This window comes from Rhodospirillum rubrum ATCC 11170, from assembly GCF_000013085.1.
Taxonomy (GTDB): domain Bacteria; phylum Pseudomonadota; class Alphaproteobacteria; order Rhodospirillales; family Rhodospirillaceae; genus Rhodospirillum; species Rhodospirillum rubrum.
This window is the reverse complement of sequence record NC_007643.1, coordinates 1,145,687-1,256,564: the sequence shown is the minus strand read 5'-3', so window position 1 is coordinate 1,256,564 and position 110,878 is coordinate 1,145,687. Positions and strand designations below refer to the sequence as shown.

Annotated in this window: 111 protein-coding genes, 1 tRNA gene and 1 other RNA gene (2 of these 113 cut by a window edge); 49 read left to right on the top strand and 64 right to left on the bottom strand. The window is 65.0% G+C overall.

What is annotated here, in order from left to right; genetic code table 11:
* The 7 genes from RRU_RS05570 to RRU_RS05540 form a co-directional block, all read right to left on the bottom strand.
* Window positions 1–34: the beginning of an ATP-binding cassette domain-containing protein gene (locus tag RRU_RS05570; protein WP_011388821.1), read on the bottom strand. The gene continues 752 nt to the left of window position 1, outside the view; only the first 34 of its 786 coding nucleotides appear in the window; the start codon lies at window positions 32–34; the stop codon falls past the left edge of the window.
* Window positions 35–188: 154 nt separating this feature from the next.
* The gene (locus RRU_RS05565) at window positions 189–497 is read right to left on the bottom strand and encodes a HigA family addiction module antitoxin (RefSeq protein WP_014626089.1); all 309 of its coding nucleotides are present in this window, start codon (window positions 495–497) and stop codon (window positions 189–191) included.
* A gap of 8 nt (window positions 498–505) precedes the next feature.
* Complete coding sequence (locus RRU_RS05560; protein ID WP_011388819.1) at window positions 506–802, bottom strand: type II toxin-antitoxin system RelE/ParE family toxin; 297 nt, start codon at window positions 800–802, stop codon at window positions 506–508.
* A 174-nt stretch (window positions 803–976) separates the two neighbouring features.
* On the bottom strand, window positions 977–1,321 hold the full coding sequence (locus RRU_RS05555) for a LysR substrate-binding domain-containing protein (protein ID WP_011388818.1): 345 nt from the start codon (window positions 1,319–1,321) through the stop codon (window positions 977–979).
* Window positions 1,322–1,358: 37 nt separating this feature from the next.
* Entirely contained in the window at window positions 1,359–1,724 is a 366-nt protein-coding gene (locus RRU_RS05550; protein ID WP_011388817.1) for a type II toxin-antitoxin system VapC family toxin, read from the bottom strand.
* Window positions 1,718–1,933, bottom strand: coding sequence for a ribbon-helix-helix domain-containing protein (locus RRU_RS05545; RefSeq protein ID WP_011388816.1), 216 nt, complete (start codon window positions 1,931–1,933; stop codon window positions 1,718–1,720). Before RRU_RS05545 ends, RRU_RS05550 begins: the two co-directional genes overlap by 7 nt.
* Before the next feature lie 94 nt (window positions 1,934–2,027).
* On the bottom strand, window positions 2,028–2,963 hold the full coding sequence (locus RRU_RS05540) for a LysR family transcriptional regulator (protein ID WP_011388815.1): 936 nt from the start codon (window positions 2,961–2,963) through the stop codon (window positions 2,028–2,030).
* 105 nt (window positions 2,964–3,068) lie between these two features.
* Here RRU_RS05540 and RRU_RS05535 point away from each other — a divergent pair, with 105 nt between their 5' ends.
* Window positions 3,069–4,052 (top strand): aldo/keto reductase, encoded by a 984-nt coding sequence (locus RRU_RS05535; protein WP_011388814.1) that lies wholly within the window; start codon window positions 3,069–3,071, stop codon window positions 4,050–4,052.
* Between the two features lie 3 nt (window positions 4,053–4,055).
* Here the strand turns inward: RRU_RS05535 and RRU_RS05530 are convergent, their stop codons facing one another.
* The 3 genes from RRU_RS05530 to RRU_RS05520 form a co-directional block, all read right to left on the bottom strand.
* On the bottom strand, window positions 4,056–4,511 hold the full coding sequence (locus RRU_RS05530; protein ID WP_011388813.1) for an acyl-CoA thioesterase: 456 nt from the start codon (window positions 4,509–4,511) through the stop codon (window positions 4,056–4,058).
* Window positions 4,512–4,520: 9 nt separating this feature from the next.
* Window positions 4,521–5,300 (bottom strand): 3-hydroxybutyrate dehydrogenase, encoded by a 780-nt coding sequence (locus tag RRU_RS05525; RefSeq protein ID WP_011388812.1) that lies wholly within the window; start codon window positions 5,298–5,300, stop codon window positions 4,521–4,523.
* Window positions 5,301–5,398: 98 nt separating this feature from the next.
* Window positions 5,399–5,581, bottom strand: coding sequence for a DUF1192 family protein (locus tag RRU_RS05520; protein ID WP_014626086.1), 183 nt, complete (start codon window positions 5,579–5,581; stop codon window positions 5,399–5,401).
* Between the two features lie 148 nt (window positions 5,582–5,729).
* Between RRU_RS05520 and RRU_RS05515 the strand changes: the two genes are divergently transcribed.
* Together RRU_RS05515 and RRU_RS05510 are read left to right on the top strand one after the other, a co-directional pair.
* On the top strand, window positions 5,730–6,734 hold the full coding sequence (locus RRU_RS05515; RefSeq protein ID WP_011388811.1) for an NAD(P)H-quinone oxidoreductase: 1,005 nt from the start codon (window positions 5,730–5,732) through the stop codon (window positions 6,732–6,734).
* 238 nt (window positions 6,735–6,972) lie between these two features.
* Complete coding sequence (locus tag RRU_RS05510; RefSeq protein WP_011388810.1) at window positions 6,973–7,593, top strand: DUF1013 domain-containing protein; 621 nt, start codon at window positions 6,973–6,975, stop codon at window positions 7,591–7,593.
* 86 nt (window positions 7,594–7,679) lie between these two features.
* Here the strand turns inward: RRU_RS05510 and RRU_RS05505 are convergent, their stop codons facing one another.
* Window positions 7,680–8,930 carry a DUF2325 domain-containing protein gene (locus RRU_RS05505; protein ID WP_014626085.1) on the bottom strand — a complete coding sequence of 417 codons (1,251 nt, stop codon included), beginning with the start codon at window positions 8,928–8,930 and terminating at the stop codon, window positions 7,680–7,682.
* A gap of 396 nt (window positions 8,931–9,326) precedes the next feature.
* Between RRU_RS05505 and RRU_RS05500 the strand changes: the two genes are divergently transcribed.
* Window positions 9,327–10,799: a methyl-accepting chemotaxis protein gene (locus tag RRU_RS05500; protein ID WP_237703837.1), complete on the top strand. Its 1,473-nt coding sequence runs from the start codon at window positions 9,327–9,329 to the stop codon at window positions 10,797–10,799.
* A 17-nt stretch (window positions 10,800–10,816) separates the two neighbouring features.
* On the opposite strand, the gene RRU_RS05495 is transcribed toward RRU_RS05500, so the two are convergent.
* The 3 genes from RRU_RS05495 to purE form a co-directional block, all read right to left on the bottom strand.
* Entirely contained in the window at window positions 10,817–11,578 is a 762-nt protein-coding gene (locus RRU_RS05495) for a response regulator (RefSeq protein ID WP_011388807.1), read from the bottom strand.
* 96 nt (window positions 11,579–11,674) lie between these two features.
* The gene (locus tag RRU_RS05490; RefSeq protein ID WP_011388806.1) at window positions 11,675–12,769 is read right to left on the bottom strand and encodes a 5-(carboxyamino)imidazole ribonucleotide synthase; all 1,095 of its coding nucleotides are present in this window, start codon (window positions 12,767–12,769) and stop codon (window positions 11,675–11,677) included.
* A gap of 3 nt (window positions 12,770–12,772) precedes the next feature.
* The gene (purE, locus tag RRU_RS05485) at window positions 12,773–13,276 is read right to left on the bottom strand and encodes a 5-(carboxyamino)imidazole ribonucleotide mutase (protein ID WP_011388805.1); all 504 of its coding nucleotides are present in this window, start codon (window positions 13,274–13,276) and stop codon (window positions 12,773–12,775) included.
* 204 nt (window positions 13,277–13,480) lie between these two features.
* Between purE and RRU_RS05480 the strand changes: the two genes are divergently transcribed.
* Window positions 13,481–14,314, top strand: a complete 834-nt coding sequence (locus tag RRU_RS05480) for a diguanylate cyclase (protein ID WP_011388804.1) — start codon at window positions 13,481–13,483, stop codon at window positions 14,312–14,314.
* Here the strand turns inward: RRU_RS05480 and RRU_RS05475 are convergent.
* Window positions 14,304–14,510, bottom strand: coding sequence for a YdcH family protein (locus RRU_RS05475; RefSeq protein WP_011388803.1), 207 nt, complete (start codon window positions 14,508–14,510; stop codon window positions 14,304–14,306). The genes RRU_RS05480 and RRU_RS05475 overlap by 11 nt on opposite strands.
* Before the next feature lie 184 nt (window positions 14,511–14,694).
* Here RRU_RS05475 and RRU_RS05470 point away from each other — a divergent pair, with 184 nt between their 5' ends.
* The 3 genes from RRU_RS05470 (at window position 14,695) to RRU_RS05460 (ending at window position 18,550) form a co-directional block, all read left to right on the top strand.
* Window positions 14,695–15,795: an ATP-dependent 6-phosphofructokinase gene (locus RRU_RS05470; RefSeq protein WP_011388802.1), complete on the top strand. Its 1,101-nt coding sequence runs from the start codon at window positions 14,695–14,697 to the stop codon at window positions 15,793–15,795.
* A gap of 273 nt (window positions 15,796–16,068) precedes the next feature.
* Window positions 16,069–16,236, top strand: a complete 168-nt coding sequence (locus RRU_RS05465; protein WP_081467689.1) for a YdcH family protein — start codon at window positions 16,069–16,071, stop codon at window positions 16,234–16,236.
* A 409-nt stretch (window positions 16,237–16,645) separates the two neighbouring features.
* Window positions 16,646–18,550, top strand: a complete 1,905-nt coding sequence (locus RRU_RS05460; RefSeq protein WP_011388801.1) for a propionyl-CoA synthetase — start codon at window positions 16,646–16,648, stop codon at window positions 18,548–18,550.
* Between the two features lie 66 nt (window positions 18,551–18,616).
* Here RRU_RS05460 and RRU_RS05455 read toward each other — a convergent pair whose 3' ends face one another.
* Both RRU_RS05455 and def read right to left on the bottom strand, forming a co-directional pair.
* A complete protein-coding gene (locus RRU_RS05455) occupies window positions 18,617–19,291 on the bottom strand; it encodes a COQ9 family protein (protein WP_011388800.1) in 675 nt (224 codons plus the stop codon).
* A 105-nt stretch (window positions 19,292–19,396) separates the two neighbouring features.
* On the bottom strand, window positions 19,397–19,936 hold the full coding sequence (gene def / locus RRU_RS05450; RefSeq protein ID WP_081467713.1) for a peptide deformylase: 540 nt from the start codon (window positions 19,934–19,936) through the stop codon (window positions 19,397–19,399).
* 286 nt (window positions 19,937–20,222) lie between these two features.
* Here def and rpsU point away from each other — a divergent pair, with 286 nt between their 5' ends.
* Complete coding sequence (gene rpsU / locus RRU_RS05445; protein WP_011388798.1) at window positions 20,223–20,465, top strand: 30S ribosomal protein S21; 243 nt, start codon at window positions 20,223–20,225, stop codon at window positions 20,463–20,465.
* Window positions 20,466–20,751: 286 nt separating this feature from the next.
* Here the strand turns inward: rpsU and RRU_RS05440 are convergent, their stop codons facing one another.
* Together RRU_RS05440 and RRU_RS05435 are read right to left on the bottom strand one after the other, a co-directional pair.
* On the bottom strand, window positions 20,752–21,033 hold the full coding sequence (locus RRU_RS05440) for a DUF2312 domain-containing protein (RefSeq protein ID WP_011388797.1): 282 nt from the start codon (window positions 21,031–21,033) through the stop codon (window positions 20,752–20,754).
* 200 nt (window positions 21,034–21,233) lie between these two features.
* The gene (locus RRU_RS05435; RefSeq protein WP_011388796.1) at window positions 21,234–22,154 is read right to left on the bottom strand and encodes a LysR family transcriptional regulator; all 921 of its coding nucleotides are present in this window, start codon (window positions 22,152–22,154) and stop codon (window positions 21,234–21,236) included.
* A gap of 261 nt (window positions 22,155–22,415) precedes the next feature.
* Between RRU_RS05435 and RRU_RS05430 the strand changes: the two genes are divergently transcribed.
* The 6 genes from RRU_RS05430 (at window position 22,416) to RRU_RS05405 (ending at window position 30,498) form a co-directional block, all read left to right on the top strand.
* Entirely contained in the window at window positions 22,416–23,516 is a 1,101-nt protein-coding gene (locus RRU_RS05430) for a Leu/Phe/Val dehydrogenase (RefSeq protein WP_011388795.1), read from the top strand.
* Window positions 23,517–23,722: 206 nt separating this feature from the next.
* Window positions 23,723–24,556, top strand: a complete 834-nt coding sequence (locus tag RRU_RS05425; RefSeq protein WP_014626081.1) for a hypothetical protein — start codon at window positions 23,723–23,725, stop codon at window positions 24,554–24,556.
* 164 nt (window positions 24,557–24,720) lie between these two features.
* Window positions 24,721–25,752, top strand: a complete 1,032-nt coding sequence (locus tag RRU_RS05420; RefSeq protein WP_011388793.1) for a patatin-like phospholipase family protein — start codon at window positions 24,721–24,723, stop codon at window positions 25,750–25,752.
* 45 nt (window positions 25,753–25,797) lie between these two features.
* A complete protein-coding gene (locus RRU_RS05415) occupies window positions 25,798–26,940 on the top strand; it encodes an alpha-D-ribose 1-methylphosphonate 5-triphosphate diphosphatase (protein WP_011388792.1) in 1,143 nt (380 codons plus the stop codon).
* A gap of 20 nt (window positions 26,941–26,960) precedes the next feature.
* Entirely contained in the window at window positions 26,961–27,623 is a 663-nt protein-coding gene (locus tag RRU_RS05410; RefSeq protein ID WP_011388791.1) for a DUF1045 domain-containing protein, read from the top strand.
* A 121-nt stretch (window positions 27,624–27,744) separates the two neighbouring features.
* Window positions 27,745–30,498 carry a bifunctional diguanylate cyclase/phosphodiesterase gene (locus RRU_RS05405; protein ID WP_011388790.1) on the top strand — a complete coding sequence of 918 codons (2,754 nt, stop codon included), beginning with the start codon at window positions 27,745–27,747 and terminating at the stop codon, window positions 30,496–30,498.
* A gap of 99 nt (window positions 30,499–30,597) precedes the next feature.
* On the opposite strand, the gene RRU_RS05400 is transcribed toward RRU_RS05405, so the two are convergent.
* Window positions 30,598–32,859 carry a PAS domain-containing sensor histidine kinase gene (locus RRU_RS05400; protein ID WP_011388789.1) on the bottom strand — a complete coding sequence of 754 codons (2,262 nt, stop codon included), beginning with the start codon at window positions 32,857–32,859 and terminating at the stop codon, window positions 30,598–30,600.
* 278 nt (window positions 32,860–33,137) lie between these two features.
* On the opposite strand from RRU_RS05400, the gene RRU_RS05395 reads away from it, so the two are divergent.
* The 5 genes from RRU_RS05395 (at window position 33,138) to RRU_RS05375 (ending at window position 38,681) form a co-directional block, all read left to right on the top strand.
* The gene (locus RRU_RS05395; protein WP_011388788.1) at window positions 33,138–33,644 is read left to right on the top strand and encodes a ferritin-like domain-containing protein; all 507 of its coding nucleotides are present in this window, start codon (window positions 33,138–33,140) and stop codon (window positions 33,642–33,644) included.
* A gap of 241 nt (window positions 33,645–33,885) precedes the next feature.
* Window positions 33,886–35,277: an ethanolamine ammonia-lyase subunit EutB gene (locus RRU_RS05390; RefSeq protein WP_011388787.1), complete on the top strand. Its 1,392-nt coding sequence runs from the start codon at window positions 33,886–33,888 to the stop codon at window positions 35,275–35,277.
* Between the two features lie 7 nt (window positions 35,278–35,284).
* The gene (gene eutC / locus RRU_RS05385) at window positions 35,285–36,100 is read left to right on the top strand and encodes an ethanolamine ammonia-lyase subunit EutC (RefSeq protein ID WP_011388786.1); all 816 of its coding nucleotides are present in this window, start codon (window positions 35,285–35,287) and stop codon (window positions 36,098–36,100) included.
* 8 nt (window positions 36,101–36,108) lie between these two features.
* Window positions 36,109–37,521, top strand: coding sequence for an ethanolamine permease (eat, locus tag RRU_RS05380; protein ID WP_376783097.1), 1,413 nt, complete (start codon window positions 36,109–36,111; stop codon window positions 37,519–37,521).
* A gap of 131 nt (window positions 37,522–37,652) precedes the next feature.
* On the top strand, window positions 37,653–38,681 hold the full coding sequence (locus RRU_RS05375) for an AraC-like transcriptional regulator QhpR (protein WP_014626079.1): 1,029 nt from the start codon (window positions 37,653–37,655) through the stop codon (window positions 38,679–38,681).
* Here RRU_RS05375 and RRU_RS05370 read toward each other — a convergent pair.
* Both RRU_RS05370 and RRU_RS05365 read right to left on the bottom strand, forming a co-directional pair.
* Window positions 38,678–38,944, bottom strand: coding sequence for a hypothetical protein (locus RRU_RS05370; RefSeq protein ID WP_011388783.1), 267 nt, complete (start codon window positions 38,942–38,944; stop codon window positions 38,678–38,680). The two genes, RRU_RS05375 and RRU_RS05370, sit on opposite strands and share 4 nt — an antisense overlap.
* Before the next feature lie 62 nt (window positions 38,945–39,006).
* On the bottom strand, window positions 39,007–41,340 hold the full coding sequence (locus tag RRU_RS05365) for a heavy metal translocating P-type ATPase (RefSeq protein ID WP_011388782.1): 2,334 nt from the start codon (window positions 41,338–41,340) through the stop codon (window positions 39,007–39,009).
* An 84-nt stretch (window positions 41,341–41,424) separates the two neighbouring features.
* Here RRU_RS05365 and RRU_RS05360 point away from each other — a divergent pair, with 84 nt between their 5' ends.
* On the top strand, window positions 41,425–41,847 hold the full coding sequence (locus tag RRU_RS05360; protein ID WP_011388781.1) for a MerR family transcriptional regulator: 423 nt from the start codon (window positions 41,425–41,427) through the stop codon (window positions 41,845–41,847).
* A gap of 261 nt (window positions 41,848–42,108) precedes the next feature.
* Here RRU_RS05360 and RRU_RS05355 read toward each other — a convergent pair whose 3' ends face one another.
* Together RRU_RS05355 and RRU_RS05350 are read right to left on the bottom strand one after the other, a co-directional pair.
* Entirely contained in the window at window positions 42,109–42,609 is a 501-nt protein-coding gene (locus RRU_RS05355; protein ID WP_237703836.1) for a septal ring lytic transglycosylase RlpA family protein, read from the bottom strand.
* A gap of 295 nt (window positions 42,610–42,904) precedes the next feature.
* Window positions 42,905–43,702: a LexA family transcriptional regulator gene (locus RRU_RS05350; RefSeq protein WP_011388779.1), complete on the bottom strand. Its 798-nt coding sequence runs from the start codon at window positions 43,700–43,702 to the stop codon at window positions 42,905–42,907.
* Between the two features lie 184 nt (window positions 43,703–43,886).
* Between RRU_RS05350 and RRU_RS05345 the strand changes: the two genes are divergently transcribed.
* The gene (locus RRU_RS05345) at window positions 43,887–44,156 is read left to right on the top strand and encodes a helix-turn-helix domain-containing protein (RefSeq protein ID WP_011388778.1); all 270 of its coding nucleotides are present in this window, start codon (window positions 43,887–43,889) and stop codon (window positions 44,154–44,156) included.
* Between the two features lie 198 nt (window positions 44,157–44,354).
* Window positions 44,355–45,080, top strand: a complete 726-nt coding sequence (locus RRU_RS05340; protein ID WP_011388777.1) for a hypothetical protein — start codon at window positions 44,355–44,357, stop codon at window positions 45,078–45,080.
* A 110-nt stretch (window positions 45,081–45,190) separates the two neighbouring features.
* On the opposite strand, the gene rpoH is transcribed toward RRU_RS05340, so the two are convergent.
* Window positions 45,191–46,111 carry an RNA polymerase sigma factor RpoH gene (gene rpoH, locus RRU_RS05335; protein ID WP_011388776.1) on the bottom strand — a complete coding sequence of 307 codons (921 nt, stop codon included), beginning with the start codon at window positions 46,109–46,111 and terminating at the stop codon, window positions 45,191–45,193.
* Between the two features lie 652 nt (window positions 46,112–46,763).
* On the opposite strand from rpoH, the gene RRU_RS05330 reads away from it, so the two are divergent.
* Window positions 46,764–47,171 carry a c-type cytochrome gene (locus tag RRU_RS05330; RefSeq protein WP_011388775.1) on the top strand — a complete coding sequence of 136 codons (408 nt, stop codon included), beginning with the start codon at window positions 46,764–46,766 and terminating at the stop codon, window positions 47,169–47,171.
* A gap of 133 nt (window positions 47,172–47,304) precedes the next feature.
* Here the strand turns inward: RRU_RS05330 and RRU_RS05325 are convergent, their stop codons facing one another.
* On the bottom strand, window positions 47,305–48,579 hold the full coding sequence (locus RRU_RS05325; RefSeq protein ID WP_011388774.1) for an NAD(P)/FAD-dependent oxidoreductase: 1,275 nt from the start codon (window positions 48,577–48,579) through the stop codon (window positions 47,305–47,307).
* 233 nt (window positions 48,580–48,812) lie between these two features.
* Between RRU_RS05325 and RRU_RS05320 the strand changes: the two genes are divergently transcribed.
* From RRU_RS05320 to RRU_RS05305, 4 genes are all read left to right on the top strand, one after another.
* Window positions 48,813–49,922 (top strand): polyamine ABC transporter substrate-binding protein, encoded by a 1,110-nt coding sequence (locus tag RRU_RS05320; RefSeq protein ID WP_011388773.1) that lies wholly within the window; start codon window positions 48,813–48,815, stop codon window positions 49,920–49,922.
* Window positions 49,923–50,020: 98 nt separating this feature from the next.
* A complete protein-coding gene (locus RRU_RS05315) occupies window positions 50,021–51,187 on the top strand; it encodes an ABC transporter ATP-binding protein (protein WP_011388772.1) in 1,167 nt (388 codons plus the stop codon).
* The gene (locus RRU_RS05310) at window positions 51,184–52,176 is read left to right on the top strand and encodes an ABC transporter permease subunit (protein ID WP_011388771.1); all 993 of its coding nucleotides are present in this window, start codon (window positions 51,184–51,186) and stop codon (window positions 52,174–52,176) included. The genes RRU_RS05315 and RRU_RS05310 overlap by 4 nt, the downstream gene beginning before the upstream one ends.
* Window positions 52,176–53,012, top strand: a complete 837-nt coding sequence (locus tag RRU_RS05305) for an ABC transporter permease subunit (RefSeq protein ID WP_011388770.1) — start codon at window positions 52,176–52,178, stop codon at window positions 53,010–53,012. The genes RRU_RS05310 and RRU_RS05305 overlap by 1 nt, the downstream gene beginning before the upstream one ends.
* Window positions 53,013–53,083: 71 nt before the next feature.
* Here RRU_RS05305 and RRU_RS05300 read toward each other — a convergent pair whose 3' ends face one another.
* The 5 genes from RRU_RS05300 to nifH all read right to left on the bottom strand — a co-directional run bounded on the left by RRU_RS05300 (window position 53,084) and on the right by nifH (window position 59,566).
* Window positions 53,084–53,464: a hypothetical protein gene (locus RRU_RS05300; RefSeq protein ID WP_011388769.1), complete on the bottom strand. Its 381-nt coding sequence runs from the start codon at window positions 53,462–53,464 to the stop codon at window positions 53,084–53,086.
* 34 nt (window positions 53,465–53,498) lie between these two features.
* On the bottom strand, window positions 53,499–55,331 hold the full coding sequence (locus RRU_RS05295) for an ABC-F family ATP-binding cassette domain-containing protein (protein ID WP_011388768.1): 1,833 nt from the start codon (window positions 55,329–55,331) through the stop codon (window positions 53,499–53,501).
* 193 nt (window positions 55,332–55,524) lie between these two features.
* Entirely contained in the window at window positions 55,525–57,057 is a 1,533-nt protein-coding gene (gene nifK / locus RRU_RS05290) for a nitrogenase molybdenum-iron protein subunit beta (RefSeq protein WP_011388767.1), read from the bottom strand.
* Window positions 57,058–57,094: 37 nt separating this feature from the next.
* The gene (gene nifD / locus RRU_RS05285; protein WP_011388766.1) at window positions 57,095–58,558 is read right to left on the bottom strand and encodes a nitrogenase molybdenum-iron protein alpha chain; all 1,464 of its coding nucleotides are present in this window, start codon (window positions 58,556–58,558) and stop codon (window positions 57,095–57,097) included.
* 120 nt (window positions 58,559–58,678) lie between these two features.
* The gene (gene nifH / locus RRU_RS05280) at window positions 58,679–59,566 is read right to left on the bottom strand and encodes a nitrogenase iron protein (RefSeq protein WP_011388765.1); all 888 of its coding nucleotides are present in this window, start codon (window positions 59,564–59,566) and stop codon (window positions 58,679–58,681) included.
* 412 nt (window positions 59,567–59,978) lie between these two features.
* Here nifH and RRU_RS05275 point away from each other — a divergent pair, with 412 nt between their 5' ends.
* From RRU_RS05275 to RRU_RS05265, 3 genes are read left to right on the top strand one after another with little or no spacing between them, the layout of a single operon-like run.
* Complete coding sequence (locus tag RRU_RS05275) at window positions 59,979–60,800, top strand: NAD(+)--dinitrogen-reductase ADP-D-ribosyltransferase (RefSeq protein WP_014626076.1); 822 nt, start codon at window positions 59,979–59,981, stop codon at window positions 60,798–60,800.
* A 31-nt stretch (window positions 60,801–60,831) separates the two neighbouring features.
* Window positions 60,832–61,716, top strand: coding sequence for an ADP-ribosyl-[dinitrogen reductase] hydrolase (gene draG / locus RRU_RS05270; protein ID WP_011388763.1), 885 nt, complete (start codon window positions 60,832–60,834; stop codon window positions 61,714–61,716).
* 26 nt (window positions 61,717–61,742) lie between these two features.
* Window positions 61,743–62,174, top strand: a complete 432-nt coding sequence (locus RRU_RS05265) for an ArsC/Spx/MgsR family protein (RefSeq protein ID WP_011388762.1) — start codon at window positions 61,743–61,745, stop codon at window positions 62,172–62,174.
* A 60-nt stretch (window positions 62,175–62,234) separates the two neighbouring features.
* On the opposite strand, the gene RRU_RS05260 is transcribed toward RRU_RS05265, so the two are convergent.
* Together RRU_RS05260 and RRU_RS05255 are read right to left on the bottom strand one after the other, a co-directional pair.
* On the bottom strand, window positions 62,235–63,335 hold the full coding sequence (locus RRU_RS05260) for an acyltransferase family protein (RefSeq protein ID WP_011388761.1): 1,101 nt from the start codon (window positions 63,333–63,335) through the stop codon (window positions 62,235–62,237).
* 222 nt (window positions 63,336–63,557) lie between these two features.
* The gene (locus RRU_RS05255; protein WP_011388760.1) at window positions 63,558–64,592 is read right to left on the bottom strand and encodes a glycosyltransferase family 2 protein; all 1,035 of its coding nucleotides are present in this window, start codon (window positions 64,590–64,592) and stop codon (window positions 63,558–63,560) included.
* Window positions 64,593–64,916: 324 nt separating this feature from the next.
* On the opposite strand from RRU_RS05255, the gene RRU_RS05250 reads away from it, so the two are divergent.
* From RRU_RS05250 to RRU_RS05235, 4 genes are all read left to right on the top strand, one after another.
* Window positions 64,917–65,939, top strand: a complete 1,023-nt coding sequence (locus RRU_RS05250; protein ID WP_011388759.1) for an amino acid ABC transporter substrate-binding protein — start codon at window positions 64,917–64,919, stop codon at window positions 65,937–65,939.
* 99 nt (window positions 65,940–66,038) lie between these two features.
* On the top strand, window positions 66,039–67,235 hold the full coding sequence (locus tag RRU_RS05245; RefSeq protein WP_011388758.1) for an amino acid ABC transporter permease: 1,197 nt from the start codon (window positions 66,039–66,041) through the stop codon (window positions 67,233–67,235).
* A 3-nt stretch (window positions 67,236–67,238) separates the two neighbouring features.
* A complete protein-coding gene (locus tag RRU_RS05240; protein WP_011388757.1) occupies window positions 67,239–68,336 on the top strand; it encodes an amino acid ABC transporter permease in 1,098 nt (365 codons plus the stop codon).
* Window positions 68,337–68,338: 2 nt separating this feature from the next.
* Entirely contained in the window at window positions 68,339–69,142 is an 804-nt protein-coding gene (locus RRU_RS05235) for an amino acid ABC transporter ATP-binding protein (protein WP_011388756.1), read from the top strand.
* A 168-nt stretch (window positions 69,143–69,310) separates the two neighbouring features.
* Here RRU_RS05235 and RRU_RS05230 read toward each other — a convergent pair whose 3' ends face one another.
* From RRU_RS05230 to RRU_RS05185, 10 genes are all read right to left on the bottom strand, one after another.
* Window positions 69,311–69,574, bottom strand: a complete 264-nt coding sequence (locus RRU_RS05230; RefSeq protein ID WP_014626074.1) for a DUF2442 domain-containing protein — start codon at window positions 69,572–69,574, stop codon at window positions 69,311–69,313.
* A gap of 60 nt (window positions 69,575–69,634) precedes the next feature.
* Window positions 69,635–70,492: an SIR2 family NAD-dependent protein deacylase gene (locus RRU_RS05225; RefSeq protein WP_011388754.1), complete on the bottom strand. Its 858-nt coding sequence runs from the start codon at window positions 70,490–70,492 to the stop codon at window positions 69,635–69,637.
* A 3-nt stretch (window positions 70,493–70,495) separates the two neighbouring features.
* Entirely contained in the window at window positions 70,496–70,711 is a 216-nt protein-coding gene (nifT, locus tag RRU_RS05220; RefSeq protein ID WP_011388753.1) for a putative nitrogen fixation protein NifT, read from the bottom strand.
* On the bottom strand, window positions 70,708–71,001 hold the full coding sequence (locus tag RRU_RS05215; RefSeq protein WP_011388752.1) for a nitrogen fixation protein NifZ: 294 nt from the start codon (window positions 70,999–71,001) through the stop codon (window positions 70,708–70,710). Before RRU_RS05215 ends, nifT begins: the two co-directional genes overlap by 4 nt.
* A 5-nt stretch (window positions 71,002–71,006) precedes the next feature.
* Window positions 71,007–71,831, bottom strand: coding sequence for a 4Fe4S-binding leucine-rich repeat protein (locus tag RRU_RS05210; RefSeq protein WP_011388751.1), 825 nt, complete (start codon window positions 71,829–71,831; stop codon window positions 71,007–71,009).
* Window positions 71,832–71,927: 96 nt separating this feature from the next.
* Window positions 71,928–72,113 carry a 4Fe-4S binding protein gene (locus RRU_RS05205; RefSeq protein WP_011388750.1) on the bottom strand — a complete coding sequence of 62 codons (186 nt, stop codon included), beginning with the start codon at window positions 72,111–72,113 and terminating at the stop codon, window positions 71,928–71,930.
* 75 nt (window positions 72,114–72,188) lie between these two features.
* On the bottom strand, window positions 72,189–73,700 hold the full coding sequence (gene nifB, locus RRU_RS05200) for a nitrogenase cofactor biosynthesis protein NifB (protein ID WP_011388749.1): 1,512 nt from the start codon (window positions 73,698–73,700) through the stop codon (window positions 72,189–72,191).
* Between the two features lie 186 nt (window positions 73,701–73,886).
* On the bottom strand, window positions 73,887–75,689 hold the full coding sequence (nifA, locus tag RRU_RS05195; RefSeq protein ID WP_011388748.1) for a nif-specific transcriptional activator NifA: 1,803 nt from the start codon (window positions 75,687–75,689) through the stop codon (window positions 73,887–73,889).
* Between the two features lie 310 nt (window positions 75,690–75,999).
* On the bottom strand, window positions 76,000–76,335 hold the full coding sequence (locus RRU_RS05190; protein ID WP_011388747.1) for a hypothetical protein: 336 nt from the start codon (window positions 76,333–76,335) through the stop codon (window positions 76,000–76,002).
* Between the two features lie 224 nt (window positions 76,336–76,559).
* Window positions 76,560–77,204 (bottom strand): trimeric intracellular cation channel family protein, encoded by a 645-nt coding sequence (locus RRU_RS05185; RefSeq protein WP_014626073.1) that lies wholly within the window; start codon window positions 77,202–77,204, stop codon window positions 76,560–76,562.
* Between the two features lie 351 nt (window positions 77,205–77,555).
* Between RRU_RS05185 and RRU_RS05180 the strand changes: the two genes are divergently transcribed.
* From RRU_RS05180 to RRU_RS05170, 3 genes are all read left to right on the top strand, one after another.
* A complete protein-coding gene (locus RRU_RS05180; protein WP_011388745.1) occupies window positions 77,556–80,036 on the top strand; it encodes a putative bifunctional diguanylate cyclase/phosphodiesterase in 2,481 nt (826 codons plus the stop codon).
* Window positions 80,033–81,082: a BMP family lipoprotein gene (locus RRU_RS05175; RefSeq protein ID WP_011388744.1), complete on the top strand. Its 1,050-nt coding sequence runs from the start codon at window positions 80,033–80,035 to the stop codon at window positions 81,080–81,082. The genes RRU_RS05180 and RRU_RS05175 overlap by 4 nt, the downstream gene beginning before the upstream one ends.
* A 113-nt stretch (window positions 81,083–81,195) precedes the next feature.
* Window positions 81,196–81,414: an outer membrane protein gene (locus RRU_RS05170; protein WP_011388743.1), complete on the top strand. Its 219-nt coding sequence runs from the start codon at window positions 81,196–81,198 to the stop codon at window positions 81,412–81,414.
* A gap of 23 nt (window positions 81,415–81,437) precedes the next feature.
* On the opposite strand, the gene RRU_RS05165 is transcribed toward RRU_RS05170, so the two are convergent.
* The 10 genes from RRU_RS05165 to RRU_RS05120 form a co-directional block, all read right to left on the bottom strand.
* Window positions 81,438–82,052, bottom strand: coding sequence for a glutathione S-transferase family protein (locus RRU_RS05165; RefSeq protein WP_011388742.1), 615 nt, complete (start codon window positions 82,050–82,052; stop codon window positions 81,438–81,440).
* A 29-nt stretch (window positions 82,053–82,081) separates the two neighbouring features.
* Window positions 82,082–82,675 carry an ATP/GTP-binding protein gene (locus tag RRU_RS05160; protein ID WP_011388741.1) on the bottom strand — a complete coding sequence of 198 codons (594 nt, stop codon included), beginning with the start codon at window positions 82,673–82,675 and terminating at the stop codon, window positions 82,082–82,084.
* 46 nt (window positions 82,676–82,721) lie between these two features.
* Complete coding sequence (locus RRU_RS05155; protein WP_011388740.1) at window positions 82,722–84,248, bottom strand: sensor domain-containing diguanylate cyclase; 1,527 nt, start codon at window positions 84,246–84,248, stop codon at window positions 82,722–82,724.
* Between the two features lie 156 nt (window positions 84,249–84,404).
* Entirely contained in the window at window positions 84,405–85,598 is a 1,194-nt protein-coding gene (locus RRU_RS05150; protein ID WP_011388739.1) for a M20 aminoacylase family protein, read from the bottom strand.
* Between the two features lie 14 nt (window positions 85,599–85,612).
* On the bottom strand, window positions 85,613–87,070 hold the full coding sequence (locus RRU_RS05145) for an amidase (RefSeq protein WP_011388738.1): 1,458 nt from the start codon (window positions 87,068–87,070) through the stop codon (window positions 85,613–85,615).
* Window positions 87,071–87,078: 8 nt separating this feature from the next.
* The gene (locus tag RRU_RS05140) at window positions 87,079–88,704 is read right to left on the bottom strand and encodes a dipeptide ABC transporter ATP-binding protein (RefSeq protein ID WP_011388737.1); all 1,626 of its coding nucleotides are present in this window, start codon (window positions 88,702–88,704) and stop codon (window positions 87,079–87,081) included.
* Between the two features lie 3 nt (window positions 88,705–88,707).
* Window positions 88,708–89,652: an ABC transporter permease gene (locus RRU_RS05135; protein ID WP_011388736.1), complete on the bottom strand. Its 945-nt coding sequence runs from the start codon at window positions 89,650–89,652 to the stop codon at window positions 88,708–88,710.
* Between the two features lie 20 nt (window positions 89,653–89,672).
* The gene (locus RRU_RS05130; RefSeq protein ID WP_011388735.1) at window positions 89,673–90,614 is read right to left on the bottom strand and encodes an ABC transporter permease; all 942 of its coding nucleotides are present in this window, start codon (window positions 90,612–90,614) and stop codon (window positions 89,673–89,675) included.
* A gap of 99 nt (window positions 90,615–90,713) precedes the next feature.
* Entirely contained in the window at window positions 90,714–92,306 is a 1,593-nt protein-coding gene (locus tag RRU_RS05125; RefSeq protein WP_011388734.1) for an ABC transporter substrate-binding protein, read from the bottom strand.
* A 96-nt stretch (window positions 92,307–92,402) separates the two neighbouring features.
* Window positions 92,403–92,897, bottom strand: coding sequence for a MarR family winged helix-turn-helix transcriptional regulator (locus RRU_RS05120; protein WP_237703835.1), 495 nt, complete (start codon window positions 92,895–92,897; stop codon window positions 92,403–92,405).
* 373 nt (window positions 92,898–93,270) lie between these two features.
* Here RRU_RS05120 and RRU_RS05115 point away from each other — a divergent pair, with 373 nt between their 5' ends.
* The 4 genes from RRU_RS05115 (at window position 93,271) to RRU_RS05100 (ending at window position 95,731) form a co-directional block, all read left to right on the top strand.
* Window positions 93,271–93,573: a hypothetical protein gene (locus tag RRU_RS05115; RefSeq protein ID WP_011388732.1), complete on the top strand. Its 303-nt coding sequence runs from the start codon at window positions 93,271–93,273 to the stop codon at window positions 93,571–93,573.
* Window positions 93,570–93,899, top strand: a complete 330-nt coding sequence (locus tag RRU_RS05110; protein WP_011388731.1) for a type II toxin-antitoxin system PemK/MazF family toxin — start codon at window positions 93,570–93,572, stop codon at window positions 93,897–93,899. Before RRU_RS05115 ends, RRU_RS05110 begins: the two co-directional genes overlap by 4 nt.
* A gap of 162 nt (window positions 93,900–94,061) precedes the next feature.
* Window positions 94,062–94,805 carry a hypothetical protein gene (locus RRU_RS05105; protein ID WP_148265471.1) on the top strand — a complete coding sequence of 248 codons (744 nt, stop codon included), beginning with the start codon at window positions 94,062–94,064 and terminating at the stop codon, window positions 94,803–94,805.
* 278 nt (window positions 94,806–95,083) lie between these two features.
* Window positions 95,084–95,731 carry a hypothetical protein gene (locus RRU_RS05100; RefSeq protein ID WP_014626070.1) on the top strand — a complete coding sequence of 216 codons (648 nt, stop codon included), beginning with the start codon at window positions 95,084–95,086 and terminating at the stop codon, window positions 95,729–95,731.
* Between the two features lie 220 nt (window positions 95,732–95,951).
* On the opposite strand, the gene RRU_RS05095 is transcribed toward RRU_RS05100, so the two are convergent.
* The 4 genes from RRU_RS05095 to RRU_RS05080 all read right to left on the bottom strand — a co-directional run bounded on the left by RRU_RS05095 (window position 95,952) and on the right by RRU_RS05080 (window position 97,826).
* Window positions 95,952–96,209, bottom strand: coding sequence for a type II toxin-antitoxin system Phd/YefM family antitoxin (locus tag RRU_RS05095; protein WP_011388730.1), 258 nt, complete (start codon window positions 96,207–96,209; stop codon window positions 95,952–95,954).
* Between the two features lie 117 nt (window positions 96,210–96,326).
* A tRNA-Glu gene (locus tag RRU_RS05090) sits at window positions 96,327–96,402 on the bottom strand.
* Between the two features lie 71 nt (window positions 96,403–96,473).
* Window positions 96,474–97,316: a family 1 encapsulin nanocompartment shell protein gene (locus tag RRU_RS05085; protein ID WP_011388729.1), complete on the bottom strand. Its 843-nt coding sequence runs from the start codon at window positions 97,314–97,316 to the stop codon at window positions 96,474–96,476.
* 87 nt (window positions 97,317–97,403) lie between these two features.
* Window positions 97,404–97,826 carry an encapsulin-associated ferritin-like protein gene (locus RRU_RS05080; RefSeq protein ID WP_011388728.1) on the bottom strand — a complete coding sequence of 141 codons (423 nt, stop codon included), beginning with the start codon at window positions 97,824–97,826 and terminating at the stop codon, window positions 97,404–97,406.
* A 342-nt stretch (window positions 97,827–98,168) separates the two neighbouring features.
* Between RRU_RS05080 and RRU_RS05075 the strand changes: the two genes are divergently transcribed.
* Entirely contained in the window at window positions 98,169–99,122 is a 954-nt protein-coding gene (locus tag RRU_RS05075; protein ID WP_011388727.1) for a prephenate dehydrogenase, read from the top strand.
* Here RRU_RS05075 and RRU_RS05070 read toward each other — a convergent pair.
* The 7 genes from RRU_RS05070 to RRU_RS05040 form a co-directional block, all read right to left on the bottom strand.
* Window positions 99,017–100,657 (bottom strand): NTP transferase domain-containing protein, encoded by a 1,641-nt coding sequence (locus tag RRU_RS05070; RefSeq protein WP_011388726.1) that lies wholly within the window; start codon window positions 100,655–100,657, stop codon window positions 99,017–99,019. The genes RRU_RS05075 and RRU_RS05070 overlap by 106 nt on opposite strands.
* Complete coding sequence (locus tag RRU_RS05065; RefSeq protein WP_014626068.1) at window positions 100,654–101,367, bottom strand: XdhC family protein; 714 nt, start codon at window positions 101,365–101,367, stop codon at window positions 100,654–100,656. The genes RRU_RS05070 and RRU_RS05065 overlap by 4 nt, the downstream gene beginning before the upstream one ends.
* Entirely contained in the window at window positions 101,349–102,614 is a 1,266-nt protein-coding gene (locus RRU_RS05060) for a vWA domain-containing protein (RefSeq protein ID WP_011388724.1), read from the bottom strand. Before RRU_RS05060 ends, RRU_RS05065 begins: the two co-directional genes overlap by 19 nt.
* A complete protein-coding gene (locus RRU_RS05055; RefSeq protein WP_011388723.1) occupies window positions 102,611–103,555 on the bottom strand; it encodes an AAA family ATPase in 945 nt (314 codons plus the stop codon). The genes RRU_RS05060 and RRU_RS05055 overlap by 4 nt, the downstream gene beginning before the upstream one ends.
* Window positions 103,552–104,349, bottom strand: coding sequence for an FAD binding domain-containing protein (locus RRU_RS05050; RefSeq protein ID WP_011388722.1), 798 nt, complete (start codon window positions 104,347–104,349; stop codon window positions 103,552–103,554). Before RRU_RS05050 ends, RRU_RS05055 begins: the two co-directional genes overlap by 4 nt.
* Before the next feature lie 36 nt (window positions 104,350–104,385).
* The gene (locus RRU_RS05045; protein WP_011388721.1) at window positions 104,386–106,797 is read right to left on the bottom strand and encodes a xanthine dehydrogenase family protein molybdopterin-binding subunit; all 2,412 of its coding nucleotides are present in this window, start codon (window positions 106,795–106,797) and stop codon (window positions 104,386–104,388) included.
* Window positions 106,798–106,869: 72 nt separating this feature from the next.
* Window positions 106,870–107,367: a (2Fe-2S)-binding protein gene (locus RRU_RS05040; RefSeq protein WP_011388720.1), complete on the bottom strand. Its 498-nt coding sequence runs from the start codon at window positions 107,365–107,367 to the stop codon at window positions 106,870–106,872.
* 242 nt (window positions 107,368–107,609) lie between these two features.
* Between RRU_RS05040 and RRU_RS05035 the strand changes: the two genes are divergently transcribed.
* The 6 genes from RRU_RS05035 to rnpB all read left to right on the top strand — a co-directional run.
* Window positions 107,610–107,966 carry an XdhC family protein gene (locus RRU_RS05035; RefSeq protein ID WP_011388719.1) on the top strand — a complete coding sequence of 119 codons (357 nt, stop codon included), beginning with the start codon at window positions 107,610–107,612 and terminating at the stop codon, window positions 107,964–107,966.
* Window positions 107,963–108,421, top strand: a complete 459-nt coding sequence (locus RRU_RS05030; protein WP_011388718.1) for an iron-sulfur cluster assembly scaffold protein — start codon at window positions 107,963–107,965, stop codon at window positions 108,419–108,421. The genes RRU_RS05035 and RRU_RS05030 overlap by 4 nt, the downstream gene beginning before the upstream one ends.
* A 53-nt stretch (window positions 108,422–108,474) precedes the next feature.
* Complete coding sequence (locus RRU_RS05025) at window positions 108,475–108,969, top strand: GNAT family N-acetyltransferase (RefSeq protein ID WP_011388717.1); 495 nt, start codon at window positions 108,475–108,477, stop codon at window positions 108,967–108,969.
* Window positions 108,970–109,177: 208 nt separating this feature from the next.
* Window positions 109,178–109,951 carry a TerB family tellurite resistance protein gene (locus RRU_RS05020; RefSeq protein WP_011388716.1) on the top strand — a complete coding sequence of 258 codons (774 nt, stop codon included), beginning with the start codon at window positions 109,178–109,180 and terminating at the stop codon, window positions 109,949–109,951.
* A 6-nt stretch (window positions 109,952–109,957) separates the two neighbouring features.
* Window positions 109,958–110,683 carry an N-acetylmuramoyl-L-alanine amidase gene (locus RRU_RS05015; protein ID WP_011388715.1) on the top strand — a complete coding sequence of 242 codons (726 nt, stop codon included), beginning with the start codon at window positions 109,958–109,960 and terminating at the stop codon, window positions 110,681–110,683.
* A 15-nt stretch (window positions 110,684–110,698) separates the two neighbouring features.
* Window positions 110,699–110,878, top strand: an RNA gene (gene rnpB, locus RRU_RS05010) — RNase P RNA component class A; it runs 249 nt beyond the window's last position.

Sequence of the window (110,878 nt, the reverse complement as noted above, 5' to 3'; positions counted from 1 at the left end):
CCTGCCCGCCGAGGATGGTTATCCGCTCGATCATCGGTCGCTTTCTCTCCCTGGAAATCGGCTTGGCCTTACTCGCCATCCGGTTTTCCGTCTTTAACACGACCTAATAGGTAGAGAAAGTAGTTTTTACGAATCCAGGGATGGGCCAAGGGCTTGCCAAAGGCGCCGCGGTTCGATGAAAAAGCCGGTTAAGCCCGCAGCGCCAAGGGTTTGGCGCGCTCGATACGCTCCACGTCCTTGGGACTGTGCAGAACCTCCCACAGGTCGTTCCGCCGCTGCGCGTTCAGCCAGAAGTCCGGGCTATTGCCAAATACGCGGGCCAGAATAAGCGCGGTCGCCGCCGTGACGGTGCGTCGATTATTGCACAGCTCGTTGACATGTTTGCGCTGAACGCCCATCGCCTCGGCCAGCGCCGCCTGCGTCAGGCCAAGCGGCCCCATGAACTCTTCCACCAGGATTTCCCCGACCGTCACCGGCTTGCGCTTGGTCATCATCATCTGTCACCTCACCGATAACCGTGGTCGTCGAGATAAATGCCCGACGCTTCGCCGCGACCGCCGTCCCATCGAAAGATCAGCCGCCATTGCTTGTTGACGCGAATCGAATACAGGCCATCAAGGATGCCATGTAGTTTTTCGAAATGATTGCTGGGCGGCACGCGCAAATCCTGATCGGTCATCGCATCGTCGATCATCTGGAGCTTTCGGAACAATCGGCTTTCGAGATCGGCAGGAATACTGCGGCAGTGGATATCCTCCACGAAAAAGGCCCGCAGCCATTCATCGCGAAATCCAACGATCATGCCTTACCCCCCAACAACCGAGTCAATGTACCACTCCATGGGACTTTCCACACCGTCTTTTCCATCGCTCTTCGTCAAAGCCGGCGAAGGATCATCGGGTTCCCCAATTGGGACGGGCTAAAAACCGGTTCCCGCCCTTCCGCGCCATCGCCACCCCACCCTATTGGCTTTGGATCAAAGTTTCCGCGCTAAAGGGGGCTCATTGAACGTGGTTTGATCAAGGCGCAGGGTTTCGATGAAGGCGCGCAGGGCGGCGGTCATGCGTCGGCTGGGGTAGTAAAGGCGCAGGCCCGGGAAGGCGGGGCACCAGTCTTCGAGAACGGGCCGCAACCGCCCATCGGCCAGCCAGTCGGCGGCGCGCGGCCGCAGCACGCAGGCCAGCCCGGCACCGGCGCTCGCCGCTTCCAGCAGCGTATGGTCGTTGACGCACAGCGGACCGGTCGGATCGACGGTGACGCGCCGCCCGGCCTTTTCCAGCTCCCAGCGATAGACGCCCTCGGGAAAGCGAAAGGCGATCACTGCACGTTCAACCAGAAGTCCGGCCTGGGGGTGATTGCTACAAGGCGTAGGGTTCGCGTACCCCCGGATCGTCGGGCGGAAAGTCCTTGGTGTTGCGGGTCACAAGCAAGCGTCCGGTGGTCTGCGCCGTGGCCCAGATCACCGCGTCAGGCAGTTTAATGCGATGGGCGCGCCGCAAGTCCACCGCGCGCTTGGCGATCTTGTCGTCCAATGCGATGACTTTGAAGCCGTCGAGAAAAAGCCGGGTCGGCTCTATCAGATCGGCGCGCGCGCCCACCATCACCTCCATCCATGTGATGATGCTGATGGCGCGACTCTCAAATCGCTCGATTTCCTCGCTAGCCTCGGGGCGGGCGTTCAGATGATCGATGAGGATATTGGTATCGAAAAGCGCGCCTACCATTCGCTGCGCGCCTTCTCCTGATAGGCCAGACCATCGACCTTGCGCTTGCCCCAAAGGCCGAAACCGTCCGCGACCTGTTCGCGGTGATGACGATCTAGATAATCGTCTATCGCCGCCCTGATCAGCGCGGCACGCGACTGGCCCACCCGCTTGGCAAGGGTGTCGAGGGCTTCGATCTGGGCATCGCTCATATCGACAAGGGCTCTCACTGCGTCCTCCATTGATATGTGATATGCATATCAAATGGTGCGGTGCGCTGAAAAAGAAAAGGCCGCCTCGGCGTTGGTACCCGATGCACTCCGCCTATTCCTCGTCGCCCCCATCCCACGGGGCCCCGGTGTTCGGCGGCGAGTGTGTGGCCCCTAAGCGCAGGGTTTCGATGAAGGCGCGCAGGGCAGCGGTCATGCGTCGGCTGGGGTAGTAAAGGCGCAGGCCCGGGAAGGCGGGGCACCAGTCTTCGAGAACGGGCCGCAACCGCCCATCGGCCAGCCAGTCGGCGGCGCGCGGCCGCAGCACGCAGGCCAGCCCGGCGCCGGCGCTCGCCGCTTCCAGCAGCAGCGTATGGTCGTTGACGCATAGCGGACCGGTCGGATCGACGGTGACGCGCCGCCCGGCCTTTTCCAGCTCCCAGCGATAGACGCCCTCGGGAAAGCGGAAGGCGATCGTCGGAAAGCGCCGCAGATCGGCGGGATCGGTCAAGGGCGGCGCTCCGGCAAGCAGGCTTGGCGCGCCGACGATGACCAGACGCAGCGGCGGCCCAAGCGGCAGGCTGATCATATCCAGGGCGATGTTTTCACCGATGCGCACCCCGGCATCGAAGCCCGCCGCCACCACATCGACTAGCCCGTCATCGGCCTCCACCTCCAGATCGACCTCGGGATAAAGCCGGGTGAAGCGGGCGACCAAGGGCGCCAAGGCGAAGGCCGCGGCCGAGCGCGGCACGCTCAGGCGCAGGCGACCGAAGGGACGGTCGCGGAAGCCGTCGATCTCCGACAGCGCGCCTTCGATCGACGACAACGCCGGCCCCAGGCGATCAAGCAGGCGCTCGCCGGCCTCGGTCGGGGCCAGACTGCGGGTGGTGCGGTTGAGCAGACGCACCCCCAGGCGATCTTCCAGGCGTCGCACGCAATGGCTCAGCGCCGAGGGCGATACCCCGCGTTCCTTCGCCGCCTTGCGGAAGCTGCCCAGGCGGGCGACGGCGGCGAAAGCATCAAGATCGGCCAGACCCGCCCGCTCCATAGGTGAATTCCCTTCATCGGTTCACGTCAAACAGGGTGGATTATCGAACAATAGGCCGACTGCTATCTCTCGTCCCCGCCTTTCGCGATGTCAGGAGAATACGCTATGGATTCCCTTCCCCTCGGATCTTCCGGCCTGCGCTGCTCGGCCCTTGGCCTCGGCTGCATGGGCATGTCGGAATTCTATGGCCCAAGCGACGACGCCCGCTCGCTGGCCACCCTGGAGGCCGCCGTGGAGCAGGGGATCACCCTGTTCGATACGGCCGATATGTATGGCGCCGGCCACAATGAGACGCTGCTGGGCGGCTTTCTCAAGGGGCGGCGTGACAAGGTGGTTCTGGCGACGAAATTCGCCATTGTCCGGCCAACGGCGGCCTATGCGCGGACCATCGACAACAGCCCGGCCTATGTGCGCTCGGCCTGCGAGGCCTCGTTGCGCCGCTTGGGCATCGACACCATCGATCTTTATTACGTCCACCGCCGCAACCCGCAAACGCCGCTGGAAGACACCCTGGGGGCTTTGGCCGAATTGAAGGCCGAGGGCAAGATCCGCGCCGTCGGCCTGTCGGAGGTGTCGGCCCAAACCCTGCGCGCCGCCCATGCGATTTTGCCGATCGCCGCCGTGCAAAGCGAATATTCGCTGTGGACCCGCGATGCCGAGGCCGAGGTGCTGGCAGCCTGCGCCGAATTGGGTATCACCTTTGTCGCCTATAGCCCGCTGGGCCGGGCGGCCCTGACCGGGGCGATCACTCCGACCACCCTGGTCGAGGGCGATTTTCGCCGGGCGATGCCGCGCTTTGGCGCCGAGGCCTGGGCGGTCAACCGGCCGCTGGTCGAAGCCCTGGGCGATTTCGCCAGCGCCCGCGGCGCGACGCCGGCCCAGGTCGCCCTGGCTTGGCTTTTGGGGCGCCCCCAGCCCCTGGTGCCGATTTTCGGCACCCGTAGCCCCGAACGCCTGCGCGAGAATATCGGCGCGGCCGCCCTGCGCCTTTCGGCCGACGACCGCGCCATCCTCGACGCCCTGTTCCCCCCCGGCATCGCCCAGGGCATGCGCTATACCGAAGAGGGCATGAAAAACCTCGACGTCTAAAAACTACCGTCTTCGCGTCTCTGCGAACACCGCCCGCACCGCTTCTGGAATCGGCACGGGGCGGGCGGTGTCGCGGTCGACGAAAACATGGGTCCAGTGTCCCTGGGCGGCGGCTTCGTTATCATCGGGAGCGAACAGCGCCAGCCCATAGGTGACGCTGGTCCGCCCCAGATGATCGACACAAAAACCGCCGTCAAGAAACGATCCGGCCGGACCGGAGCGCCCGAAATCAAGGGCCTTGGTGAACAGGCAGCGGGTTTCGGCGGCGAAGGTGCGCAAAGGCGAGTCCAGAAGATCAAGCCCGGCGCGCTCGGCCAGGAAGGTGACGACGATCAACTCGAAATAGCGGTAATAGGTTACATTATTCACATGGTGGAACGGGTCGAGGTCGCCCCAGCGCATTTGGATGGGCAGAAAAAACGGGTAAGCCTCGCGCCGGTCGATGGACTGCTTGGGCATGCCGGTCCCCTATTGCGCGGTCCAGCCGCCATCGATCGACAACGGCACGCCGGTCAGCGTATCGGCCGCCTCGGAACACAGATAAACCGCCATGGCGCCGATCTGCTCGGGGGTGACGAAGCGCCGCGTCGGCTGCTTTTCGCTGAGCAAATCGACGGTCGCCCGCTCGACGGTAACGCCGTCGCGGGCGGCGCGGGCGTCGATCTGGGCCTGCACCAGCGGCGTCAGCACCCACCCCGGGCAGATGGCGTTGACGGTGATGTGGCGGGTGGCGTTTTCCAGGGCGGCGACCTTGGTCAGCCCAAGGACCCCGTGCTTGGCCGCCACATAGGCGGCCTTGCCGACGCTGGCCACCAGTCCATGGGCGCTGGCGACATTGATCACCCGCCCCCAATCGCGCTCGCGCATTCCCGGCAAGGCCGCCGCCGTGCAATGGAAGACCGCTGAAAGATTGATGGCGATGACGCTATTCCAGCGCTCGGGCGGAAAATCGACGATGTCGCTGGTATGCTGAATGCCGGCGTTATTGACCAGGATATCGACCTGCCCCATTTCGGCGATCGCCTGAGCGATTAGAGCGCGGCAGGCCTCGCCCTGCGCCAGATCGGCGTCGATATGGATGGCGCGCACCGAAAAACTGGTCTCGATGTCCTTGCGGATATCCTCGATCGCCTCGGGCGCCCCGAAGCCGTTCAACACGATATCGACGCCCTGCCCGGCCAGGGCCCGGGCGATGCCAAGGCCGATTCCGCTGGTCGACCCGGTCACCACTGCGCATTTGCCTTTCATCGATCCCCTCTCCCATGATGAGCCATTGCTCCTTGCGGCTGTCCGCAAGGCGACTAGACTCACCTTAGGTAGGGTAACCCTTGCGGCTTTTTAACCTCTCAGCGCTTGAAGACACTGGCCGCGGCGTTGAAAGCCCCGCCCTTGGCGGCGATCTGGGCGCGGGCGCGGGCGATTTCGGCTTCCAGCGCGCTGATATAATCCTCCAGATCCTTCACGGTCATGTCGTCTAGGCTAACCGGCTTGACCGGTTTGGCGCGGGGGTCGAGGTCGTCCGTATCCATGGCGGGTCTCCAGCGGGGTCGATGCTCTTTCATTGCACCAAGGGGCTTGGCCGCACAATATGGAAGGGTCGCCCTCGTTTCGATCACCGGTTCGGCGCGCGCCTTATCCGCCCAGACCGTTTTCCCTGACCGCTTTCAAGGAGTCGCCATGACCGCCCCCCTGCCCGACCAGATGCGCTGCGTCGAAATCGCCGGAGCCGGCGGCCCCGAGGTCTTGAAGATGGCCGCGCGGCCCCTGCCCGTGCCCGGGGACGGCGAGGTGCTGATCGCCGTGGCGGCGGCCGGGGTCAACCGCCCCGATGTCTTCCAGCGCCAGGGCAGCTATCCGCCGCCGCCCGGCGCCTCCGACCTGCCGGGACTGGAGGTGGCGGGCACCATCGTCGCCATCGGCGCCAAGGCCGGCGAAGGCTGGCGGATCGGCGACCGGGTTTGCGCCCTGCTCTCGGGGGGCGGCTATGCCCAATACGCCAGCGCCGATGCCGCCTTGTGCATGCCTGTGCCCCAGACCCTGGGCCTTGACGAGGCCGCCGCCCTGCCCGAGACCTTCTTTACGGTGTGGCACAACCTGTTCCAGCGCGCCCGCCTGCAAGAGGGCGAAAGCCTGCTTGTCCACGGCGGCTCCAGCGGCATCGGCACCACCGCCATCCAGATGGCCAAGGCCTTTGGCGTTACGGTCTATGTGACCGCCGGCACGCCGGAAAAATGCGCCGCCTGCGAAGCCTTGGGCGCCGACCGGGCGATCAATTACCGCACCGAGGATTACCCCACCGTTATCAAGGAACTGACCGGCGGGCGCGGCGTCGACGTGGTGCTCGACATGGTCGGCGGCGATTATATCGACCGCGATCTGCGCATCCTGGCCGAGGACGGCCGCCATGTGAACATCGCCTTCCTTCAGGGCTCCAAGGTCACCGTCGATCTGATGCGGATGATGCTCAAACGCCTGACCCTGACCGGCTCGACCCTGCGCTCGCGCCCGGCCACGGTCAAAGCCGGCATTGCCCGCGCCCTCGAGGAAAAGGTGTGGCCGCTGCTTGAACAAGGGAAGCTGCGGCCGCCGATTCATGCCCGTTTCGCCCTGGAAGACGCGGCGGAGGCCCATCGCCTGATGGAACGCTCCGACCACATCGGCAAAATCGTATTGACCCTTTGATGATTTTCCCGGGTCGGCCGTTTGACCCGGGCATCGACTGCGGCTATATCTGCCTAAGTTGCTAGCCGGCTCTCGCGCCGGGGGTCGTTCCTCGACCCGCCCGTCGATCCGCGGACTGGACATTCCATCCTGCCTGGACACCGAAGGGCTCCGCTTGTCCGGGAGGATGGGCGGAAAAGCGACGCCGTTGTCTGGCCGTTCCGTGAAGGAACCGCCGAAGGAAGAAAGAGGAGACACAATGGCTCTGCCCCTGATGCCCAAGGCGACAGCCGTCTGGCTGGTGGAGAACACCACCCTGACCTTCGAACAGATCGCCGAGTTCTGCGGCATGCATGAACTGGAAGTGCAGGCCATTGCCGACGACGAGGTCGCCGTCGGCATCACCGGGATGGACCCGGTGGTCAAAGGCCAGCTTCTGGCCGATGAAATCGCCCGCTGCGAGGCCAATCCCACCGCCCGCCTCAAGCTGCGGCCCTCGGAAAACCCCATTCCGCAGGCCCGCCAGAAGGGCACCCGCTACACCCCGGTCTCCAAGCGCCACGATCGCCCCGATGGCATCGCCTGGATCTTGAAGAACCATCCCGAGGTGACGGAAGCCCAGATCTGCAAGCTGCTGGGCACCACCAAGCCGACCATTGGCGCGATCCGCGACCGCAGCCACTGGAACGCCCAGAACATCAAGCCGCGCAACCCGGTGACCCTTGGGCTGTGCAGCGAAGCCGATCTGGAAAAGGCCATCGCCCTGTCGGGAAACCGCCGCAGCCTGATGGCCCAGATGAACGCCACCTATAGCGAATCGGCGGCTTCGGTGCCGCCGGCCTATCATGACGATGACGACGAGGACGATCGCCGGATCTGATCGCGATCAGGGCCGACCGATAAAAAGGGGGGAACCGCGAGGCTCCCCCTTTTTTGATGGGCGAAACGCCGACCCGCCTCCCCGCTCTATTCGGCAGCCAGCGCCGCGCCGTCGTTGGCCGGGGCGAAGAGGGGGGCGGTTTCGCGCAGGCAGCGGGCGAAAGCGCCGAGGCCGGCCGACGACAGCGGCACGAAGGGCGTGCCGCGCTTCAGGCAGGCGCGCTTGGCCTTCAGGCAGGCATCATGGCTGATGCAATCGACCGGGCAGATGACGATATCGGCGCCCGAGAGCACTTCGCCCAAATGGGCCCGGCCATCCTCGCGCCCGGCGTCGTGGTGGGCGAAGCGGCCATTGCTGTCTTCGACCAGCTTGCGCAGGCTGGGCACGGTGCGCGGACGGCCGCCGACATAAAGAATGGTCCGGCCACCCAGATCGAGCGGCGGGCGATCGCCCGCCTCCCCGTCGTCGTCGAGCGCCAGATCCTCCAGGGTTCGCAGATCCTCGGCCTGTTCGGCGAGGCGCCGGCGCAGATCGTCGCGGTCGGCGCGCACCTCGGTCAGCAGACGCTCGGCCTCGGCCAACTTGCCCTGCAAGCGGTCGGCCCGCCAAGCCTCGCGGTTCAGACGCTCGCGCAGGCCCTCCATCGTCGCCTCCAGGGTCTGGATGCGCAGATCGCGGCAGCCGCCCTCGCCGGCTTCCTCCAGGCGGCGCACCAGGGCGCGGGTACGGGCGCGCTCGGCTTCGATGGCGGCGCGCAACTGGCCGATCTCGCCCTGCTTGATCTCGATCTCGCGCAGGCGCCGGGCCTCGGCCTCGGCCAAACGGTCCTCGACGGCCTCGGTTTCGCGCTCCATCTCGGCCAAGCGGCGGACATCGGCGCGATTCGCCGCACCCATCAGATGCGACAGCATATGGACCTCGCCAAAGGCCCGTTCGAGCAGCGTCCGCGACGCCAAGGGATGGCACATCAAGGCCCAATAGGGTCCGGGGATGTCGCCGGCCTCGCGCGCGCCGTCCCATAGCGCCTCGAGCGCGTCGTTATCGGCGGCCTTGCGGAATTGGGCGAGCGCCCGGGTGTGGCGGCGCTCCAGATCCTTGTCCATCAGCTTGGCGATGCCCTTTTCCGCCGGACCGGCGGCGCCGGCGGCGCGCACGAACACGCCGTGCAAACGATAGTCCGGGGCATCGGCGGGCACCGACAACCGCGTCTTGGTCGCCAGCTTGCGCAGATCGGACATGGTCAGGCAGGTGCCGACGATCGAACAATGGAAATGGGGATCAAGCTCCCACAGGCGACGGCGCCCGACGATCGGTCGCAGGGAAAGGGTGTCGGTCATGGCCGGCCTCGCGCATCCAATGGGGGGATCGAAGGCGCTAGGGCGGCGAGCAGACGGGTGGATACCGGCCCTCTGCGTCATCGCCGCTCTAACCTATTGAATCCAGATCAAGGTTTCCGCGTTTAACGGGTCTCGTCCACCGCGGTCCGATCTAGCCTAAAACGGCGGGAAGACGCGGTCAATGCTATTGATAATCGTTATCAAATTCATCGGCCTTTTCCGAGCTCCCACTTTCGTTGGCCCCAGGGGATGACAAGCCGGTTCGCGGTTCCCATTGTCTCCAGACACACCTAAAAGGATAGAGATATGCCCCTGGCCCTTGGAGAAGACCCCATCCTTTCCCCTCCCTCCAATGTGGCTTTTCGGTCTAATGGCTTCGGGGGCCTATGGGGTCTGTTGCCCCGGGCGCTGGGCGGCGGAGAAAGCTTCCGCGAGGCCCTGGACCAGTTGCCGGTGCCGGTGATCCTGGCCCGGCCCGACATGGTGATTTCGTGGATGAACCGCGCCACCCGCCGCTCGCTCGAGCGCATCGCCCATCTGCTGCCGGTCGCCCCCGAGGACGTGGTCGGCCAGTCGATCGACGTCTTCCACCGCCATCCAGCCCATCAGCGCGCCCTGATGGCCAAACCCGGCGCCCTCCCCCACCACGCGGTGATCGCGCTCGGCGACGAGTTCCTTGATCTGCAGATCGAGGCCCTAGGCGAGCGGGCGGCGCCCAAGGCCTATGTGCTGACCTGGAGCATCGTGACCGAACGGGTCAAGGCCGAACGGCTGGTGAGCCAGCGCAACCATATGCTCGATCAGCTGCCGGTCAACGTCATGCTGGCCGATCCCAAGACCATGCTGATCACCTATGCCAACCGCACCAGCCTCGACACCCTGGCCAAGCTCCAGCATCTGATGTCGTTTTCGGTGAGCGATCTGGTCGGGCGCAGCATCGATATCTTCCACAAGAACCCCAGCCACCAGCACGCCATCTTGTCCGACCCCAAGCGCCTGCCCTTCCATTCGAAGATCCGCCTGGGACCCGAAACCCTGGACCTGCGGGTTACGGCGATTTTCGGCGAGCGGGGGGAGTATGAGGCGATGCTGCTCTGCTGGTCGGTCTCGACTCATCTGGTGAAATTGGCCGATGATTTCGAGAGTCATATCAAGGGCTTCGCCGATATGATCGGCTCGGCGTCGACCCAATTGCACAGCACCGCCGAAAGCATGAGCGGCGCGGCCGAGGAAGCCTCGTCCCAGGCCGCGGGCGTATCGGCCGCCGCCGAGGAACTAAGCGCCTCGGTCCAGGAACTGGGATGCCGTCTCAAGGCCAGCCAAACCTTGCTTGAGCAGGCGCGCGCCGCCGCCCAGACCAGCACCAGCGAGGTCATCCAGTTACGCGACGCCGCCCAGCAGATCGATTCGGTCATCGATGTCATCGGCGAGATCGCCGGCCAGACCAATCTTTTGGCGCTCAACGCCACCATCGAGGCCGCGCGGGCCGGTGAGCATGGGCGGGGCTTCGCCGTGGTCGCCGGCGAGGTCAAGGACCTGTCGGCGCAAACCGCCAAGGCCACCGGGTCGATCACCGGCGAGATCCGCAATATTCAGACCAGCACCGACGCCACGGTGGGCACCATCGATACCATCGTCACCCTGGTCGAGGAAATCACCGGAGTGTTCAGCGCCATGCAGGATTCGATCGCCATCCAAAGCGAGGCCACCCGCGAGGTCGCCCGCAACATCACCGGCGTCAGCGAAGCCTCGTCGATCACCAGCAGCGCCGCCTGCGACACGATGGGCGCGGCCAGCGAATTGTCGCGCACGGCCGAGGCCCTGCGCGGCCAGGTCGATAATTTCCTGGCGACCGTGCGCAAACTATAAGGGGCGGCAGGTCGGGTTCAGGTAATGCGAAAACGCCTCAAGGCTTCGGCCAGATCGGCGCCGAAGCTGCCGCCCTTGCTCAGATAGGCCGCGCTGGCGGGCAGACGGGCGAGGAAGGCGTTGTTGCGCTCGAAGCTGGTCAGGATGCAAAAGGGAATCCCTTCGGTCGCCGGCATGGCGGCCAGGGCGCAGCCGACGTCGATCCCCGACAGCACATCGAGCACCGCCGAGGAGATCACCAGATCGGGCCGGGTGCGCACCGCCAGCTCCAAAGCCTCCATCGCCGTGCGCACGGTGGTCACCTTATAGCCGCAGTTCTGCAGCTCGCGGCCGATGATCGCCGCGCTCGACCGCTGGGGCTCGATCAGCAGGATTTCCACGTTGAGATGGGCGACGTCGGCCAGATCGAAGGGGCGGCGGGTGGGCAGCGAGCGGAAGAACTCGGCGTTGTCGGTGGAGCTTTCGATCTCCCCCGACAGCAGGCCGCGCAAAACGTCAACGAAGGTGCCGTAGTCGTCGAGATTGAATTCGGTCGGCTGATCAAGGTCGGCGATGTAGTCGCGGAACCGGCGCAACGCCAGATCCAGCAAGGGAAAATCGGTGGCGGCGCCCAACATGTTAAGGCGGGCGACCAGGGTGCGGATGCGCTGGGTTCCCTCGACGGCCGGGATGGCGCCCGAACGGATGTTACCGACGGTCACCTCCAGTTCGCTGGTGGTGTCCTGAGCCTCTTCAAGAAATTCCGCTTCCACCTGCGCGCCGTAATCGTCGCGAGCCATTCCTACCCCCTGACCATTCGTCTATCACCCGATTTTGCTAGTTTATCGACGAAAGATGTTTGCCAGAAAGGGAAATCAATCCGACGCGCGTGAAATCTACACCGGCGTATTGACGTGGCCCATCTTGCGGCCCCGGCGGCTTTCCACCTTGCCATACAGGTGCAGGCGGGCGCCCGGCGTCGCCATCAGAAGCGGCCAGTCATGGACCTCGTCGCCGATCAGATTGGTCATCCGCATCGCCCGGAAGCGGGACGGATCGCCCAAGGGCAGGCCGCAGACGGCGCGCACGAATTGCTCGAATTGATCGGTGTGGCAGGCGTCCATCGTCCAATGACCGCTGTTGTGGGGGCGCGGCGCCATTTCGTTGACCAACAACGAGCCATCGGCCAGCACGAACAACTCGACGGCCAGCAGCCCGACCAGATCAAGGGCCAGGGCGGCGCTCTCGGCGATGGCGCGGGCGGCGATCGCCGTTTGCGGACGGATCGGCGCGGGCACCGACGAGGTATGCAAGATGCCCTCGCGGTGGTGGTTCAACGTCGGCTCGAAACAGGCCGTCGCCCCGTCGGGGGCGCGGGCGATGATCACCGAGATCTCGGAGACGAAGGGCACCAACCCCTCGAGCACCGCCGGCCGGTTGCCCAAGGCAGCCCAGGCCGCCGCCGAGTCGCCCGGGGCGTTCAGCCGCACCTGCCCCTTGCCGTCATAGCCCAGGCGCGTGGTCTTGAGAATGGCCGGACAGCCGATCTTCGCCACCGCCTCGGCCAGGGACTGCGGGCCGTCGGTGACCGGCGCCCAGGGGGCCGTGGCGATCCCCAAATCGTTGAAAAAACGCTTTTCAAGAATGCGGTCCTGGGCGGTTTCCAGGGCTTTCCAGCCGGGGCGGACCGGCCGCAAGGCGGCGAGATGGGCGACGCTGGCCGCCGGGATGTTCTCGAATTCAAAGGTGATGACATCGACCGAGGCGGCGAAGCGCGACAGCGCGTCTAGGTCGTCGTAAGCCGCCAGGGTGACCATCGGACAAACCTGCGAGGCCGGTCCGTTATCCTCGGGGGTGAAGATGTGGCAGGAGATGCCAAGGCGGGCCGCCGCCAGCGCCGTCATCCGGCCAAGCTGGCCACCGCCCAGAATTCCCAATCGCGCGCCCGGCCCCACAGGCCCCAAGGCCGCCAGCCGTCCAACCATGGCCATCACTTAACCCTCATCCACCGGTTCTTCGGCGACCTCGGCCGTCTGGCGGTCGCGCCAGGAGATCAGCTTCGCCTCGATATCGGGTCGCGACAGCGCGACCACCGAGGCGGCGATCAGCCCGGCGTTGATCGCCCCGGCCTTGCCGATGGCCAGGGTTCCCACCGGCACGCCGCCCGGCATCTGCACGATCGACAGCAGGCTGTCCATTCCCGAAAGCGCCTTGCTTTCAACCGGAACCCCAAAGACCGGCAAGGTGGTCATCGCCGCCACCATGCCCGGTAGATGGGCCGCGCCGCCGGCGCCGGCGACGATCGCCCTTAGGCCGCGCGCCCGCGCCGTCGTCGCGTAATCAACCAGCCGCGCCGGGGTCCGATGGGCGGAAATAATGCGCTTTTCCGCCGGAACGCCCAGCATCTCCAGGATGTCCCAGGCATGGCGCAGGGTAGCCCAGTCCGACTGGCTGCCCATGATGACGCCGACCAGCGGCGCCTCCGAGGGGGTATGCATGGCTGGTTCCCTTTGCCCCGATTGCGGAAAGCGGCGGAGTATGGCGAGCCCGGCCCCCTCTGGCAAGCGGCGCCGGCCGGCATGATGACGGGGCGCGCCGGCCCTCCGTGGTTTATGGCCTCCCCGTGCTATGCTGGCCCGACCGTCAGCGGTTCCCGAAAGGAACCCCCCGCCCCACGACGCCAGCCTGGAGGCCCGCGAGCCATGGCAGACGAGATCGAGCGCACCCAGCCGGCCCGCGAGCCGGGAGACGCCTTGCGCCGGCGGATGGACGCCTATCCACCGCCCCCCGACCACCCCGACCACGGCGCCAGCCAAGAGGATCGCCAACGCGGCCGCAGCGCCTATCGCCTCGGCGCCTCGCTGGCCCATCCCCCCCAGCCGATCCAGGACGAGGCCAGCGTGCTTGGCCTGCCGCCCCGGCTGCTGACTCCACGGATCCAGGAGGCGATCACCGGCCTGATGGAGGAAATGGAGCGCACCCGCCTCCGCCTCGCCAGCAGTCAGGCCCATGAAAGCGTTCTCAGCGGCCTAGCCGATGCCGATGGCGTGCTGCCGGTGCTCAATCGCCGGGCGATCCTGCGCGAGCTTGATCTGCGGGTGCGTCTGGCCCGGGAGGGCGGGCCGCCGTTTCTCGTCAGCCTGTTCTATCTGACCAATTTCGACGCCCTGCGCCGCATCGCCGGCCTCGATGCCGCCCTGGCCGGGCTGACGCGGCTGGCCGCCGAGGTGCTGAGCGCGGCGGGCCTGGGCGACGGACGGTTGAAGGCCGATGATCTGACCGAGGGGCGCTTCCCCCCCCTGGCCGGCTCCCTGGGCGGTGCCAGCGTCCTTTTGGCCCGGGGCGACGAACCGCAGCGACCGCCCGATCAATTGGGCGCCCGGGCTGAAAAGATCCGCCTTGGCGTAACCGACAAGGGCCTGCGCTGGGGGGGCGTTCTGCTGCCGTTGGCGGTATCGGCCGCCACCGTCCTGGCCGATGGCCGTGAAGAGACCGGGGCGCTTGTCGCCCGCCTAGACGGCCTGCTCAGGCAATGATGTCGGGGATCATCCGGTTTTCAAGACGCGAGATCTGATCCTTGAGGGCAAGCTTACGCTTTTTCAGCCGCTGCATCTGAATCATGTCAAAGGGCATGTTCTCGGTGATCCGGGCGATCACCGCGTCAAGGTCACGGTGTTCCGTGCGTAATTCCTCTAGCTTGGCCCTCAGGCCATCAAGCTCATGATCGTCCACGCCTGGCACCCCTCCTGGAACGGTCACCCCGGAGTCCGAGGTCATGGATTTGACACTAGCAGAAGTCCGGAGAGAACGGTATGGCTGGCGTGTTATACCTTGAGTCCAAAGCCGAATTGACCCACCGTGGTTGCGAGCAACCACCCAGAACAAATAACATCATATCCGATCAAGGGAACATGTCATGGCCGAGATTAGACGCATCGGAGTACTCACCAGCGGCGGCGATTGCGCCGGGCTCAACGCGGTGATCCGGGCGGTTACCCACCGCGCCCGCCGGGCCTACGGCTGGAAAGTGTTCGGTATTCTCGACGGAACCATGGGGCTGATGGACCGCCCCTTGCGCTACCGCGAGCTCGACTCGGAAATGTTTTCGGGCTTCGACATTCTGCGCGCCGGCGGCACCGTTCTGGGTACCGTCAACAAGGGCGACCCCTTCGCCTTCCCCATGGCCGACGGTTCCAAGACCGACCGCTCGCTTGACTTCGTCGACGGCTTCCACAGCCTGGAACTCGACGCCCTGGTGGTGGTCGGCGGCGACGGCTCGATGCGCATTCTCAAGAAGCTGTGCGACAAGGGCAGCATCGGCATGGTCGGCGTGCCCAAGACCATCGACAACGATGTTCACGGCACCGAATACGCCGTCGGCTTCTCCACCGCCACCAATGTGGTGACCGAGGCCCTGGACCGTCTGCAGGCGACCGCTGCCAGTCACCACCGGGTGATGATCCTGGAAGTCATGGGCCGCGACGCCGGCCATATCGCCGTCAGCGCCGGCATCGCCGGCGGCGCCGATGTCATCTTGATCCCCGAGATCCCCTATACCCTGGAAGGCGTGGCCAAGCGCATCCGCGAGGTTCAGCAGGAAGGCCGCAGCCACGCCCTGATCGTCGTCGCCGAGGGCGTGCTGACCCCCGAGGGCGAGCGCGCCACCGTGGCCTATGCCGGTGGCCAAACCCGCTATGGCGGCATCAGCCAGTATCTGTCCGACCGCATCGCCCAGGACACCGGCACCGAAACCCGGGTGACCATCCTCGGCCACGTCCAGCGCGGCGGCATTCCTTCGATGCGCGACCGCCTCCTCGCCTCGGCCTTCGGCGTCCATGCCGTCGATCTGGTGGCGGCGCGCAAATTCGGCCGCATGGTGGCTTGGCAGGACCGGGGCGTCGTCGACGTGCCGCTGGAAGAGGTCTGCATCGGACCGCGCAGCCTTGATCCCAATGGTACCCTGGTCCATGCCGCCCGCGGCCTGGGCATCTATGTCGGCGAAATCGGCGCCGCGTAATATTCTTTCGTTTAGCCGGGTTTTGCTTTTAAAGCCAGCCCGAGTCGTTGGGGCGACCGCCGAAAAACTCGGCGGTCGCCTTTGTTTTCGGCCAATAACCCTTCGTATGCCCCCACTAAAAAAACCCCCTCAGGGAAAGGGGTGACTTGTCATGCAACTCTTGGGCTTGGCCCCCGTCTTTTCCTTTTTTCGCCACAACATGACCACTGGCTTCCCGGGAACGACGATGGTAGGCTTCTTCTTGTCTCTGAAACGAGTAAGGAGGACCATTCAATGGGTCAGGACGCTCGCAAGGATGCTCTTAACAACCGCCATGCGGAACTGGAAGAGCGACTGGAACACGAGGCTACACGACCGATCCCCGATACCTCGGTCGTCACTACCTTGAAACGCCAGAAACTCCGTATCAAAGACGAAATCCACCGCATGGAGGCGCGCTGACAACCGGCGCATTCTGACCCCGGCGCGCCGCGTTTCCCGACGCGGCCATAGCACGGCGCGGTCGAAGCACGGATTGATCGGCCCGAACAGTGCTCCTTGCCCTGTGGCGCCCGCTTAGCGGCGCTCGCCCCGCCCCCTTCTCGGGAGGCGGGGTTTTTCATGACCGCGATCTTGCGTATTATTCTTGCGTAACCCCACGGGTTTCCGCGAATGGTATTTCAAAGGGGGCTTTGCAACCCGCCCCGACCTACCGCACACTGCGGCGCGCAGTTCGGGCAAAACACACCCGACCGATCGAGGATAAGAGGACCGCGTGCCAAGGGGGCTCTTAAGCGCTCTGCGGACGCGGGGTCCCGGCGCTTCGGCGAAGCGCCTGAAAAAACGTTACCGTCGAGGGGAGAAACCAACCATGACCAATGCCTACGAAGAGGCCTACCAGCGGTCCATCACCGACAAGGAAGGCTTCTGGGGAGACGCCGCGCGCGATATCGTGTGGACCAAACCCTGGGATCGCGTGCTCGACGAGTCCCAGGCCCCCCTGTACCGCTGGTTCGCCGGCGGCGAGCTCAACACTTGTTATAACGCCGTCGACCGTCATGTCGACGAGGGTCGGGGCGATCAGGCGGCGATCATCTATGACAGCGCCATCACCGGCGCCAAACGCACGATCAGCTATAAAACCCTGAAGGATCAGGTGGCGGGCTTCGCCGGCGTGCTGGCCAGCCGGGGTGTCGGCAAGGGCGACCGGGTCATCCTTTATATGCCGATGATCCCCGAAAGCCTTGTCGCCATGTTGGCCTGCGCCCGCCTGGGCGCCATCCATTCCGTGGTGTTCGGCGGCTTCGCGCCCAATGAGCTGGCAACCCGCATCAACGACGCCCAGCCCAAGGCCATCGTCGCCGCCTCCTGCGGCATCGAACCCAACCGGGTGATCGCCTATAAGCCGCTGGTCGACGAGGCGATCCGCCTGTCCGCCCACAAGCCCGACTCGGTGATCGTCTGGCAGCGCGAGGAAGCCCGGGCCGATTTGTCCAACCCCGGCGATATTGATTGGGCCCTCGCCCTGGAAACCACCACGCCGCATGACTGCGTGCCGGTGGCGGCCACCGATCCGCTTTATATCCTCTATACGTCGGGCACCACCGGCCAGCCCAAGGGGGTGGTGCGCGACAACGGCGGCCACGCCGTCGCCCTGCGCTGGACAATGAAGGCGATCTACAACATGAGCCCGGGCGACGTGTTCTGGGCGGCTTCCGATGTCGGCTGGGTGGTCGGCCATTCCTATATCTGCTACGCCCCGCTGTTGCTTGGCGCCACCACCTTGGTGTTCGAGGGCAAGCCGGTGGGCACCCCCGATGCCGGCACCTTCTGGCGGGTGATCGCCGAGCACAAGGTGGCGACCTTGTTCACCGCCCCCACCGCCTTCCGCGCCATCAAGCGCGAGGATCCCGACGGCCTGGAAATCGGCAAATACGACCTGTCGTCGTTGCGCGCCCTGTTCCTGGCCGGCGAGCGCTGCGATCCGGCGACCATCGACTGGGCCGAACACAAGCTGGGCGTTCCGGTCATCGATCATTGGTGGCAGACGGAAACCGGCTGGGCGATCGCCGCCAATTGCCTGGGCTTGCACCTTTACCCGGTCAAGCACGGCAGCCCGACCCTGGCCGCCCCGGGCTGGGACGTGCGGGTTCTGGATGACACCAACCACGAGGTCAATCCCGGACAGATCGGCGCCCTGGTCTGCAAACTGCCCCTGCCCCCGGGCACGCTGACCACGCTGTGGAACGCCGAGGCGCGCTTCCGTCAAGCCTATCTCGCCGACTTCCCCGGCTATTACAAAAGCGGTGACGCCGGGTTCATCGACGACGAAGGCTATATCTATGTGATGACCCGCACCGACGACATCATCAATGTCGCCGGCCATCGCCTGTCGACCGGGGCCATGGAAGAGGTGCTGGCCGGCCATCCGGCGGTGGCCGAATGCGCCGTCATCGGCATTTCCGACGATCTCAAGGGACAGGTGCCGCTGGGCTTCGTCTGCCTGAAGGCCGGCATCACCACCGAACCGGCGCAGATCGCCAAGGAATGCGCCGCCCTGGTCCGCGACCAGATCGGCCCGGTGGCGGCCTATAAGCAGACCGTGGTCGTGCCGCGCCTGCCCAAGACGCGCTCGGGCAAGATCCTGCGCGGCACCATGCAAAAGATCGCCGACAACGAGGCCTTCAAGATGCCCGCGACCATCGACGATCCGGGCATCCTGCCCGAAATCGAAGAGGCCCTGGAAAGCATCGGCTTGGCGCGCAAGCGCGTCTGATCCGTCCTTAAACCTCGGGGGAGGCTGTGAAGCGGCCTCCCCCGGGATCGTCCAAGGCCAAAAGCCTCAGCGCATGCGCATCGAGCGCATCAGGCCGAAGGGTTTGCGTACCAAGTCCAGCGGATTGAGCAGGCGCGGCAGAGTGGGCAGATGGGTCATGCGCTCGCGCAGCTTGGCCCGCGCCTTGCGCAGGCGGATGACGCCCTCAAGCCGCCGGTCGAGGAAGGCCCAGGTTTCAGCCGACTCCTCGGAAGTATCCTCCAGCCAGACCAGCAGGGTCGCGCCATAGATCGCGGCCAGTTCGGCGCGCTTGGTATAGAAGCTGAAATCAACGCTGCGATCGCCCACCGCATGCCAGATGCCATCGACCGTGGCATAGGTGGATTTCAGCGACAGCCGGGCATGGCCGGGAAGGCTGAGCAAAGCCAGCCCGCGACGCACCGCCTCGCGGTCGCCGGCCCAGCGTTCCAGCCGCAGCTTGATCGCCAGATGGATCTTTTCAGGAAGCTTCAGCCCCGACAGGTCCCGGGCGCCCAGATCGGCCTCCATCATCCGGTTGGCCAGATCGATGAAATGACCGACGGCTTCGGCCGGCCCGCCGGGAAAGGCCCGATCGGCGGCCTCGCGGTCGAAACCGGCGCTTTCGGCCCCCAGGCGCAAAGCCTTGCCCGACCACCCATCGAAAGGGACGTTGGGAAGGGTCGCAAGCAGAATGCGGTCCCTGATGTCGCTGTACTCCATGGACAATCTCCAGACCAAAAGCGCGGGCCGGGACCAAATCGACCCTGGTCCCGGCGTTAAAGGGGGCTCGAGCGGTGGGCGCGGAAAATCCCCGCGTCCTTAAATCTATGGCTGCTCGCGGTTGGCCGCCAGCGCCTTGCGAATTTCTTCGACGAAACCGAACTGGCTGGGATCGCGCAGACGGCGCGGATAAAGCACACCGTCAAGATGGTCATATTCGTGCTGAACGACCCGGGCATGGAAATCGCGGGCTTCGCGTTCGACCTCCCGCCCGTCCAGATCGACGCCGCGATAGCGCAAGGACCGATAGCGGGGCACCAGACCGGTGAGCCCGGGCAGCGACAGGCAGCCCTCCCAATCCTCGACCATCTCTTCGCCCAGCGGCGTCAGTTGCGGATTGATCAGAACGGTCAGCGGCACCGCCCCCTCGGCCTCGGTCGAGCGGTTGGCCGGAACGTGGAAGATCATCACCCGCAAGGGCACATGGACCTGGGGCGCGGCAAGGCCGACCCCACCCGAGTCGGCCAGGGTCTCGATCATATCGGCCACCAGACGGTGGATCTTTGGGTCGGTGGGATCTTCGACCGGTCGGGCGATTCCCGCCAAAACCGGCATTCCCATCCTTGCGATCTTCAGAATAGCCATGGCGGCGATTATGCCCGCGCTGGCCTCTTGGGTAAACCGCCGTTCCATGCTAAAAAGCCCGCCTCGACCCCGGGTCATTGGCACTGGGGTGGCCGGTCGTTTGAAAAGGGTCCGGGTTCAAGCTGGGTGTCTGCGCCGCTTGGACAATTTCCTTTCCACCGTCGTTTTCCTATGATAGGAAGCGCGCCTCCGGGCTGGTCTGACCATGTCCGCACGGTTTGTGTTTCCGATGCTAGATCGGTGACTGTCATAACGCGACCCTCCCCGCCCCCGGCACAGGCGGTGAATGGGAGGGGGGTCTCAAGTCGAAGGAGAGAGAGCCCTGGTTCAGGTTCTGGTGCGCGACAACAACGTCGATCAGGCGTTGAAGGCGCTGAAGAAGAAGATGCAGCGCGAAGGCGTGTTTCGCGAGATGAAGCTTCGCCGCAATTTCGAGAAGCCCTCCGAGAAGCGGGCCCGCGAAAAGGCCGAAGCCGTGCGCCGCGCCCGCAAGCTCGAACGCAAGCGTCTAGAGCGCGAAGGCTTCTAGGGATTCGGGTGGCAAGGACCTCGTGGTTTTTCCGGGGTCTCGCCGCTTGAAACTTTGGACTCTGGATCAAAGCGCTTGCGTTGGATGCTGGTCATTCAACGCGGTTTGATCTGGAGAAGTGCCCGGGTTCCGTTAGACACCGCCGATTACCGCCCCCGCGTTTCGCGGTCAGGGCGGTATTGGTGTTTTCGGTCAGCGCCAAACGCCAAGGCCCGCCCCGGATAGGAGGCGGGCCTTGGCGTTTGGTGGAAACGGACCGGCCGAGGGGCCGGCCCGTGATGCGCGCTCAGACGCCGACGGCCGCCCGGTAGAGGGCGAGCAGTTCCTCTTCCTCGGCCAGATCGTGCTTGTCCTTCTTGCGCAGGGCGACCACCTTGCGGATGATCTTGGCATCGAAGCCATTGCCCTTGGCCTCGGAGTAGACTTCCTTGATATCGTTGGCGATATTGGCCTTTTCTTCTTCAAGGCGTTCAATCCGCTCGACGATGCTGCGCAACTGGTCGGCGGCCACGCCACCGATATCCTGAGCGACACCGCCGACGGGAACTTCGTCCTCAAGCACGTCCATGCCCGGTCTCCGTTGAATTCTGGGGGATGATGAAAAGGTCGCGCACCTTAACGAGGCGCCGCCCTTGCCGCAAGCACCCGGCGGTGACCCTGAGGCCGGCGCGCGGGGACTCCGCTCGCCGCCCAGCGCTCTAAGAGCTTGATCATCAAGAAAATCATCGGCGCACTCTGGCTCAGATCGCTCGGGGATTTGCTTGGGGGCTAGGGAAACACCCCCTCGTCCCAATAGGGCAGTTTGCCGCACCAGCCCTTCAGGTGATCGACAAAGGCGCGAACCTTGGCCGAGACATGGCGATTATGGGGATAGACGGCATTGATCCCCTGCTCGGGGCCGGTCCACTCGGGCAGCAGGCGCACCAGCCGGCCGGCCCGCAGGTCATCGCCGCACAGGAAAGTCGGCGAGATCATCACCCCGCCCCCCGCCACCGCCGCCGCCCGCAAGGCGTCGCCGTTGTTGGCGCGGAAGCGCCCATGGACCGGCACGCTGACCTGTTCGCCGCCCCCGGCGTGAACCAGCGGATAAAGATCGCCAAAGCGCTGCAGGCTGTAGATCAGGCAATTATGCCCGGTCAGATCCTCGGGCCGCTCGGGGGCGCCCTGGGCCTTGATGTACTCCGGGCTGGCGCAAACGACGATATGCAGCGGCGCCAACCGCACGGCGATCAGGCTGCTATCGGGCAGGCTGCCGATCCGCACGGCGACATCGAAACCGGCATCGAGCAGATCGACGAAACGGTCATCCAGCGTCATATCGACGCCAAGGCCGGGATGATGGGCCAGAAACGGTGGAATGGCCGCGGCGAGATGGCGAAAGCCAAAGGACATCGGGGCATTGATCCGCAAGGTGCCGCGCGCCGCGCCATGCAGGGCCCCGGCCGCCTGCTCGGCCTCTTCCAGATCGGCGAGGATCGCCTGACAGCGCAGCAGATAGACCTCGCCGACCTCGGTCAGTGACAGCCGCCGGGTGGTGCGGTTGACCAGACGCGCCCCCAGCCGGTCCTCAAGCGCCGAGACATATTTGCTGACCACCGAGCGCGACAGCCCCAAGCGTTCGGCTGCCCGCGAAAAGCTGCCCAACTCCGCGACCTTGGTAAAAGTCTCCATCAACGTCAGCCGGTCCATGGCCGGTGGTCACTCCCCTCAAGCCGCCCGGGCGGCCCATGCCAGCCCTCTGGCTGGTAGTGCACCCCCGGCGGACGGCGCCGTCCAGGAATTTCTCCAAAGAAGCCGGAAAGGACGCGAAATTAGCCGCTTTCGCAGTGCTTTAGACATTTCCCGTCTTTCTGGGCGGCGGCCGTTGACCCGGCCGGCGCCGCCGGCCATGTGCTTGACATAAGAAGCGATCGAAACAAATCGCGCCGATGGCCCCAGGGAGAGAGTCCGATGAGCATTTTTTTCGCCGACCCCTTCGACGATCACGAAAGCGTCGTCTTCGCCCGCGACGCCGCCTCGGGTCTGCGCGCCATCATCGCCATTCACAGCACCGCCCTTGGCCCCGCCGTTGGCGGCTGCCGGATGTGGCCCTATCGCAGCGAGGAAGAGGCCCTGGCCGATGTGCTGCGGCTGTCGCGGGCCATGAGCTACAAGAACGCCCTGGCCGGTCTGGCTTTGGGCGGCGGCAAGGCGGTGATCCTGGGCGAGTCGCGGAGCGAAAAATCGCCCGAGCTGCTGCGGGCCTTCGGCCGCGCCGTCGACCGCCTGGGCGGCGCCTATCGCACCGCCGAGGATGTCGGCACCTCGGCGGCCGATATGGACATCATCGGCGAGGAAACCCGCCATGCGCTGGGCCGCTCGGCCAAAGGCGCCGTCACCGTCGGCGATCCCTCGCCCTATACGGCGCGTGGCGGGCTGGCGGCCATGCGCGCCGCCGTCCGCCATCGCTTGGGCCGTGACGGGTTGGCCGGCCTTACCATCGCCATTCAAGGCTGCGGCCAGGTTGGCGCCCATCTCGCCCGCCTGCTCCAGGCCGAAGGCGCCCTGGTGGTGGTCGCCGATCTCGATCCGGCCCGCGCCAGGGCCCTGGCCGGGGAGACCGGCGCCGTGGCGGTCGAGGCCGACCGTATTCTTTCGATCAAAGCCGATGTGATGGCCCCTTGCGCCCTGGGGGCTATACTCGACGATCAGGTCATCGCCGCGCTCAACGTTCCGATCGTCGCCGGTCTGGCCAACAACCAGCTTGCCCAGCCCCGCCATGCCGCCCTGCTCCACGACCGGGGCATCCTTTATGTTCCCGATTACGTCGCCAATGCCGGCGGCATCATCGCCATCGCCGCCGAACACGATGGCCGGGTCGACCGCGCGGAAATCCTCGGGAAAATCGAAGGGATCGGCGCGACAACGGCGAAAATCCTTGATCGCGCGGTGCGCGAGAACCGCACCACCGCCGTCATTGCCGACACCCTGGCCCGCGAAAGGCTGGCCGCCGCCAGCCCCCGGCCCGCCGCCGCCCAGCCCCGGCGTCAGGCCGGCCGCGCCTTGGGCTGAGCGCGCCGCCGTTTTCCCCTCTCCCGCCGGTTGGGCAACGTTTACGCCTTATCAATCGTTTAGGGCTACGTTCTGAAGTAGCGAAGCAACTAAGAGCGCTGCTTTCCGCCTTAAATGGTTTTGGGATAGGGATTGGGGCTTCGATGAGAGAAGCTTTTCCATGGGGTAGCACGGGGCAAGACAGCGGACGGCCGCAAGGCCAACCGATGACGCCGTCGGCCGACGCGCCCCGCAGCGAGCGGACCGAAGAGGGGGCGGACGGCAAGGCCGACCGCTTCCGTCTGCTCGATGCCCTGTTCGTGGAGGCCGAACTTCTGGCCCATGGCAAGGATGGTCGACCGCTGACCCCCCAGGAGCGCCTGCGCCTGTCGGCGATCACCGAGGAAATCGACGGTTTGCTCAACCGCATCGAAGGTCGGTGCGAGCGTCCAGCGGCCGATTTGGCCAGCCCGGACCTGTGGGGCGCCGACGTGCCGCCGCCGGCCAGCCCCCTTGCTTGCGCCACGCCGCCAACGTCCCGGCCCTGCTCGGGCGCCATGGACGAAAACGATATCGAAACCGCCCTGCGCTCGGTCGCCGTGCTGGTTCCCGCCAGCCGATCGTGCCGCGAAGCCGACCGCGCCGCCGGTCTGATCCGCCGCCCTCCGGCGCCGCCTTTGGCCCTGGATGTCGAAAACGCCCTTGATACCATCGCCGCCTATCTCGATGACGGCCGGTCGTTCGATCCGTTGCGCGCCTCGCTGCTCGCCCAGTTCCAACCCCGGCCCCTGCCGCCGACCGAGGCCCGGCTGATCGGGGCGTTGTCAGCGCGGATGGAACAGATCCTTGATAGCTGCACCGATGCGGTGCTCAGCCCGGAGGCCGAGCGCGATCTTGACGATCTGCTCGCCGAAGCCGACCGCATTCTTGGCCGACTCGACTCACCCGCCCGCCCGGGGGCGTCCTGCCGCGAGGCCGCCGCTTGGCGCAAACTGGTCGATGGCCTGGGGCGACAGGTTACCACCCTGTTCCACGACCCCAGCCCCCTTCACGCCCGATAGGCCGTTGCGCGCCCGGCAAATTCGCCCGGTCGACTAATCAACTGGTCGGTATAATCGCTGTCCATACCGACCAGTCGTTTTTTGCAGTGCAGCATTTCGAGGCTTGCGCCCCCTTGGTCCTGGGGCGATCTATCAAGGGAATCCCCCGTCGCGGAGCCCCTTTGATGAATACCATAACCCCGATCTCCACCCGTCGCGTCACCCTGGCCCTGCAGGGCGGCGGGTCGCACGGCGCCTTTACCTGGGGGGTGCTCGACCGCCTGTTGGAAGAACCCCGCCTGCGCATCGAGGCGGTGTCGGGCACCAGCGCCGGGGCGATGAACGCCGCCTGTCTTGCCCATGGACTGGCCGACAGCGGACGCCAGGGGGCGCGCGACACCCTGGAGCGCTTCTGGACGGCGATCAGCAATGCCGCCGCCTTCAGCCCGATCCGGCGGTCGCCTTTGGCTATCTGGCTTGGCAACTGGTCGGTCGCCGACAGCATGGGCTATCTGATGTCGACGGCCTTTGGCCGCGCCCTGTCGCCCTATCAAAGCAATCCGCTCAACATCAATCCCCTGCGCGAAACCGTCGAGCGCATCATCGATTTCGACGCGGTCCGCGCCTGCCGGGACCTGTCCTTGTTCGTCACCGCGACCAATGTTCACACCGGCCGGCCAAGGATCTTCACCCGCGAGGATCTGAGCGTCGACGCCGTTCTCGCCTCGGCCTGCCTGCCCCATCTGTTTCAGGCCGTCGAGATCGACGGCGTTCCCTATTGGGACGGCGGCTATGTCGGCAATCCGGCGCTGTGGCCGCTGATTTATGAAACCGATGTCCGCGATCTGTTGCTGGTCCGCATCAATCCGTTGATTCGCGAGCAAACGCCGATGACCGGCCTGGAAATCGCCGATCGCCTGAACGAGATCACCTTCAACGCCAGCATGTTTCGCGAAATGCGCGCCATCGCCTTTGTCGGCCGCATGCTCGATGAAGGCTCCCTCGACCCCGAGCGCTACAAGCGCATGCTGATCCACGCCATCGAAGCCGAGGACGATCTGAAAAGCCTGGGCGCGTCGAGCAAGCTGAACGCCGAACTGCCCTTCCTTTTCCATCTGCGCGATATCGGCCGGCGGGCCGCCGACGATTGGTTGACGAAAAACCTGGAAAAAATCGGCTACGAAAGTACGGTAGACGTCGCTTCCGCTTATCTGTAGAGGGGCTTTCCCGGCCTCCCCCGCTCCGCCGCCGAAAGGGCGCCGATGTCCGACGACGTGTTGCTGACCAATGCCACCATCGTCGGACGACGCGAGGTTTTCGCCGGGTCGCTTCGGATAAGCGGCGAAACGATCGCCGCCGTCGATCGCGGCGGCTGCGCCCTGGCTGGCGCCGAGGATTTGGGGGGCGACATGCTTGTCCCCGGATTGATCGAGTTGCATACGGATAACGCCGAGAGCCACCTGGAGCCGCGCAACGGCGTGCGCTGGCCCTTTCCGATGGCGGCGGTGCTCGCCCATGACGCCCAGTTGATCGGCGCCGGGATCACCACGGTTCTCGATGCCATCGCCATTGGCGAGTACCAGGACCGGGGCAGCCGTCGCCAGCTTCTGGCCGAATTGATCGCCGCCATCCGCCATGCCCGCGCCCAAGATCTGCTGCGCGCCGACCACCAGCTTCATCTGCGCTGCGAATTATCCGACCCTTGCGTGGTCGAGTTGTTCGAAACCCATGGCGGCGACCCGTTGGTCAGGTTGGTCTCGCTGATGGACCACACCCCCGGTCAACGCCAGTTCCGCGATATCGAGACCTGGAAGCGTTTCCATCGCGCCCGCATGGGCGATGAAGCCGAGATGGAGCGTATTCTCAACCAAGGGCTGGAGCGCCAGGAGCGCACCGTCACCGATCATCGCCGGGCCGTCGTCGCCTTCTGTCGGGCCCGGGCGATTCTCCTTGCCAGCCATGACGACACCACCGAGCAGCATGTGTCCCAGGCCCTGGCCGATGGCGTGACCATCGCCGAATTCCCGGTGACCATGGCGGCGGCGACCCTGGCCCATGGCGCCGGATTGCGCACGGTCATGGGCGCCCCCAACGTCGTGCGCGGCGGATCGCACTCGGGCAATATGGCCGCCATCGATCTCGCCCGCGACGGCATGCTTGATGCGTTGTCGAGCGATTACGCGCCGATGAGCCTGCTTCACGCCCCCTTTCTGCTCACCGAACGCTTGGGGATGGCGCTACCCGATGCCCTGGCCCTGGTCAGCGACTCGGTCGCCTCCATGCTCGGCCTCGACGACCGCGGGCGAATCGAAGCCGGCTTGCGCGCCGATCTGCTGCGGGTGCGTTTGTGCGATGGCCTTCCGGTGGTCCGCGCCGTTTGGCGGGGCGGACGCCGGGTTCTCTGACCGACAAAGGATCGCCCGTCTTGCGCCTTGCCCTTTACGCCGCCCCGCCGGCCGATCACCCGCTTGCCGAGAAAACGGCGCTGTGGCTGTCCAACCCGCCGCCGCTCGCCGGATTTTCGGCCGAAACCCTTCACGCCCTGACCGCCGACCCCCGTCACTATGGCTTCCACGCCACCTTGAAGGCGCCCTTCGCCCTGGCCGCCGGCGCCACCCCCGATCTGGTGATCGACGCGGCGCGGCGCTTCGCCCTTCACCGCGCCGCCCCGCCGCCGCTGACCTTGACGGTGCGCGCCCTGGGGCCGTTCCTCGCCCTGGTGCCACCGGCCCCGGTCCCGGCGATCGACGCCCTGGCCGCGGGCTGCCTGCGCAGCTTCGAACCCTTCCGCGCGCCCTCCGACCCCGCCGATCTGGCCCGCCGCCGCGCCGCCGGCCTGACCCCGTCACAAGACGCCCACCTCGCGCGCTGGGGATATCCTTATGTCCTGGGCGACTATCGCTTTCACATGACGCTGAGCGGCCCCTTGATCGATGCCGACCGCCGCGAGGCCCTGAGCCGGGCCCTGGCCGAGTGGCTGGCCCCGGCCCTGGCGATCCCGGTGAGCTTTCGCGATCTCTGCGTGTTCGGGCAAGACGACCGCGCCACCCCCTTCAGCCTTGTCGCCCGCCTGCCCTTCGGGGGTTAGACAAATCGGGCTGATCAACGATCATTTTGTACGGATACTTTAATATATCTCTGGTACTTTAGGGCGACACAGTCGTGGGGACCGCCCCCGGATCGTCGCCTTAAGGCCCTTTGAGGTAATAATGCTTCGCATTCCTTCGCGTTCGGATAGCCGGTTCGTTTTATTCCTGTGCTCTACGGCCCTTCTGGTTACCGCCTTCGCTTTTTTCGCCACCTATGGCGGCCTTAAAGAACTAAGAGCCCGCGACGTTTGGCGGGCCGAAGCACACTCAAAGGACCTAACCAAAGCCATAAGGCAAAGCACGACAAATTACCTAGAAAAAGTTGAAATATCACTCAATACAATCGCTTATGTGATTGAAAAGGATAATCACATAGGAAAACGAGAAAAAGAACAGATTGAAAACCTTCTATCAAACCAATTCTTGATATTCCGAGACAACGAAAATATTTCCATTACAAACGAAAAAGGCGAAATAATATTTCACGAAGGCCTAAACACTCCTTTAAATTTCAGTGTCTCTGACCGAGACTATTTCATTAGCTTAAAAAACGGCACCAAGACCGGCTTGGTGGCGAGCCCGGTTCTGATCAGCCGCCTTTCGAAAAAGCCGGTTATCATCTTTTCCAGATCCTACACAAAAGCCGACGGAACCTTCGGCGGCATCGTCGCCATGCCGGTTCCGACCGATCGCTTTCAGCACCTCGTTTCCGGGTATACCCTGGGCGGGAGGGACAGGCTCAGCCTGTTTTCGGAAGATCGCTCGCTGATCGTCAGCACCGAGCCCACCACCATAGGCGCGAAAGCCCCCGCCAATCCCGCCCCCCCTCATCCCTTCGATGATCGTCCAGACCACCCCATTCAGGATGGAACCCAACGCCACATCGATCCATCGGACAACACAACAAACATTATTACCATCGCTCAAATTCCTTCTGCGGACATGCATGTCTTATGCGAAATATCAGAAGACGACTATCTGTCAGAATGGTATGAAACTCGAAACATCAGCCTGTTATTTGTCGCATTTTTTCTATCTTTATTTTATCTATCCCTGTTTATTTTATATTTTTTTTGGAGAAGACAAAAAGAAGACGCCACCCGGCTTCGTGAGAGCAACGAACAAACCCAGACCGTCCTTAGAACCTTGCGCGAGTCGGATAACGCGCTGGCGGCGGCCTGCGAGGTTGGCGGATTGAGTACCTTCATCCTCGATCTCTCCGCCAACCTCTGGATGCGATCGCCCGAACAAGAAGCCATCTTCGGACTCGACGGCCGTCACCCCCGAACACGGGACGCTTGGCACGCCCTGATCTACCCGGAGGATCGGGGGGGAGTGCTCGATTATTTCGCCGAACGAGACGCTTTGGATACCGGCGAATTCGATATCCAATACCGCATCATCCGGCCGAGCGACGGGGCCGTTCGCTGGATTCACGGGGCGGGGAAACTCGAGCGGGCCGAGGATCTGTCTGTGCGGCGGCTGGTCGGCGCGATCAAGGATGTCACCGAGATCAAGGAAGACCTCGACCGGACCGAATTCCTCGCCTACCACGACAGCTTGACCAATTTGCCCAATCGCCTGCTTCTGGCCGACCGCATGGGACAAGCCCTGGCCCTGGCCGTCCGTCGGCAAGATCTGCTCGCCGTCTGCTACCTTGATCTCGATAGCTTCAAACCCATCAATGACACCTGGGGGCATAGCGTCGGCGACGCCCTGTTGATCGAGGTCGCCCGACGCTTGCAGCAGAACGCCCGGGCGGAAGACACCGTCGCCCGTTTGGGTGGCGACGAATTCGTGGTTTTGCTGTGTGGCTTCAAGGCCGAAGCCGAGGTGGAGCGGGTCGTGCGGCGCATGATGGACTCGATCGCCACGCCCTATTCCGTCGGCGGCAGGCAGGTCACCCTGACCGTCAGCATGGGGATCACCACTTTTCCCCGCGACGCCGAGCAGGAGGCCGACGCCCTTATCCGCCATGCCGATCAGGCGATGTACGAGGCCAAGCGTCAGGGCCGCAACCGCATCCATTACTTCGATGCGGAAAAGGACCGCCTCCACAAGGAGCGCCAGACCTATTATAACCGCATGGTCGCCGCGCTTGAAGCAAATGAATTCCAGCTTCACTATCAGCCGACCATCGACCTTGTCAGCGGCGTCTTCTCCGGAGTGGAAGCCTTGATCCGCTGGCGCCACCCCGAGCGCGGCCTGCTGTTGCCCGGCGCCTTTCTTCCCGACATCGAGGACACCGATTTAACGGTTCCGCTCGGCGAATGGATCTTGCGCGAGGCCCTGCGACAAAAGGAACGCTGGCAGGACATGGGGCTGAGCCTCACCGTCGGGGTCAATCTTTTCGGCTACCACCTTCAGCAAGACAGCTTCGTCGCGCGCTTCGCCGCCATTCTCGCCGAGTTTCCCGCGGTCCACCCCGAAGAGGTGACCCTTGAGATCGTCGAGACCACCGCCATGCGCGACCTTGCGGCGATTTCGGAAAAGATGTGGGACTGCAAGCGCTTCGGCGTGGATTTCGCCCTTGATGATTTCGGCACGGGCTATTCGTCGCTCACCTATTTCCGCCGGCTCCCGGTGACCCATTTGAAGATCGACCGGTCCTTCGTCACCGATATTCTTGAAAACGCCCAGGATCAGGCCATGGTGCAGAGCATCGTCGCCATGTCCCATGCCCTGGGGCGCAAGGTGGTCGCCGAAGGCGCCGAGACCTTGGCCCATTGCGCCGCCCTTGGCCGCTATGGGTGCGATTTCGCCCAAGGCTTCGGCATTGCCCGCCCCATGCCGGGCGAAGACATTTTCCCCTGGGCCCGCCAGTGGAACAGGCCCGACTCTTTGAGAGTCAGCCTAGGCGAGGCCTTCGCCTAGGGCGGGACGCGTGAAACTTGGTCCCCGCACCCGCTCCAGAATACTGACAGTGAAGCAAATCGTCGTCGCGCTCTGGTTCCGAGCGCTCGGGGATTTGTTCTAATCGTCGAGTTCGAACCACAACACGGTGCCGCGTCCGGGGAAGCTTTCCATGCCGACCCGGCCACCCATCAATTCGGCCAAGCGCCGGGTGATCACCAGAATGGTGCCGGTCCGCCCGCGACTGCCGACGGGTTCCAGCCGCAACCGGGCGCCGGGCAGGATCGGCCCGCGCCGCCGGCTGGCCGGATCCAGGCCGTCGCGCCCCCCCTCGCTGGCGGGGCATCCCACTTCGATGCGCAGGCGACCGGGGGGATTGTCCAGCGGCCGCACCGACAAGGTGATACTGCCGGGCAAGGCGGCATGCGCGGCCGGATCGAGCGCGTTGAACTGCAAGGCGCAATCAAGAAGATTGGTCAGCACGGTTTCAAGCAGGGCTTCGTCGCCGAGGATGGTTTCGGGCGTATCGGGGGCGACGGAAACACCGACCTTCAGGCCGAATTCCGCCGCCGGCGCCAGAACGGCCGCACGCGCCCGGGTGCAGACGGCGCGCACCTCGACGGGGGCGAATTCCAAGGCGACGCGGCCGGCTTCCAGATTGGCGAAGCCGCGCACGTCGGTGGCGATCTGCCCGAGAAGCGATAGCGCCTGCTCGACCCGTTCAAGGTCGGGGTGGCTCGATCTCAGGGCCAGGGCCATCGCTTCCACCGGAACGACCAGTTCGCTGGCGAGCACATCAAGGAAGGCGCTCTCGGCGCGGCCGCTTTCCGCCAAGCTCTTTGCCCCCCCTTCGGCCGAAAGATCGTGCAGGAACAACACCACCAGCCCGCCGCCGTTTTCACGGCGCAGCGCCCGCAAACTGAGCTCGGCGGGAAAGACGCTGCCATCGGCACGCCGCCCCTCGACGCGACGCGGCCCCTCTTCCTCGCCGGTCGGGGCCGGCCAGGGCGGGCCGCCGTCTTCGCCCGCCGCGGTCAGCAGGGACAGCGGCCGGCCGACGGCGCGGGGCAACGGATAGCCAAACAGCGCCTCGGCGGCCGGGTTGAGGCCAATGATGGTGCCCCGGCCGTCAAGGGTGACGATGGCCAGCGGCGCCCCGTCGAGCACGCCCGAGAGATAGGCCTTGGCCGCCCGCGCCTGACGGCCGAGGAAACGCCCGCGCTGGTCCGTCGCCTCGATCTGGGCGCTTAACCGAGTGATCCGCCCGCCGAGATGGCGCCAGATCCCCCAGGCCGCCAGGCCAGCGCAAACCAAAAACAGTCCGGCAAGCCCCCCGGCGGCGGCCAGCGTCCAGCGGTCCGTCGGCATCCTCCCCGTCGCCAGGACCGTTCCCGCCGCAACACCAAGGGGGCCCAATGAGACCATCAGCCCGAGCAGTCCGCAGGCCACCGGATCAAGGCGCGTCCGGGCTTCGGACCGGGCGCTGGCCGGCTCGGCCAGAAAAGCCGGCATACCATGGGCCGCCCCCTCGCCAAGGCCCGGCCCGAGCGACGCCTGTTGCTCGTCGGCGCGGTCCTCCTCCTCGGGCGGCTCGGAATCGCTCGCGTCGGCGATGTCCGCAAGGGGAGGCTCACGGCGGCCCGTCTGCCCGGAAGGACGTTCAACCGGCGCGGCGGCGGCAAGCGGCGCCATGGCCGCCGGATCGTCGGACTTGTCCACCCCCTGTCGCGGCGGCCGGCCCTCCCGGGACGGGCTGGTCGCCAGGGGGTCTTCGGGCAGAGGGGGCAACAAGAAAGGCGCCAGGGGTTCGGAGCGGGGGATCGAAAACTCCCGGTGATCCTCGGCTTCGCGGCGCGGCGCCTCCAAAGGGTCGACCCCGAGGGGCGACGGCGGATCGCGGGCTATGCGCGGCGCGTCGGGATCGCGCGGGGTCGCGCTCAGCGGCTCATACAGGTCGTCCTCGTCCACAGGATCGAGCGTATCGGCCTCGCCCTCCCCCACGCGGCCGCCGGTCTTCTCCGCCTCGTCCCAGGACAGCGCCCGCGAGACCTCTTCGGCCACGGCATCGCCCGCGCCGCCGAAAGACCCGCCGAGGAACGGATCGTGGCGCCGCTCGGCGGGCGGAGGATCGGTCCGCCGGCGCGGGCTCTCCTCGGCGCGCCAAGCAACAAGCGGATCCTCGGTCCCCTCGCCATCGCCCTTTGTCAAAACCGGGGGCAGCGCGGCGGCCGGTGGACCGAACGAAGGGGGCTCGGCCGAGGGTGGAGCGGAGTCGGAGTCGGAGAAGGCGACAAAGGGATCGGCGAGATCGAACTCCGATTGTCCGGCCGTCGGCTCGCTACTGCGCTTGCGTGCGGCCCATGCCTTGAAAATGGGAATCATCGCCGTCCCTTCTTTCCTCGTCGTTCGTTCCGGGGTCGCCTTCCGGCGATCCGCACGCCGCGTCACCCCCGGGTATGACTGGCCGGACGGGCGCTTTCAACCCCTTCGCATCAATAGACGGAAGGATCGCTTCGTTTCGCCAAGATCATGGCCTTTTTCGGTGAAACAGCCGGCGGGATTGATCGTTGGTTTCCCGTCCACGGTTGGCCGGAGCCGCCCCCCTATCCTCCCCCGGCCGGCCAGAAGAGCGAAAAAATGCCATCACAAGGAGATTTCCGATGGGACTGTTCATCAAAGATATCGGCAGTCTGGATGACCTTTTCGTCCATGCGCTGGAAGATATCTACTACGCCGAGCAAAAAATCCTGACGGCCCTTCCCAAGATGATCGAGAAGGCCACCGACAGCGCGCTCCGCGAAGGCTTCGAGACGCATTTGCACGAAACGCAAAAGCAGGTGGAACGCCTGGAGCAAGTCTTCGCCAATCATGGCGTCGAGCCGAAGGCGACGAAATGCGCGGCGATCGATGGCATCATCGACGAGGCCGAGGATTTGGCCGGTGAAATCCGTGACACCGAGGTCCTCGACGCGGCGCTGATCTCGGCGGCCCAGGCGGTCGAGCATTACGAGATCACCCGCTACGGCACCCTGGTCGCCTGGGCGAAACGTCTGGGGGCCGATGACTGCGCCCAGTTGCTTGAAGAAACCCTGGCCGAGGAGAAGGCGACCGACGAAAAGCTCTCGGCCCTCGCCTATTCCGCGATCAACCTGCGGGCGGCAGAGTAGCCCGCTTTTTTATAACCCTTGGCGGAAGGCCCCGGCTCCTTGAAACGAGCCGGGGCCTTTTTGCTGGGGAGCCACGCCGCTCCCATCGGCAAAAGCCCATAATTTAGGCATAGTTATAAAACGCCCTCTTTTTGTGCTCAGATGTCAAGTCGCTCTGGTCCGACCCGGACCAGAATAAGCGCGGTCGCACCGTCTGGCCCCAGGCTTGGGACGGTCCGCCAAGGCAGGGGGGACGGGAACGATGGGATTGTATCGGGCGACGGTGGGGGGAACACGCTACGACTTCGCCGATTTGCGAACGGTGATGGCCTGCGCCTCGCCGCGCCGCTCGGGCGACGAACTGGCCGGACTGGCCGCCGAGAGCGACGCCCAGCGCATGGCGGCCCGCCTCGTTCTCGCCGATCTGCCCCTGCGCGCCTTCCTTGACACGCCGCTTGTTCCCTATGAGAGCGACGAAGTCACCCGGCTGATCATCGATACCCACGATGGCGCCGCCTTCGCCCCGGTCGCCAGCCTGACCGTTGGCGGCTTTCGCGACTGGCTGCTGTCCTATGCCGCCGATAGCGCCGCCCTTGCCGCCCTCGCCCCCGGACTGACCCCGGAAATGGTCGCCGCCGTCAGCAAGCTGATGCGCAACGCCGATCTGATCGCCGTGGCGGCGAAATGCCAGGTGATCACCGGCTTTCGCACGACGCTGGGCTTGCCCGGCCGTCTGGCCAGCCGCCTTCAGCCCAACCACCCCACCGATGATCCCGCCGGTATCGCCGCCTCGACCCTTGACGGTCTGCTGTTTGGCATGGGCGACGCGGTGATCGGCATCAATCCGGCGACCGATAACGTCGGCGCCTGCGTCACCTTGCTTGAGATGCTGGACGCCGTGCGCCAGCGCTTCGACATCCCCAGCCAATCTTGCGTGCTGACCCATGTCACCAACAGCATCGAGGCGATCAACCGCGGCGCCCCCCTCGACCTTGTCTTCCAGTCGGTCGCCGGCACCGAGGCGGCCAATGCCGGCTTTGGCATCAGCTTGTCGCTGCTGGGCGAAGCCCGCGAGGCGGCCTTGTCGCTGCGGCGCGGCACGGTGGGCGACAACGTCATGTATTTCGAGACCGGCCAGGGCGCGGCGCTGTCGGCCGACGCCCACCACGGCGTCGATCAGCAAACCGTCGAGGTCCGCGCCTATGCGGTCTGCCGGGCCTTCAAGCCGCTGATCGTCAATACGGTCGTCGGCTTTATCGGCCCGGAATATCTGTATGATTCCAAGCAGATCATCCGCGCCGGCCTGGAAGATCACTGCTGCGGCAAGCTGCTTGGCCTGCCGATGGGGGTGGATGTCTGCTACACCAACCACGCCGAGGCCGATCAGGACGATATGGATACCCTGATGACCCTGCTTGGCGTCGCCGGGGTCACCTTCCTGATCGGCGTGCCCGGCGCCGATGACGTGATGCTCAATTATCAGAGCCTGTCCTATCACGACATCCTTGGCCTGCGTCATCTGCTTGACCGCCGCCCCGCCCCCGAATTCGCCGACTGGCTCGCGCGCATGGGCATGAGCGACGCCGGCGGACGCCTGCCGCCGCTCGATGCCAGCGCCCCGGCCCTGCGTCGCCTTCTGGCTTCGGGAGGCTGAGACGGCCATGACCCTTCCCCCCGTCGTCGATCCCTTCGCCCGCTTCCGCGCCGCCACCCGCGCCCGGGTCGGCCTGGGGCGCAGCGGTGACGCCCTGCCGACCACCGCCCTGCTCGAGTTCCAGATCGCCCATGCCCGGGCCCGCGACGCCGTTCATGGCGCGATCGACGCCGAGGCCCTGGCCCGCGCCTTCGCCCCCTTGCCCACAGCAACGGTCCACAGCGCCGCCAGCGACCGCGCCGTTTATCTGCGCCGCCCCGATCTCGGCCGCAGGCTCGACGACGAGAGCGCCGCCCGCCTTGACGCCCTGGGCGAAGGCGGACAGGGCTGGGATGTGGTGTTCGTGATCGCCGATGGCCTGTCGGCCGCCGCCGTCGCCGCCCATGCCCAAGCCACCGTGCGCGCCGCCCTTGAAACCCTGGGCGGCCGGCTTTCGGTCGGCCCGCTGGTCATCGCCAGCCAGTCGCGGGTGGCGCTGGGCGATGACATCGGCGCCCGGTTGAAGGCGCGCATGGTCGCCGTGCTGATCGGCGAGCGCCCGGGTTTGTCGGTCGCCGATTCGCTGGGCGCCTACATCACCTTCGATCCCCGCCCCGGTCGGCGGGATTCGGAGCGCAACTGCATTTCCAACATTCACGCCGACGGCCTCCACGCCGATCAGGCCGCCCGCACCCTGTGCTGGCTGGTCGAGGAAGGCCTGCGCCGCCGGATCACCGGCATCGGGCTCAAGGAAGAGGCTCAGCCCCGCCTCGGGGCCGGTGAGGGGGGAAACCTACCGCCTGTCCTCGACCCGTCCGACCGCTTAGGAGAGTTATCGTCATGACCTTGTCGATCAAACCCACGCTCAAGAAAAGCCTGAGCGGGCTCCACCTGTGGGGCATCGCCGTCGGGCTGGTGATTTCAGGGGAATACTTCGGCTGGAGCTACGGCTGGGATCAGGCCGGAACGCTGGGCTTTCTGGTGACCACCATCCTGATCGCCGTGATGTACACCACCTTTATCTTCAGCTTCACCGAGTTGACCACGGCCATTCCCCATGCCGGCGGCCCCTTTGCCTATAGCTACCGCGCCTTCGGCCCGCTGGGCGGCTTCCTGGCCGGCTTTGCCACCTTGATCGAATTCGTCTTCGCCCCGCCGGCGATTTCGCTGGCGATCGGCGCCTATCTCAATGTCCAGTTCCCCGGACTTGATCCCAAGCTAGCCGCCGTCGGCGCCTATGTCGTGTTCATGGCGCTCAATATCGCCGGGGTCACCATCGCCGCCACCTTCGAATTGCTGGTGACGGTTCTGGCCATCGCCGAATTGCTGGTGTTCATGGGCGTGGTTTCGCCGGGCTTCTCGTTTACCAATTTCGTCGCCAACGGCTGGTCGGGCGAAAGCGGTTTCTCGTTCGGATCGCTCTCGGGCATCTTCGCGGCCATTCCCTTCGCCATCTGGTTCTTCCTGGCGATCGAAGGGGCGGCGATGGCGGCCGAGGAAACCAAGGATCCGCGCACCACCGTTCCCAAGGCCTATATCGCTGGCATCCTGACCCTGGTTTTCCTGGCCTTCGGCACGATGATCTTCGCCGGCGGCGTTGGCGACTGGAAGGCGCTGTCCAACATCAACGACCCGCTGCCCCAGGCGATGAAGGTGGTGGTCGGCGAGTCCAGCGGCTGGTTGCACATGCTGGTGTGGATCGGCCTGTTTGGCCTGATCGCCTCGTTCCACGGCATCATCATGGGCTATTCGCGCCAGATCTTCGCCCTCGCCCGCGCCGGCTTCCTGCCCGCCGTCTTCTCCACCGTCCATCCCTCGCGCAAGACGCCCCATTGGGCGATCCTCGCCGGCGGCGTCATCGGCATCGCCGCCATCTTCTCGGACTCGTTCATTTCCATCGGCGGCCTGCCTTTGACCGCCAATATCGTCACCATGTCGGTCTTTGGCGCCATCGTCATGTACATCATGAGCATGGCCGCCCTCTTCCGCCTGCGCCAGAGCGAGCCGGCCCTCGACCGTCCCTTCCGCGCCCCGTTCTATCCGGTGTTTCCGGCGATCGCCCTGGCCATGGCGGTGGTCGCCCTGATCACCATGATCTACTTCAACCCGATGGTCTTTGGCCTGTTCGTCGGGCTGATGGCAGCGGGCTGGCTGTTCTACCGCTTCACCGCCCATCTGCGCGCCGCCGCCCCGGGCGACGGCCTGCTATCGGTCGGCGGCATCGAGACCATCGCCCAGACCGAAGCGCGCAGCTTGGTCGACTAAGCGGCCGGGATCATCCTTGGCCCGGGCTTTGCAAAGATATCCCCGACCGTTTCGACGGCCCCGCGACAGGCGCGGGGCCGTTGGCCTTTATCGGCGAGGCCCCCATGTCTCATAGCCTGGACTCACGGCACATGTGCCAGAATCGCCTATCCTTTGGGCAACGCAATATCCTGGCGGCGGCGGCTTGCGGCATCGCCCAGGGCATTCGCGCCCAGGGGGCCGATGCCGACGCGGTGTTCATCAAGGCGGGGGTGCGCGAAAGCGATCTGGGCGATCCCCGGCTGTCGCTCGACCTGGGATCTTATGTGGCGATGTTCGAACTGGCCGCCGTCGCCACCGGCAACGACAATTTCGGCCTATGGTTCGGTCAGGGCTTTCTGCCGCCGATGCTCGGGCTGATTGGCGAGATCGCCCTGTGCTCGCCGACCCTGGGCAGCGCCCTTGATAACCTCGCCACGCTTTTTCCCTTCCATCAGCAGGCCACCCAAACCCGCCTGCGCCGCGACGGAACCCTGCTCCGCTTGGAATACCGCATCCTTGATGGCCGGATCATCGACCGCCGCCAGGATGCCGAACTGACCATGGGCATGTTCGCCAATGTGCTGCGCGCCGCATTGGGGCCGGGCTGGCGTCCCGAGGAGGTGCATTTCGAGCACCCCCGGCCCGAGGGATGGGCCGCCCACGGCCGGGCCTTCGACGCCGATATCCATTTCGGCCAACCGACCAACGCCCTGGTCTTTCGCGACCGCGACCGCGAGCGCCCGATGCCCGCCGGCGACCTCGGCCGCCTGACCCGCCTGCGCGACGAGTTACTCAGCGTCAGCGGCGGCACCGGCCGGGTTCCCTTCGTCGAACAGGTGCGCGGCGAAACCCGCCGCCTGCTGACCGAAGGCGCCCCCCATATCGAGGATGTGGCCGAGGCCCTGGGTCTGGCGCGCTGGACCCTGCAGCGCCGGCTGGCCGACGAGGGGTTGAGCTTTTCCGATGTGGTCGACGACCTGCGCCGCACCTTGGCCAAACGCTATGTCAGCCAGCCCCATGTGCCCTTGGCCGATATCGCCCAATTCCTCGGCTATTCCGAACCCAGCGCCTTCTCCCGCGCCTTCGTCCGCTGGTTCGGCATCTCCGCCCAACAGATGCGCCGCGCCGAAGCGGCTTAGCGCCCGCTGGTGGGATAAAGGGTGTGGTGCCAATAGGCGAAGCCCATCAGGGCGACGCCGGCGGCGACATGGGCCTTGCGCGCGCCATGGCCGTGCAGGGCGCCGGTTAGCACCAGGGCGCCCATCGACAGCACCATGCCGTTCTTGGCCAAGGCCCGATCCCGACGCAGGCGCTCGCGCTTCAGGGCGACGGGAGAGGCGCTTTCCACCGGCGCCGGAGCGGCGGTCGTGGTCTCGGCCTGCGGCAGGGCGGATTTGGTCATCAAGCGGGTCTCCGGGCGAAAGGTCTAATGAAAGCCGATCCTTACCCGGGCCCGGCCCGCTGTCAACGCCGCCGGCGCAACAGCCGCAGGGCATTGGCGGTGACCAGCACGGTGGCGCCGGTATCGGCCAGGATCGCCGGCCACAGCCCGGTCAGCCCGGCCACCGTCGTCACCAGGAACAGGGCCTTGAGCCCAAGGGCGATGGCGACGTTCTGGTGGATGATCGCCAGCGTGCGCTTCGACAGGTCGATCATCGCCGCCACATCGCCCACCCGACTGCGCAGAATGGCGGCATCGGCGGTTTCCAGGGCGACATCGGTGCCGCCGCCCATGGCGATGCCAACATCGGCCGCCGCCAGGGCCGGGGCATCGTTGATGCCATCGCCGACCACGGCGACCAGCGCCCCCCGGTTCTGGCGCTCGCGCACTAGCCGCAGCTTGTCTTCGGGCATCAGCCCGGCATGAACGGCGATATCCAGGCCCTGGCCGAGCGCCCGGGCGGCGTGGGGGGTGTCGCCGGTCAGCATCATCGCCTCGACCCCGGCCGCCTTCAGCGCCGCCACGCCCTCGCCGGCATCGGGGCGGGGTTCGTCGCGCAGGCCGAAGACCGCGCCAACCCGCGCCGTCGCCCCCTCGCCCAGAACCAGCAGCGAAACCGTCTTGCCGGCCTGTTCCAAGGCGAGGATCGCCCCGTCCACATCGTCCTCGAAACCGCCCATCCGGCGGCGGGCGGCCTTGGGCGAGCCGAGGAAAAGCGCTTCTCCATCCACCGTGCCGTCCAGGCCTTCGCCGGCCCGGGTCCCGGCATCGTCGATCCGCCGTGGGAGGATGGCGTCCAGGCGGGCGCGGGCGAGGATGGCGCGGGAGACCGGATGGCTGGAGCCCTCGGCCAAGCCGGCGGCCAGGGCCAGGGCCTCGCCGGCGCTCAGCGCCCGGGCCTGCAGATCGGTTACCACCGGCTCGCCCCGGGTCAGGGTGCCGGTTTTATCGAAGGCGACGGTGGTCACCTTGCCGAGGATTTCCAGAACCGCCCCGCCCTTGATCAGCAGGCCGCGACGGGCCCCCGCCGACAAACCGGCCGCGATCGCCGCCGGCGTTGAAATAACCAGGGCGCAGGGGCAGCCGATCAGCAGCAGGGCCAGGGCGCGATAGATCCAGGTTTCCCAAGCGCCTCCCAGAACCATTGGCGGCAGCACCGCCACGGCCAAAGCGGCGGCGATCACCGCCGGCGTATAAAGGCGGGCGAAGCGATCGATGAAGCGGGCGATCGGCGCCTTGCTTTCCGTGGCCTCCTCAACCAGCCGGACGACGCGGGCGATGGTGTTGTCGGCGGCGGCGGCGGTGACGCGCACCCGCAACAGGCCGATGCCGTTGATGGTGCCGGCGAACAGGCCATCGCCCGCCGCCTTGGCCTTGGGCAGGCTTTCGCCGGTGACCGGCGCCTCATCGACCTCGCCATTCCCCGAAAGCACAAGACCATCGGCGGGCACCCGGTCGCCGGGGCGGACGACGATGACATCGCCGATCGCCAGGCGATCAGCCAACACCTCGCGCACCCCGCCATCGGCGCCTTCGCGTTGGGCGGTTTTGGGTACCAGCGCCGACAGGGCGCGGATCCCGGCCCGCGCCCGCCCGGCGGCCAAGCCTTCCAAGGCCTCGCCGACCAGGAACAAAAAGACCACGGCGGCGGCTTCCTCAACCGCGCCCAGGGCGACGGCGCCAAGGGCGGCCACGGTCATCAGGGTCTCGATCGAGAACGGCGAGCCATAGCGGGCGCTGGTGAAGGCCCGCCGGGCGATCGGCAGCAGGCCGATCAGCATGGCGGCAATGAACAAGCCATCGGCGAGCGGCGGAAAGACCAGCCCCAGGCCATAGGCCACCGCCAGGGCGGCGCCGCAGCCAAGCGTCAGCATCCCCCGACCACTGCGCCACCACCTCCGCCCCTCCACGTCCCCGACAGGGGAAGCGCCATGGTCGTGACCATGCTCGTGGTCGTGGTCGTGGTCGTGGTCGTGGTCGTGGTCGTGGTCGTGGTCGTGGTCGTGGGAAGCGGCCCGGGGCACCCCGTCGGCGCAAGAGCCGGAACAGCCGCACGATGACACCACCGTGGCGGGAGAGGTCGTCGGATTTGGCCCATCCTCGAGCACGGTGAAGCCTAGGGCATCGACGATGCGGACGATCTGGGCGCGACCAACCTTGGGACCATGATCGACGGTCAGAGTGCCCGCCGTCACCGAAACGCCGACCTGGGCGACACCGGGCAAGGGCATGAGCGCGCGTTCGATCTTGGCGGCGCAGGAACCGCAATCCATGCCGGCAACCCGGTAACGGGTGCGGCGGAAGCCTTCGGCCTCGCCCGGACGGAGTGGCGTTGAGGCGTGCTTGTCCTGGCGCATGATCGATCGTCCCTTTCCGCTGTCTTCTTCGGAAAACGACGCTACAATCTCTAGCGACTAGAGGATCAAGAGGAAAAATCGGCCATGACATCCCTCGCCATCGGCGCCCTCTCGGCGCAAACCGGCGTGAAAAGCCCCACCATCCGCTATTACGAGGAAATCGGCCTGCTGCCTTCGCCGCCGCGCACCGACGGCAACCGCCGGGTCTATTCGGTCGAGACGGTTCGCCGGCTGAAATTCATCCGCCATGCCCGCGAGCTTGGCTTCGAGGTCGAGGCGATTCGCCAGCTTCTCGCCCTGGCCGACGATCCCCAGGGCTCCTGCGCCCCGGCCGATGGCATCGCCCTGGCCCATCTGCGCGATATCGATTCGCGGATCGACCGCCTCACCGCCCTGCGCGACGAGGTCCGGCGGATGGTCAACGAGTGCGCCCATGGGCCGATCGGCGCCTGCAAGGTGATCGAGGTGCTGGCCGATCACACCGAGTGCCTGCACGATCACCATTAGCGCGTGCCTGCACGACCACCATTAGCGCGTGCCTGCACGACCACCATTAGCGCGTGCCTGCACGACCACCATTAGCGCGTGCCTGCACGACCACCATTAGCGCGTGCCTGCACGACCACCATTAGCGCGTGCCCGCACGATTACGATTAGCGCGTGCCCGCACGACCCCCATCAACGCGTGCCGCCACGAGTGGCATTGACTGCCCCCGCGCGCGACCCCACCTCAAGATCAGGTCTGTCTGATGGCCAGGGCGGCGCGGCTTACCGGCTGCTAGCCAGGGAGTCCACCGTGAACCGGCCCGGCGTGATCGGGCGGCCAAGAAGCGGAGATTCGACTTCGACCAGGGCGATGCCCTTGGCCCAGATCCCCAGGGCCTTGGCGGCGGCTTCGGAAACATCCATGCCGCGCGTCGAGACGAAGGGACCGCGATCGTTGACCCGCACGACCACGGACTGGCCGCTCTCGGGATTGCGCATCTTGACCTTGCTGCCGAAGGGAAGCTTGGGATGGGCTGCGGTCATGCCGTTGGCGTCGAAGATCTCACCGCTGGCGGTGCGTTTGCCCTGATGGCTGCGGCCATACCAGGACACATAGATCCGATCGACGGCGGGCTTGGCGGGAATCACCTCCACCATCGGGGCGGGGGCGGGGGCAACCACGGGCGCCGTCTGGGCGCAAGCGGCCGTGAGCGCTGTCAGGGTGATGGCCAGAAAAGCCGGCCAAGGCAGGCGCCGCGATCGGGCGGCGGGGATCTTCGTCATGGACCGCGGAGCGATGGCCGCGGTCGCGTGGAACCTCATGGCCCCTGTTTGTGTCGTCTGCTCACGTCCTGTCGGCCCGGCGGCCGCAGGTGGGTGCCTATGCCCCATGAGGGTCCCCCTCACTAAGTCGTCCTTGATTGAGAACGGCGGAGAATGCCCGCCAGCGAAAATAGCCAGAAAAGGAAAATGCCCTATCTTGCCCTAAGGCTCCATAGGGAATTCCGTTACCCCCGCATTAAGACAATATTTATGGCGAGGATGTGGCAGAAGGTTTGGTTTTACCGGGCCCCCGCCGTCACAATCGGTGGAGCACCCCGGCGACTCGACCAAGAAGATGCATACTAGCCATGATTTCGCGCGGGATGGTCCAGTCCGAATAGGCCGGATTGTCCGAATGGACGATCACCGCCGCCCCCGCCTTCTGCAGCCGCTTGATATAGCCCTCCCCTTCCAGAAGGAAGGCGTAGAGATCATCGCGCTCCAGGGCGCGGGTCGCGGTATCGATGAGCGCCAGATCGCCATCCGACAGCGCCGGCTCCATGCTGTCGCCATGAACGGCCACGGCGATGGCGCGCTGGGGATCAAGCCGCAGGTGGTCGCGCAGATAGCTTTCAGGCAGATCAAGGCCGGCCGCGCCCGGATGGCCGCCGCCCATCCGCGCCGCAGCGGCGACGGTGTCGTAAAGCGCCAGACCCCGGTGCGGGGCCGTTTCGTCCTCGGCCGGGCGCACCGACAAGGGCGCGCGAGTGACCGCGCCGCCGCCGCGCTCGCCAAACAGATCCGATGGCGGCGCCGTCGCCCCTTCGGCGACCCGGCCGGTCGCCAGCCAGTCGAGCGGCACCCCCAGGCAGGCGGCGGTCGCCACCAGCTTGCCAAGCCCGGGCTCGCTGGTCGCCGACAGCCAGTCGCGCACGGTCGAGGCCGAGCCGCCGATTCGCCCGGCCAGCCAATTGGCGCTGCGCCCCTGCAGGGCGGTCGCCAGCCTTTCGGAAAACCGTCCAGCCCGGTCGTCCGCCCCCCGCTGGTCGCCCACCGCCTGCCCGGCCATCGCCGGTGCGCCCGTCGGCGTTTTTCCGGTCAGCTTTTCGGTCATCGCTCGGCTCTCCCGCTTATCTTAGGATGGGTTCTAGAGGAAACCGTTGGGAATGAGAATTCTTTCACAGGCAGGAGCGGAAGATACACGGAAAACAGGTTATTTTGAACGGTTTTCCGGTTGAAGTGCGCCGGTTTTCCGTTTACCTTTGCCTTCTCGTCGTTTTCTTTCGAGGAGCCCCCTGATGATCCCGTCCGCAAGACCACCGGCTGGCGCCGGCGCCCAAAGCCAGGAGGATCTGATCCTTGACCATCTCGAATCGGGCCGCGCCCTGAACGCCGCCCAGGCCTGGACGCTTTATGATTGCCAGCGCCTCGCCGCGCGCATTCACACCCTGCGCGCCCGCGGCTACCGCATCGATACAAGGCGCCAAGGGGGCTCGGCGCTTTACCAGCTTGATGATTACCTTGCCGATGCCCGGGCGACCGCCGGCCCTTGCCTCGGCGATCCCTGATCCCCGCCCGCCCGATTCCTCCGGGGGCGGTGGGGGTGGAATGGACCCTACCGCCCGCCGCCCGCACCCCTTATGTTGGGAAACGGGCGGGCGACCCGCGCAACGATCGGCAATTGCCTCGCGCCGTGGACTGGGCCATTTTCCCCCCTTGCGTCGAAAAGACCGGGCCCTGGCCCGGATTCCCAGGAGAGCCCTGTCATGCCGCGCCTTCTTTCCCCTTTCGGCCCTGGGGCAAGCCCCCGCCGCCCCGCCCCACGCCGCGCCGCCATCGCCCTGGCCTGCGCCCTGGCCGTCGCCCTGCCGACGGCGTCCCAGGCCGCCCCGAGCCCGGCCGCCGATGCTCCGGTGATGATTTCCCAGCCGATTCGTGTCTCGGTCAACGCCATGCAACTGGCCCCTTTCGATCCGGCCACCGCCCTTTCGGTGCGGGTCATGGACGACAGCCCGGCCAATTTGCGGCTGCTTGACTGGGTGAGGCGCTCGCTGATCGCCCGCGGCTATCGCATCGGCGGCGACGACGCGCCGCTGATCCTTGATATCGACACCGTGGCCTCCAACGCCCCGGCCCGCCCCAATGCCGATCGCAGTGTTTTGGGCCTGCGCGGCCAAGCCGGCACCGGCCAAGACGAGGACTCGGTGGATGTGACCGTGCGCCTGTTCTCCAATCGCCAAGGCAGCGTCATCGGCGGCGACGTCGACGCCCCGCCCGCTTCGCTCGGTCAGCCGGATTTGCGGATCGATGCCGGATTGACCGAACGGGCCAGCGGCCGCCGGGTATGGCAAGGCTGGGCCAGCGTCACCGCCCCCACCCTGGGACTCGAGGATCAGGGGCTGGTTCTGGCCGATCCGCTGATCGCCGAGTTCGGCAAGGCCACCCGGGCCAAGATCCTGACCCTGCCCGCCGGCACGCTCAACCGGCCATAAAGCGGCCTACGATCAGTCAAAAAAAGGGTGGGAAGCGTTTGCTCCCCACCCTTTTTCTTAAGGCGACGCGATTGGCGAAAGGACAGCGGCCGGCGGGGTGGCCCCCGCCGTCAGGCCATGGCGGGTTCGACCCCGCCGTGATGGGGCTGGCGATCGTTGAGCGCCCGGGCCGCCTTGCGCACCGCGGTCTGCAGCTTCTCGAAGGCCCGGTTCTCGATCTGACGCACGCGTTCGCGGCTGACGCCGTATTCGCCGCCCAGTTCCTCCAGGGTCACCGGCTCGCTGCGCAGGCGGCGCGCGGTGATGATGTGACGCTCGCGCTCGGTCAAGGTCGACAAGGCGTCCTTGAGCAGGCGATTGCCCAGACTCTGCTCCTCGTGGGCGGCGTAAACCTCTTCCTGGTTATCGCCCTCGTCCATCAACAGATCCATGCGATCCATCGACTGGTCTTCGCCCACCGGAACGTTGAGCGAGGCGTCGGGACCGGCCAGACGGCGGTTCATCATCACCACGTCGGCTTCCGTCACCTTCAACTGGGTGGCGATGGTCTTGACGTCTTCGGGCGACAGATCGCCTTCCTCATAGACGCCAAGCTTGGCCTTCAGACGACGCAGATTGAAGAACAGCTTTTTCTGGGCGGCGACCGTGCCGACCTTGACCAGCGACCAGGAGTTCAAGATGTATTCGTTGATGCTGGCCTTGATCCACCACATGGCATAGGTGGCCAGCCGGAAGCCGCGATCGGCCTCGAATTTCTTGACGGCCTTCATCAGGCCCATGTTGCCTTCGGCGACCAGATCCGATACCGGCAGACCGTAGTGGCGATAGCCCATGGCGATTTTGGCGACCAAACGCAGATGGCTGGTGACCAGACGGTGGGCCGCGTCGCGATCCCCCTCGTCTTGCAGACGCTTGGCCAGCATGAACTCTTCTTCCGGAGTCAGCATCGGAAAGCGCTTGATCTCGGTCAGATAGCGCGACAGGCCACCTTCGTCGGACACCGCGGGCAATTTGTATCGATAGGTACTCATGACGGTTGCCACTCCTTTCGCGTCGGGCCTACCCAGGAAACGCGGCGGGTTGAAGCCGGTTCCCGGGTCTCGCACCCTTGGATTCATTCTTTTCTCGGAAAGGTGTCGAAAGTGCGACGGGGGTGTGGCAAAAGAAAAATCGGCCAATTCCCTATCGTTTTCTACAGCCCCTTCTTGGGGGTGGCGCAACCACCCGCAAATTGAAGCAAACTGTACTTTCGGTTCACCCAATCCGGTCGAACCCACATTCACCGATCCCGTATGCTCGGCAATCGGTATACGTTAACTATCCCAATTCGGACCAATTTCGTCAAGATTTTTTCCGTGGCTTTTTCGGGGCGTTTCCAAGGCGCCTTCGGCCCGGCCGCGCCGGCCCGCCGTATCCCGTTCCGGGTGGAAAAAAGGCCGTTATTCCAAAGGCCAAAGGTGCTAAAATGTCCGCTATGGTGACGTGTCCGCGACACCGCGACACGGAGACGACGGGATCCCCTTTTGCCTTCCGTCACACAGCCGTAAAGCCCCTTTTCGGGGCGGTTCATCTCCTGTAAGACTGGGGCCCGCTTTGGGGGGACAGTCTCCAGGGCCCCTGCTCCGGCAACCGCCCGGTGCCGAAACGAGCAGCTCATACAGGCGTATTGGAGAGGAGTTCAAGATGAAGAAGGGTTTCCTGGCCGCCGGCGTTTTCGCCGCCGTGGCTTTCGCTTCCGGCGCGGCCCTTGCCGAGGGTGATGCCGCCGCTGGCGAAAAAGTCAGCAAGAAGTGCCTCGCCTGCCACACTTTCGATCAGGGGGGCGCCAATAAGGTCGGCCCCAACCTGTTCGGTGTGTTCGAGAACACGGCCGCCCACAAGGACGACTACGCCTATTCGGAATCCTACACCGAGATGAAGGCCAAGGGCCTGACCTGGACGGAGGCGAACCTCGCCGCCTATGTCAAGGATCCCAAGGCCTTCGTTCTTGAGAAGTCGGGCGATCCGAAGGCCAAGAGCAAGATGACCTTCAAGTTGACCAAGGACGACGAGATCGAGAACGTCATCGCCTACTTGAAGACCCTGAAGTAGGTCGCCTTCGGCGGGAGCGATCCCGCCCCTGTGCCGCGAAACCGCCGCCCGGACCCCGGGCGGCGGTTTTCGTTTGGATCGTCTTTCGTTTGACCCGCCCGGGCTTTCTCGACCGAAGCCGACGAAGGACGCCCTACAGCAGATCGCGCAGGCGCAGCCAGGTGGAGCCCAGCACCAGCAGCGGCAGGCGCAAGGAGCGGCCACCGGGAAACGACAGATGGGGAATGCGCGCCATCAGGTCGAAGCGTTCCTCGCTTCCCGCCACCACCTCGGCCATCAGCTTGCCCGCCAGCCCGGTCAGACCGACGCCATGGCCGGAAAAGCCGTGGGCGAACAGGCAGCGTTTGCCGATCCGCCCGAAATGGGGCAGCCGGTTGACGGTGATCGCCACATGGCCGCCCCAGGCATGGGACAGCCCGACCCCGGCCAATTGGGGGAAGGTGCGGACCATGGTGGCGCCCAGCGTGCGGCGGATGCTGAGCGGATCGATGCGCGAATAACTGACGCCACCGCCAAACAGCAGGCGGTGATCGCGGGTCAGCCGGTAGTAATTGAGCACGAAGGCGATATCGGCCACCGCCTCGCCCCCGGGGATCAGCGCCCGCGCCCGCGCCTCACCCAAAGGCTCGGTGGCGATGATATAGGTGCCGACGGGCATGACGGTCGCGGCGAGACCGCGCGGGCGGTCCTTGAAATAGGCGTTGCCGGCCAGGATCAGCCAGCGCGCCCGAACCAAACCGGCGGGCGTGCGCACCACCACCCCTTGAGCGGTTTCCTCATGGCCAAGATAGGGACTCGATTCGTGGAAGACCGCGCCGGCGGCTTCGGCGGCCTTGGCCAATCCCAGGGTATAATTGAGCGGGTGCAGATGGCCGCCGCGGCGGTCGCGCACGCCGGCCAGATAGCCCGGGGCGGCGACGGCCCGCCCGATGGCCGCGCCGTCAAGCCATTCCAGCCCCGGGTAGCCATACCCCTCCCAGCCGCGGATCATCTCTTCAAGCGCGCCGATATGGCGCGGCTTGAAACCGGCATGGATATGGCCGTCGGTGAAATCGCAGGCGATGGCGTGGCGGGCGACAAGGGCGCGGGTCAGGTCGACGGCCTCCACCCCCAGATCCCAATACAGGCGGCTCCGTGCCTCGGGCAGCAGGCGTTCAACCGTCGCCATCTCGGCGGCATACCCGGCGATGAGCTGGCCGCCGCTGCGCCCCGAGGCGCCGAAGCCGACGCTCTCGGCCTCGATCACCCGCACCGACAGGCCGCGCTCGGCCAGGAACAAGGCGGCGGCGCTGCCGGTCATGCCGGCGCCGACGACGCAGACATCGGCCCGCGCCTCACCGGCGAGAGGGGGCCTTTCGGGCGCGGAAATTGCGGTATCTGAATACCAGTTGGCGGGACGTGAGGTCATGGGCGAGCTATATCACCCCCGCCCGCCGCCGTCATGCCGGGATTACCGAGATAAGACCATATGCGGCATCTGCGAAAAAACTATTGCCAAGGGCCCGCGTTTGCCAGACAAGCGACTGACCCGGATGATCGTTTTTCCTTTTGCGAATCAGTCACCCATACACCGTCCCGTCGTGCATTTTTCGTCCGTATAACCGGGTTTTCATCACATAGCCCATTGAAGGGGAGGTCGCGATGCCGTCACCTGTTCTGCGCGCCTTGAGTGGTGTTGCCGTTGCCCTGCTGATCGCCGGCCCGGCCGCAGCCGCCGAGGACAAGGTTCTCAACGTCTATAACTGGTCCGATTACATCGCCGAGGACACCTTGGCGAAGTTCCAGGCCGAGACCGGCATCAAGGTCAATTACGACGTTTACGACAGCAACGAGTTGCTGGAATCGAAGCTTCTGGCCGGCTCTTCGGGCTACGACATCGTCGTTCCCACCGACCACACCCTGTCGCGGCTGATCCAGGCCGGCATTGTTCAGAAGCTCGACAAGGCGAAGATCCCCAATCTCGCCAATCTCGACCCCAAGCTGACCGCCCGCGCCGCCGCCTATGACGCCGACAACGCCCATTCCGTTATTTACGAATGGGGCACCAATGGCCTCGGCATCAATATCGACAAGGTGCGCGCCGCCCTCGGCCCCGACGTGAAGCTTGATTCCTTCGATCTTCTGTTCAAGCCGGAATACGCCGAGAAGCTGGCGTCTTGCGGGATCCACGTTCTCGACAGCGCCGCCGAGGTCTTCTCGGTCGCCCGCAATTACCTGGGACTGGAGCCCAATTCCACCGATCCCAAGGATCTGGAAAAGGCCACGGCGCTGTGGATGGGCGTGCGCCCCTATATCCAGAAGTTCCACTCCTCGGAATTCATCAACGCCCTGGCCAATGGCGACATCTGCGTGGCCTTCGGCTATTCGGGCGATATCTTCCAGGCCCAGGCCCAGGCCCGGGCCAAGGAAGCCGCCAATGGCGTGAAGATCGATTACATCATTCCCAAAGAGGGCACGCTGATCTGGTTTGATCTGATGGCCGTTCCCGCCGATGCCCCCCACCCGGAAAACGCCCATAAGTTCATCGACTTCATTCTTCAGCCGCAGATCTCGGCCGATATCTCGAACTACGTCTGGTACGCCAATGCCAACAGCAAGGCGACCGAGCTGCTCGACGAGGCGGTGCGGACCAATCCGTCGATCTATCCGACCCAGGAGGTGATGGACCGCCTGTTCATCCAGAAGACGGCGTCGCCCGAAATGGAGCGCCTGCGCACCCGCGCCTGGAACAAGATCAAAACCGGCATCTAAGCTTTCGGTTTGATCTCCAACACATCCGCTTTCGCCCGGTACCCGCGCTCTGTCGACGGGTACCGGGTCTGTCTTCCCGCGTAAGGGGAACGGGCCCGATGGCCGACCAATCCAAAGCCGCCGTGGCGCGGTCGCAAAAACTGCCGCCCGAGCTTCCGGGCTGTACCAAAAAACTTGGGCCGCCGATCATCGAGATCGAGACGGTGGTCAAGAAGTTCGGCGATTTCACCGCCGTGGCCGGGGTGTCGCTCGATGTGTTCGAGGGCGAGTTCCTGTGCCTGCTCGGCGGATCGGGCTGCGGCAAGACCACCTTGCTGCGCATGATGGCCGGCTTCGAGCAACCGACCAGCGGCCGCATCCTGATTGATGGCCGCGACATGACCGGGGTGCCGCCCTATGACCGCCCGGTCAACATGATGTTCCAGTCCTATGCCCTGTTCCCGCATATGAGCGTCGAACAGAACATCGCCTTTGGCCTGAAACAGGATGGCATGCCCAAGGCCGAGCGCGAGGCGCGGGTGGCCGAGATGCTGTCGCTGGTCCAGCTCGAGCGCTTCGCCAAGCGCAAGCCCCACCAGCTTTCCGGCGGCCAGCGCCAGCGCGTCGCCCTCGCCCGCTCGCTGGCCAAGCATCCGCGCGTGCTGCTGCTCGACGAGCCGCTGTCGGCGCTCGATAAAAAGCTGCGCGAACGCACCCAGCTCGATCTGGTCAACATCCAGGAAAAGACCGGCATCACTTTCGTCGTCGTCACCCACGACCAGGAAGAGGCGATGACCATGGCCGATCGGGTGGCGATCATGGACGAGGGGTGGATCGTGCAGATCGACGCCCCGCAATCGATGTATGAATATCCCAACACCCGCTTCGTCGCCGAGTTCTTCGGCAGCGTGAACATGTTCGAAGGCGTGCTGGTCGAAGACGAGCCCGATCACGTGATGATCGAAGCCCCCGAACTGGAAAATCCGATCTACGTCGGCCACGGCGTCAGCGGCCACGAGGGCGCCACCGTCTGGGCGGCGCTGCGCCCCGAAAAGGTCACCCTGGTCACCGAAAAACCCGACCGGCCCTATAACTGGGCGGCGGGCGAGGTCAAGGACATCGTCTATCTCGGCTCGACCTCGACCTATATCGTCGGCCTTGATACGGGCAAGCGCATGCGCGTGACCGTCGCCAACCATGAACGCGATGTGGAATGGGAGATCACCTGGGGCGACCGCGTCTATGTCAGTTGGGCGGCGACCAGCGCCGTGGTGGTGTCGTCATGACCGCCGAGCCGGCCCCGGGCGCCGCGCCGGTGTCGCGCCCGCCCGAAATCCTGCCGGGCATGGCGCCTTGGCGCATGTGGCTTGATGCCCAGATCCGCCACAACGGCCGGCGGCTGGTGATCCTGGTGCCCTATGTCTGGCTGCTGCTGTTTTTCGTTCTGCCCTTCGCCATCGTCCTCAAGATCTCCTTTGCCGAATTCCGCGTCGGCGTGCCGCCCTATACGGCCCTGATCGACTTCACCCAGGACGCCTATCTGCGGCTGACCCTGGCGCTGTCGAACTACAAGTACATGCTCGACGACGAGATGTACGTGATCGCCTATCTGAATTCGCTGCGCATCGCCGGCATTTCCACCGTGCTCGCCCTGCTGATCGGCTATCCGATGGCCTATGGCATCGCCAGGGCGCCCAAGGGGCCGCGCACCATCTTGCTGTTCCTGGTGATCTTGCCGTTCTGGACGTCGTTCCTCATCCGCGTCTATGCCTGGATGGGCATCCTCAAGGGCAACGGCCTGCTCAATACCTTCCTGATCTGGACCGGGGTGATCGACCAGCCGCTGACCATCATGGGCACGGAATGGGCGGTGTTCATCGGCATCGTCTATTCCTATCTGCCCTTCATGGTGCTGCCGCTGTACGCCACCTTGGAGAAGCTCGACCCCAGCTTGCTCGAAGCCGCCCACGACCTGGGCTGCCGGCCGTGGAAGGCCTTTCTGACCATCACCCTGCCGCTGTCGGTGCCGGGAATCATCGCCGGATCGATGCTGGTGTTCATCCCCTCGGTCGGCGAGTTCGTCATCCCCGAACTGCTGGGCGGGGCCGATACCTTCATGATCGGCCGGGTGCTGTGGAACGAGTTCTTCCTCAACCGCGATTGGCCGGTGGCCTCGGCGGTGGCGGTGGCGATGCTGCTGATGCTGGTGGTGCCGATCATGATCTTCCAGAACATCCAGGCCAAACAGGCCGAAGCGGCGGAGGAACGGTCATAATGCGCCGCAACTGGTTCTTGCTGCTGACCATGGGCTTCGGCTTCGCCTTCTTGTATGTGCCGATCCTGTTGCTGATGATCTATTCGTTCAACGAAAGCCGGCTGGTCACCGTTTGGGCCGGCTTCTCGGCCAAATGGTATGGCGCCCTGCTCCGGGACGAGCAGATGCTGGGCGCCGCCTGGATGTCGTTCCGCATCGCCGTGGTCAACGCCTCCCTGGCGACCATCCTCGGCACCCTGGCCGCCCTGGCGATGGTGCGCTTCGGCCGCTTCCGCGGACGGACGCTGTTTTCGGGCATGCTGTCGGCGCCGCTGGTGATGCCCGAGGTGATCACCGGGCTGGCCTCGCTGCTGCTGTTCGTCGCCCTCGAACAGTTGCTGGGCTGGCCCCAGGGCCGGGGGATGACCACCATCACCATCGCCCACATCACCTTTTCCACCGCCTATGTCGCCGTCGTCTTGCAGTCCCGCCTTCAGGGCATGGATCGCTCGATCGAGGAGGCGGCGATGGATCTGGGGGCGCGGCCGGCCAAGGTGTTCTTGCTGATCACCATCCCGGTGATCGCCCCGGCGCTGGTGGCGGGCTGGCTGCTGTCGTTCACCCTGTCGCTCGATGATCTGGTGATCGCCAGCTTCGTCTCGGGCCCGGCGTCCTCGACTCTGCCGATGGTGGTGTTCTCTTCGGTGCGCCTGGGGGTCAGCCCGGAAATCAACGCTTTGGCCACCATCTTGGTGCTGACGGCCACCGTGGCGATCCTGATCGCCGGCTGGATGATGACCCGCCAGGAACGCGCCTCGCAGAAGCTGACCGAAAAGCGCGAGCAACAGATGGGATAAGGGCAAATCCCGGGCCCCCTGGACCGGGGGGCGACGACGATTTGCTTGCTCTCAGGACTTCGGCCCGCGCCCTATTGGCGCGGGTCATGTCCCAGATCATCGATCACCGCCTGGGCCAAAGCGGCGCAGGCGGTTTGGTCGGGGCGGCTGGTGCGGGTCGAGGCCAGGATGAAGGCCTGACGGGCGGTGGTGATCACCCCCGGATCGGCGGCCCGGGCGGCGCCCAGCACCAGGACGAGGCCGTCGGCCAGATCGTCTTCGCTGATCGAGCGATAGGCGCCAAAGCCGGGCTGGCGGGCCCAGGCGCAATGGCGCAGGCCGGCCAGATAGGTTCCGGCCCGCGTGCCAAGCCGCGCGGTTTCGACCATGTCCTTGGGATCGAGCGCGAGAGCCGGCTGGGCGGCGACCAGCAGGGTCCAGCCGATCAGCGCCAGCGCCACACCCTTGCCCATCACCCGCTTCCTTTTTCCTTAGCCGCCGGCTTTCTCAGCCGCCGGCCAGACCTTCGCGCAGCATTTCCAGCTCCAGCCACTCGTCCTCGGCCTTGGCCAATTCGGCGCGGGCGGCTTCCATGCGGTCGGCCTTGCCGGCATAGCCCTCTGGATCGCGCACGAAGAACTGGCTATCGGTCAGGGCGGCTTCCAGGGTGGCGATCTCGCTATGCAGGCGATCGATCTGGGCGGGCAGCAATTCAAGCTGGCGCTGCTGCTTGTAAGACAGCTTGGTCGGCCGCGCCGCCGGCTTGGCCGGGCTTTTGGCCGAGGGCTTGGCGCCGCCCCGTCCCTCGCCGGATTTCGTCTTGTCGCGCGCCGTTTCCCAGGGCGCCCCGCCGGCTTGGCGGATGGCGTCGCTATAGCCGCCCGGGTATTCGCGGGCACCGCCGGCGCCGTCCATCAGCACGGTCGAGCCGACGACCCGGTCAAGGAAGTCGCGGTCATGGCTGACCAGCAGCAAGGTGCCCTCGTAATCCGACAGCACATCTTGCAGCAGGTCGAGGGTTTCCATGTCCAGATCGTTGGTCGGCTCGTCCAGGATCATCAGGTTGGATTCACGGGCCAGCGCCTTGGCCAGCAGCAAGCGATTGCGCTCGCCGCCCGACAAACTGCCGACCGGGCTCACCGCCTGACGGTCCTCGAACAGGAAATCGCGCATATAGCCGATCACATGCTGGGGCCGGCCGCGCACATTGACCATGTCGCCGCCCATGTCGCACAGGGTTTCGCGCACGCTTTTAGTCGGATCAAGCGACGAGCGCGATTGATCCAGATAGGTGGTCGTCAGATTGGTGCCCAGACGCACGCTACCGCTATCGGGAGCCAGCGCCCCGGTCAGGATCTTGAGCAGGGTCGATTTGCCCGCGCCATTGGGGCCGACGATGCCAAGGCGATCGCCGCGCAGCAGCCGCAGCGAAAAATCCTGGAGCACGACGCGTTCGCCATAGGCCTTGCTCACCGCCTCGGCCTCGATCACCAGCTTGCCCGAGACGCCGCCGGCTTCGGCCTTGAGCTTGGCGAGCCCCTGAACGGCGACCTGCTGTTCGCGATCGTGGCGCAGATCGTACAAGCGGGCCAGCCGCCCCTGATTGCGCTTGCGCCGGGCCGAAATGCCCTGATGGGACCAGCGGGTCTCCTCGGCGATCAGCTTATCAAGCTTGTGGCTGGCCTGGGCTTCCTGCTCCAGGGTCTCATCGCGCCACCCCTCGAAGGCGGCGAAGCCCTGATCCAGGCGACGGACCACGCCGCGATCAAGCCACAAGGTGGCCTTGGTCAGCCGGGCCAAGAAGGCGCGGTCATGGGAAATCAGCACCAGGGCGCCGCGATAGGCGGCCAAACGTTCTTCCAGCCAGGTGATCGCCGGCAGATCCAGGTGGTTGGTCGGCTCGTCGAGCAACAAGATCTCGGACTCGCCGACCAGGGCGCGGGCCAGGGCGACGCGGCGCGCCTCGCCACCCGACAAACCGACGGGGGCGCGCTCGGGATCAAGCCCCAGGGCTTCCAGAACGATATCGGCGCGGTGGGTCTCGCCGCGATGGGGGCCGGGCAGGCCTTCAACCACCACATCGCGCAAGCTGGCGTGGTCGCCAAGCTCGGGCTCTTGCTGCAGATAGGAGACCGCCACCCCGGGCTGGACGAATAATTCGCCGCCATCGGCAAGGACCTGACCGGCCATCACCTTGAGCAGGGTCGATTTTCCCCCACCGTTGCGGCCAACGAGGCAAAGACGGGCGCCGGGTTCGACATCGGCGCTCACCCCCCGAAACAGAGGGCGGCCGCCGAAGCCAAGGGTGATGTCGCGAAGACTGAGAAGGGGGGGTGCCATGGTGGACGCACCCTATCGTGAGCGGCCGGCGCTGACAACGGGTCGCGAGGCCGCGACGCCAAAACAGCCCGCCTTCGACAAAAAAAGACCGCCGTCCACGGGATGGACCCCGGGGACGGCGGAAGGAGGGACGCGACCAAGGATGGGGCTTGGACCGCGTCCACCGATAAGAGCCTTGGCGATGAGACCGATGTTAGCGGGTCAGATCGAAGCTGATGCCGTTTTCGCCGCTCTCGCGATCCAGGGTATCGAAAACCTTATCGAGGATCGTCGTCAGCACGCGCAGCGACCCGTCATAGAACATGGTCGGGAAGCGGTGGTGGTGGTGACGGTCGAAAATCGGGAAGGTCAGGCGGATCAAGGGGATCCCCAGATCCAGTTCCAGATACTTGCCATAGGAGTTGCCGATCAGGAAATCGGCGGGCTCGGTGGCCAGCAGCGAGCGCAGGTGCCAAAGGTCCTTGCCCTGCCAAACCTGGGCGTCCTTGCCAAACGGGCTGGTGGCGAGCAGGGCCTTGACCTGCTTTTCCCATTTCTTGGTGCCGTTGGTGGCCAGCACGTGGACCGGCTCGACGCCCATTTCCAGCAGGAAGCGGACCATCGACAAGGTGAAGTCGGGATCGCCGTAAACGGCCATCTTCTTGCCGTGCAGCCAAGTCATGCTGTCGGCCAGGGCATCGACAAGGCGACCGCGTTCCTTGGTCAGCGCCTCGGGGATGTCCTTGCCGGTCAGGGCGACCAGCTTGACCAGGAAATCATCGGTGGCGCCCACGCCCATCGGGTAGTTGAAGGCGGCGGTTTCCTGACCGGTCTCGGCGATGAACTTCAGCGTCGCCGGGGTGCAATATTCCGACAGCGACAGCGTGGCCTTGGCCTGCAGGGCGGCGATGGTGTCGTCCTGGGTGGTGCCGCCGTCATACATGCGGAATTCACCGTCGGTCGGCGTATCGTAAACGTCCGAGGTATCCGACAAAACGGTGTACTCGACGCCGATCATGCCAAGGATCCGCTTCAGTTCCCGAATATTGCCGACGCTGTAACCGTCGAAGCCGGGAATGATGTTGATCTTGTCGGTGGCGGCGTCGCGGACCTTGCCGTCCCAAAACGTCGTCAGGATACCCTTCATCATATTGTCGTAGCCGACGATGTGGCTGCCGACGAACGACGGGGTGTGGGCGAAGGGCACCGGGAAGTCGGCCGGGATCGACTCCTTGGTCTTGGCATTGCCGATGAACGAGCTGATGTCGTCGCCGATGACCTCGGCCATGCACGAGGTGCAGACGGCGATCATCTTGGGCTTGTACAGGGCATAGGCGTTGGCGAGGCCATCGACCATGTTGTTGAGCCCGCCGAACACCGCCGCGTCTTCGGTCATGCTGTCGGAAACCACCGAGGAGGCTTCCTTGAAATGACGCGACAGATGCGAGCGGAAATAGGCGGCGCAGCCCTGCGAGCCATGGACATAGCCCAGCGTGCCGTCGAAACCGGCGGCGGCGAACAGGGCGCCCAGCGGCTGGCAAGCCTTGTTGGGATTGATCACCAGGGCTTCCCGGGCCAGGTTCTTTTCCCGGTAGTCCCAGGACTTGGTCCATTCGGCGACTTCGGCGACCTTGGCCTCGCCATGGCTGTTTTCGAAACACTCACGCTTGCGCGCGAACATTTCTTTGTATTCGGGTTCCCGGAACAAGGGAATGTGGTCTTTGATGAGGTCCGCGTTCTGGGGCATCAGCTCTCTCCAGTCTGGCGTTCTGGTCTTAAGGGACTTACTCGGCGGCGGCCTTGGTCCACGGGGCTTTCAGCAAGGCCCAGACCGGATTGTTGATGGCCATGTCCATGTCACGGGCGAAGATGGCGAAGCCGTCATAGCCGTGGTAAGGACCCGAGTAATCCCAGGAGTGCATCTGGCGGAAAGGCACGCCCATCTTCTGAACGGCGTATTTTTCCTTGATGCCCGAGCCCACCAGATCGGGGCGCAGCTTCTCGATGAACCGCTCCAGCTCGTAGCCGGTCAGGTCGTCATAGATCAGCGTGCCTTCCTTGGCGTATTCGGTGGTGCGCTGGTAATCGTCGCTATGGGCGAATTCATAACCGGCGCCGCAGATCTGCATGCCGAGGTCTTCATAAGCGGTCATCACGTGACGGGGGCGCAGGCCGCCGACATACAGCATGACGCGCTTGCCTTCGAGGCGGGCCTTGTACTTGTTGATCACCGCGTCGACCGTCGGGCGATGGGCGGCGATCACCTCCTCGGCCTTCTTCTGGATGGTCTCGTCGAAATTGGCGGCGATGGCGCGCAACGACTTCTCGATCTGCGAGGGACCGAAGAAGTTGTATTCCATCCAGGGCACGCCGTGCTTCTCTTCCATGTGGCGGCAGATGTAATTCATCGACCGGTAGCAATGGATGAGGTTCAGCTTGGCCTTGGGGGCGCGTTCCATTTCGGCGATGGTGGCATCGCCCGACCATTGGGCGATCACCCGCAGGCCCATTTCCTCCAACAGAATGCGCGAGGCCCAGGCGTCGCCACCGATGTTGTAATCGCCGATGATGTTGACGTCATAGGGCGTGGTCTCGAAGGCGCTTTCGCTGTCGCGCGAGAAGACCCAGTCGCGGATGGCGTCATTGGCGATATGGTGACCAAGCGACTGCGACACGCCGCGGAAGCCTTCGCAGCGCACCGGGATGATCGGCAAGCCGACATCCTTGGCCTTCTTGCGGGCGACGGCTTCGATATCGTCGCCGATCAGGCCGATCGGGCATTCGGACTGGATGCTGATGCCGCGAACCAGCGGAAACAGCCCCTTGATCTCGTCGATCACCTTTTCCAGCTTCTTGTCACCGCCAAAGACGATGTCTTTTTCCTGGAAATCCGAGGTGAACTGCATGGTGACGAAAGAATCGACGCCCACCTGACCGGTGAAGTAATTGCGGCGCTGGGACCAGGAGTACTGACCGCAGCCGACCGGGCCGTGACTGATGTGGACCATGTCCTTGACCGGACCCCAGACCACGCCCTTCGAGCCGGCATAGGCGCAGCCGCGGATGGTCATGACGCCCGGAATGGCCTTGACGTTGGACTTCACCCCGCAAGAGCTGCCCTCGCCCTCGGCAACGATGGTGCCAAGGTGCTTTTTGCGCTTCTTCGCGGCCTTTTCGGGATAGGCCTCCAGGACCTCCTCGATCGCCTTCTGGCTCAATTCCGCATCGTTGGTGTATTCGAGGCTCATATCCCTCTCCTCTGATCGACTATCGCCTCGGCGAAGAGGCCTTCTTGGAGGTCCGCCCGCTTCCGTCGCCCCTGGCGGCCTGACCGGCCGGCCGGGGGGAACGGTCGCACGGCGACGGCCTTAATTGGCGGCGGCGGATTCCTTGGCTTCGAGCTCGGCCAGCGCCTCTTCGTCGGACTTCATGATGCCGAATTCCATCAGCATCTCTTCCAGGTCTTCCATGGTGATCGGGGTCGGCACCACGCCCTGGCCGGAGTTGTTGTGGATCTTGGTCGCCAGCGTGCGATACTCACCGGCCTGCTTGCTGTCGGGGGCGTATTGGATCACCGTTTGGCGGCGCAGCTCGGCGTGCTGAACGCCGTTGTCGCGCGGCACGAAGTGGATGAGGCGGCAGCCCAAACGGCCGGCCAGGGCCTCGGCCAGTTCGACTTCCTTATCAGTCTGACGCTCGTTGCAGATCAGACCGCCCAGACGAACCCCACCGGTGTGGGCGTATTTCAAAATGCCCTTGGCGATGTTGTTGGCGGCATACAGCGCCATCATCTCGCCCGACATGACGATGTAGATTTCCTGAGCCTTGTTCTCGCGGATCGGCATGGCGAAGCCACCGCAAACCACGTCGCCCAGCACGTCGTAAGAGACGTAATCGAGGTCGTCGTAGGCGCCGTTTTCCTCAAGGAAGTTGATGGCGGTGATCACGCCACGGCCGGCACAGCCGACGCCGGGCTCCGGACCACCGGATTCGGTGCACTTGATGCCCTTGTAGCCGATCTTCACCACATCGGCGACGTCGAGGTCTTCGACCGAGCCGGCCTCGGCGGCCAGATGAAGAACGGTGTCCTGCAGCTTGGTGTTCAGGATCAGGCGGGTGGAATCGGCCTTGGGATCGCAGCCGACAATCAGGATCCGCTGGCCCATTTCGACCAGAGCGGCCAGCGTGTTCTGGGACGTCGTCGACTTGCCGATACCGCCCTTGCCGTAGAACGCGATCTGACGCAGTGCGCTCATGGAATCAATCCTTTTCTTCGTGATCCGGTCCTAAGGCGGGGAAGCTCCACCGCCACGCTCACCCCGTTAATGCACCCAGCGTGCCAAACCTGATTTGCCCGATTTTTTTGAAAATTATCGTTTTTAATCAAAGGAATAAATCTATCTAACAAGGAATGTAGGGTTATTTTCAACGCTGTCGCAAACCCGACAACGCCCCAAAACCCTGTCGCGGACCCAACAGCGGGGCGGCGCGACGCTATGGCGCACATGGTGCGCTACTGCCCAGAACGCCCTTCCCGTCGCCGCCCGATCGGTGATAAAGGAATGGGCGAAAAACACGAACGCACAGTTCTTGGTCAGGACGGAGGGTCCCTCCTTGGGATCCCCCCTGTCGCGGAACGAGGCCCGGGGGGGAGACGCGTTGAAGGACATGGGGGAAGACAGACCGGGGATTGGTCACAGCACCAATCTGGTGGGGCTGCCGACGGATCTTCTGGCCAGCGCCTGGTTCAATCAGGCCGCGCCCGAAATCCATATCGCCGGGGTGCGCGAGATGAACCGCAGCCTGTTCGAGATGCTGGCCGAGGCGCCCGATCTCGAAAGCGCCGGCGAGGCCTTCTATAAATATATGATCGCCATGTTCGGCCTCGATCCCGAACAGCAGGACCACCGCCCCGGCCAGGGCGGCGCCGTTCGGCGCTTTCACGCCAGCTACCTGCGCCTGCTCAAGGGCTGGGGCTATGATACCAACGCCAAGGAAGGCGCCGTACTTAAGGGCTGGGTGGAAAGCCGCTTCGGCCTGTTCCCCACCTTTCACCGCGAACCGATCACCAAATTCGCCTCAAAGGCCTGGATCACCTATATCGAAGAAAAGATGACCTCGCGCTTTCACAATAATTCCATCTACGTCCAGCTTGATCTCATGTACGAGTTCTGTCAGTGGGCCCTGGCGCGCTTCGCCGCCCCCGGCGAGTCCGCGCTTCTTCTTTACCGCGGGGTTAATGACTTTACCGAGCATCAGATGATCGAACGCATCGACAATCGCCAAGTCGTCGTGCGCATGAATAATCTGGTGTCGTTCTCCTCTGATCGCGGCGTGGCCGATTGCTTTGGCGACACCATCCTTGAGACGCGGGTTCCGGTCTCGAAAATCGTTTTTTTCAATACGCTGCTGACCAGTCACCCCCTCAAGGGCGAGGGCGAGTATCTGGTGATCGGCGGCGATTATCTGGTGAAGGCGAGTTATCTCTGATGAACAGGCGCCCCATAAGCAGGAGCGGCCGATGACCGGCCCTTCCGTACACGACCGGGCCCTGGGGGCCTTCCTTGGTCTGGCCGTTGGCGACGCCCTAGGCGCCACCGTGGAATTCATGACCAAGGGCGAGATCGCCCAGCAATACGGCATCCACCGCAAGATGACCGGCGGCGGCTGGCTGCGGCTCAAGCCCGGCCAGATCACCGACGACACCGAGATGTCGCTGGCCCTGGGGCGCTCGCTGGCGGCCAAGGGCACGCTTGACGTTGCCGATATCTGCGAGGAATTCGCCCTGTGGCTGAAGTCGCGGCCGGTGGATGTTGGCAATACCTGCCGGCGCGGCATTCGCCGCTACATGCACGAGGGCACGACCACCGCGCCCTACTCCGAGGGGGACGCCGGCAATGGCGCGGCCATGCGCTGCCTGCCCGCCGCCCTGGCGACACTGGGCCACCCCGCCGATCTGGAACCCTGGGTCCTGGCCCAGGCGCGGATCACCCATAACCACCCGTTATCCGACGCCGCCTGCCTGACCCTCGGGCGGATGGTCCATCACCTGATCGGCGGACGCGGCATGAAGGCCTGCCGCGAAGAGGCCAACCGCCTGGTCCACCAGCACCGCGACTTCCACTTCGAGCCCTATAAGGGCCAATCCTCGGCCTATATCGTCGATACGATGCAGACGGTGCTGCATTATTACTTCGTCACCGACACCTTCAAAAGCTGCCTGATCCAGACCGTCAACCAGGGCGGCGACGCCGATACCACCGGCGCCCTGGCCGGGATGCTGGCCGGCGCCACCTATGGCGTCGACGACATCCCCTCGGGCTGGCTGTCCAAGCTTGATATGAAGGTGGAACGCGAGATCCGCCGTCAGGTCGACGCCCTGCTGGCGCTTGCCGGCCTGGACTGACCTTCCCTTTGCAAGGACGCGCCGCCATGGCCGATGTGCTGTTTTTCGAAAAACCCGGCTGCCGCAACAACACCCGCCAGAAGGCCCTGCTGATCGCCTCGGGCCACCGGGTCGAAGCCCACGACATCCGCCAACAGCCGTGGACGGCCGAAACCTTGCGCCCCTATTTCGGCGACAAACCGGTGGCGCAATGGATCAACCCGGCCGCGCCGCGCGTCAAGGCCGGCGAGGTAAGGCCCGAGGCTCTGGACGAGAGCGAAGCCCTGGCCTTGATGGTCAAGGACGCCTTGCTGATCCGCCGGCCGCTAATGGCCGTCGGCCAAACCAAAACCTGCGGCTTCGACCGCGCCGCCGTCAACGCCTGGATCGGCCTGATCGCCCAAGACCCCGGCGACATCGAAACCTGCCCCTCGCAGGCGACCAACCACCGGTGCGCCGAAGAGCCCGGCGCGGCGTGACGGCGCCTTCCCCGCCGGCGACCGCGCCGAAAATCGCCATCCCGTTTTCCGCTCGCCGTTTCAGGGACGCGCCGACAGACGGGGGCGAAAAGACACCTTGGAAAGACCAAGGCGCATTGATCGCTTCAGGGCGTCGCACAGCGGCGTCAGCCCGATGACGAGAAGCACCACCGGGACGGCGATGGCGATACAGTTCGCGAGGGAGGTCTTGTCCCATGGACTGAGCGCCGCGAAAAAGCAGATCGCCGGGAAGTGAAAACAATACATGGGGAAGGTCAGGGAGCCCAACCAGGTGGCGATTTTTTTGGTTTTATCACCAATGTCTTTTTTATCACAAAGAAGAGATCGCACACTTGCCAAATGAACAACAAAGACAGAACCGACAGCATAGTCTTCCACAAGATTCCTATTGAAGGGCATTCGCCCCCAGGGAAAAACAAACCCGAAATTATCGGTGGGAAGTCGATAGATGACCCGGGGAACAACAAGAATGGCGGCGATGGTTCCGAAGGCCAGCACCGTCAATAGAGATCTTGGCAGGTCTATTTTCAGGCGCTGGTGATAAAGAAAATATCCCATCGCCCAAATTGGAAACAAGGCGACTATTGTTCGGCCGGCACAAAATAATATGATGACACAAAGCGGAACCCACACCCTGCGTCTTGAAAATAAAACGATGCCACTTATCAGGTAATAGGCGGCCTCAAAACTAAGAGACCAATAGGGAGCATTCGTTCCCGGCGAAATGCCATTAAATCGGAAAACCTGAAATTCATTCACGAAGAAAAGCGCCGAGACATACCCCTCCCAATTGATCGGCTTCCAGAGAACTTTCTTGAACGCGTAGAATTCCGGGTTAAGGGACGTCCCAAGGGTATCGAACAGGAACGTCAGAGCCAGAGCGACCAGGACGACGGAGTAAAGCCTGGAGATCCGGGCGGCGGCATAGGTCGAAGCGGTCGTTTCCCGTGTCGAGGTGACGTGAGCGATCACATAGCCCGAGAGAACGAAGAAAATCGTGACCGCGATCACGCCGTAGGTCCCCAGGGGCCGCCAGATCACCGCCTCGGTGAAGGGCTGCGAGGCCAGATGCCCCAGAAAGACGGTCATGGCCGCCAAAAACCGCAGGACATCCAGATACACGGACAACGATGGCGTCATTCCCTCCCCCTTGGCCCGTCGAGCGGGCCTCCAGAAGCGCAGAATTCGCCATTAATTTTCGTTGATTTTTATCTAATTTGGACTGGCGGGAATCCCCTAGAAAATTTAGCGTTTTAAGGGAGAAATCACCGAGCCCTTCGCCGCTTAAGGAGACGCCCCCATGAAAAAAGGGGGGAAGCCCCCCCTTTTCCAATACGGCCCCAAAGGGTTATCCGCTGCCCCTTATCCCTTGCCGCCCTTGCCGCGAATCACGGTTTTGACCGTATAGGCGGTTTTGTCCTGGCTTTCGAAGTAGATGCGCACCAAAAGCTCGGCGACGAGGCCAAGCAGGATGCACATCATGCCGGTGATCACGCACATGGCCGAGATCAGCGGCAGCGGCGTGCGGTTGAGGTGGATGCCCTCGATCACGCGCAGCGCGATGCCACCGCCGGCCGACAAGATGGCGCCCAGGAACAGCAGGAAGCCCATGCCGCCGAAGATATAGATCGGCTTGGTTTCGTATTGGGTCAGGAACTTCACCACCATCAGGTCGAGCAGCACCTTGAAGATGCGGTTCAGGCCGTATTTGGATTGGCCGGCGGTGCGGGCATGGTGGCGCACCGGGATCTCGGTGATCTTGGCGCCCTGCCAGCGCGCATAGATCGGCACGAAGCGGTGCATCTCGCCATAGAGGCGGTACCCCGACAGCACTTCGCGGCGATAGGCCTTCAGCGTGCAGCCGTAGTCTTTCAGGTGAACACCCGAGATCGTCGAGATCAGCCAATTGGCGACCGCGCTGGGGAAATTGCGGGTCAGCGCGTCGTCCTGGCGATCCTTGCGCCACCCCGACACCACGTCATAGCCTTCCTTCATCTTTTCCAGAAGAATGGGAATGTCGCGGGGGTCGTTTTGCAGGTCGCCGTCCATCGGCACGATGATGGCGCCATGGGAATGATCGATTCCGGCCATGATCGCCGCCGTCTGGCCGACGTTGCGCTTGAAGGTGACGACGGTCAGTTCGGGATAGGACGGCGCCAGGGTTTCCAGACGGGCGACGGTGCCGTCGGAACTGCCATCATCGACCATGATGACCTCGAAGGGCCGCGCCATGTCGCGCAAGGCGCCGAAAACCGCCTCGCACAGGCGCGCGACATTCTCCTCCTCGTTATAGAGGGGAATGATAACCGAGAGGAGTTCGGGGTCCGCGCCGGAAGCCGAAGGGGTGACCGGAGGTACGGTCGGAGCGGAGGGGGAGACGTCCGGGGACGCGTTCATCGGGTTCTTCCTGGCCTGCTTGTGCGGCGGCGGGCGCGATTAGGGCGCCCCCGTCCTGGCGTTTCGCCCTGGGTTCTTAATGGAAACCCCCCGCCCCCGCAAGCCATCGCGCGCAAGATCGGTATTCAAGTAAACGTTCCGCGCGTAAACAACCTTTAATATACATTCTTTTGCGTTGCACAGAAGAAATGCAGCGAAAAATGCGCCAGCCTGTTTTCACGGCAAGCGGAATGCCGCATTCTTCCGTGTCCGCAACGCTGTGGACACCACCGCGCCCGACACCCGCTCGGGCTCGAAAAAAACGAGAACAAGGGAGTACCTCGGATGAAGAAGATGATCGCGGCTCTGGCCGCTTTCGGCGCGGCCGGCGTCATCGCCAGCGGTTCGGCGATGGCCGCCAGCACTCTCGACACGGTCAAAAGCCGCGGCGAAGTGACCTGCGGCGTCAACAACGGCCTGCCGGGATTCGCGCTTCCCGATGACAAGGGGCATTGGACCGGCATCGACGTTGATATCTGCCGGGCCGTTGCCGCCGCCGTTTTCGGTGATGCCAAAAAAGTGAAGTTCGTTCCGCTCAACGCCAAGGAACGCTTCACCGCCTTGCAGTCCGGTGAAATCGATGTGCTGTCGCGCAACACCACCTGGACGCAGACCCGGGACGCCTCGCTGGGCCTGATCTTCGCCGGGGTGAACTATTACGACGGCCAGGGCTTCATGGTGAAGAAGGAGCTGGGGGTTTCCAGCGCCAAGGAACTCAACGGCGCCTCGATCTGTATTCAGTCGGGCACCACGACCGAGCTGAATCTGGCCGATTACTTCCGCGCCAACGCCATGACCTACAGCCCGGTGGTGTTCGACACCTCCGACCAGACCGTTCAGGGCTTCGCCGGTGGCCGCTGCGACGTGCTGACCTCCGACCAGTCCCAGCTTTACGCGCTGCGCATCAAACTTGAAGATCCCAAGAGCGCCATCGTCCTGCCCGAGGTGATTTCCAAGGAGCCTTTGGGCCCGATGGTGCGCCAGGGCGATGATCAGTGGCTGAACATCGTGCGTTGGTCGCTGTTCGCCCAGCTTAACGCCGAGGAACTGGGCGTGACCTCGGCCAATGCCGACGAGGTCAAGGCCGGCACCGACCAGAACGTCAAGCGTCTGCTGGGCACCGAAGGCGAAATGGGCAAGCAGCTCGGCCTGGGCAACGACTGGGCCTATGCCATCGTCAAGCAGGTCGGCAATTACGGCGAGATGTTCGAGCGCAACATCGGCAAGGGCTCGCCCCTCGAGATCGAGCGCGGGCTGAACGCCCTGTGGAACAAGGGTGGCATCCAGTACGCCCCGCCCATCCGCTAACCTGTCCGCGGGCGGCGGGGGGCCTCTCTCCCGTCGCCCGGCTTCCATGGGCATTGACGGATGCCTTCGATCCCTGCCTCCACGGCCCCAGGAGAGCCCATGACCCCTCCGATCCACCCCCCGGGACCGCTCAAGGCCCCCCGGCCGCATCCCTTGCGTGACCCACGTGTCCGGGCGATCGCCTTTCAGGTGCTGACCATCGCCGCCCTCGTCTGGTTTTTCTGGGCGATTTTCGACAACACCCTGACCAATATGCGCACGCGGGGCATCACCACCGGCTTCGCCTTCCTCGACCATTCGGCGGGGTTTGGCATCCTGATGAGCCTGATCCCCTATGACGAGACCTATTCCTATGGCCGGACCTTCGTCGTCGGCCTGCTCAATACGCTGTTGGTTTCGGGCCTGGGCGTCATCGCCGCCACGCTGATCGGCTTCGTCGTCGGCGTCGCCCGGTTGTCGCGCAACTGGCTGATCGCCAAGCTGGCGCTGATCTATGTCGAGACCCTGCGCAACATCCCGCTGCTGCTGCAGATCTTTTTCTGGTATTTCGCCGTTCTGCGCCCCCTGCCCCAACCCCGGCAGAGCCTGGAGCTGGGCGCGTTGTTCTTCCTCAACAATCGCGGCTTCTATATGCCCTCGCCGATCGCCGGCGACGGGATGGCCTTGGTCGGCCTCGCCCTGGTCGTCGCCCTCGCCCTCGCCCTGGCCATCGGCCGCTGGGCGACCCGCCGACGCATGGCGACGGGTCTGGGCTTTCCCAGTTGGCGCACCGGCCTCGCCCTGGTTCTCGGCCTGCCGCTCCTTGCCTTCCTGGCCCTGGGCACCCCGGTCACCTTCGACGTTCCCCATCTCCAGGGCTTCAATTTCGTCGGCGGTTCGCGGCTGATCCCCGAAATGGTGGCGCTGTTGCTGGCGCTGTCGATGTACACCGCCGCCTTCATCGCCGAGATCGTCCGCTCGGGGATTCTCGCCGTCAGCCACGGCCAGACCGAGGCGGCCCATTCCCTGGGGCTCAAGCCGACCGCCACCTTGCGCCTGATCGTGCTGCCCCAGGCGCTGCGGGTGATGATCCCGCCGACCACCAGCCAATATCTCAATCTGATCAAGAACTCGTCGCTGGCCACCGCCATCGGCTATCCCGATCTGGTCTCGGTGTTCATGGGCACGACGCTCAATCAGACCGGTCAGGCCGTCGAGATCGTCGGCATGACCATGGCGGTCTATTTGCTGATCAGCCTGGTCGTGAGCGGATTGATGAATTGGTATAACCGGGCCGTCGCCCTGAAGGAGCGCTGAGCCATGGCTGTCTTCGCCCCCAAGGCGGCCCTGCCGCCGCCGGTCCAGACCACCGGTCCGATCGCCTGGATCCGCCAGAATCTGCTGTCGTCGCCCTTCAACATCGCCCTGACCGCGCTGGCGCTGTGGATCGTCGTGTCGGGCGGATCTTCCCTCGTCACATGGGCCATCCTCGACGCCACCTTCATCGGCGAGGGCCAGGATGCCTGTTCCAACGGCGGCGCCTGTTGGGCCTTCATCATCAATCGCCTGGATTTCTTCACCTACGGCTTCTATCCGGCGGCCGAGCGCTGGCGCGTCAACCTTGGCTTCCTGATGCTGGCCGTCGCCCTGGTGCCGCAATTCATTACCGGCTTCTCCGGACGCCGGGCGCTGGGCCTGTTTGGCCTGACCGCCCTGCCGGTGATCACCGGCGTGCTGCTGGTCGGCGGCGTTTTCGGCCTAAGGCCGGTCGACACCTCGCAGTGGGGCGGGTTGATGCTGACCCTGGTGCTCGCCTATGTCGGCATCGTCGCCGCCTTGCCCTTGGGCATGGTTCTGGCCTTGGGCCGCCGGTCGAGCATGCCGGTGGTGCGCATCTCCTGCACCACCTTCATCGAGCTGTGGCGCGGCGTGCCGCTGATTTCGGTGCTGTTCATGGCCTCGGTGATGCTGCCGCTGTTCCTGCCCACCGGCGTTACCTTTGACAAGCTGCTGCGCGCCCTGATCGGTATCACGCTGTTTCAGTCGGCCTATATGGCCGAAGTCATCCGCGGCGGGCTGCAGGCGATCCCGCGCGGTCAGTTCGAGGCGGCCAGCGCCCTTGGCCTGGGCTTCTGGCGCTCGACCGGGCTGATCATCCTGCCCCAGGCCCTGAAGCTGGTGATCCCCGGCGTCGTCAACACCTTCATCGCCCTGTTCAAGGATACGACCCTGGTGCTGATCATCGGTCTGCTCGATATCCTGGGAACGGTTCAATCGGCCATTGTCGATCCCGCCTGGAGCCGGGTCGCGGTGGAAGGCTACATCTTCGCCGGCTTCTGCTTCTGGATCTTCTGCTTTGGCATGTCGCGCTACAGTCAGGCCCTGGAAAGCAAGCTGCATACCGGACACAGGAAATAACCATGAGCGACTTCAGCAACGACCAGACCGGCCGCGCCGCTCTTCCCCGGCTGGACCACCAGATCGGCGACGATGTGGTCATCCGCATCGAGCAGATGAACAAGTGGTATGGGGACTTCCATGTGCTGCGCGATATCGACCTGACGGTGCGGCGCGGCGAGCGCATCGTCATCTGCGGCCCCTCGGGCTCGGGCAAATCGACGACCATCCGCTGCATCAACCGGCTTGAGGAACACCAGACCGGCCGCATCGTCGTTGACGGCATCGAACTGACCAATGACGTCAAGCATATCGAGACCGTGCGCCGCGAGGTCGGCATGGTCTTCCAGCACTTCAACCTGTTTCCCCATCTGACGGTGCTGGAAAACTGCGTGCTGGCGCCGATCTGGGTGCGCAAGGAGCCGCGCAAACTGGCCGAACAGCGGGCGATGGCCCTGCTTGAACGGGTCAAGATCCCCGAACAGGCCCAGAAATACCCGGGCCAACTGTCGGGCGGTCAACAGCAACGGGTGGCGATCGCCCGATCGCTGTGCATGCAGCCCAAGATCATGCTGTTTGACGAACCGACCAGCGCCCTTGATCCCGAGATGATCAAGGAAGTCCTCGACACCATGATTTCGCTGGCCGAGGAGGGGATGACGATGATCTGCGTCACCCACGAGATGGGCTTCGCCAAGACCGTGGCCGATCGGGTGATCTTCATGGACCAGGGCCAGATCGTCGAGGAGAACGCTCCGGCCGAGTTCTTCACCAACCCGCAGAACGACCGCACCAAGCTGTTCCTCAGCCAGATCTTGCACCATTAACCGGGCGCCCCGCCCTTGCGCGCCATTTGGGCGACCATAATGGCGCGCAAGGGGTTATCGCGCCATTATGAGGCTTATAATGGCGCGATTCTTTTTGTCGTGGCAGGACTGCCGATGGTCAAAGCGATCGCCTCGGGCGCCTATCAAACCGGTCTTGATGCCAACGATTTAGGACGGCGCCCATTCTCCCGATGCCTTGATGGCGCGATACATCGCATCGGGAGCCAGATCGAGGTCACCCGGCCAAGTGACCGCGCCATAGTGGACGAAGGCCTGGGCAAAGAGCGCCGGATCGGCGAGGACGGCAAAGACTCCCGCCGTCGGCGATCCGACCAACCCGCCCAGGGCGACGATCCCCTCAAGGCCATCGAGAAACCGCACCCTCAAGCGGAAATCATCGAGAACCTCAATGCTATGAACACGCCAGGGCATGGGTGGACTCCTGCTTGATGAGGGGGGCGACGATCCGTCGTTGCCGCCCAATGCCCCCGCTCACCCGCCCCCATCCCCCCCGGTCAGCAGGGGAATGGCCGTTTCTAGATCGAGGAACAGGGGGGTGATCGAGAGTTCGTCCAGGAAGCGCAGTTCGTTGCGGGTCAGGTCCTCGGGCAGCAGGGCGTAATGGGGGCCGGCCGAGCGCTTGAGGATCTGGCGGGCATAGATGCGCAGCATCTGGTCGTGGAAGCGGCAGCCCAGGAACAGGAAGCCGCGCGTCGCCCGGATCTCCTGAACAGCCACCGGGATCGGCGTCTGGATGTCGATCTCGGTCAGGGCCTCGACATAATCGCTGTCGCTGACCAGCATGTCGGCTAGCGGCCAGATTGCGCCGTGCGGCTTGTAGATCAGCGTCTTCCACGCCGCCGCCGCGTCCAGGGGAACCTCCACGCCGGCGGCGGATATGGCGCGCAGGAACACCACTTCGGCCAAGCCGTGGCGGCTGGCGGCCTGAACCTGCCCCCAGTCGTTGCGGTCCTTGAAGGCCTCGCTCAGGGTGGCGTCATACCAGCTGTCAACGATCAGCGGCAGCCCCGGCAGCCCGGCCAACCAGCGTTGCAGCGGGCCGACCGGCGGCGTTTGCTTGAAGATCTCCGTCATCAGCTTCACCAGGGTGGTGCGATGGCGGTAGGTCTCGATGTATTGGGCGCTGGCCCACAGGTTGCCGCGAATGCGCCCGGGCACGCCCACCCGCGCCGTCAGCCGCTCGACCAACCCCCGGGTCGAGGTGGGGACCGGGCATTCGGCCTCGCCGGTTTCCAGAAGGTCTGGCCCGAGGAAGGGGATCAGCCGGCCTTCGGCGATCGCCTGACCAAGGGGGGCGAGCAGGCTGCGGGGATCGGCGGAGGCCGTCACCGCCTAGTCCTCACCGCCCGAGATCTTTCGCGCCTCCACGGTGATCGGCAGGCGGGTCTCGGGGTCGTTGTCGGGCATCTCGAAGGTCCAGCCGTTGGCCAGCTTCACCCAGCCCCCCCACAGCCCTTCCTTTTCCATGGCGACGATCTTTTCTTCCATGTCCTTTTTGGCCACATAGGCCTCGAAGCCATCGGGACGCTTGCGGATGGTGACTTTCATGCCTGTTCCTCCACGGGTTCCAGTTCCTTGAGACGCATGCCGACCAGTTTCCCCGACTCGATGAAATCGATGCCGTAGATGTAATAGCGCTGGAGGAATGTTCCGATCGAATGGACATACCCCACCTCGCCCTTGCGGACGATGACCTCGCCGATCTCGGCGCCGGGAAAGGTGCCGTCATTCTTGATATGCTTGCGGGCGCGCACCTTGGTGCCGTAGTCAAAGACCGGATCGTCTTCTAGTTCGTTGTCTTCGTCGCAAGTGGCCGAGGGCGGGGCGTCATCGCGCATGGGGGTCACTCCGTCTTGGCGTGAGGGGCGAGCGCGGCGAAGGGCAGCGCCCGCGCGGACGGCGGACGCTCGGCCTGACGGGCGCGCACGATCTCGCGCACCAGATCCTCGCTATCGTCGTCAAGCAAAGCCAGATGGGCGGCATCGATGCGTTCGGCCACCGCATAGCGCACGCGGATATCGGGATCGTGGGCCAGCGGCGAAAGCTGCTCGGGATCAAGGCGGCGGACCACCTCAAGGCGGACATCGCCATCGTCATCCCAGATCATCGTGCGCAGCCAGTCGTTGCCCACCCGGCCGGCGACTTCGCGGCGGACCTGGGGATCGGGATCGCGGATCATCAAGGGCAAGATCCCGGGCGCCAGCCGGCGGGCCACCATCACGCGAACGAAGTAATCGGGATCGGTGGTCAGCGGCACCAGATCGCCATCCTCCAGGCGCATCGCCACCCCCAGGCGCACCTTGGGGTCGGGATCGTCGCGCATGCGAAGAACAAGGCCGCGCGGCAGGCGCTGGGTGATCATCGAGCGCACCTCGGCGTCGGGATCATCGATCAGCGCCGTCAGGCGAAACAGATTGGCATAGCGGGCCGCCCGGGCCCGCACCTCGAAATGGGGATGTCCCAGGGCCTGATCGGCCAGATCGGGGTTTTGGCGGCAGAAGCGTTCGATCAGGCGCGGCCGGCGGTCGGCCAGACAGGCGGTTTCGCCGTCGCAGCCCACGCCCAAGCGATCGCGATAGGGGCAGACCGCGCAATCGATGGGCTGACCGCGCCAGTCGAGCCGCGGGGTCGCGTCACCGTCGGTGGGTTCCAGCCCGCCTTGCGTCATCGCCCCTCTCCCCTTGATGGAACTCCCGTCGTCAAGAAAGCACCGGGACCGGCCAGTCTCCCCCAAGCGCTGGCCGATCCCGGGTCCCGCGTCCGGTCAGCCCGGAACGCAGGCGTCGGTGGGGCAGACCGCCGAGCATTTCGGCGAATCGCCGTCACATTCGGTGCACTGCGCCGCCTTGATCACATAGGCGTCCCCCTTCATCGAAATCGCGGCGTTCGGGCATTCGAATTCGCAGGCGCCGCAACTGGTGCAGGAATTGGTATCGATCTTCAGGGCCATGATAGTCACTCCTTAAGCCGTGTCTTTGTCCCCCCGGAGCCCGCTTAGGGGCAACCCGGGTCTCTTCGCCTTCGGTCAGGCCGAAGACCGTTCAGAGAGCGCCGCTCCCATCCGGCCCGCGTACCAACTTCCGATGGCGGGCTCGATATACTCCAGCGTGCGGTCCTCGTACACCTCGATGCCGGCCGCTTCCAGGCGCCCGCGCGGTCCCGGACCGATCTTGGCCGTCAACACCGCGTCGACCCCCTCCAGGGCGTCAAGGATCGCCGGCATCACCGGGGCATTATCGAAGCCGCCCAGGCAGTATTTATCGGGCAAACGCCGGGCGCCGACGAAGCGCACCCCGGCCCCATCCACCTCGTAGATCTGGAACTCGGTGACCTTACCGAAATGGGCGTTGATCCGCCCGCCACCCTTGGTGGTGATCGCCACCAGTCGGGCGGGCGTGCCCACGGCGGCGTCACGCGCCAGAGCCGATTCGGTCTGGACGGCGGCGGCCCGACGATCGGCGCGCTCCTCTTCAACGAAAGCCCGGTAAGCCTCGCGCCGCGAGGGGTCGACTACGACCGTTTCGGGAATTTTGTCCATGGTGAACTCCTGCCCGCGATCCTCGCCCAGCAGGCCGATGGCATCGGCCCGGCACTGGCGACAATGCTTCATCAGATTGGCGCCGCCGCCAAGCCGATCCTGCAGGTCCTTGAGTTCCGCTGGCGTCGGCCCGCGCTGGCCGGTCAGCCCGAAGTGGGTGCCGTGCTCGGGCGCCGAGATCAGCGGCATGACGTTGTGCAAGAACGCCCCCTTCTCGCGGATCACCCGGTTGACCTCGGGCAGATGGTGGTCGTTGATGCCCGGGATCATCACCGAGTTGATCTTGACCAGGATCTTGCGGGCGATCAGCCCTTCAAGCCCTTCCATCTGGCGCTCGAGCAGGATCTTCGCGCCATCGACGCCGGTCCAGCGCCGGCCCTTGAAATAGATCCAGGGATAGATCCGCGCGCCGATTTCGGGATCGACGCAGTTCAGGGTGATGGTGACGTGATCAATGGCGTGGCGGGTCAGTTCGTCAAGATGATCGGGAAGGGCCAAGCCATTGGTCGAAATGCAGAACTTCAGATCGGGCAGCATCGCGCCGACCCGGGCGAAGGTCTCGAAGGTCTTGCGGGCGTCAAACAGGCTGTCGCCCGGACCGGCGACGCCAAGCACCGAAAGCTGGGGCAGTTCGTTGGCGACGGCGGCCACCTTGCGCGCCGCCTGCTCGGGCGTCAGCCGTTCGGAGACGACTCCGGGGCGGCTTTCATTGGCGCAATCGTACTTGCGGTTGCAATAATTGCACTGGATGTTACAGGCCGGCGCCACCGCCACATGCATGCGGGCGAAGAAATGGTGGGCCTCTTCCGAATAGCAGGGATGGTTCTTCACCTTTTCCCAGACTTCGGCGGGCATGTCATCGGGCCCGGCCGAGGCGCCGCAGCGCCCCTGCGAAGCGCAGCCCTCGGCGGCGGCCGGGGGCGGCACTTGGTCGCGGGAGGCGGCCGATAGAACGCCAAGGCGCGATATGCTGTCCAGGGATATAACCTGTTCCGACACCGTCCGTCTCCTTGGTCCGTTCGCCCGGAATGGGCATTGCCCAGGAAACAAAGCAAGGATGATGCCAAAGCTCTAAGGCATTGATATGAAAGACCTACCGCCTCTGAAACCCCCTGTAGAGTCTACGACAATGTAAGAATGGCAACAGGCGGCGGTCGGGATATCGACAGATCCGTCGTTTCCGCCCTACATGCGCTTGAGCGGGATATCGTGCTTCTTCAGGGCATAGCCGATCTGTCGCGGCGTCATGCCCAACAAGCGGGCGGCCTTGGCCTGGACCCAGCCGGCCTTTTCCATGGCGTGGACGATGCGCTCGCGCTGGCCGGCGTCGCTCTCGTCCTCGCCATCCTCGGCGGCCGGCGCGGCGGCGGGCGGCGGGGCCGATGGGGAAGACGGGCTATCGGCGCTTTCCCCCGGACCGGCATAGCCGCGCCCCGGTGGCGTTCCGGCGCGCGCCGGGGCGGCCGGGCGAAGATCGCCCTCCCAGGCGACCGAGGTGGTATCGGGATCGTTCTGCTCGGTAACCGGGGCCAGACCGCCGATCGCCCGTCCGCTTCCCCGGCGCTGCCACAGGCTGGCCGACAGGCATTTGTCGTTATGGCACGACAGCCCCAGTTCCTGGATGACCTCGTCCTGGGCCAGGGTGGCGGCGCGACAGACGCAATTCTCCAGCTCGCGGACATTGCCGGGGAAGTTACAACCGCCCATCGCCGTCAAGGCCCCTTCCGAGAAGCGCAGCGAGCGGCCGTTTTCCTCGTTGAACTTGGTCAGAAAGAACTGGGCGAGCAGCGGCACGTCCTCGCGGCGCTCGCGCAGGGCCGGCAGGAAGATCGGCACCACATTGATGCGGTAATAGAGATCGGCGCGGAATTCGCCCCGGGTCACCGCGTCTTCCAGATCCTTGTTGGTCGCCGCCACCAGCCGCACGTCGACCTTGATCGTCTTGCCGCCGCCAACCCGCTCGAATTCGCCTTCCTGAAGCACGCGCAGCAGCTTGGCCTGGAAGTGGACGGTGATCTCGCCGATCTCGTCAAGAAACAGCGTGCCGCCGCTGGCCATTTCGAAGCGGCCCTTGCGTTCGGTCGTCGCCCCGGTGAAGGCGCCCTTCTCGTGGCCGAACAGCTCGGATTCCAGCAAGGTCTCGGGCAGGGCGGCGCAATTGACCTTGATGAAGGGCTTGTCGGAGCGCGGGCTGAGATAGTGGATGGCCTGGGCGATCAGTTCCTTGCCGGTGCCGCTTTCCCCGCGCAAAAGAACCGTCGCCCGCGACGGGGCGATCTGGCGAACCTGGGCGGAAATCTTCATCATCGCCGACGACCGGCCGACGACGTTTTCCAAGATCGTCCCCTTCAACGGCTTTTCGCGCTTCGGCAGGGCCTTTTCCAGCCGGGCCTTTTCCTCGATCAGCCTGTCGCGATCGCCAACCACCCGGCGCTCCAGACTGACTGTCTGGGCGATCAAGGTGGCGACCATGGTCAGGAAGCGCACATCATGCTCGAATTTGAAGCGGGTTCCCCGGTCGCGATGGCGCTCGATCGACAGGCTGCCAAACGGCTTCACCCCGCCCTTGATCGGCACGCAGATCATCGACTGCACCTCGTCGTCCAGACCGTCGGCCTCGGCGGCGAAAGCGGCGAAGCGGGGATCGGCGGCCATCGACGGCACGATCATCGGCATCGCCGTGCTTACGACCTCCTGGGCGACGGCCAAGGGATAACGCGCCTCGCCCTCCACGGCGTTGCGCAGCGTCATCCCCGACACCGCCACCACCTCGAGCTGCCTTTGCGCGTCCTTCAGCGTCACCACCCCCCGGCGCATCTGCATATACGAGGCGAGGACATTGAGAACGTCGTGGAGCGAATGCTCGAGATCCAGGGTCGACCCCAGGATCTTGCTGACCTCATACAGGGTCAGCAAAGGCAGCGAGCTGTCCTCGGCCGGCGACGGAGGCAGGCGGAACAGGGGACCGGCGACGGCGGTATCGGGCATGGCACGACGTCCTTCAAGGACCCGGGGACTCCGGGCAAGAGAGTCCCGACAATGCGGTGGCGGACCTTCACGTCCCTTGCGGGCGAACCAAACCCCACCGCAACCCATCCGGTCGAAGAGCCCGTCTTGCCAGATGCCGTCACCCTGGGCGGCACGCCACGCTTCTGGAAGTTTCCCTTGTACGGACGCATTGACCGGTCCGTTCCTGTAAGAGTAGCGCGTTTTCAATGTCATGCAACAGACACTTTAAACGCCAAAGCCCGAAGTCAAGAGAAGCCGCCCCAAGCCCGGGCGGCCCCCGCCCCCGTCCCTACTCGGCCGGACAGCCGTTCTTCAGGCACAGCAGCACCGAAACGACCCCGGGCATCGCCCGCAACCGCGCCGCCAGATGGCTAGCCACCTTATCTTCAAGCCCGCTTGCCTGAAGATCAAGGGCCACGCGGTCGCCATCGACGGCGACCACCAGACGTTCGGGCAACAGCCCGCGCTTGGAGAGGGTGCCGACCACCCGCTCGATCAGCCCGGGCTGGGGATCGGCCAGGATCGACAGGCAATGAACACGATGATCGACACCGGCGGCGTCGGCCGCGGAAAAAGTGTCGGACGACGGCGAAGACGACGACAACGAAGAAGACTGGAAAACCATGAACGGCACCCTTTGCCTCTGGACCGGCGAAGCGGGCGTCGCGCGCCTTTCGCCGGCCTTCCGATGAGACCCGGTCCCCGCAAGGGGACGCCGGAACGGCACAAGCCCGACCCTCCTCAGAGGACCGGGTTAGTAATTCGCCGCAGGGTGATCGGAAAGACGCTGTTCATGGATGCCATGCTACGCAGCGCGAAGACCGCGGTCAAGAACCAGCCGCCTTTGGCTCATCCCTTGCCCGTTCCACCCTGGCTGCGATCGATTTTGTCGCGATAGCCCGGCAGGCTGAGACCGAAGGCCAGGGCCGCGCCGCGCACCAGGAAGGTCACGCAGAAGGACACCACCCCCGAAACGCCCTCGCCCGCTCCCATGGCGTCAAACAGCAGATAGGCGCAGGCGCCGGCGACGCAGGCGGTGATGTAGATCTCGCGCTGAAGGATCAGGCTCGGCTCGCCGGCCAGAAGGTCGCGGACGATGCCACCGAAGCAGGCGGTCATCACCCCCATCAGCAGGGCCACGGAAATGCCGGCCTCGGCGCGCAGACCGACCTGGGTACCGACCACCGTAAAAAAGGCGATGCCGATGGCGTCGGCCCACAACAGCGCCCTTTGGCGCGAATCCAGGCGATGGGCGACGAACCACGTCAGGATACCGACAGCCAGACAGACCACCAGATAATGGGGCTCGCGCACCCAGAAGACCGGCGTCATCCCCAACACCATGTCGCGGAAGGTGCCGCCGCCGATGCCGGTGACCGTCGCCATCAGGGCGAAGCCAACGATATCCATGCCCTTGCGCGCCGCCACCAGCCCCCCGGACACGGCGAAAACGATCAGGCCGAAGGTGTCAAGCCAGGTCAGAACCGGATCCATGCCGCGCTCCAGAAAACCCCGCTCACCGCGGGAAACAAAGGGGAAAACCGTCGGAGTCGGCGACAAGGCCATGTTCGCCGACGGGCGTCAAGACCGCGAGAGCCCTTGAACCGCAGGTCGGGCGCGGTCGGGCATCGGCACCATCAAAGGGGGAATAAAAGTTTCAAAACACTAACGACTATAGTTGAAAGATCTTGCTTTTTATGGGGTTAGCTGGGGGTGGACCTTGCATTCGTACAGTCCTTCGGACAGGATTCATTTTTTCATGAGCCCCCCCTTGCCTTGCCGGTCTTGTGAAAAATAAGCCTAAGGCGCTTACGCCGTTCGTGGAGACGGCTTTTCGGAGACGTCATGGAGCCATCCATCCAAGACCTGCGGTCCTCCGCCAGCGCGACCGATCCCAAACGCCCCCGACGCCTGCGCCTGGGCATTGGCACCCATCTCTGGATCGCCTTTCTCTCCATCGGCGCGCTGTCCACCGTGGTGACGCTGATCGCCTTTAATTCCTATAATCAGGCGACCGCCACCTTCAAAGCGATCACCCATGACCGTCTGCCGGCGATCGTGGCGGTGGCGAAGCTCGCCGACGACAGCAACGCCCTGCTGACCACCTTGCCCCATGTCGTTCTCGTCGACAGCGCCGGCACCTTAAGCGAGCATTGGCGCGATGTGGCCGAGGCCGAAGAGCGCCTGAACCGTTCGATCGCCGCCGTCGAGGCCCTGCCCGCCCCCAACACCCGCCTTACGGATTTCAGCGATTTGTCGGGGCGCATTTCGGCGCAGCTGCAAATCCTGCTGTCCGCCCTTCAGGAAGCCCGCGGCGCCCAGCGCGACATCCTTGATCTGGCGACCCAGATGGATCTCCTCCATCAGAAGGTTCGCCTGCTGATGGCCGATGCCGGAACCCAGGGCCGCATCCCCCCGGACTCGCTGTATCTGGCCACGCGCCTTTTGTCCTTGCTGGGCGAGGTTCTGGCCAGCGACGACGCCAACGATATCGCCGTCAATGCCGGTCGGATCGATCAATCGCTCCAGCGCCTGCAAGCCAGCATCTCGGCCAAGCCCAACGACGCCATCGCCGAGATGAACAATACCCTGATCGCCATCGGCTCCGGCCCGAATGGACTGGTCGCGCGCAAGCGTCTCGCCCTGCGCGCCGGCGCCGTCGCCAAGGACCGCCTGCGCGACGTGCGGGCCCTGTCGCGCCAGATCGGCGAGCGGGTTCAGGGCATGTTGGGCGACACCATGATCGCCGTCGACGCCGATCGACAGGCGACGGAGAAACAGCTTCACCTGTCGAAGATCCTGCTGGCGGCGACAAGCGCCACGGGGCTTCTTGGCGCCATCCTCATCGCCTGGCTCTACGTCGGGCGGGCGATCGTCGCCCGCCTCGACCGGCTTTCCTATGGCATGCGGGAAATCGCCGATGGTCACCTCAAGGGATCGCTCCCCATCGGCGGGAAAGACGAAATCGGCGAGATGGCCCGCGCCGTATCGGTCTTTCGCGACGCCATGGAGCGCATTGATTATCTGGCCAGCAACGACAGCCTGACCGGCCTGCTCAACCGCCACGGCTTTCTCGCCGGGGGGGAACGCCTGCTGGCGCGCGGGCAGCGTCGGGGTTGGCTGATCAGCATCAACCTGCGGCGCTTCAAGGACGTCAATCAGATGTTCGGGCATCAGACCGGCGACACCATCCTGGGCGAGGTCGCCGATCGCCTGCGCCGACTCGCCGGGCCCGAGGATCTGGTGGCCCGGCTCGGCGGCGATGATTTCGCCCTGCTCGCCCTCGACCCCGATGACGAAGGCCGGGCCCTGGCGTTATGCCGAAACATTCTCGCCGCCTTGCGGCCGGCGATCGTCATCGGTCACGCCTCGCTCGATATCGAAGCCTGCATCGGCTTTGCCGGTTGGCCCGAGGACGCCGAGGATCAGGGAAGCCTGCTGCGCCGCGCCGAACTGGCGATGCAACAGGCCAAGAACGATCCCGGCGACCCGATCTGCCGCTATCGCTCGGCGTTGAGCGAGGATCTCGAGGTCCGCTCGCAGGTTCGCAAGGATCTGCGCGCGGGCATCATCGCCGGAGAGTTGCGCCTGCTCTACCAGCCCAAGGTCGATCTGCGCAGCGGCCGGGTGGTGGGCATGGAGGCTCTGGTCCGTTGGAACCATCCCCGGCACGGCCTCATCCCCCCGGCCCGCTTCATCCCGGTGGCCGAAACCTCGGGCCTCATCATCCCCCTTGGCGAATGGGTCCTGGAGGAATGCTGCCGGCAATTGCGCCTCTGGCGCGATGACGGCATGAGCGATCTGAAGGGGTCGGTCAACATGTCGCCGGTCCAGGTCTTCAGCCAGGATGTGGCCGCCCTGGTCGCCGAGGCCCTGCACACCACCGGCCTGCCGGCCGAGGCCTTGGAAATCGAGATCACCGAAGGCGTCTTCGTCCATGACGAGCAGCGCGCCCGCCGGCGGCTGGAAGGCTTGCGCGCCCTGGGCGTCGGACTGGCCATCGATGATTTCGGCACCGGCTACTCGGCGCTCGCCTATCTCAAACGCCTGCCCGCCACCTCGCTGAAGATCGACCAAAGCTTCATCCGCGAAGTGACCGACCAACCCGAACAGGCCCGGCTGTGTCGGGCGATCATCGGCGTCGGCCATGATTTCGGGCTGACGGTGGTGGCCGAGGGCATCGAGACCGCCGAGCATTTGGCCTTTTTGCGCGCCGAAGGCTGTGATTTCGGCCAGGGTTACTATTTCGCCAAGCCGCTCGAGGCCCAAGATTTCGCCAAGGTGCTGCGTGACCAGCCCTGGCTGACCGGGGATGCCGCCCAATGATCGACCGCCGTCGCTTGATGACCGGCCTTGCCGGCCTGCCGCTTGTCGCCGCCTTGGCCGCGCTCGGAGGCCGGGCGCAAGCGGGCGACGAGGAAGCGGCGCCCGCCTCGGCCGAAGGCGGCGCACACAAGGCCGGCCCTCCCCGTATCGCCGTGGTCTATTCCTCTTCGGTGGCCGGCAAGCTTGACAAAAGCTTCAACCAATCCGCTTCCGAGGGCGTCGAGGCGGCGCGTGGGGTTCTCGAGGCGACCATCCGCGAGTACCTGCCGACGGAGCCCCAGGAAGAACCCGAGATGATCGAGCGCGCCGCCGGCGAAGCCGATCTGGTCATCACCATCGGCTATGGCCTGCACGGCTTCGCCCTCGCCAGCGCGCCGCGCCACCCGGCGGCGCGCTTCACCGTGATCGATGCCGAGGTCGACCGCCCGGCCTTCCAGTCGGTCACCTTTCGCGAACAAGAGGGGGCGTTTCTGGCCGGACTCCTGGCCGCCGGGGTCAGCCGCACCGGACGGCTGGGGTTCTTGGGCGGCATGCCGACGCCGGGGATCGAGCGCTTCCGCAAAGGATACACCGCCGGCGCGCGCCATGGCGGCGCCGGCGGCACGATCGTTTTGGAAAAGATGATCGGGACCACCCAGGCCGGCTTCCAAAACCCCTTCGCCGGCATGCTCGAAGCCGAAGCGCTGATCGCGGCGGGGGCCGATGTGATCTTCGCCGCCGCCGGACGCTCGGGCCTGGGGGCCTATCAGGCGGCCTGTGACAGCGGCGTTCTGGCCATCGGCGTCGACAGCAATCAGAATTACCTGTTCCCCGGCACGATGTTGACCAGCGTCATCAAGCGGGTCGACACCGCGGTGCTTCAGGCCGCCGCCTCCTTCGCCTCGGGGCAATGGCTGCCCGGTCCGCTCTCGCTCGGCCTGCGCGAGGAGGGCATGGGATTGGCCCTGGACCATCACAATCGCCCGCTGATCCCCACCGACCTCTGGCAACGGGTCGATGCGGCGCGCGAGGCCATCGTCACCGGCCGGCTGGTGGTGGAAACCTGACGGTAAGGCACCTTCCAATACCGCAACCCTTTTCCCGATCGCGCGTTCTTTCGCCGTCCGCCCTCACGGCGGATAGCGATAGATCCCCGGCGTCGCAGACCAGGAGACATTCCATGCCCCGCGTTCTTGCCCTTCTTACCCTAACCGGCGCGCTTTTCGTCGGCGGATGCTCGAACCTGTCGCCCACCCAGCAACGGATGTTGACGGGTGGGGCGATCGGCACCGGGGTGGGCGCCGTCGGCACGGCGCTGACCGGCGGCTGCGTGGCCTGTGGCGCGGCCATCGGCGGCGCCGTTGGCGTCGGCGCCGGCTATGTGGTCGACAAGATGTAAGGCGGCAAGGCCACTTTTTGCCGTTAGCTGAAGGGACAGGCGCGGAAGGCCGGCAGGGCCTCGGCCCGGGCGGAAAGCGCCGTCAGCTTCGGGGTGTCGGCTTCCGGCGGCGCTTCGGGCAGCATTTCGCGAACGAACCGCCAGACCACGGCGGTGGTGATATCGGCCTGCAGCGGCCGCTCGCCAAACAGCCAAGCGCCCTGGGGGCCGATCTCGGCTTCGAGCAGGGCGAGTGCCTGGGCCATCTGCCCCTGAACTCGGTCAATCCACGGTTGATGGCGGATCGCTTCGGGGCGCAGCATGCGCTCGTAAACGATCTGAACCGCCTTCTCGGCCGCCGCCAGGGCCAGACCGATCACCTTCTGGGCCTGGGCATAGGCGCCCAGATCCTCGGGCGCCAACCGCAGACCCGGAGCGACCAGACGCTCGACATACTCAAGGATCAGCGTGGAGTCCATCAGCACCACCCCCTCGTCGGTCACCAGGGTTGGCGCCTTGACCACCGGGTTGACGCGGGCGAAGGCCTCGAAATCGCGAAAGACCGACAAAGGCTCATGGGTGAAGGGCAGATCAAGAAGCCTGAGCGACACCGCGAGCCGCCGGACATAAGGCGAATCCATCATTCCGATCAAGCGCATGTAAATCCCCTTGTTTTTTCGCCGACCCGTTACGTTAAAACATCGGCTTCCGCCAACAGACGCTCGACGAGACGCGCCTTGTCCTCGATTCCGGCGGGCGCCATCGCCACATCGATCACCCGATGGTCCCGGCGCCACACGCTCCCCAAGGCCTCGGCGATCCGCAGAACCTGGGGAAGCGATTCACCGCGATTATTGGCCCGCCGCGTCGCCTCGTCGACCACGCCAAAGGCCGTACCCAGGTTGAAGACCAGATCATAGCGCGGAACCACCCCGCCGGGACCCAGGGCGCCGAGCGCGTCGACCTCGGTGGCGCCGTAAGCCTCGGCATAGGCGACAACGTCGAAGAAGCCACGATCAAGCAGCATCACCGGGCGATCAAGCCGGTTGGCGCAGGCCTCGGCCACTTCTTCCAGACGGACCTGCAGGGCGGCGATCGCCTCAAAGAAGATCTTGCGCCCATCCGCCCGGCCATCGGCGAGGTTCATGGCGAAGGCCAGCCCAGCGACTTCGGGCACGACGACCACCCGCCCGCCGTGGCGGGCGGCTAGGCGGCCGATGATCTCGGTCTTGCCCGAGCAGGGCGCGCCGGTGAAAACGATCTTGCGAAGGGCCGGTATCATGAAAGGGTCCTGGGGGCCACGCTCGGGCGCGGGGAAGGGGCAAGGGTCACTCAGTGCTCAAAGATATCAGGTCCTCCCTATCAGCTTCATCGGCGGCGGGAACAACGCGATTGCGCCCTGCTCCCTTTGCCGCGTAAAGCGCCTTGTCGGCGTCCATGACAAGGTCATCCACACCATACCCCGGCGTCAGAATCCTGGAAACGACGCCGATGCTGACCGTGCCGGCGCGAAGATCCTGACCGACGGGCGGACGCCCGGCCATGCGCGCCCGGATCGCCTCGGCGACCCGCAGCCCGCCGGCAAGATCGGTATCGGGCAAGATCACGGCGAATTCCTCGCCGCCATAGCGCGCCCCGACATCGGCGGGGCGCTTCAATAGGGCGCGGATGATAACGGCGAGATCGACCAAGACCCCGTCGCCGATCCGATGGCCGTGGCGATCGTTGAAGGCTTTGAAGTGATCGACATCGATCATCAAAAGGGCGAGCGGCTGCTGGTTGCGCGCCGAGCGGGCGCATTCCACCCGCAAGACCTCTTCAAGATGACGGCGGTTACACAGCCCGGTCAAACCATCGGTCACGGCCAGCTCGCTCAAGGCGCTCTCGGTCAAGCGCCGCTGGCGAAACTCGCGCAACAGCAAAACGACAACGGCGCCAACCCCCAAACACAGCACAAACGTGATGCCGCCGACCACGATGGCGGCCTGGATCCAGCCGCCATAAACCTCGTTTGCCGATAAGGCGACGACAACGATCAAAGGCAGGTTTTCGACATGGGCGAAGGAATAAATCCGCCGGATATGGTCATAAGCGGAAGAACCCGAAAAATTTTTCGAGTAGCCGTTGATGATTCTATGGAAGTTGGGAAAATCCAGACCGTTGCGACCAACCATATCCAACTCGCCCGGCAAACCCCGCCGCGCCAGAAGCGTTCCATCGCTTTTGAGCAAAGTGATCGAGCCCTGAGACCCGATATCGAGCTTACCAAACAGATGGTCGAAATAGCTGACCCGCATCGCCCCCATGACAACGCCATCAAACCGTCCATCGGCCGTGGAGACACGCCGCGTAATCGGAATGCGCCATTCCTGATCGCTCAGGCGGACTTTGATCGGGCGGCCGATCAGCAGACCGAGGTCGGGATCGGCTTTATGAAGTTGGAAATAATCGCGATCGGCGAAATTGCCGACGCGCGGCTCAAGCGAGGTTGAATCGGCGATGATATCCCCCGCCGCGTTCAGGCGCAGCAGCCCCCCCATGTAATGGGTGGCCACGACCCGGCTGAAAATCAGGGCGTGGCGGGCCTCGGGGGAAAGATCTTTGATGGTCTTGAATTTTTCCGCTTCGATGATCCCGCTCAAGGCCAGATCATACAGTTCGATGGTGCGGCGGACATCGGCGTCGATCAACCGAATGAGATTCGACGCCGACCGTTCGGCATCCCGGGTGGTGTCTTTCCACAAGTTGGCCAGCAGGACCGTAACAAGACCAAGAATGGCGATGACACCAATCGTACCGCTAGCGATCAGAGTCGCCTCGGCGGAAAGCAGCGTCCTTTCCGGCTTTATCTGCATGTCGAAAGCCCCGTGCGCCCTATAAAACACCGACCCTTGTCGTTTGATCTTATAGGCTTGGGACCCGGCAACAACCTTGCCTTTAGACCATATGAATAAAGGTGCGGCCGTTGCTGCAAAGATACTCGTAAAAAAAGAACACTATTTTCGTAACGCCTATGACGTTTGTCCAATCAGCCGTCTTTCGACAATGCGGGCGTAGAGGCTCGCCCCCACCGGCAAGATGGCGTCGTCGAAAACGAACCCCGGATTATGCAGGGGCTTATTGGTCTCGGGCGCCGTGGAATGGCCCAGGGTGCAATAGGCGCCGGGAACGACGCGCAGCATGTCGGCGAAATCCTCGCTGCCCATCTCCAGATCCTCCTTGATCATCGCCCGATCGCCGCCGACGACATCGCCCGCCGCCTCGACCAGGGCCCGCGACAGGGCCGGATCATTGACCAGAACGGTGAAGGTCGGCCGCAGATCGACGGTGATCTCGACGCCAAAGCTGGTGGCCAGCCCGGCGGCCAGGGCGCGCATGCGCTGGCGGATCAGATCGCCGACGGCGGCGTCGAAAAAGCGCATGGTCCCCGAAATCACCGCCCCATCGGGCACGACGTTATAGGCCGAACCGGAATGGATCTGGGTGACCGACAGCACGGCGGCGCCAGTCGGGGCGACATTGCGGCTGACCACCGATTGCAGGGCCTGGACCAAGGCGGTGGCGACGATGATGGGATCGCGCGAGAACTGGGGCATCGCCCCGTGACTGCCCTTGCCCTTGATGCGGATATCGAAGAAATCCGATCCGGCCATCGCCGGGCCGGGTTTGACCATCACCGTATTGGCCGCCTGGGCCGGCCAGTTGTGCATGGCGTAAAGCTCGTCGCAGGGAAAGCGCGTAAACAGGCCATCGGCCAGCATGGCCTTGGCGCCGCCAACGCCTTCCTCACCCGGCTGAAAGATGAAAACGACGGTGCCGGCGAAAGCCCGGGTAGCGGCCAGATAGCGGGCCGCGCCCAGCAGCATGGTGGTATGGCCGTCATGACCGCAGCCATGGAAGCGGCCCGCGTGGGTCGAGGCATAGGCGCAGCCGCTTTCCTCGTCCATCGGCAGGGCATCCATATCGGCGCGCAGGCCAATCGTCCGCGCCCCTTGCGCGCCGGGGGCCAGGCGGCCCTTGAGCACCCCCACCACGCCGGTCTTGCCGATGCCGGTGTGAACCTCGATCCCCCAGGCGGCCAGCTTCTCGGCGACGAGGGCGGCGGTACGCCTTTCCTCGAAGCCCAGTTCGGGGTGGGCGTGGATATCGTGGCGAAGGGCGCCAAGCTCCTGGGCGAAGGCGGCGATCTGCGGGATGACGGACATGGTTTGAGAACCCTTCAAGACGCGGGGGAAAGAACCGGCGGCGGCCGCCGGGCGGGCCAGCGGGTGGCCAGATCATAGGCATGGGCCAAGCGCAGCAGCGACAGGTCGTCGCGCGGCTTGCCGATCACCTGCAGGCCCATCGGCAAGCCGGCGGCGTTGAAGCCGACGGGAACGCTGATCACCGGCACCCCGGCCATGCTGGCGGGCACCACCACCTCCATCCAGCGGTGATAGCTGTCCATCGTCCGGCCAGCGATGGCGCGCGGCCAGGGCGTGGCATGCTCAAAGGGAAAGACCTGGGCGCTGGGCAGGGCCAGCACATCGAAGCGCTCGAACAGCACCAGCATCCGCCGGTACCAGGCGCTGCGCCGGGCCGAGGCGGCGAAAACCTGCGGACCGCTCAAAGCCAGCCCGCGCTCGATCTCGAAAATCGCCTCGGGCTTCATCTGGGCGCGTTTGACCGGATCGGCATAGAGCGGACCCAGATCACCGGCCACCAGAAAGCTGCGCAGATCGGTCCAGGCCGTCCACAGGGCATCCAGGGGAAAACCGGCCGTCGCCTCGTCAACGACGCAGCCGAGATCGCCCAGGGTCGCCAAGGCGCCCTGGCACAGCTCCAAGATCCCCGGCTCGAAGGCCAGATAGCCGCCAAGATCACCCAGCCAGCCGACACGAACCCCGGCGACCGAACCCTCCAGGGGCTGGGCGAAAACCGCGGGATCCCCGGCCAGCGACTGCGGCGCCCGGGCGTCGAAGCCGGCCATCACCGAGAGCAACAGCGCCAGATCGGCCACGCTGCGCCCCATCGGCCCGTCATAGCCCAGTTGCTGAAAGAACAAATCAGGAACAACGCCATGGGGCACGCGACCGGCCGAGGGACGGAAGCCGAACACGTTGTTGAAGGCCGCTGGATTGCGCAGCGATCCCATCATGTCGCTGCCGTCGGCCACGGCAAGCATGCCCAGGGCCAGGGCGCAGGCCGCCCCGCCACTGCTGCCGCCGGCGGTCAGCCGCGGATCATAGGCGTTGCCCGTCGCCCCGAAGACCGGGTTATAGGTCTGCGACCCCAGGCCGAATTCGGGGGTATTGGTCTTGCCGACGAAGATCGCCCCGCCGGCGCGCAGGCGCTCGACGAAGATCGCGTCCTGCTTGGGGATTTGGTGGCGAAACAGCGGCGAGCCCCGGGTGGTGGCGATGCCCCGGGTGGCCGCCAGATCCTTGGGCGCCTGGGGGAAGCCGTGCAGCGGACCTTGCGAAAGCCCCTTCCCCAGCAGGGCGTCCTTGGCATCGGCCTCGCGCAACAGATCCTCGCGATCGCGCAAGGACACCAGGGCGGTGACGGCGGGGTTGAAACGATCGATGCGGGCCAGGGTCGCGGCCATCACCTCGCGGCAGGAAACGGCGCGGTGGTGGATGCGGCGCGAAAGCGCGCGGGCGTCACCGGCCAGGATATCATCGGGATCGGGGGACATGGCGCTTCTCACCGGGCGAAGGCGAAATCGCGGCCCGGCGAGGCGGCCAGCAGTTTTCGCGTATAGGGATGACGGGGGGCGAAGAACACGTCGCGGATCGCCCCCTCCTCGACGATCTCGCCTTTGTACATCACCAGGACATGGTCGCAGATCTGACTGGCGACGCGCAGATCATGGGTGACGAAAAGGATGCCGATGCGCAGGCGGCCCTGGATCTCTTCGAGCAGGGTCAGGATCTGCGCCTGAACCGAGACATCAAGGGCCGACACCGCCTCGTCGGCGATCAAGACCTTGGGATTGCAGGCGAGCGCCCGGGCGATCGAGATCCGCTGGCGCTGGCCGCCGGAAAACTCGTTGGGATAGCGGCGCAGGGCATCGGGTTTCAGGCGCACCAAATGCATGAGCTCCTCGGCCTTGGCCCAGGCCTCGGCCCGGGGAACGCCGAAATTGACCGGTCCCTCGATGATCGACTCCCCCACCGTCTGGCGGGGGTTGAGCGAGCGGTAGGGATCTTGGAACACAACCTGAACATGGCGGCGGAAGGGCGAAAGCTCGCGCTTGGTGGCGGTGGCGACCGAGCGGCCGTCGGCGAAGATATCCCCCGAGGTCGGGTCGATCAGCCGGGCGATGCAGCGCGCCACCGTCGACTTGCCCGAGCCCGATTCGCCGACGATGCCGATGGTCTCGCCCGGCCGCACCATCAGCGAAACGCCCTTGGCGGCCTGAACGACGCGCCGCTTGCCCGGCCAACCGCCGCTGACATAGGTTTTGCACAGATCCTTGGCCTGGAGCAGCGGATAGGCGTTCTCCACCGCCGGCCTATCGGGCGGCGACAGCTCGGGCACGGCGGCCAGCAGCATCTTGGTATAGGGCTGGCGCGGCGCGGTCAGCACGGCGTGTTTGTCGCCCTTTTCGATCATCGCGCCCAGTTCCAGCACCACCACCTCGTCGGCGATCTCGGCGACCACGCCGAAGTCATGGGTGATGAACAGCACCGCCGTGCCGTTCTCGCGCTGGAGCTCGAGGATCAGCTTGAGGATTTCCGCCTGGGTGGTGACATCGAGCGCCGTCGTCGGCTCGTCGCAGATCAGCAGGGCGGGCTTGAGGATCAGCGCCATGGCGATGACGATGCGTTGGCGCTGGCCGCCCGAAAGCTGATGGGGATAAGACGCATAGATGCGCTCGGGCTCGGGCAGACGCACCCGCTCCATGATCGCCAGGATGGCCGCGCGGCGTTCGGCCTTGGGCCGTTTGACATGCTGGGCCAGCATCTCGTCGATCTGGGCGCCGCAGGTCATCACCGGGTTGAGCGCGGTCATCGGTTCTTGGAAGACCATCGCCATCGTCGTGCCGCGCAAGGCGCGCAGCGCCGCTTGCGAGCAGCTCAGCAGCGCCTGGCCGCGCAGCTCGATCGCGCCCTTCACCGGGCGCAGCCCGGGGGGCAGCAGCCCCATGATGGCGCTGGCGATCACCGATTTTCCCGAGCCCGATTCACCAAGCAGGCAGACCACCTTGCCCGGCGGCACGTCAAACGAGATATCGCTGACCGCATGGGGACGGTCGGCGCCCGGCGGCAGGGCGATGGTGAGATCACGCACCGACAGAACCATCGGCGGGGCCGTTTCCTGGCTCATCGTTCAGCCTCCGCGCTTGTTGAATTTGGGATCGAGGGTATCACGCAGGCCATCGCCCAGGATGTTGACCGACAGCACGGTCAGAACCAGGAAGATCCCGGGAAACAGCACATTGTGGGGATACTGGTTAAACTGCGAGCGGCCCTCGGCCATGATATTGCCCCAGGTCGCCATATCGGCGGGCAGGCCGACGCCCAGGAACGACAAGATCGCCTCGATCAGGATCGCCGAGGCGCAGACATAGGTCCCTTGGATGATCAGCGGCGCCACCGCGTTGGGCATGATATGGCGCAGCAGGATCTTCCAGGTCGGGGTATCAAGGGCGATCGCCGCCTCGACATAGGGTTCCTCGCGGATGGTCAGCACCACCGACCGCACCAGCCGGCCGACCCGGGGGATTTCGGGAATGGCGATGGCGGCGATCACCGTCGGCAGGGTACCGCCAAACAGCGCGACCAAACTGATGGCGAACAAGATGCCCGGGATCGCCATGACGCCGTCCATGATCCGCATCACCACCGTATCAAGCCGGCGGAAATAGCCCGCCGCCATGCCCACCGTCATGCCAAAGACCAGGGCGACCAGGGCGACCGAAATGCCCACGGTGATCGACACCCGGGCGCCGAACAGGGCGCGGCTCCAGATATCGCGGCCCAGGCTGTCGCTGCCCATCAGGAAGAAATGGTCGAAGCTATCGCCGGCCAGGGTGATGAACTCGGCTTGCGTTCCCGGCAGCAGATTGCCGCTGCCCGGGTCCATGGCGGTGGGATCGATGGTGCCAAGCCAGGGCGCGGCGATCGCCATGGCGATGAGGATCGCCAGCACGCCGCCCCCCAGCCGCACCGACCAATTGGCCAGCAGGCGCTGGGTTAGCGAGCGCCGACGAAGGGCGGGAGCCGGGTCGGTCGCGGCGGGACGCGGGGCCGAAGACGAAAGGGGGGAGGTCATGGGGGGCCGCCTTCTTGCTATCAGTAGCGGATCCGCGGATCGAACAGCAGATAGCTGAGATCGACCGCCAGATTGATCAGCATGTAGAGGACCGAGAAGAACAAGGTGATGCCCTGGATCAGCGGGAAATCCCGCGACAACACGGCATCCACCGTCAACTGTCCCAATCCGGGGATGGCGAAGACCGCTTCGGTCACCACCACGCCGCCGATCAGCATGGCCACGCCGATGCCGATCACGGTGACGATGGGCACGGCGGCATTGGCCAGGGCATGGCGCATCAGCACCCGAACCTCGCTGATCCCCTTGGCGCGCGCGGTGCGGATGTAATCCTCGGTCATCGCCTCGGCGACGGCGGCGCGGGTGACGCGGGCGATCAGCGCCACATAGATGATCGAAAGGGTGACGGCGGGCATGATCAGATGGCGCAGCCAGCGCGATGGATCATCGCCAAAGCGCACATAGCCCTGAACGGGCAGCATTTGCCAATGCATGGCAAACAGCCAGATCAGGCAATAGCCGATAACGAAGGCCGGGATCGAAAAGCCCAGCACCGAAAAGCCCATCAGCGCCCGATCAAGCCAGCCGCCGTGGCGCCAGGCGGCGATGACGCCCAACGGCACGGCGATCAGGATGGTCATCACCAGGGTCATCGCCGACAACGACAGCGTCGGCTCGATACGCTGGGCGATCAACGCCACCACCGTCTGCTTCATGAAAAAGGATTCGCCCAGATCGCCCTGCAGCATCTGCCCGGCCCAGCGGACGAACTGCACGGGCATCGGATCATCCAAGCCCAGATCGGCGCGCACCCGGGCGATATCCTCGGCCGTTCCGGTGGCGCCGACGATGGCGGCGGCGGGATCGCCGGGAGCCAGCCGCAGCATCAGAAAAACGATGAGGGCGACGACGACGAGCACGGGAAGGGTGGCGAGCACCCGGCGCAGCAGAAAAACGGGCATGACGGCCTCTTGGCGGCGGCGAGCGGAGGGACGGGGGAACCGGTGCGCGGCCTTGGGGGAACAGGTCCGCGCACCGGGAGAGGGACCGACGGGGAGGCGTCAGTCCTTCTTGAGGTTCCAGAACACCGGAACGGGGGCGGTTACCAGCCCGCTGACCGATGTCCGGTAGGCGGTCAGCGGCTTGAACTCGCCGATCGGCCCGAAGACGGCGGCTTCGATGGCGCGGAGCTGAATGCCCTCGGCCAGTTTCTTGCGCGTCGCCCCATCGGTGGTAACCAGGAACTCGCTTTTCAGGGCTTCAAGCTGGTCATCGGTGGTCCAGCCGAACCAACCCTTCTCGCCACTGCCGGTCAGCGGGGCAAAGAACATCGGGTTCATGGTATCGGCCATGCCCCACGAGGTGATGAAGGCGTTCCAGCCGCCCGCCGCCACCGGGTCCTTCTTGGTGCGTCGCGTCACCAGGGTCGGCCAATCCATCGACTGCATATCGACGACGAACCCGGCCTGCTTGAGCAATTCGGCCATCACCGGCGGGTATTTGTTGATGACGGCGAAATCGGCCGGATACATCAGGACCACCGGGGTGCCGTCGTAGCCGGCTTCCTTGAGCAGGGCCTTGGCCTTGTCGAACTGCGGCTTGCCGGTGAAGAACGCGGTGTTCTCCGAGGCATAGGTCGTGCCGCAGGGATAGATCGAGGTGCAGCCGTTATAGAGCTCCTTGTGAACCAGCTGGGCGCGCATCAAGGCCTGCTGATTGATCGCCATCAACGCCGCCTGGGCGATCTTGGGATTGTTGAAGGGCGCGATCAGGTGATTGAGATGAAGCATCACCGACATCTTCACCACCTGGGCTTCCATCTTGATGTCGGGCTTGCTTTTCAGCCCGGCATACTGCTCGGCGGGAAGCCATTCGATCAGATCGACCTCACCATTGACCAGGGCGTTGGCCTGGGTCTGGGCGTCCTTGAGGATGATCCATTCGGCGCGGTCGACGTAAACCACCTTGCCGCCGGCCGTGCCCGAGGGCGGTTCGGCGCGCGGCACATAGGCCGGGTTCTTGGCATAGACCACCCGTTCGCCCGGACGGAATTCATCCTTGACGAACATATAGGGGCCCGAGCCGGTGGTATCGGTGATCTGCTGGTCGGGCGGCGTGGCGGCGACGCGGGCGGGCATGATGAAGGCCGGAACCGAGGACGGCTTGCTCAGCGCGTCCAGCACCATGCCAAAGGGCGTCTTGAAGGTCATGGCGACGGTTTTGGCGTCGACCGCCTCGATGGACTCAAGGCTGGCCAGCATCTTCTGGCCAAGATTGTCGCGCGCCCCCCAGCGTTTGAGCGAGGCGATAACATCGGTGGCGGTCACCGGCTGGCCATCGTGGAAGGCCAACCCCTCGCGCAGGGTGAAGCGGAAGCTTTTAGCGTCGGCCGAAGCCTCATAGCGATCGACCATTTGGGGATGGATGACGCCTTCGGCATCGACGCCAAACAGCGTGTCGTAAATCATATAGCCGTGGTTGCGGGTGACGAAGGCGGTCGTCCAGATCGGATCGAGGATCTTCAGATCGGCCTGGGGAACGATCCGCAAGACCTTGGGTCCTTCGGCGGCCCGGGTGGCGGGGGCGGCGGTGAAGGCGGCCGCCGAGGCCACCAGAACCGCCGCCGCCCAGCGGCTCATACGCTTAAGAGACATGCCAGTATCCTTGATCAGCGAGGGGGGACAAGCAGGGGATAAGCGAGGGGACAAGCGGGGGAGACGGGGGAAAAGCCGTCGGCGACAGGGGCGTTGTCATGGCTTGGCGCCCCCGCCTTGCGGGCGGCGGGCGACCATCGCCTCGACATTGGTCATCATGGTGTCGATGCAGCGATCGAAGATCAGCCGCTCCTCGGCGCCGATGCCGGCCATCAATTCGGCTTCAAGCCGGCGCCCCAGGATCTCGCAGGCGTCGACGCCGGCCTGACCGGCGGCGGTGACGAACAGCCGCACCCGGCGGGCGTCCTGGCTATCGATCTCGCGGCGCAGCAGGCCGCGACGCACCAGATCGCTGATGGTTTTCGAGACCAGGGTCTTTTCGACATAGCTTTCGGCGACCAGCCGCCCCTGGGGCAAACCGGGATCGAAGGCGGCGATGCGCAGGAAGCGCAGATCGCGAATGCTAAGGCCACAGGCCTGTTCATAAACCGCCGAGGCGTCGCCCTTGGCCAGACTGACGATCACGTCGAGGCGAAAGGTCACATAGTCGATGGGAATGGGACGGGGGATGACGGCGGTCGGCAGAGCCATGAAAGGGGGCCACATTCATCTGTTGAAATTATCAACTATTGACGAATGCATCATCCATGCCAGAACAGGCGACGGATTTTCCGCTTTTTTATCAGCGTGTTAGGATGTAGCCACGCGGACAAGAATCGGAGTAAGCTTATTTTTTAGGCTGCAATTGAGGATGTGCCTATTTTTTAGATAAATTCGCAAGAGACATCGCCTCTTGCCAAGACAAAGCCCCCCGCCGGCCATCGGATCAATGCCCCCTCAGGGCAGTGCCCCGTATTACCCTCGGGCTCGCCGCAGCCGGAGAGCGCCCCCGCATCCGGTGACCTTGCCCTCACTCAATTCCGTAATTACATTATGTAGATACAATGCATCACAGAGGTTCGCGATGCCGCACACCACCCAAAATCCGAAGGAGGGGTCATTCAACTTCCGCCTTGATCCCGCCCTGAAAAGCGCCTTCACACGGGCCACGGCAGCGGAAGACAAGTCAGCCTCGCAGGTTCTGCGCGACTTCATGCGCGCCTATGTCGCCGAGCGGCAACGCGGGGACTTTCTGGCAGAGGCCCACCAGCAATCCCTTGCCGTCGCCGAGCGCGCCCGCGATCGCGAAAGCGACGAGGCCCGGTCTCTCGCGGAACTGGCCTCCCTGCTTGATGAGGATCCGTTCCGGGACGAGGGAACGGCATGAAGCGTGGCGATTTGGTGACGATCGCGGTCAGCGGGGATTATGGCAAACCGCGCCCGGCCCTGGTGGTGCAGGACGACGCTTTCGCCGCGCTACCCTCGGTGACCGTGCTCCAGCTTACGAGCGATGTTCACGAGGAACATCTGATCCGCATCACGGTGCGGCCGGACGAGGAAAACGGCTTGCGCAAACCATCCCAGATCATGATCGACCGGGCCGTGACCCTACCGCGCGCCAAGATCGGCACCGTGTTCGGCCATGTGGATACACAAACCATAAAATCCGTCGACGCCGCCCTGGGCCGTTTCTTCGGCATCGGCCGCCAATAGAGAGACGGCCGCAAAAAGGGGTCCAAAAAGGGGTCAGACCCTTTTCCTCTACTTTTTCTTTCTACGAATCTATGGCGGATAATTGAACGGACAGAAAAAGCAATCCTGATTGCCCTTTTTAAAACCTATAATAGACAGAGACATCAACCGCACGAGCCCGCCATGACAAAGGAAACGATAGAAACCCCAGAGCAGCGTCGCCAACGGCTCAAAACCCTTGCCAGAGATCGAGTAGAAACTCTGGTCGGCGGAGGCGACGTACAGCCGCACCTCGACCTAGCCGAAAATCGAGTCCTGATCGATAAGCAAACTCAGGAAACAATGGCAGCCCTAATGAAAAACAACTGCGTCGAATTTCCAATTAGAGCACATACAGTAAATTTAGTTCGGATATATGATGAAAAAACGTGGAATGATACATGTTCATACTTTTCCGTGACAGTCGATAGCATCACCCTTGATGACCCACTTTATTATCACCCCGCGAACACTATAACCCCCTTCATTTTCAAAGTTCCTTTGGAATTTCTGTCCACTGGTGAGAATGAATTTGTCACCGGCGCAACTCCATTTGAAGTTCTCTTCAAAGTTTTTGGCAGACGCTCAACTTCCAAGCTGTTAGATGACCTGCGGAGCAAACGTATCGAGAGAGAGGCTCTCGCCCAGCGCCTAATCGCGCGGATCACTCGAGAAGCCGAGCAATTTCGTCATATCCTTGTCCAGAAACACCGGCAACTTGTATTCAGAGACGAGTATGACACCTTAGAGATAGAAGCTTTCGTCAAAGAAGTTCGGCGGTTTGCGTCAAAGCGACTTCCTGAGATGCCGGTCGACTTTACGATCTCACTCGTAGTAGACATGGTGGAGCAATGGGTCGCAGAAGACTCCGAACACCAAAAACCTTAACCCTTCAAATTTCCGCCATGACTTGCCCTGTCAAAGCACCAGCAGGCAATTCTGCGTGACACCTCTTCATACGCCCTGGCGCACCTAAAAAGAGGTTCCGTCCTATAAAAAGGGGTCCGACCCCTTTTTCTTTTTCTTTAAAAGTGACTGGCCTGCCATCTCCGGGGATCTGTGGTGGGCAATTGAACGAGCAGAGCAAGAGCGGCGGCGAGCACGATCTGCGTGGACAACCCAACAGGGTTACTCCACAGTGGATGATCATACCAACGGAGACATCCATGGGAGTTCGTCCACCCGCCATCAACCCAGGTCGCGCCGCCGCTCTGATCTGCTTCGGAGCAATACTGGGTGGAGGAGCTATTTTCGCTCTTGGCGGTGGTACATTGGTTTTTCCATGCTGGATCGGCGGTGACTGGCTTACACCCGGCACCCTTCCCAACTACGCATCGGCACTGGCCGCCTTTGTCGCGCTGGCAGTCGCGCTTCTGACGCTCTGGATAGGTCAACTGAACATCAAGCGTATCTGGCGGCGAGAGAGTCATTACTCCGCGCATACCCTCAACGACAAAGCATATGAAGCTGTCAATCTCATGGACATTGAATCCCTCCAGGAGGACGACTCCCCAGAGAACTTTCGGCGTGTCCGAGAGAACATTGGAAAGGCACTCAAAATTCTGAAGTCCGTGGAGAGAAAGTGCCACCGGGTTCCTGATGCACACAGGCCGTTCGGCAACCTCATAGCCTACGTCAAAGAGGCGCAGATCTTCCTTACCGGAGCCCCTCACCTCGAAAAACGTGGGCCACGAGATACCGATGATATTGACCCGAAGAAAATGGTTTCTGCCTTGGAAGAGATCGGCGTGAACGCTAGTCAGGCGCTTACCGAACTCCAAACCACCCTCAAGCCATACCTCAAGTGGCCGTAGCATAACCTTCATCCTCGCCCCACCCGCAGACCCGGATAGGCGATCTCCGCCTCCCCCCCGCACCCGGAAGCATAAAAAAGGGGTCTAACCCCTTTTTTCGGACCCCTTTTTCGCCTTTTTTCGGAATCACGCAGAGCCCACACATACGGCATTAATGTAGCCGAACGCGCTCCGACCTACGTCCCAAGCCGCCTCGGTCCACACGAGGCGGGAAAGCCCCCTATTCATTATCGACCAGATCGCGCGCCGCGACTTGGCCCTGGCGATAGTGGGCGATGGAGCGGGCCAGATGGGCGGCATTGGCCGGCGAGCGCAGCAGGTGGACCGTTTCCATCAGGCTGTTGAAGGTGTCGAGGGACATCACTACGGCGTCGGGCGCATCGCGGCGGGCGATAACCGTGTAATCCGCATCCTCAACGACCCGGTCAAGGGTGGCCTTGAGGCTGTTGCGAGCTTCCGAGAACGTCACGACACGCATGGCACCCCCTGTCCTGTTTATAGGACAACTTGCCCCCTGCCCCCGGCCGTCACAAGCCCTCCAACGCAAAACCCCCGCCACGGAGGGCGGGGGTTTTGCATTGGAAGCCGGAAGCACTGGCGTCCCCAAGGGGAATCGAACCCCTGTTTTCAGCGTGAGAGGCTGACGTCCTGGACCGCTAGACGATGGGGACGCGGGTGCTGCGGAGGGCGGGGTTTTACGCTGTCCCGACCGTCCTGGCAACACCTTTTTTCAAGAAGATGCTTATGCCTTGGTGGCGGCCTGGGACAGGCCACGCAGCGGCACGGCGGCTTCGGGGCCAAGGCAGCGGAAGGTCATGCTTTCTTGCAGATAAAGATGCACGGACTGGGCGTCGTGATCGTGATAGCCGATCGAGAAATCGCGGCCAACGGTCAGTTCGAAATCGCCGCCGCGCTGGCTGATCAGCATCGCGCCATCGACACCCGGGGCCCAGATCAGCGGGCCTTCGAACAGCCGGCGCACGTGCTGAAGCACCGGATAGCCGCCCGGCGTGGTGGTTTCCATCAGCTGCTGATAGACGGTGCGGCCCAGCACCAGGGCGTAAGGGCCATCGACGCCGCGATCGCGCAGCACCGCCAGAGCGCGCACCAGCACGCCGGGGAAATCGGCGAGGTCGGCGGGCAGATCCAGGGCATGCTCGGCCGAGGCTTCGCCGATGCCGGTGATGCCGCCGGCGGCGAAGCCGTGGAACACGGCGCGGTCCTCGGCGATGGCGATGGCGCGGGCGGCCTCGATCACCGGATCAAGATCGGCATCCGACGCGCCGCGGGCGATCGCCTCCAACTCGGCGCGCTTCAAAGTGAAAGGCACGCAGAGCTCGATCAGCGGCTGAACGGCGCGCTTGCGCACCGTGACCACGGCGGCGCTTCCCGCCGCCTTGGGCTCCTCGGCCAAAGCCTCGGTCCGCCCCAAGGACACCGACGAGGCGTCCCAGCCCAGCGGTCCCTTGAAGTCCACCACCTTGCGCGCCGCCAGGGTGACCGTCAGGGTCCCGCGCGCTTCCGTTTCAATTTCCGCCCAGGCCTTGGCCGAGATCGGCGCCAAGTCACGCATCAGATCGTTCATGGAATCCTCGAACACATCATTATAAGGGGGAGGAGTCCGGCGGCGGTCATCTCCGCGCCAGACATCACAAAAAATGGACAGACTGGCTTACAACCGGGGTGGACGGGCTAGGGCCGCTTCGCCCTTCAGGCTGCCGATGCCCAGCGATCCATCGCCTTGGGCCGTCGCCCCCTTAGCCGCGTCGCCGCCCGATCCCTCGCCCGCCGTATCGGCGGCTTCGATCGCGGTGATCGGCCCCTCGGTGAACAGATAGGTCCGCAGATGCTCGGCCCATTTCGCATCATTGCGGCGCAACCATTCCAGGGTCATCGCCGCGTGTTCTTTTTCCTCGTCGCGATTATGGGCGAGGATCGCCGTCAACTCGGGATCGGTCGAGGCATCGACGCGCTGGTCGTACCAATCGACGGCTTCCAGTTCCTCCATGACCGACACGATCGCCCGGTGGCGATTGACGGTCTCTTCCTTCAGCACCTCGAGGGGTTCATGGGTGCTATTGCTCGACTGCGCCATTACGGAACTCTCCTGGAACCCGGTGAATAGGGTGGCTGGGAAACGCCCACGCGCCCTGGGGGTTCCCGCTTTTACGGTAAAAGGATGCGATGGCAGCCCGCGGGACCGCTGCGCGTCAGACGGTCATTTTCACCCTTGCCCTGGGCGGCGGGCGGGGATAGGGTTTGGCCCATGATCCAGATCGCCCCCATTGGCGCCCTCTTGTTTGCGCCCTCTTATTACTGGCCGTCCCCATAAGGGTGGCCGGAACCAGCTTTGTTGTTTCCAGATGCCGCCGCGGAGCGGCATCTCGCGTTTTTGGACCGGCCCTCCGCGGGGTTCTTCCCTGAAGGAGGACTTCCCATGGGCCAAACGGCCTTCCTTGCCGACCATCCCCGCTTCCATCGCCCGGCCCCGGCCGGAACTCCCCTCGCCGTCCGCCGTCCGAGCGGCCTTGCCGCCAAGCCCACCCTGGGGCTGATCGGCCTGGGGGCCTTCGGCGCCTTTTGCGTGCCCCACCTGTCGCGCTTCTTCCATATCCTGGGTCACGATCCGGCTCGCGATGGCGCGGCGCGCGCCCTGGCGCTTGGCGTGCTTCCGGCCACCCTGGCCGAAGCGGCGGCGGCGAGCATCGTCATCCCGGCGGTGCCGGTGGCGGTGCTGGCCGAGGTGACGGCGGCGATCGCCCCCCATTTGCGCCCGGGCGCCCTGGTCGTCGATGTCTGCTCGCTTAAAGTCGAGCCGATGGCCGTGCTCGAACGCATCCTGCCCGCCGGCGTCATCGTCGTCGGCACCCATCCTTTGTTCGGACCGGCGAGCGGCGCCAAGGGCATCAAGGATTTGCGGGTGGCCGTCTGCCCGGGTCACGGTCCGGCCGGAGCCAAGGCCGAAGACCGGGTGGCTGCCTTCCTGGCGCGCCGGCTGGGGCTGGCCGTCCACCGGGTCAGCGCCGTCGAGCATGATCGCCAGATGGCCTATGTCCAGGGGCTGACCCATCTGCTCGCCCGCATCGTCACCAAGCTTGATGTGCCCGAGATGAGCTTGGCGACCGGCACCTTCGATCACCTGATGCGCATGGTCCATACGGTCGATCGCGATTCGGAAGCGCTGTTTCGCACCATCACCGAGGCCAATCCCTTCGTTGGCGATCTCAAGGCCCGCCTGGGGGCGATCACCGCCGAGGTCTGCGCCCCGCGCGACGGCGCGGAGCTTCAGCCCCCGGCGCTCAGCAGCGCCTTGGCGGCTTCGGGCGTGTCGACATCCATCAGCACGGACGCGCCCTCGGCCAGGGCGTCCATCGCCACCTCGCAGGTCTGATCGGGATGGGCGGCGATCACCGGGCGGGCGCCGATGTCGCCGGTGATCTCCATCATCTCGGGCAGAAAGCGGGCGGCGAACAGCACCGGATTGCCGCGCCGGCCGCCAAAGGTCGGCAGGCAGATCGCCCGTCCTTCGAGCGGGGCGAAGGCGGCGATCAGCCGGGATAGCAGACGCGGCGTCAATCCGGGCATATCGCCCAGGCAAACGATCACCCCATCAAGATCGGCGGGCAAGGCGGCCAGCCCGCGCTTGAGCGAGGAGCCCAAGCCGCGCCCGGGATCGGGGTTTTCGACCAGGGCGATGGCGCGGCCTTCCAGGGCGGCGCGCACGGCCTTGCCCTGATGGCCGATGACCACCGCCACCGCCGCCGGACCGGCGGCCAGCACCGTATCGACGGCATGGGCGACCAGCGGCTTGCCGCGCCAGTCGAGCAGCAGCTTGTTGACCCCGCCCATGCGGCGGGACAGCCCGGCGGCCAGCACCAGGGCGCCGAGGCGCGGCGGCGCGGCGGGCGACGGGTGCGTGACAGCGGCCATGCGCGGCTGGGTCCGCGCCGTCGTATCCTTGAGCAGGCCGCCCACACCCATGGCCATGAGATCGGCGCCGCCCACCGCCAGCCCGGCGCACAACCGGTCGAGCACCCAGTCAAAGCCGTTGATCGCCGGCGAGCGGGCGCAACCGGGCAGCCCCAGCACCACCCGCCCGGCCAACTCCCCAAGCAAAATCAGATTTCCCGGATCGACGGGCATCCCCAGATGGTCGACCCGCCCCCCGGCGCGGGTGATTGCGGCGGGAATGACATCGCCGCGATCGACGATGGCCGAGGCCCCGGCGACGGCGATCAAATCGACGTCCTTTTCGGCGCTCACCGCCGACAGGCAGGCGGCCAGGGCCCGGGTGTCGTGGGGGCAGCGCCGGTCCACGGTCAGACCGCCGCCCAGGGCGGCCATCCGCCCGGCGGTGACGCTTGCCGTCTTATCGAGCATCTTGCCGGCGGTTTCGGGCAGATGGGTTTGGATCAGCGCCAGCCGCATCGGCCGAAACAGCGCGACCTCCAGGGCGGGGGCGCCGGCCAGCAGGGCTTCGGCCTGGGCGATGACGGTTTCGGGCAGGGCGAAGGGGATGATCTTCACCGTCGCCACCATCTGGCGCGGCGCCACCTTGGCAAAGGGCGGGAGCGTCGCCACCGTCAGGCCCTCGCACAGGGCGTTCAGGCGATCGAACCGGGCCGCATCCAGGCGCAACAGGCCGTCGCCGCCGGCGAACAGATTGGCCCGACCGGTAAAGGCGTCGCCCAGAGTCAGCCCCGGGCCGAGCAGGACCGCCGCCACCCGCGCCGCCGCCTCGTCCTCGTGAACATCGCCGGGATCGAGGCGGGCGACCACCACCTCCGCCACCCCCAAACCGGCGAGCAGCGCCAGATCCTCGTCGCCAAGCCGCGTGCCCTTGGCCAGGGTCCAGCCCGGCGCCTTGCGCGAATGGGCAAGCAGGGCGCCCTTGGCCGCGCTCAGGGCGACGGGACCGAATCTCATGGCCGGGCATCCTTGGGCGGTCGGGCCGCCTTGGCGCCGCGCAGGGCCAGGATCATCTCGGCCAATACCGAAACGGCGATCTCGGCCGGGGTGGAGGCGCCGATATCCAGGCCGGCCGGGGCCTTGAGCCGGGCCAAAGCCGCCGCGCCAATCTTCGGGGTCAGCCGCTCCACCCTTTGGCCGTGGGTTCGCGGACTGCCCAAGGCCGCCACATAGAAGGCCGCACTCGGCAGGGCGACGACCAGCGCCGGATCATCGATCTTGGAATCATGGGTCAGCGTCACCACCGCCGAGCGGCGATCCAGGCCATGGCTGGCCAGGGCCTCGTCGGGCCAGCGCGGATCGAGCACGGCGCCGGGGAAACGCTCGGCCGTCGCCCAGGCCCGCCGGGGATCGATGATCACCACGCCAAAGCCGGCCATCGCCGCCATCGGCGCCAGGGCCTGACCGATGTGAACGGCGCCGATCAGGAACAGCCGCCGCGGCGGATCGAAGACCTGGACGAAATAGCGCCGCTCCGCCAGCTCGATCTCGCCGGTCGCCCCCTCGGCCAGGGCTTGCGCCAAGGCGTCTTCGGGCACCAGCGTGCCGCCGGCCGGGGCGCCATCGATGATCAGCGCCTGGGCACCGCCGTCAAGCGCCGTCACCAGAACGGCGGGCCGCTTGGCGGCGCGCGCCTTGTTCAGTCGTTCTAGAAGGCTCCGGTCCATCGCCTCTCCGCCCTTCCGCTCGCCGCCCAACCGCGCCCGGCGATCCCGCCCGAAGCCAAAGCCGAGGCCAGATCGGCAAGGCTGGTCAGATTATGAACCGGACGGTGGCCGTGAACATGGCCGATCAGCGCCCGCGCCCCCCGGGCCCGGGGTTGGTATCCGTCGTAGCGCAGCAAAGGGTTCAGCCACAACAGGCAATGGCACGATCGTGCCAAACGGGCGACCTCGGTCTCCAGAACCTCGGGGTCGTCACGGTCAAGGCCGTCGGTGATCAGCAGCACCACCGCCCCGGGGCCAAGCACGCGGCGTGACCAGTCGCGGTTGAAGGCGCGCAGGCAGGCGGCGATGCGCGTTCCCCCGGCCCAGTCGCTGGCCGCCGCCGCCACCCGGGCCACGGCGGCATCGGCGTCGCGCTCGCGCAGGCCCCGGCTGACATTGGTCAGGCGGGTGCCAAACAGAAAGACCCCCAGGCGCTGGCGCTCGCCAGCCAGCCCGACGATGAACTGCAGCAAGATCCGCGCATAGCGCTCCATCGAGCCCGAAATATCACAAAGCACGACCAGCGGCGGCGGCTCCTGGCGCGGCTTGCGATAGCAGGGCTTCATCAAATCCCCCCCCTGGCGGACCAGGGCGCGCAAGCTGGCGCGCGGGTCCAGGCGCGATCCGCCGGGATCGGCACGGCAGCGGCGCGAGCGGCGCTTGGCCACCGGCAGGGCCAGGGCGCGGGCGGCACGCTTGGCCTCGGCGTATTCGGCCGCGGTCATCTTCTCGAAATCCTTGGTCGCCAGGGCCTCGACCGGCGAAAAGCTCAGGGCCGCATCGACGGTGATCTCTTCGGGCGCCTCGGGATCCTTCGGCGCCTCCGGGCGCTCGCGCCGGGCCAGGGCCTCGGCCACCCGGGGCAACAGGCCGGAATCTTCGGGCGCCTCCGGGCTGGTGGGCAGCAGCAGGCCGAGCAACTGGCGCAGCAGATCGGGATCGCGCCAGAACAGATGGAAGGCCTGATCGAACACCGTCCGCTGATCGCGCCGGCTGACGAACACCGCGTGCAAGGTCCAATAGAAGTCGGTGCGACTGCCAACCCCGACCACCGCCAGGGCGGCCAGGGCGTCGGCGATCCGCCCGGGGCCGACCGCCATCCCCGCCCCGCGCAGAACCCGGGCGAAATGCACGATATTTTCCGCCAGACGCCCGCCATCGGCCGTCGCCATCACCAGATTGGCCGGGGGCGGCCGCTCGCCGCTCACCTTCCCGCCTCCGCCGCGCCCTCACGCACCGCCGCCAGCACCCGGGCGGACTCGGACCCGCGCAGGCGGCCGATGTCTTCTTGGTACTTCAGCAAGGTGCCCAGGGTGTCGTTGATCGTCTCGGGATCGAGGGCCAGCTTATCAAGGCGGGTCAGCGCCTGGGCCCAATCGATGGTTTCGGCGACGCCGGGGGGCTTGAACAGATCCATCGAGCGGATCTTTTGAACGAAGGCGACGATCTGACGCGACAGGGCCTCGGGCGCCTCGGGGGCCTTGCGCCGCAGGATCGCCAGTTCGCGGGCGGCATCGGGATAATCGACCCAGTGATAGAAGCAGCGGCGTTTGACCGCGTCGTGGATCTCGCGGGTGCGGTTCGAGGTCAGGATGACCAGCGGCGGTTGGGCGGCGCGGATCACGCCGATTTCGGGAATGCTGACCTGATGATCGGCCAGAACCTCGAGCAAAAAGGCCTCGAAGGGTTCATCGGCGCGGTCGAGCTCGTCGATCAGCAGCACCGGCGGCCCGCCCTCGTGGACCTCCAGGGCCTGAAGCAGCGGCCGCTTGATCAGGAAGCGCTCGGAAAACAGCCCGGCCTCCAGGCGCTCGCGCGACTCACCGCTCGCCTCGCCCAGGCGGATCTCCAGCATCTGGCGGGCGAAGTTCCATTCATAGGCCGCCTGGGCCAGATCAAGCCCCTCGTAGCATTGCAGGCGCAATAGCCGCCGCCCCAGGGTTTCGGCCAGGACCTTGGCCACCTCGGTCTTGCCGACCCCGGCCTCGCCTTCCAGAAACAGCGGCCGTCCCAGGGACAGGGCGAGGAACAGCGCCGTCGACAGGGCGCGTTCGGCCAGATAGCCACCGCCGGCCAACAGGGCCTCGGTGGCGTCGACATCGACGGGCAGATCCCCGGACCGGCGATCGATCGGGCGCGGCACCGTCATTGGCAGGCGCTCACCGCCCGCCCGGCCATCACCCCGATCAAATGGGCGCGATAGGCGCCATCGCCGTGGATATCCTCATTGAGCCGGGCGGGCGAGACTCTCACCCCCTCCAGGGCGGCGGCCGAGAAATCCCGATCAAGGGCCTTTTCCAGATCGCCGGCGCGGAACACCCCCTCTTGCGAGGCGCCGGTCACCGCCACCCGGCTTCCCGCAGCGGTGCGGGCGACGAAAACGCCGACCAGGGCGAAGCGCGAGGCCGGTTGGTCGAATTTGGCATAGGCGGCGGCCAAAGGCAGCGGAAAGCGCACGGCGGTGATGATCTCGGCCGGCTCGAGCGCGGTTTCAAAGAGGCCGAGAAAGAAATCCTCGGCGGCGATTTCCCGGCTGTCGGTAAGGATGGTGGCGCCCAGCCCCAGGCAGGCGGCCGGCCAATCGGCGGCCGGATCGTCATTGGCGATCGAGCCGCCCAGCGTGCCGCGATTGCGCACCGCCGGATCACCGATCCCCGCAGCCAAGCTGGCCAGCGCCGGCAGGGCGGCGATCACCTGGGGGTTCGCCGCCACGGCGGCGTGGCAGGTCATGGCGCCGATGGTCAGGCTGTCGGCCGCCAGGGTGATGCCGCTCAACCCCGGACAGGCGCTGAGATCGATCAGATCGCTGGGTTGGGCCAGACGCTGCTTGAGGGTGGGGATCAGGGTCATGCCGCCGGCCAGGATCTTGGCGTCCTCGCGCGCGGTCAGCAGGCCATGGGCATCGGCCAGCGAGTTCGGGCGGTGATAATCAAAGACATACATAGCATCACCTTCGGTTTGGCGAGGGCTGGAACGACGCTACTGGGCGGCGGCGCGCGCCGCCTCGATCGCCCGCCAAACCCGGAAGGGCGTGGCCGGCATGGCGATATCGCTCACGCCCAAGGGCGCCAGGGCGTCGAGCACGGCGTTGATGACGGCGGGCGGACTGCCGATGGCCCCGACCTCACCGCAGCCCTTCACCCCCAGCGAGTTATGGGCGCAAAGGGTAACGGCGTTATCGACGCGGAAGCTGGGCAGGCGGTCGGCGCGCGGCATGGCGTAATCCATGAAACTGCCGGTGACCAACTGGCCGTTGGCGTCGTAAGCGCAGCCCTCGATCAGCGCCTGACCGATGCCCTGGGCCAGTCCGCCATGGATCTGGCCGTGAACGATCATCGGATTGATCACCCGCCCGACATCATCGACCGCCGTCATCGCCACGACCTCGACTACGCCGGTTTGCGGGTCGATCTCGACCTCGCAGATGTGGCAGCCGCCGGGATAGGTGAAGTTCATCGGATCGTAGAAGGCCTGTTCCTCAAGCCCCGGTTCAAGCTGGTCATGGGGGAAATTGTGGGGGACATAGGCGGTAAGCGCGACCTGGGCGAAGGTCATCGCCTTGTCGGTGCCGGCGATGGTGAAGCTGCCGTCCTTGAACTCCACATCCTCGACCGCGGCCTCCAGGGCATGGGCGGCGATCTTGCGCGCCTTGTCCACCACCTTGCCCATGGCCTTCATCAAGGCCTCGCCGCCCACGGCCAGCGAGCGCGAGCCATAGGTGCCCATGCCAAAGGGCACCTTATTGGTGTCGCCATGGCTGATCTCGACATTTTCGATGGGCAGCCCCAGGGTGTCGGAAACCAACTGGGCGAAGGTCGTTTCATGGCCCTGGCCGTGGCTGTGCGATCCGGTCAGCACGGTGACGCTGCCGGTGGGATGAACGCGGACCACGGCGCATTCGAACAAGCCCGCCCGGGCGCCCAGCGAGCCGACCACCGCCGAGGGGGCGATGCCGCACGCCTCCAGATAGGTGGAATAGCCCAGGCCGCGCACCTTCCCCCGCGCCTCCGCCTCGGCCCGCCGGGCGGCGAAGCCCTCGACATCGGCCAGCACCAGGGCCTTGCCCAAGGTCGCCTCGTAATCGCCGCTGTCGTATTGCAAGGCGACGGGCGTTTGATAGGGGAAGGCATCGGCGGGGATGAAGTTCTTGCGGCGCAAGGCCACCCGGTCCATGCCGATCTCGCGGGCGGCCTTGTCGACGATGCGCTCGATCAGATAGGTGGCTTCCGGCCGCCCCGCCCCGCGATAGGCGTCGACGGGCACCGTATTGGTAAAGACGCTGCGCACCCGGCAATGGATGGCCGGCGTGCGATAGACCCCGGCCAGCAGCGTCGCATATAGATAGGTCGGCACCGCCGTCGAGAAGGTCGACAGATAGGCGCCGAGATTGGCGATGGTGTCGACCTTCAGCGCCAGAAAGGTGCCATCCTCGGCCAGGGCCAGTTCGGCATGGCTGACATGGTCGCGGCCATGGGCATCGGACAAAAAGGCCTCCGAGCGGTCCGAGGTCCATTTGATCGGCTTGCCGACCTTGGGCGCCGCCCAGGTGACGATGGCCTCCTCGGCGTAATGATAGATCTTCGAGCCGAAGCCGCCGCCGACATCGGGCGAGACGACGCGCAGCTTGTGCTCGGGGATGTTGAGCACGAAGGCGCCCATCAGCAGGCGGATGACATGGGGGTTCTGGCTGGTGGTGGTCAGGGTGTATTCCCCCGTCGCCCGGTCATATTCGCCGATATAGCTGCGCGGCTCCATGGCGTTGGGCACCAGGCGGTTGTTGATCAGATCCAGCCGGGTGATGTGATGGGCGCGGGCGAAGGCGGCCTCGACGGCGGCGGCGTCGCCGATCTCCCAGTCATAGCACAGATTGCCCGGCGCCTGATCGTGGATGGCCGGGCTGTTCAGGGCCTGGGCCGGATCGACGACGACGGGAAGATCCTGATAATCGATCTCGATCAGCTCGGCGGCGTCCTTGGCCTGGGCCAGGGTGCGGGCGATGACCACGGCCACCGCATCGCCGACGTGACGGACCCGATCGACCGCCAGCGCCGGATGGGGCGGTTCGGCCATCGGCGTGCCGTCCTTATTGGCGACCGCCCAGCCGCAGGGGATCGACCCCACCTTGTCGGCGGCCATATCGGCCCCGGTGAACACGGCGAGCACCCCTTTGGCGGCGCGGGCCGGGCCGACATCGAGGGCGGCGATGCGGGCATGGGCATGGGGCGAGCGCAGCAGGAAGGCATGAACCATGCCCGGGCGGACGATATCATCGGTATAGGTGCCCTGGCCGGTCAGGAAGCGGCGGTCTTCCTTGCGGCGCACGGATACGCCGATGCCGCTGCGCTGGGCGGCGCTCTGCAGATCGGTCACGGTCGCTGAATCGCTGGGCATAGACTAACCCTCCCTTAGGGGGTATCGGGCGGGGAATGGGCGCGGAAACGACGGCTCGATCGCCAAAGGCGCCTATTGGGCGGCGGCGCGGCCGGCCTCGCGCAGGCGCGAGGCGCCCTCTCGCACCGCCTTGACGATATTGTGATAGCCGGTGCAGCGGCAGATGTTGCCTTCCAGGCCCCGGCGGATCGCCGCCTCGTCGGGATCGGGATCGCGCGCGACCAGATCAAGCGCCGTCATCACCATGCCGGGGGTACAGAAGCCGCATTGCAGGCCATGGTGCTCGCGGAAGGCCTCTTGCATCGGATGAAGCGCGTCACCCGGGCCGTTGCCCGAAAGCCCCTCGATCGTGAGGATCTCCGCCCCTTCGGCCATCACCGTCAGAACGCTGCAGCTTTTGACCGCCACGCCATTCATATGAATGACGCAGGCGCCGCACTGGCTGGTGTCGCAGCCAACGTGGGTGCCGGTCAGGCCAAGGGTGTGACGCAGGAAATCCACCAGCAGGGTCCGGGTTTCAACCTCGCCCGATACGACTTCGCCATTTACCGTCATGGAAACCATGGGCATGCGAACGCCTCCCTTTTATCGTCTTTTATCGTCGCGGGTCCGCCGTCGCGCCCCATGGGGACCGACCGGTCCGCCCTCCCCCCTTGGATCCGGGGGAATTTTGGCTGTGGAGTGCACGTGGCGATGGTCGCCGGGGTTTTCCATGGGCCGGTCCAGAGAATTTATCCGCCCTTGCCAGCTTAGCGATCCGCGCCAATCTTGGCGAAGCGCCCCACCCTACGGCCCGCCACAAGGGATAAAGGATGACCGCCATGCCGTCTGCCATCAGTGCCGGGGGGTTTGAGCCCGAGGGGGATCCCCTGAGGGAAGCCGAGATCTGGCTGGGCCAGGGTCGGCGGGTGGCCTTGGCCACGGTGATCTCGACCTGGGGCAGTTCGCCCCGGCCGGTCGGCTCGATGCTGGTCGTCGACAGCAAGGGGGCCTTTGTCGGCTCGGTCTCGGGCGGCTGCATCGAAGGCGCGGTGATCGCCGAGGCGATGGAGGTGATCGCCGAAGGCACGCCCAAGATCCTCGATTTCTCGGTATCGAGCGAACGGGCCTGGGATGTCGGGCTGTCGTGCGGCGGGCGGATCCAGGTGTTCGTGGAAGCCCTGCGATGACACCGAAGATCGAGGCGCTTTTCAACGACGCGCTGATCGCCGCGGCGGCGCGAACGCCGCGCGGTCCCACCCCCACCCACGCCGATTTCCACGTTCACCGCGACAACCCGTTTTGCGGCGACGAGGTCAGCATCGATCTGGTTTTAGGCGAGGATGGCCGCATCGCCACCGCCACCGTCCGGGCGCGCGGCTGCCTGCTGGTCGAAGCCGCCGCCACCGTCCTTGCCGAGGCCGCGCCCGGTCTACATCCCTGCGATATCGCCGAAGCCGCCCGCCATTTGCGGGCGATGCTCAAGAAAAACACCCCCCCTCCGGGTGCTCCCTGGGCTACTCTCGAGATGTTCTCGGCCATTTCCTCAACCCCAAGCAGGCATTCCTGCGCCCTACTCCCCTTCGAAGCCGTTGAAAAAGCCCTCGGAGGCCCCCTGGTACAGAGCAGTCTTTGTAAGAAATAGGAGAGGCCCCACAAGATTAGCCGTAGTATAGCGTATAGACAGAGGACTAAAGGATGACATCCCTCCTCCAGCCATATTCTTTCGGATCAGAAACATTTATCACCCCTTGGACCGATCCGGTCTTGCCCTCCCCGCTGCTGTCGCTGGTGGCCGATGGGGTAACCGAGGGTTATGAATGGGTGGGTGATTTCCCAACCTGTTGGCGAGAAAGACCTTTCCTTGACGCGGGAGAAGGGCTTTTCGTGGCTTGGGCTAAAGAACAAGACGGAGGTATCCCCTTGGGAATGGCCTGCCTCAGCGCCGACCCCCATGTCGCGGACCCTGATACCGGACGCCTTAGGTATATATACATACACCCCAATGGGCGCAATCGCCGTCTGGCGGAAAGGCTGCTCCAGGCTTGCCTAGCCCGCGCCCGACCGCGCTGGCGGCGCTTACGGCTACATACCGTCAATCCGCTGGCGGCCCGCCTTTACGAGCGCTACGGCTTCCGGCCGATCACCGGCGAAGCAAGGGCCACCCACGCCCTCGACCTTGGCCGTCGATAACACCCCTTCGGCGAGCGCGCGAAAAAACGCCCTTCGCCCAAAGCGTTGGCTTGCCTTCCTCCCACGGGGCGCTATGCTTTTTTCCCGTCTGCAGCGGCTGGCGGAAGGGGGCACCGCCCCTCGGCGACTTCGTCACTCTAACTTATTGAATCCTGATCAAAAATTTCGCTTTAACGCGGTTTGATCGAAGGCTGGAGACGCACCGGATATGAGCATCTTCGGGAAGATCGTCGGCGGTGTCGGCGGGTTCATCATCGGCGGGCCGCTTGGCGCCGTTCTTGGCGCGGCCGCCGGCCATGCCTATGACAAGATGCGCGAGGAGGGCCAGGAGGTTTACGGCCCTTCGGAAGGCGTAAAGGTCGGATCGGCTTTCGAGCGGGCCAATGATGCCGCGCGCCAGATGGCCTTCACCGTCGCCGTCGTCGCCCTGTCGGCCAAGATGGCCAAGGCCGATGGCGCCGTCACCCGCGAGGAGATCAGCGCCTTCAAGCGCGCCTTCCGCATCCCGCCCCAGGACATGGCGGCGGTCGGACGCATCTTCGACGAGGCGAAAAAAAGCCCCGACGGCTACGAGGCCTATGCCCGGCAGATCGCCAGGATGTTCGCCGACAGCCCGCAAATCCTCGAGGAACTGCTGGGCGCTTTGTTCGTCATCGCCCAGGCCGACGGGCGGCTCCACCCCTCGGAAATCGCCTTCCTGCACAAGGTCGCCGATCTGTTCGGCCTGCCGCCCCGCGACTTCGACCGGGTGCGCGCGACCCATTCCTCTTCCGAGCCTGATCCTTACGAAGTCCTTGGCGTCACACGGGAAATGGACGATGGCGCCATCCGCTCGGCCTATCTGAAGCTGGTTCGCGAGAACCATCCCGACACCCTGGTCGCCCAGGGAATGCCCCCCGATTTCGTCGATCTCGCCAACAAGAAAATGGCGACCATCAACGCCGCCTACGAGACCCTGACCAAGGCCCGGGCCGGGCGCTGAAGGCCCGTGGCCAGCCGTCCCGCCCCCCCGGATTTCCCGGTTATCGAGGCCCTCTCGCCCAATGCCGATGACCGCCCGCCCGGGCAGATCATCGACATGCTGGTGATCCATTACACCGGCATGCCCAGCGCGCAGGCGGCCCTGGCGCGCCTCCTCGATCCCCAGGCCCAGGTCAGCGCCCACTGGCTGATCGACGAGGATGGAACGGCCTATAAGCTGGTCGAGGAACGCCGCCGGGCCTGGCACGCCGGCGTCTCGGCCTGGGGCGGCCGCCCAGGGGTCAATGCCCGCTCGATCGGCATCGAATTGGTCAATCCCGGCCACGAATTCGGCTACCGCCCCTTCCCCGAGGCCCAGATGACCACCCTGATCGCCCTTGGCCGGGGTATTCTGGAGCGCCATCCCATCCCCGCGGCCCATGTCGTCGGCCATGCCGATGTCGCCCCGACCCGCAAGGAGGACCCGGGAGAACTGTTCGACTGGCAGAGACTCGCCTCAAACGGCATCGGCCGCTGGCCGCCCCCACCCTTGGGCGTCCGCCCGGAGACGGTTGACGCGACCGAGGGCGAAGCGGCCTGCCTTCTTGAACAAATAGGCTATGATATCAGTTCCTTACAAGCCACTGTTCTCGCCTTTCAGCGTCACTTCCGCCCAAAGCGCCTCGATGGTCGTATCGACTCGGAAACGCTTTGGCTAATCAAGGCTCTTGCCCGTGACGTTCAAGCCCATTAAGGTCGCCTTCGACCGCCAGTCGGCCGGATGGCCGCTCTCCGTCATCGTCCCCGGGCCACCCCCGATGGACCGTCGGGGGGAGGAAAGTCCGGGCTCCACGGGAACACGGTGCCGGGTAACGCCCGGCGGGGGCGACCCTAGGGAAAGTGCCACAGAGAGCAAACCGCCGGCCTATACGGCCGGTAAGGGTGAAAG

What these genes read in the sequence shown, in the direction of transcription:
- RRU_RS05490 (WP_011388806.1), bottom strand. Translation starts at nt 12,769, where the DNA reads ATGGCCATGGTTGGACGGCTGGCGGCCTTGGGGCCTGTGGGGCCGGGC.
- rpsU (WP_011388798.1), top strand. Translation starts at nt 20,223, where the DNA reads ATGGGAGGGGGGTCTCAAGTCGAAGGAGAGAGAGCCCTGGTTCAGGTT.
- RRU_RS05160 (WP_011388741.1), bottom strand. Translation starts at nt 82,675, where the DNA reads ATGATACCGGCCCTTCGCAAGATCGTTTTCACCGGCGCGCCCTGCTCG.
- RRU_RS05535 (WP_011388814.1), top strand. Translation starts at nt 3,069, where the DNA reads ATGGATTCCCTTCCCCTCGGATCTTCCGGCCTGCGCTGCTCGGCCCTT.
- RRU_RS05435 (WP_011388796.1), bottom strand. Translation starts at nt 22,154, where the DNA reads ATGGACCGGCTGACGTTGATGGAGACTTTTACCAAGGTCGCGGAGTTG.
- RRU_RS05470 (WP_011388802.1), top strand. Translation starts at nt 14,695, where the DNA reads ATGGCCGAGATTAGACGCATCGGAGTACTCACCAGCGGCGGCGATTGC.
- nifA (WP_011388748.1), bottom strand. Translation starts at nt 75,689, where the DNA reads ATGCCCGATACCGCCGTCGCCGGTCCCCTGTTCCGCCTGCCTCCGTCG.
- RRU_RS05345 (WP_011388778.1), top strand. Translation starts at nt 43,887, where the DNA reads ATGATCCCGTCCGCAAGACCACCGGCTGGCGCCGGCGCCCAAAGCCAG.
- RRU_RS05565 (WP_014626089.1), bottom strand. Translation starts at nt 497, where the DNA reads ATGATGATGACCAAGCGCAAGCCGGTGACGGTCGGGGAAATCCTGGTG.
- RRU_RS05155 (WP_011388740.1), bottom strand. Translation starts at nt 84,248, where the DNA reads ATGCAGATAAAGCCGGAAAGGACGCTGCTTTCCGCCGAGGCGACTCTG.
- RRU_RS05315 (WP_011388772.1), top strand. Translation starts at nt 50,021, where the DNA reads ATGGCCGACCAATCCAAAGCCGCCGTGGCGCGGTCGCAAAAACTGCCG.
- RRU_RS05360 (WP_011388781.1), top strand. Translation starts at nt 41,425, where the DNA reads ATGACATCCCTCGCCATCGGCGCCCTCTCGGCGCAAACCGGCGTGAAA.
- RRU_RS05425 (WP_014626081.1), top strand. Translation starts at nt 23,723, where the DNA reads ATGACGCCGTCGGCCGACGCGCCCCGCAGCGAGCGGACCGAAGAGGGG.
- RRU_RS05115 (WP_011388732.1), top strand. Translation starts at nt 93,271, where the DNA reads ATGCCGCACACCACCCAAAATCCGAAGGAGGGGTCATTCAACTTCCGC.
- RRU_RS05035 (WP_011388719.1), top strand. Translation starts at nt 107,610, where the DNA reads ATGACCGCCATGCCGTCTGCCATCAGTGCCGGGGGGTTTGAGCCCGAG.
- RRU_RS05025 (WP_011388717.1), top strand. Translation starts at nt 108,475, where the DNA reads ATGACATCCCTCCTCCAGCCATATTCTTTCGGATCAGAAACATTTATC.
- RRU_RS05045 (WP_011388721.1), bottom strand. Translation starts at nt 106,797, where the DNA reads ATGCCCAGCGATTCAGCGACCGTGACCGATCTGCAGAGCGCCGCCCAG.
- RRU_RS05430 (WP_011388795.1), top strand. Translation starts at nt 22,416, where the DNA reads ATGAGCATTTTTTTCGCCGACCCCTTCGACGATCACGAAAGCGTCGTC.
- RRU_RS05390 (WP_011388787.1), top strand. Translation starts at nt 33,886, where the DNA reads ATGGGATTGTATCGGGCGACGGTGGGGGGAACACGCTACGACTTCGCC.
- RRU_RS05505 (WP_014626085.1), bottom strand. Translation starts at nt 8,930, where the DNA reads ATGACCGACACCCTTTCCCTGCGACCGATCGTCGGGCGCCGTCGCCTG.
- RRU_RS05255 (WP_011388760.1), bottom strand. Translation starts at nt 64,592, where the DNA reads ATGAACGCGTCCCCGGACGTCTCCCCCTCCGCTCCGACCGTACCTCCG.
- RRU_RS05085 (WP_011388729.1), bottom strand. Translation starts at nt 97,316, where the DNA reads ATGAACGATCTGATGCGTGACTTGGCGCCGATCTCGGCCAAGGCCTGG.
- RRU_RS05560 (WP_011388819.1), bottom strand. Translation starts at nt 802, where the DNA reads ATGATCGTTGGATTTCGCGATGAATGGCTGCGGGCCTTTTTCGTGGAG.
- RRU_RS05455 (WP_011388800.1), bottom strand. Translation starts at nt 19,291, where the DNA reads ATGGAGTACAGCGACATCAGGGACCGCATTCTGCTTGCGACCCTTCCC.
- RRU_RS05170 (WP_011388743.1), top strand. Translation starts at nt 81,196, where the DNA reads ATGCCCCGCGTTCTTGCCCTTCTTACCCTAACCGGCGCGCTTTTCGTC.
- RRU_RS05530 (WP_011388813.1), bottom strand. Translation starts at nt 4,511, where the DNA reads ATGCCCAAGCAGTCCATCGACCGGCGCGAGGCTTACCCGTTTTTTCTG.
- RRU_RS05510 (WP_011388810.1), top strand. Translation starts at nt 6,973, where the DNA reads ATGGCTCTGCCCCTGATGCCCAAGGCGACAGCCGTCTGGCTGGTGGAG.
- nifK (WP_011388767.1), bottom strand. Translation starts at nt 57,057, where the DNA reads ATGCCCCAGAACGCGGACCTCATCAAAGACCACATTCCCTTGTTCCGG.
- RRU_RS05355 (WP_237703836.1), bottom strand. Translation starts at nt 42,609, where the DNA reads ATGACGAAGATCCCCGCCGCCCGATCGCGGCGCCTGCCTTGGCCGGCT.
- RRU_RS05320 (WP_011388773.1), top strand. Translation starts at nt 48,813, where the DNA reads ATGCCGTCACCTGTTCTGCGCGCCTTGAGTGGTGTTGCCGTTGCCCTG.
- RRU_RS05350 (WP_011388779.1), bottom strand. Translation starts at nt 43,702, where the DNA reads ATGACCGAAAAGCTGACCGGAAAAACGCCGACGGGCGCACCGGCGATG.
- RRU_RS05370 (WP_011388783.1), bottom strand. Translation starts at nt 38,944, where the DNA reads ATGACCAAATCCGCCCTGCCGCAGGCCGAGACCACGACCGCCGCTCCG.
- RRU_RS05120 (WP_237703835.1), bottom strand. Translation starts at nt 92,897, where the DNA reads ATGGCTCTGCCGACCGCCGTCATCCCCCGTCCCATTCCCATCGACTAT.
- RRU_RS05235 (WP_011388756.1), top strand. Translation starts at nt 68,339, where the DNA reads ATGAGCGACTTCAGCAACGACCAGACCGGCCGCGCCGCTCTTCCCCGG.
- RRU_RS05180 (WP_011388745.1), top strand. Translation starts at nt 77,556, where the DNA reads ATGGAGCCATCCATCCAAGACCTGCGGTCCTCCGCCAGCGCGACCGAT.
- RRU_RS05260 (WP_011388761.1), bottom strand. Translation starts at nt 63,335, where the DNA reads ATGACGCCATCGTTGTCCGTGTATCTGGATGTCCTGCGGTTTTTGGCG.
- draG (WP_011388763.1), top strand. Translation starts at nt 60,832, where the DNA reads ATGACCGGCCCTTCCGTACACGACCGGGCCCTGGGGGCCTTCCTTGGT.
- RRU_RS05130 (WP_011388735.1), bottom strand. Translation starts at nt 90,614, where the DNA reads ATGCCCGTTTTTCTGCTGCGCCGGGTGCTCGCCACCCTTCCCGTGCTC.
- RRU_RS05250 (WP_011388759.1), top strand. Translation starts at nt 64,917, where the DNA reads ATGAAGAAGATGATCGCGGCTCTGGCCGCTTTCGGCGCGGCCGGCGTC.
- RRU_RS05305 (WP_011388770.1), top strand. Translation starts at nt 52,176, where the DNA reads ATGCGCCGCAACTGGTTCTTGCTGCTGACCATGGGCTTCGGCTTCGCC.
- RRU_RS05185 (WP_014626073.1), bottom strand. Translation starts at nt 77,204, where the DNA reads ATGGATCCGGTTCTGACCTGGCTTGACACCTTCGGCCTGATCGTTTTC.
- RRU_RS05365 (WP_011388782.1), bottom strand. Translation starts at nt 41,340, where the DNA reads ATGCGCCAGGACAAGCACGCCTCAACGCCACTCCGTCCGGGCGAGGCC.
- RRU_RS05065 (WP_014626068.1), bottom strand. Translation starts at nt 101,367, where the DNA reads ATGGACCGGAGCCTTCTAGAACGACTGAACAAGGCGCGCGCCGCCAAG.
- RRU_RS05415 (WP_011388792.1), top strand. Translation starts at nt 25,798, where the DNA reads ATGTCCGACGACGTGTTGCTGACCAATGCCACCATCGTCGGACGACGC.
- RRU_RS05295 (WP_011388768.1), bottom strand. Translation starts at nt 55,331, where the DNA reads ATGGCACCCCCCCTTCTCAGTCTTCGCGACATCACCCTTGGCTTCGGC.
- RRU_RS05405 (WP_011388790.1), top strand. Translation starts at nt 27,745, where the DNA reads ATGCTTCGCATTCCTTCGCGTTCGGATAGCCGGTTCGTTTTATTCCTG.
- RRU_RS05550 (WP_011388817.1), bottom strand. Translation starts at nt 1,724, where the DNA reads ATGGTAGGCGCGCTTTTCGATACCAATATCCTCATCGATCATCTGAAC.
- nifH (WP_011388765.1), bottom strand. Translation starts at nt 59,566, where the DNA reads ATGAGCGCACTGCGTCAGATCGCGTTCTACGGCAAGGGCGGTATCGGC.
- RRU_RS05145 (WP_011388738.1), bottom strand. Translation starts at nt 87,070, where the DNA reads ATGTCCCCCGATCCCGATGATATCCTGGCCGGTGACGCCCGCGCGCTT.
- RRU_RS05165 (WP_011388742.1), bottom strand. Translation starts at nt 82,052, where the DNA reads ATGCGCTTGATCGGAATGATGGATTCGCCTTATGTCCGGCGGCTCGCG.
- RRU_RS05525 (WP_011388812.1), bottom strand. Translation starts at nt 5,300, where the DNA reads ATGAAAGGCAAATGCGCAGTGGTGACCGGGTCGACCAGCGGAATCGGC.
- purE (WP_011388805.1), bottom strand. Translation starts at nt 13,276, where the DNA reads ATGCATACCCCCTCGGAGGCGCCGCTGGTCGGCGTCATCATGGGCAGC.
- RRU_RS05095 (WP_011388730.1), bottom strand. Translation starts at nt 96,209, where the DNA reads ATGCGTGTCGTGACGTTCTCGGAAGCTCGCAACAGCCTCAAGGCCACC.
- RRU_RS05210 (WP_011388751.1), bottom strand. Translation starts at nt 71,831, where the DNA reads ATGACGCAAGGCGGGCTGGAACCCACCGACGGTGACGCGACCCCGCGG.
- rpoH (WP_011388776.1), bottom strand. Translation starts at nt 46,111, where the DNA reads ATGAGTACCTATCGATACAAATTGCCCGCGGTGTCCGACGAAGGTGGC.
- eutC (WP_011388786.1), top strand. Translation starts at nt 35,285, where the DNA reads ATGACCCTTCCCCCCGTCGTCGATCCCTTCGCCCGCTTCCGCGCCGCC.
- RRU_RS05020 (WP_011388716.1), top strand. Translation starts at nt 109,178, where the DNA reads ATGAGCATCTTCGGGAAGATCGTCGGCGGTGTCGGCGGGTTCATCATC.
- RRU_RS05310 (WP_011388771.1), top strand. Translation starts at nt 51,184, where the DNA reads ATGACCGCCGAGCCGGCCCCGGGCGCCGCGCCGGTGTCGCGCCCGCCC.
- RRU_RS05150 (WP_011388739.1), bottom strand. Translation starts at nt 85,598, where the DNA reads ATGTCCGTCATCCCGCAGATCGCCGCCTTCGCCCAGGAGCTTGGCGCC.
- RRU_RS05300 (WP_011388769.1), bottom strand. Translation starts at nt 53,464, where the DNA reads ATGGGCAAGGGTGTGGCGCTGGCGCTGATCGGCTGGACCCTGCTGGTC.
- RRU_RS05465 (WP_081467689.1), top strand. Translation starts at nt 16,069, where the DNA reads ATGGGTCAGGACGCTCGCAAGGATGCTCTTAACAACCGCCATGCGGAA.
- RRU_RS05175 (WP_011388744.1), top strand. Translation starts at nt 80,033, where the DNA reads ATGATCGACCGCCGTCGCTTGATGACCGGCCTTGCCGGCCTGCCGCTT.
- RRU_RS05105 (WP_148265471.1), top strand. Translation starts at nt 94,062, where the DNA reads ATGACAAAGGAAACGATAGAAACCCCAGAGCAGCGTCGCCAACGGCTC.
- RRU_RS05140 (WP_011388737.1), bottom strand. Translation starts at nt 88,704, where the DNA reads ATGAGCCAGGAAACGGCCCCGCCGATGGTTCTGTCGGTGCGTGATCTC.
- RRU_RS05030 (WP_011388718.1), top strand. Translation starts at nt 107,963, where the DNA reads ATGACACCGAAGATCGAGGCGCTTTTCAACGACGCGCTGATCGCCGCG.
- RRU_RS05125 (WP_011388734.1), bottom strand. Translation starts at nt 92,306, where the DNA reads ATGTCTCTTAAGCGTATGAGCCGCTGGGCGGCGGCGGTTCTGGTGGCC.
- def (WP_081467713.1), bottom strand. Translation starts at nt 19,936, where the DNA reads ATGGCTATTCTGAAGATCGCAAGGATGGGAATGCCGGTTTTGGCGGGA.
- RRU_RS05070 (WP_011388726.1), bottom strand. Translation starts at nt 100,657, where the DNA reads ATGAGATTCGGTCCCGTCGCCCTGAGCGCGGCCAAGGGCGCCCTGCTT.
- RRU_RS05495 (WP_011388807.1), bottom strand. Translation starts at nt 11,578, where the DNA reads ATGGCTCGCGACGATTACGGCGCGCAGGTGGAAGCGGAATTTCTTGAA.
- RRU_RS05460 (WP_011388801.1), top strand. Translation starts at nt 16,646, where the DNA reads ATGACCAATGCCTACGAAGAGGCCTACCAGCGGTCCATCACCGACAAG.
- RRU_RS05040 (WP_011388720.1), bottom strand. Translation starts at nt 107,367, where the DNA reads ATGCCCATGGTTTCCATGACGGTAAATGGCGAAGTCGTATCGGGCGAG.
- RRU_RS05375 (WP_014626079.1), top strand. Translation starts at nt 37,653, where the DNA reads ATGTGCCAGAATCGCCTATCCTTTGGGCAACGCAATATCCTGGCGGCG.
- RRU_RS05275 (WP_014626076.1), top strand. Translation starts at nt 59,979, where the DNA reads ATGGGGGAAGACAGACCGGGGATTGGTCACAGCACCAATCTGGTGGGG.
- RRU_RS05395 (WP_011388788.1), top strand. Translation starts at nt 33,138, where the DNA reads ATGGGACTGTTCATCAAAGATATCGGCAGTCTGGATGACCTTTTCGTC.
- RRU_RS05265 (WP_011388762.1), top strand. Translation starts at nt 61,743, where the DNA reads ATGGCCGATGTGCTGTTTTTCGAAAAACCCGGCTGCCGCAACAACACC.
- RRU_RS05440 (WP_011388797.1), bottom strand. Translation starts at nt 21,033, where the DNA reads ATGGACGTGCTTGAGGACGAAGTTCCCGTCGGCGGTGTCGCTCAGGAT.
- RRU_RS05230 (WP_014626074.1), bottom strand. Translation starts at nt 69,574, where the DNA reads ATGCCCTGGCGTGTTCATAGCATTGAGGTTCTCGATGATTTCCGCTTG.
- RRU_RS05055 (WP_011388723.1), bottom strand. Translation starts at nt 103,555, where the DNA reads ATGACGGTGCCGCGCCCGATCGATCGCCGGTCCGGGGATCTGCCCGTC.
- RRU_RS05540 (WP_011388815.1), bottom strand. Translation starts at nt 2,963, where the DNA reads ATGGAGCGGGCGGGTCTGGCCGATCTTGATGCTTTCGCCGCCGTCGCC.
- nifD (WP_011388766.1), bottom strand. Translation starts at nt 58,558, where the DNA reads ATGAGCCTCGAATACACCAACGATGCGGAATTGAGCCAGAAGGCGATC.
- RRU_RS05400 (WP_011388789.1), bottom strand. Translation starts at nt 32,859, where the DNA reads ATGATTCCCATTTTCAAGGCATGGGCCGCACGCAAGCGCAGTAGCGAG.
- RRU_RS05205 (WP_011388750.1), bottom strand. Translation starts at nt 72,113, where the DNA reads ATGGCCCTGAAGATCGATACCAATTCCTGCACCAGTTGCGGCGCCTGC.
- RRU_RS05340 (WP_011388777.1), top strand. Translation starts at nt 44,355, where the DNA reads ATGCCGCGCCTTCTTTCCCCTTTCGGCCCTGGGGCAAGCCCCCGCCGC.
- RRU_RS05190 (WP_011388747.1), bottom strand. Translation starts at nt 76,335, where the DNA reads ATGGTTTTCCAGTCTTCTTCGTTGTCGTCGTCTTCGCCGTCGTCCGAC.
- RRU_RS05135 (WP_011388736.1), bottom strand. Translation starts at nt 89,652, where the DNA reads ATGACCTCCCCCCTTTCGTCTTCGGCCCCGCGTCCCGCCGCGACCGAC.
- RRU_RS05520 (WP_014626086.1), bottom strand. Translation starts at nt 5,581, where the DNA reads ATGGATACGGACGACCTCGACCCCCGCGCCAAACCGGTCAAGCCGGTT.
- RRU_RS05480 (WP_011388804.1), top strand. Translation starts at nt 13,481, where the DNA reads ATGGCAGACGAGATCGAGCGCACCCAGCCGGCCCGCGAGCCGGGAGAC.
- RRU_RS05215 (WP_011388752.1), bottom strand. Translation starts at nt 71,001, where the DNA reads ATGCGCGATGACGCCCCGCCCTCGGCCACTTGCGACGAAGACAACGAA.
- RRU_RS05110 (WP_011388731.1), top strand. Translation starts at nt 93,570, where the DNA reads ATGAAGCGTGGCGATTTGGTGACGATCGCGGTCAGCGGGGATTATGGC.
- RRU_RS05245 (WP_011388758.1), top strand. Translation starts at nt 66,039, where the DNA reads ATGACCCCTCCGATCCACCCCCCGGGACCGCTCAAGGCCCCCCGGCCG.
- RRU_RS05420 (WP_011388793.1), top strand. Translation starts at nt 24,721, where the DNA reads ATGAATACCATAACCCCGATCTCCACCCGTCGCGTCACCCTGGCCCTG.
- nifT (WP_011388753.1), bottom strand. Translation starts at nt 70,711, where the DNA reads ATGAAAGTCACCATCCGCAAGCGTCCCGATGGCTTCGAGGCCTATGTG.
- RRU_RS05100 (WP_014626070.1), top strand. Translation starts at nt 95,084, where the DNA reads ATGGGAGTTCGTCCACCCGCCATCAACCCAGGTCGCGCCGCCGCTCTG.
- RRU_RS05075 (WP_011388727.1), top strand. Translation starts at nt 98,169, where the DNA reads ATGGGCCAAACGGCCTTCCTTGCCGACCATCCCCGCTTCCATCGCCCG.
- RRU_RS05080 (WP_011388728.1), bottom strand. Translation starts at nt 97,826, where the DNA reads ATGGCGCAGTCGAGCAATAGCACCCATGAACCCCTCGAGGTGCTGAAG.
- RRU_RS05515 (WP_011388811.1), top strand. Translation starts at nt 5,730, where the DNA reads ATGACCGCCCCCCTGCCCGACCAGATGCGCTGCGTCGAAATCGCCGGA.
- RRU_RS05325 (WP_011388774.1), bottom strand. Translation starts at nt 48,579, where the DNA reads ATGACCTCACGTCCCGCCAACTGGTATTCAGATACCGCAATTTCCGCG.
- RRU_RS05050 (WP_011388722.1), bottom strand. Translation starts at nt 104,349, where the DNA reads ATGTATGTCTTTGATTATCACCGCCCGAACTCGCTGGCCGATGCCCAT.
- RRU_RS05240 (WP_011388757.1), top strand. Translation starts at nt 67,239, where the DNA reads ATGGCTGTCTTCGCCCCCAAGGCGGCCCTGCCGCCGCCGGTCCAGACC.
- RRU_RS05330 (WP_011388775.1), top strand. Translation starts at nt 46,764, where the DNA reads ATGAAGAAGGGTTTCCTGGCCGCCGGCGTTTTCGCCGCCGTGGCTTTC.